General features: G+C 72.0%; 100 protein-coding genes and 2 pseudogenes (1 of these 102 running past the window's edge). 49 read left to right on the forward strand and 53 right to left on the reverse strand.

Annotation, left to right across the window (positions count from 1 at the left end):
- The first annotated feature begins 425 nt into the window (after positions 1–425).
- The 3 genes and pseudogenes from Adu01nite_RS12035 (at position 426) to Adu01nite_RS12045 (ending at position 4644) form a co-directional block, all read left to right on the forward strand.
- A complete protein-coding gene (locus Adu01nite_RS12035; protein WP_203726701.1) occupies positions 426–2000 on the forward strand; it encodes a glycosyltransferase family protein in 1575 nt (524 codons plus the stop codon).
- 1163 nt (positions 2001–3163) lie between these two features.
- Positions 3164–3316, forward strand: a pseudogene (locus Adu01nite_RS49095) (carbohydrate-binding protein); the annotation flags it as partial.
- A 62-nt stretch (positions 3317–3378) separates the two neighbouring features.
- Positions 3379–4644: an MFS transporter gene (locus Adu01nite_RS12045; RefSeq protein ID WP_203726703.1), complete on the forward strand. Its 1266-nt coding sequence runs from the start codon at positions 3379–3381 to the stop codon at positions 4642–4644.
- 100 nt (positions 4645–4744) lie between these two features.
- Here Adu01nite_RS12045 and Adu01nite_RS12050 read toward each other — a convergent pair whose 3' ends face one another.
- Positions 4745–5149: an iron chaperone gene (locus tag Adu01nite_RS12050; RefSeq protein ID WP_203726704.1), complete on the reverse strand. Its 405-nt coding sequence runs from the start codon at positions 5147–5149 to the stop codon at positions 4745–4747.
- Between the two features lie 14 nt (positions 5150–5163).
- Positions 5164–5610 carry a carboxymuconolactone decarboxylase family protein gene (locus Adu01nite_RS12055; RefSeq protein WP_203726705.1) on the reverse strand — a complete coding sequence of 149 codons (447 nt, stop codon included), beginning with the start codon at positions 5608–5610 and terminating at the stop codon, positions 5164–5166.
- 399 nt (positions 5611–6009) lie between these two features.
- Between Adu01nite_RS12055 and Adu01nite_RS47730 the strand changes: the two genes are divergently transcribed.
- A complete protein-coding gene (locus tag Adu01nite_RS47730) occupies positions 6010–8502 on the forward strand; it encodes a tetratricopeptide repeat protein (protein WP_307836629.1) in 2493 nt (830 codons plus the stop codon).
- A 60-nt stretch (positions 8503–8562) separates the two neighbouring features.
- Here Adu01nite_RS47730 and Adu01nite_RS12070 read toward each other — a convergent pair whose 3' ends face one another.
- On the reverse strand, positions 8563–9171 hold the full coding sequence (locus Adu01nite_RS12070) for an FMN-dependent NADH-azoreductase (RefSeq protein WP_203726706.1): 609 nt from the start codon (positions 9169–9171) through the stop codon (positions 8563–8565).
- Between the two features lie 82 nt (positions 9172–9253).
- Here Adu01nite_RS12070 and Adu01nite_RS12075 point away from each other — a divergent pair, with 82 nt between their 5' ends.
- Positions 9254–9679 carry a MarR family winged helix-turn-helix transcriptional regulator gene (locus Adu01nite_RS12075; RefSeq protein ID WP_203726707.1) on the forward strand — a complete coding sequence of 142 codons (426 nt, stop codon included), beginning with the start codon at positions 9254–9256 and terminating at the stop codon, positions 9677–9679.
- A 50-nt stretch (positions 9680–9729) separates the two neighbouring features.
- On the forward strand, positions 9730–10386 hold the full coding sequence (locus Adu01nite_RS12080; protein ID WP_203726708.1) for an alpha/beta hydrolase: 657 nt from the start codon (positions 9730–9732) through the stop codon (positions 10384–10386).
- Here the strand turns inward: Adu01nite_RS12080 and Adu01nite_RS12085 are convergent.
- A complete protein-coding gene (locus Adu01nite_RS12085) occupies positions 10379–10921 on the reverse strand; it encodes a TetR/AcrR family transcriptional regulator (RefSeq protein WP_203726709.1) in 543 nt (180 codons plus the stop codon). The two genes, Adu01nite_RS12080 and Adu01nite_RS12085, sit on opposite strands and share 8 nt — an antisense overlap.
- Before the next feature lie 55 nt (positions 10922–10976).
- On the opposite strand from Adu01nite_RS12085, the gene Adu01nite_RS12090 reads away from it, so the two are divergent.
- Genes Adu01nite_RS12090 through Adu01nite_RS12100 form a run of 3 tightly spaced genes read left to right on the forward strand, consistent with a single transcriptional unit; the run spans position 10977 to position 16291 of the window.
- Positions 10977–13103, forward strand: coding sequence for a glycoside hydrolase family 3 protein (locus Adu01nite_RS12090; RefSeq protein ID WP_203726710.1), 2127 nt, complete (start codon positions 10977–10979; stop codon positions 13101–13103).
- Positions 13104–13135: 32 nt separating this feature from the next.
- The gene (locus Adu01nite_RS12095; RefSeq protein WP_239132331.1) at positions 13136–15550 is read left to right on the forward strand and encodes a beta-glucosidase family protein; all 2415 of its coding nucleotides are present in this window, start codon (positions 13136–13138) and stop codon (positions 15548–15550) included.
- Positions 15551–15580: 30 nt separating this feature from the next.
- Positions 15581–16291, forward strand: coding sequence for a sensor histidine kinase (locus tag Adu01nite_RS12100; protein WP_203726711.1), 711 nt, complete (start codon positions 15581–15583; stop codon positions 16289–16291).
- On the opposite strand, the gene Adu01nite_RS12105 is transcribed toward Adu01nite_RS12100, so the two are convergent.
- From Adu01nite_RS12105 to Adu01nite_RS12115, 3 genes are read right to left on the reverse strand one after another with little or no spacing between them, the layout of a single operon-like run.
- Positions 16286–17968: a dihydroxy-acid dehydratase gene (locus Adu01nite_RS12105; RefSeq protein ID WP_239132332.1), complete on the reverse strand. Its 1683-nt coding sequence runs from the start codon at positions 17966–17968 to the stop codon at positions 16286–16288. The genes Adu01nite_RS12100 and Adu01nite_RS12105 overlap by 6 nt on opposite strands.
- Positions 17965–19416, reverse strand: coding sequence for an NAD-dependent succinate-semialdehyde dehydrogenase (locus Adu01nite_RS12110; protein ID WP_203726712.1), 1452 nt, complete (start codon positions 19414–19416; stop codon positions 17965–17967). Before Adu01nite_RS12110 ends, Adu01nite_RS12105 begins: the two co-directional genes overlap by 4 nt.
- Positions 19413–21296 carry a thiamine pyrophosphate-dependent enzyme gene (locus Adu01nite_RS12115; RefSeq protein WP_203726713.1) on the reverse strand — a complete coding sequence of 628 codons (1884 nt, stop codon included), beginning with the start codon at positions 21294–21296 and terminating at the stop codon, positions 19413–19415. Before Adu01nite_RS12115 ends, Adu01nite_RS12110 begins: the two co-directional genes overlap by 4 nt.
- Positions 21297–21456: 160 nt before the next feature.
- Here Adu01nite_RS12115 and Adu01nite_RS12120 point away from each other — a divergent pair, with 160 nt between their 5' ends.
- From Adu01nite_RS12120 to Adu01nite_RS12145, 6 genes are all read left to right on the forward strand, one after another.
- Positions 21457–22281, forward strand: a complete 825-nt coding sequence (locus Adu01nite_RS12120) for an IclR family transcriptional regulator (RefSeq protein WP_203726714.1) — start codon at positions 21457–21459, stop codon at positions 22279–22281.
- 91 nt (positions 22282–22372) lie between these two features.
- Positions 22373–23422, forward strand: coding sequence for a substrate-binding domain-containing protein (locus tag Adu01nite_RS12125; protein WP_203726715.1), 1050 nt, complete (start codon positions 22373–22375; stop codon positions 23420–23422).
- A 2-nt stretch (positions 23423–23424) separates the two neighbouring features.
- Complete coding sequence (locus Adu01nite_RS12130) at positions 23425–24921, forward strand: sugar ABC transporter ATP-binding protein (RefSeq protein WP_203726716.1); 1497 nt, start codon at positions 23425–23427, stop codon at positions 24919–24921.
- Positions 24918–25874 carry an ABC transporter permease gene (locus Adu01nite_RS12135; protein ID WP_203726717.1) on the forward strand — a complete coding sequence of 319 codons (957 nt, stop codon included), beginning with the start codon at positions 24918–24920 and terminating at the stop codon, positions 25872–25874. The genes Adu01nite_RS12130 and Adu01nite_RS12135 overlap by 4 nt, the downstream gene beginning before the upstream one ends.
- Before the next feature lie 35 nt (positions 25875–25909).
- Positions 25910–27028 (forward strand): Gfo/Idh/MocA family protein, encoded by a 1119-nt coding sequence (locus tag Adu01nite_RS12140; protein WP_203726718.1) that lies wholly within the window; start codon positions 25910–25912, stop codon positions 27026–27028.
- Between the two features lie 13 nt (positions 27029–27041).
- Entirely contained in the window at positions 27042–27890 is an 849-nt protein-coding gene (locus Adu01nite_RS12145) for a sugar phosphate isomerase/epimerase family protein (protein ID WP_203726719.1), read from the forward strand.
- Here Adu01nite_RS12145 and Adu01nite_RS12150 read toward each other — a convergent pair.
- Together Adu01nite_RS12150 and Adu01nite_RS12155 are read right to left on the reverse strand one after the other, a co-directional pair.
- A complete protein-coding gene (locus Adu01nite_RS12150; RefSeq protein WP_203726720.1) occupies positions 27873–28421 on the reverse strand; it encodes an alpha/beta hydrolase in 549 nt (182 codons plus the stop codon). The two genes, Adu01nite_RS12145 and Adu01nite_RS12150, sit on opposite strands and share 18 nt — an antisense overlap.
- 159 nt (positions 28422–28580) lie before the next feature.
- On the reverse strand, positions 28581–28898 hold the full coding sequence (locus Adu01nite_RS12155; protein ID WP_203726721.1) for a hypothetical protein: 318 nt from the start codon (positions 28896–28898) through the stop codon (positions 28581–28583).
- 41 nt (positions 28899–28939) lie between these two features.
- Between Adu01nite_RS12155 and Adu01nite_RS12160 the strand changes: the two genes are divergently transcribed.
- Positions 28940–29407 (forward strand): DNA polymerase ligase N-terminal domain-containing protein, encoded by a 468-nt coding sequence (locus Adu01nite_RS12160; RefSeq protein WP_203726722.1) that lies wholly within the window; start codon positions 28940–28942, stop codon positions 29405–29407.
- Here Adu01nite_RS12160 and Adu01nite_RS12165 read toward each other — a convergent pair.
- Together Adu01nite_RS12165 and Adu01nite_RS12170 are read right to left on the reverse strand one after the other, a co-directional pair.
- Positions 29404–30183, reverse strand: a complete 780-nt coding sequence (locus tag Adu01nite_RS12165; protein WP_203726723.1) for an SDR family NAD(P)-dependent oxidoreductase — start codon at positions 30181–30183, stop codon at positions 29404–29406. The genes Adu01nite_RS12160 and Adu01nite_RS12165 overlap by 4 nt on opposite strands.
- A gap of 63 nt (positions 30184–30246) precedes the next feature.
- Positions 30247–30882 carry a DedA family protein gene (locus Adu01nite_RS12170; protein ID WP_203726724.1) on the reverse strand — a complete coding sequence of 212 codons (636 nt, stop codon included), beginning with the start codon at positions 30880–30882 and terminating at the stop codon, positions 30247–30249.
- Positions 30883–30975: 93 nt separating this feature from the next.
- Here Adu01nite_RS12170 and Adu01nite_RS12175 point away from each other — a divergent pair, with 93 nt between their 5' ends.
- On the forward strand, positions 30976–31683 hold the full coding sequence (locus tag Adu01nite_RS12175) for a phosphatase PAP2 family protein (protein WP_203726725.1): 708 nt from the start codon (positions 30976–30978) through the stop codon (positions 31681–31683).
- Here the strand turns inward: Adu01nite_RS12175 and Adu01nite_RS12180 are convergent.
- The 3 genes from Adu01nite_RS12180 to Adu01nite_RS12190 are packed head-to-tail and all read right to left on the reverse strand — an operon-like array spanning position 31573 to position 33073.
- A complete protein-coding gene (locus Adu01nite_RS12180) occupies positions 31573–32448 on the reverse strand; it encodes a M56 family metallopeptidase (RefSeq protein ID WP_203726726.1) in 876 nt (291 codons plus the stop codon). The two genes, Adu01nite_RS12175 and Adu01nite_RS12180, sit on opposite strands and share 111 nt — an antisense overlap.
- Entirely contained in the window at positions 32445–32810 is a 366-nt protein-coding gene (locus Adu01nite_RS12185; RefSeq protein ID WP_203726727.1) for a BlaI/MecI/CopY family transcriptional regulator, read from the reverse strand. Before Adu01nite_RS12185 ends, Adu01nite_RS12180 begins: the two co-directional genes overlap by 4 nt.
- Positions 32811–32863: 53 nt before the next feature.
- A complete protein-coding gene (locus tag Adu01nite_RS12190) occupies positions 32864–33073 on the reverse strand; it encodes an FTR1 family protein (protein ID WP_239132333.1) in 210 nt (69 codons plus the stop codon).
- A gap of 131 nt (positions 33074–33204) precedes the next feature.
- Here Adu01nite_RS12190 and Adu01nite_RS12195 point away from each other — a divergent pair, with 131 nt between their 5' ends.
- A complete protein-coding gene (locus Adu01nite_RS12195; protein ID WP_203726728.1) occupies positions 33205–33726 on the forward strand; it encodes a hypothetical protein in 522 nt (173 codons plus the stop codon).
- A gap of 184 nt (positions 33727–33910) precedes the next feature.
- On the opposite strand, the gene Adu01nite_RS12200 is transcribed toward Adu01nite_RS12195, so the two are convergent.
- The 4 genes from Adu01nite_RS12200 to Adu01nite_RS12215 all read right to left on the reverse strand — a co-directional run bounded on the left by Adu01nite_RS12200 (position 33911) and on the right by Adu01nite_RS12215 (position 38128).
- Positions 33911–36367 (reverse strand): FtsX-like permease family protein, encoded by a 2457-nt coding sequence (locus tag Adu01nite_RS12200; RefSeq protein ID WP_203726729.1) that lies wholly within the window; start codon positions 36365–36367, stop codon positions 33911–33913.
- A complete protein-coding gene (locus Adu01nite_RS12205) occupies positions 36364–37089 on the reverse strand; it encodes an ABC transporter ATP-binding protein (RefSeq protein ID WP_203726730.1) in 726 nt (241 codons plus the stop codon). The genes Adu01nite_RS12200 and Adu01nite_RS12205 overlap by 4 nt, the downstream gene beginning before the upstream one ends.
- Positions 37086–37664, reverse strand: coding sequence for a PadR family transcriptional regulator (locus tag Adu01nite_RS12210; protein WP_203726731.1), 579 nt, complete (start codon positions 37662–37664; stop codon positions 37086–37088). Before Adu01nite_RS12210 ends, Adu01nite_RS12205 begins: the two co-directional genes overlap by 4 nt.
- 77 nt (positions 37665–37741) lie before the next feature.
- The gene (locus Adu01nite_RS12215; protein WP_203726732.1) at positions 37742–38128 is read right to left on the reverse strand and encodes a BlaI/MecI/CopY family transcriptional regulator; all 387 of its coding nucleotides are present in this window, start codon (positions 38126–38128) and stop codon (positions 37742–37744) included.
- 176 nt (positions 38129–38304) lie between these two features.
- On the opposite strand from Adu01nite_RS12215, the gene Adu01nite_RS12220 reads away from it, so the two are divergent.
- Positions 38305–39942 carry a DUF8823 domain-containing protein gene (locus Adu01nite_RS12220; RefSeq protein WP_203726733.1) on the forward strand — a complete coding sequence of 546 codons (1638 nt, stop codon included), beginning with the start codon at positions 38305–38307 and terminating at the stop codon, positions 39940–39942.
- On the opposite strand, the gene Adu01nite_RS12225 is transcribed toward Adu01nite_RS12220, so the two are convergent.
- From Adu01nite_RS12225 to Adu01nite_RS12240, 4 genes are all read right to left on the reverse strand, one after another.
- Positions 39891–40460: a phosphatase PAP2 family protein gene (locus Adu01nite_RS12225; RefSeq protein WP_203726734.1), complete on the reverse strand. Its 570-nt coding sequence runs from the start codon at positions 40458–40460 to the stop codon at positions 39891–39893. The genes Adu01nite_RS12220 and Adu01nite_RS12225 overlap by 52 nt on opposite strands.
- Before the next feature lie 172 nt (positions 40461–40632).
- Positions 40633–41346 (reverse strand): polysaccharide deacetylase family protein, encoded by a 714-nt coding sequence (locus Adu01nite_RS12230; protein WP_203726735.1) that lies wholly within the window; start codon positions 41344–41346, stop codon positions 40633–40635.
- Positions 41343–42473 (reverse strand): glycosyltransferase, encoded by a 1131-nt coding sequence (locus Adu01nite_RS12235; protein ID WP_203726736.1) that lies wholly within the window; start codon positions 42471–42473, stop codon positions 41343–41345. The genes Adu01nite_RS12230 and Adu01nite_RS12235 overlap by 4 nt, the downstream gene beginning before the upstream one ends.
- Positions 42474–42517: 44 nt before the next feature.
- On the reverse strand, positions 42518–43204 hold the full coding sequence (locus Adu01nite_RS12240) for a response regulator transcription factor (RefSeq protein ID WP_203726737.1): 687 nt from the start codon (positions 43202–43204) through the stop codon (positions 42518–42520).
- Between the two features lie 82 nt (positions 43205–43286).
- Between Adu01nite_RS12240 and Adu01nite_RS12245 the strand changes: the two genes are divergently transcribed.
- Positions 43287–44648: a sensor histidine kinase gene (locus Adu01nite_RS12245; RefSeq protein ID WP_203726738.1), complete on the forward strand. Its 1362-nt coding sequence runs from the start codon at positions 43287–43289 to the stop codon at positions 44646–44648.
- Here Adu01nite_RS12245 and Adu01nite_RS12250 read toward each other — a convergent pair.
- A complete protein-coding gene (locus Adu01nite_RS12250) occupies positions 44631–44837 on the reverse strand; it encodes a hypothetical protein (protein WP_203726739.1) in 207 nt (68 codons plus the stop codon). The two genes, Adu01nite_RS12245 and Adu01nite_RS12250, sit on opposite strands and share 18 nt — an antisense overlap.
- Before the next feature lie 164 nt (positions 44838–45001).
- Here Adu01nite_RS12250 and Adu01nite_RS12255 point away from each other — a divergent pair, with 164 nt between their 5' ends.
- Positions 45002–45295, forward strand: a complete 294-nt coding sequence (locus Adu01nite_RS12255) for a hypothetical protein (RefSeq protein ID WP_203726740.1) — start codon at positions 45002–45004, stop codon at positions 45293–45295.
- A gap of 96 nt (positions 45296–45391) precedes the next feature.
- On the opposite strand, the gene Adu01nite_RS12260 is transcribed toward Adu01nite_RS12255, so the two are convergent.
- A complete protein-coding gene (locus Adu01nite_RS12260) occupies positions 45392–45796 on the reverse strand; it encodes a hypothetical protein (RefSeq protein ID WP_203726741.1) in 405 nt (134 codons plus the stop codon).
- 70 nt (positions 45797–45866) lie between these two features.
- The gene (locus Adu01nite_RS12265; protein ID WP_203726742.1) at positions 45867–46616 is read right to left on the reverse strand and encodes an SDR family oxidoreductase; all 750 of its coding nucleotides are present in this window, start codon (positions 46614–46616) and stop codon (positions 45867–45869) included.
- Positions 46617–46706: 90 nt separating this feature from the next.
- On the opposite strand from Adu01nite_RS12265, the gene Adu01nite_RS12270 reads away from it, so the two are divergent.
- From Adu01nite_RS12270 to Adu01nite_RS48445, 3 genes are all read left to right on the forward strand, one after another.
- Positions 46707–47309: a TetR/AcrR family transcriptional regulator gene (locus Adu01nite_RS12270; protein WP_203726743.1), complete on the forward strand. Its 603-nt coding sequence runs from the start codon at positions 46707–46709 to the stop codon at positions 47307–47309.
- A gap of 48 nt (positions 47310–47357) precedes the next feature.
- On the forward strand, positions 47358–48128 hold the full coding sequence (locus tag Adu01nite_RS12275) for a universal stress protein (RefSeq protein ID WP_203726744.1): 771 nt from the start codon (positions 47358–47360) through the stop codon (positions 48126–48128).
- 142 nt (positions 48129–48270) lie between these two features.
- Positions 48271–49065, forward strand: coding sequence for an ACT domain-containing protein (locus Adu01nite_RS48445; protein ID WP_203726745.1), 795 nt, complete (start codon positions 48271–48273; stop codon positions 49063–49065).
- A 52-nt stretch (positions 49066–49117) separates the two neighbouring features.
- Here Adu01nite_RS48445 and Adu01nite_RS12285 read toward each other — a convergent pair whose 3' ends face one another.
- Positions 49118–50521, reverse strand: coding sequence for an MDR family MFS transporter (locus Adu01nite_RS12285; RefSeq protein ID WP_203726746.1), 1404 nt, complete (start codon positions 50519–50521; stop codon positions 49118–49120).
- 88 nt (positions 50522–50609) lie between these two features.
- Here Adu01nite_RS12285 and Adu01nite_RS12290 point away from each other — a divergent pair, with 88 nt between their 5' ends.
- A complete protein-coding gene (locus Adu01nite_RS12290) occupies positions 50610–51221 on the forward strand; it encodes a TetR/AcrR family transcriptional regulator (protein ID WP_203726747.1) in 612 nt (203 codons plus the stop codon).
- On the opposite strand, the gene Adu01nite_RS12295 is transcribed toward Adu01nite_RS12290, so the two are convergent.
- Positions 51218–51991, reverse strand: a complete 774-nt coding sequence (locus Adu01nite_RS12295; RefSeq protein WP_203726748.1) for a hypothetical protein — start codon at positions 51989–51991, stop codon at positions 51218–51220. The genes Adu01nite_RS12290 and Adu01nite_RS12295 overlap by 4 nt on opposite strands.
- A gap of 318 nt (positions 51992–52309) precedes the next feature.
- Here Adu01nite_RS12295 and Adu01nite_RS12300 point away from each other — a divergent pair, with 318 nt between their 5' ends.
- Both Adu01nite_RS12300 and Adu01nite_RS12305 read left to right on the forward strand, forming a co-directional pair.
- Entirely contained in the window at positions 52310–53557 is a 1248-nt protein-coding gene (locus tag Adu01nite_RS12300) for an MFS transporter (RefSeq protein WP_239132371.1), read from the forward strand.
- Positions 53558–53575: 18 nt separating this feature from the next.
- Positions 53576–54013, forward strand: coding sequence for a TIGR03618 family F420-dependent PPOX class oxidoreductase (locus Adu01nite_RS12305; protein ID WP_239132334.1), 438 nt, complete (start codon positions 53576–53578; stop codon positions 54011–54013).
- 7 nt (positions 54014–54020) lie between these two features.
- On the opposite strand, the gene Adu01nite_RS12310 is transcribed toward Adu01nite_RS12305, so the two are convergent.
- Positions 54021–54830, reverse strand: coding sequence for an SAM-dependent methyltransferase (locus Adu01nite_RS12310; protein ID WP_203726749.1), 810 nt, complete (start codon positions 54828–54830; stop codon positions 54021–54023).
- 110 nt (positions 54831–54940) lie between these two features.
- On the opposite strand from Adu01nite_RS12310, the gene Adu01nite_RS12315 reads away from it, so the two are divergent.
- Positions 54941–55810: a Sco1979 family transcriptional regulator gene (locus Adu01nite_RS12315; protein WP_498371276.1), complete on the forward strand. Its 870-nt coding sequence runs from the start codon at positions 54941–54943 to the stop codon at positions 55808–55810.
- Between the two features lie 24 nt (positions 55811–55834).
- Here the strand turns inward: Adu01nite_RS12315 and Adu01nite_RS48450 are convergent.
- A pseudogene (locus Adu01nite_RS48450) lies at positions 55835–56095 on the reverse strand (DUF6518 family protein); the annotation flags it as partial.
- A gap of 87 nt (positions 56096–56182) precedes the next feature.
- Between Adu01nite_RS48450 and Adu01nite_RS12320 the strand changes: the two are divergent.
- The 3 genes from Adu01nite_RS12320 to Adu01nite_RS12330 all read left to right on the forward strand — a co-directional run bounded on the left by Adu01nite_RS12320 (position 56183) and on the right by Adu01nite_RS12330 (position 59457).
- Positions 56183–57136: a GlxA family transcriptional regulator gene (locus tag Adu01nite_RS12320; protein WP_203726751.1), complete on the forward strand. Its 954-nt coding sequence runs from the start codon at positions 56183–56185 to the stop codon at positions 57134–57136.
- Positions 57137–57215: 79 nt separating this feature from the next.
- Entirely contained in the window at positions 57216–58214 is a 999-nt protein-coding gene (gap, locus tag Adu01nite_RS12325) for a type I glyceraldehyde-3-phosphate dehydrogenase (RefSeq protein ID WP_203726752.1), read from the forward strand.
- Positions 58215–59115: 901 nt separating this feature from the next.
- The gene (locus Adu01nite_RS12330) at positions 59116–59457 is read left to right on the forward strand and encodes a hypothetical protein (RefSeq protein WP_203726753.1); all 342 of its coding nucleotides are present in this window, start codon (positions 59116–59118) and stop codon (positions 59455–59457) included.
- A gap of 212 nt (positions 59458–59669) precedes the next feature.
- Here the strand turns inward: Adu01nite_RS12330 and Adu01nite_RS12335 are convergent, their stop codons facing one another.
- Positions 59670–60053: a hypothetical protein gene (locus Adu01nite_RS12335; RefSeq protein WP_203726754.1), complete on the reverse strand. Its 384-nt coding sequence runs from the start codon at positions 60051–60053 to the stop codon at positions 59670–59672.
- Between the two features lie 208 nt (positions 60054–60261).
- Here Adu01nite_RS12335 and Adu01nite_RS12340 point away from each other — a divergent pair, with 208 nt between their 5' ends.
- A complete protein-coding gene (locus tag Adu01nite_RS12340) occupies positions 60262–62988 on the forward strand; it encodes a TIM-barrel domain-containing protein (protein ID WP_203726755.1) in 2727 nt (908 codons plus the stop codon).
- 42 nt (positions 62989–63030) lie between these two features.
- Positions 63031–63600, forward strand: coding sequence for a TetR/AcrR family transcriptional regulator (locus Adu01nite_RS12345; RefSeq protein WP_203726756.1), 570 nt, complete (start codon positions 63031–63033; stop codon positions 63598–63600).
- On the opposite strand, the gene Adu01nite_RS12350 is transcribed toward Adu01nite_RS12345, so the two are convergent.
- Both Adu01nite_RS12350 and Adu01nite_RS12355 read right to left on the reverse strand, forming a co-directional pair.
- Positions 63591–65225, reverse strand: a complete 1635-nt coding sequence (locus tag Adu01nite_RS12350) for an FAD-binding protein (RefSeq protein ID WP_203726757.1) — start codon at positions 65223–65225, stop codon at positions 63591–63593. The two genes, Adu01nite_RS12345 and Adu01nite_RS12350, sit on opposite strands and share 10 nt — an antisense overlap.
- Before the next feature lie 98 nt (positions 65226–65323).
- Entirely contained in the window at positions 65324–67171 is a 1848-nt protein-coding gene (locus Adu01nite_RS12355; RefSeq protein ID WP_203726758.1) for a DNA methyltransferase, read from the reverse strand.
- A 137-nt stretch (positions 67172–67308) separates the two neighbouring features.
- Here Adu01nite_RS12355 and Adu01nite_RS12360 point away from each other — a divergent pair, with 137 nt between their 5' ends.
- The 3 genes from Adu01nite_RS12360 to Adu01nite_RS12370 all read left to right on the forward strand — a co-directional run bounded on the left by Adu01nite_RS12360 (position 67309) and on the right by Adu01nite_RS12370 (position 72316).
- A complete protein-coding gene (locus tag Adu01nite_RS12360; RefSeq protein WP_203726759.1) occupies positions 67309–70146 on the forward strand; it encodes a GH92 family glycosyl hydrolase in 2838 nt (945 codons plus the stop codon).
- Positions 70147–70211: 65 nt separating this feature from the next.
- Positions 70212–70595: a DUF6394 family protein gene (locus Adu01nite_RS12365; RefSeq protein ID WP_203726760.1), complete on the forward strand. Its 384-nt coding sequence runs from the start codon at positions 70212–70214 to the stop codon at positions 70593–70595.
- Complete coding sequence (locus tag Adu01nite_RS12370) at positions 70592–72316, forward strand: potassium channel family protein (RefSeq protein WP_203726761.1); 1725 nt, start codon at positions 70592–70594, stop codon at positions 72314–72316. The genes Adu01nite_RS12365 and Adu01nite_RS12370 overlap by 4 nt, the downstream gene beginning before the upstream one ends.
- A 56-nt stretch (positions 72317–72372) precedes the next feature.
- Here the strand turns inward: Adu01nite_RS12370 and Adu01nite_RS12375 are convergent, their stop codons facing one another.
- The gene (locus tag Adu01nite_RS12375) at positions 72373–72570 is read right to left on the reverse strand and encodes a hypothetical protein (protein WP_203726762.1); all 198 of its coding nucleotides are present in this window, start codon (positions 72568–72570) and stop codon (positions 72373–72375) included.
- Between the two features lie 36 nt (positions 72571–72606).
- Positions 72607–73449, reverse strand: a complete 843-nt coding sequence (gene nadE / locus Adu01nite_RS12380; protein WP_203726763.1) for an NAD(+) synthase — start codon at positions 73447–73449, stop codon at positions 72607–72609.
- 135 nt (positions 73450–73584) lie between these two features.
- On the opposite strand from nadE, the gene Adu01nite_RS12385 reads away from it, so the two are divergent.
- Positions 73585–78879: a diguanylate cyclase gene (locus tag Adu01nite_RS12385; protein WP_203726764.1), complete on the forward strand. Its 5295-nt coding sequence runs from the start codon at positions 73585–73587 to the stop codon at positions 78877–78879.
- Positions 78880–78882: 3 nt separating this feature from the next.
- Here Adu01nite_RS12385 and Adu01nite_RS12390 read toward each other — a convergent pair whose 3' ends face one another.
- Complete coding sequence (locus tag Adu01nite_RS12390) at positions 78883–79308, reverse strand: pyridoxamine 5'-phosphate oxidase family protein (protein WP_203726765.1); 426 nt, start codon at positions 79306–79308, stop codon at positions 78883–78885.
- 82 nt (positions 79309–79390) lie between these two features.
- On the opposite strand from Adu01nite_RS12390, the gene Adu01nite_RS12395 reads away from it, so the two are divergent.
- Positions 79391–79891 (forward strand): NUDIX domain-containing protein, encoded by a 501-nt coding sequence (locus tag Adu01nite_RS12395; protein ID WP_203726766.1) that lies wholly within the window; start codon positions 79391–79393, stop codon positions 79889–79891.
- Between the two features lie 32 nt (positions 79892–79923).
- On the opposite strand, the gene Adu01nite_RS12400 is transcribed toward Adu01nite_RS12395, so the two are convergent.
- The gene (locus tag Adu01nite_RS12400; protein ID WP_203726767.1) at positions 79924–80949 is read right to left on the reverse strand and encodes an alpha/beta hydrolase family protein; all 1026 of its coding nucleotides are present in this window, start codon (positions 80947–80949) and stop codon (positions 79924–79926) included.
- A gap of 206 nt (positions 80950–81155) precedes the next feature.
- Between Adu01nite_RS12400 and Adu01nite_RS12405 the strand changes: the two genes are divergently transcribed.
- The 3 genes from Adu01nite_RS12405 to Adu01nite_RS12415 all read left to right on the forward strand — a co-directional run bounded on the left by Adu01nite_RS12405 (position 81156) and on the right by Adu01nite_RS12415 (position 84988).
- A complete protein-coding gene (locus Adu01nite_RS12405; RefSeq protein WP_203726768.1) occupies positions 81156–82106 on the forward strand; it encodes a sensor histidine kinase in 951 nt (316 codons plus the stop codon).
- 136 nt (positions 82107–82242) lie between these two features.
- Positions 82243–83868, forward strand: coding sequence for a methyl-accepting chemotaxis protein (locus tag Adu01nite_RS12410; protein WP_203727015.1), 1626 nt, complete (start codon positions 82243–82245; stop codon positions 83866–83868).
- Positions 83869–83998: 130 nt separating this feature from the next.
- Positions 83999–84988 carry a helix-turn-helix transcriptional regulator gene (locus Adu01nite_RS12415; RefSeq protein WP_203726769.1) on the forward strand — a complete coding sequence of 330 codons (990 nt, stop codon included), beginning with the start codon at positions 83999–84001 and terminating at the stop codon, positions 84986–84988.
- A gap of 96 nt (positions 84989–85084) precedes the next feature.
- Here Adu01nite_RS12415 and Adu01nite_RS12420 read toward each other — a convergent pair whose 3' ends face one another.
- Entirely contained in the window at positions 85085–85744 is a 660-nt protein-coding gene (locus Adu01nite_RS12420) for a response regulator (RefSeq protein WP_203726770.1), read from the reverse strand.
- A 147-nt stretch (positions 85745–85891) separates the two neighbouring features.
- Here Adu01nite_RS12420 and Adu01nite_RS12425 point away from each other — a divergent pair, with 147 nt between their 5' ends.
- Genes Adu01nite_RS12425 through Adu01nite_RS12435 form a run of 3 tightly spaced genes read left to right on the forward strand, consistent with a single transcriptional unit; the run spans position 85892 to position 88698 of the window.
- On the forward strand, positions 85892–86425 hold the full coding sequence (locus tag Adu01nite_RS12425) for a hypothetical protein (protein WP_203726771.1): 534 nt from the start codon (positions 85892–85894) through the stop codon (positions 86423–86425).
- 12 nt (positions 86426–86437) lie between these two features.
- Positions 86438–87586 (forward strand): sensor histidine kinase, encoded by a 1149-nt coding sequence (locus Adu01nite_RS12430; RefSeq protein ID WP_203726772.1) that lies wholly within the window; start codon positions 86438–86440, stop codon positions 87584–87586.
- Positions 87587–87591: 5 nt separating this feature from the next.
- Positions 87592–88698: a sensor histidine kinase gene (locus Adu01nite_RS12435; protein ID WP_203726773.1), complete on the forward strand. Its 1107-nt coding sequence runs from the start codon at positions 87592–87594 to the stop codon at positions 88696–88698.
- Here the strand turns inward: Adu01nite_RS12435 and Adu01nite_RS12440 are convergent.
- From Adu01nite_RS12440 to metX, 3 genes are read right to left on the reverse strand one after another with little or no spacing between them, the layout of a single operon-like run.
- A complete protein-coding gene (locus Adu01nite_RS12440) occupies positions 88670–89143 on the reverse strand; it encodes a CoA-binding protein (protein WP_203726774.1) in 474 nt (157 codons plus the stop codon). The genes Adu01nite_RS12435 and Adu01nite_RS12440 overlap by 29 nt on opposite strands.
- Positions 89140–90447, reverse strand: coding sequence for an O-acetylhomoserine aminocarboxypropyltransferase/cysteine synthase family protein (locus Adu01nite_RS12445; RefSeq protein WP_203726775.1), 1308 nt, complete (start codon positions 90445–90447; stop codon positions 89140–89142). The genes Adu01nite_RS12440 and Adu01nite_RS12445 overlap by 4 nt, the downstream gene beginning before the upstream one ends.
- Positions 90444–91640, reverse strand: coding sequence for a homoserine O-acetyltransferase MetX (gene metX, locus Adu01nite_RS12450; protein ID WP_203726776.1), 1197 nt, complete (start codon positions 91638–91640; stop codon positions 90444–90446). The genes Adu01nite_RS12445 and metX overlap by 4 nt, the downstream gene beginning before the upstream one ends.
- A 96-nt stretch (positions 91641–91736) precedes the next feature.
- Here metX and Adu01nite_RS12455 point away from each other — a divergent pair, with 96 nt between their 5' ends.
- Together Adu01nite_RS12455 and Adu01nite_RS12460 are read left to right on the forward strand one after the other, a co-directional pair.
- Complete coding sequence (locus Adu01nite_RS12455; protein ID WP_203726777.1) at positions 91737–92285, forward strand: OsmC family protein; 549 nt, start codon at positions 91737–91739, stop codon at positions 92283–92285.
- Between the two features lie 31 nt (positions 92286–92316).
- Complete coding sequence (locus tag Adu01nite_RS12460) at positions 92317–93531, forward strand: NAD(P)-binding domain-containing protein (RefSeq protein WP_203727016.1); 1215 nt, start codon at positions 92317–92319, stop codon at positions 93529–93531.
- A 5-nt stretch (positions 93532–93536) separates the two neighbouring features.
- On the opposite strand, the gene Adu01nite_RS12465 is transcribed toward Adu01nite_RS12460, so the two are convergent.
- The 8 genes from Adu01nite_RS12465 to Adu01nite_RS12500 all read right to left on the reverse strand — a co-directional run bounded on the left by Adu01nite_RS12465 (position 93537) and on the right by Adu01nite_RS12500 (position 102075).
- Positions 93537–94307, reverse strand: coding sequence for an ABC transporter permease (locus Adu01nite_RS12465; RefSeq protein WP_203726778.1), 771 nt, complete (start codon positions 94305–94307; stop codon positions 93537–93539).
- Positions 94304–95299, reverse strand: a complete 996-nt coding sequence (locus Adu01nite_RS12470; protein WP_203726779.1) for an aliphatic sulfonate ABC transporter substrate-binding protein — start codon at positions 95297–95299, stop codon at positions 94304–94306. Before Adu01nite_RS12470 ends, Adu01nite_RS12465 begins: the two co-directional genes overlap by 4 nt.
- Positions 95300–95310: 11 nt before the next feature.
- On the reverse strand, positions 95311–96123 hold the full coding sequence (locus Adu01nite_RS12475) for an ABC transporter ATP-binding protein (protein WP_203726780.1): 813 nt from the start codon (positions 96121–96123) through the stop codon (positions 95311–95313).
- A gap of 39 nt (positions 96124–96162) precedes the next feature.
- Positions 96163–96840 (reverse strand): SDR family oxidoreductase, encoded by a 678-nt coding sequence (locus Adu01nite_RS12480; RefSeq protein ID WP_203726781.1) that lies wholly within the window; start codon positions 96838–96840, stop codon positions 96163–96165.
- A 22-nt stretch (positions 96841–96862) separates the two neighbouring features.
- Positions 96863–97807 (reverse strand): RNA polymerase subunit sigma-70, encoded by a 945-nt coding sequence (locus Adu01nite_RS12485; RefSeq protein WP_203726782.1) that lies wholly within the window; start codon positions 97805–97807, stop codon positions 96863–96865.
- Positions 97808–97947: 140 nt separating this feature from the next.
- A complete protein-coding gene (locus Adu01nite_RS12490; RefSeq protein WP_203726783.1) occupies positions 97948–99903 on the reverse strand; it encodes a LysM peptidoglycan-binding domain-containing protein in 1956 nt (651 codons plus the stop codon).
- A gap of 116 nt (positions 99904–100019) precedes the next feature.
- Complete coding sequence (locus Adu01nite_RS12495; protein WP_203726784.1) at positions 100020–100640, reverse strand: DUF2461 domain-containing protein; 621 nt, start codon at positions 100638–100640, stop codon at positions 100020–100022.
- 10 nt (positions 100641–100650) lie between these two features.
- Entirely contained in the window at positions 100651–102075 is a 1425-nt protein-coding gene (locus Adu01nite_RS12500) for a glycoside hydrolase family 76 protein (RefSeq protein WP_203726785.1), read from the reverse strand.
- A gap of 226 nt (positions 102076–102301) precedes the next feature.
- On the opposite strand from Adu01nite_RS12500, the gene Adu01nite_RS12505 reads away from it, so the two are divergent.
- Entirely contained in the window at positions 102302–102691 is a 390-nt protein-coding gene (locus Adu01nite_RS12505) for a DUF6188 family protein (protein WP_203726786.1), read from the forward strand.
- On the opposite strand, the gene Adu01nite_RS12510 is transcribed toward Adu01nite_RS12505, so the two are convergent.
- From Adu01nite_RS12510 to Adu01nite_RS12530, 5 genes are all read right to left on the reverse strand, one after another.
- Positions 102688–102894, reverse strand: a complete 207-nt coding sequence (locus tag Adu01nite_RS12510) for a hypothetical protein (protein ID WP_203726787.1) — start codon at positions 102892–102894, stop codon at positions 102688–102690. The two genes, Adu01nite_RS12505 and Adu01nite_RS12510, sit on opposite strands and share 4 nt — an antisense overlap.
- Positions 102895–102995: 101 nt before the next feature.
- Positions 102996–105227, reverse strand: a complete 2232-nt coding sequence (gene katG, locus Adu01nite_RS12515; protein ID WP_203726788.1) for a catalase/peroxidase HPI — start codon at positions 105225–105227, stop codon at positions 102996–102998.
- Complete coding sequence (locus Adu01nite_RS12520; RefSeq protein WP_203726789.1) at positions 105224–105679, reverse strand: Fur family transcriptional regulator; 456 nt, start codon at positions 105677–105679, stop codon at positions 105224–105226. Before Adu01nite_RS12520 ends, katG begins: the two co-directional genes overlap by 4 nt.
- 37 nt (positions 105680–105716) lie before the next feature.
- Positions 105717–108011: a putative bifunctional diguanylate cyclase/phosphodiesterase gene (locus Adu01nite_RS12525; RefSeq protein ID WP_203726790.1), complete on the reverse strand. Its 2295-nt coding sequence runs from the start codon at positions 108009–108011 to the stop codon at positions 105717–105719.
- 74 nt (positions 108012–108085) lie between these two features.
- Entirely contained in the window at positions 108086–110278 is a 2193-nt protein-coding gene (locus Adu01nite_RS12530) for a putative bifunctional diguanylate cyclase/phosphodiesterase (protein ID WP_203726791.1), read from the reverse strand.
- A gap of 73 nt (positions 110279–110351) precedes the next feature.
- Between Adu01nite_RS12530 and Adu01nite_RS12535 the strand changes: the two genes are divergently transcribed.
- Positions 110352–111089: an esterase family protein gene (locus Adu01nite_RS12535; RefSeq protein WP_203726792.1), complete on the forward strand. Its 738-nt coding sequence runs from the start codon at positions 110352–110354 to the stop codon at positions 111087–111089.
- A gap of 74 nt (positions 111090–111163) precedes the next feature.
- Positions 111164–112217: the 5' end (the start) of a putative bifunctional diguanylate cyclase/phosphodiesterase gene (locus Adu01nite_RS12540; protein ID WP_203726793.1), read on the forward strand. It continues 1130 nt past the right edge of the window; the window shows 1054 of its 2184 coding nt (coding positions 1–1054); its start codon is at positions 111164–111166; its stop codon lies beyond the right edge, outside the window.

Below are 112217 nucleotides of genomic sequence, written 5' to 3' on the forward strand. Positions count from 1 at the left end.
CTGCGGGCAGTTCACGGGTTCTGGGCAAAACCGTCGGGGCACCCCTGAAAACTTGGACACCAGGTAACCCGCACATCCCGGGCCGGGTGGGAAAGTCAACACCAAACTGTCTCGCGGTGGGTGGGCACGTCGGACACCAAACTGTCCTGCGCTGATCATCTGGGTGATCTGAGAATTCTTCGGGAATGAGGGTGGGTGGCTGACTGACGGATTCGGGACAGCGGGCGGGCCGCTGCGCCCGACACAATGGATTCGTGGCCACGGGGGCGGCTGAGCCCGTTCGAATCTCCGCCAGGATCCGGGACGGCTTGGCCGACTCCGTGGTTCTTCTCTGCTATCTGCTGTTGGCGCTCTGGGTTGCGCGAGGGCTCTGGGGCGGGCCCAGCAGTCGGCTGCTCTACAACCATGATGATCAAGGTTTCTTCATGGCCATGCTTGCCCATGGCGAGCGGGTGGTCTTTTACGGGGATTCGCCGTTCTACACCGATCGGCTCAACTTTCCCGATGGTGTGAATCTGATGGCCAACACCTCGGTGCTGGCCATCAGCCTTCCGCTCGCTCCGGTCACCCATGAGTTCGGGCCGGCTGTCTCGTTCGCGGTGATGCTTACCGTGGCTCTCGCCGGGACGGCGGGGGCCTGGTGGTGGCTGTTGTCCCGGCATCTGGTGGAAAGCCGGGTCGCGGCCTTTGCCGGTGGGCTCTGGATCGGGTTCGCGCCCGGCTTCGTCCTGCACACCAACGGGCAACCCAATCTGGCCTGCGGGTTCGTGGTGCCGTTCATCGTCTGGCAGGTCATCCGGCTTCGGGAACCGGGGCGGCGGTGGCGCGGCGGTGCGCTCCTCGGCGTACTCATCGCGGTGCAAGCCTTTGTCGGCGAAGAGTTTCTGTTGCTGCTGGCGATCACGCTCGGGTTCGTCGCCTTCTTCTTTGCCTTCAGCCGGCCGCCGGTGCGCGATTTCCTGGCCGGGCTGCTGGTGGCGGCGGGCGTGGCCGGAGTGTTGCTGGCCTATCCGCTCTACTGGCAGTTCTTCGGGCCGGGGCATTACTCGGGGCTGCCGTTCCGGCCGGATCTCTATGCGACGCCGCTCGGGTCGATCGTCGCCTATCCGCGTGGGGTGCTGGCCGGCAATGACGCGATTGCCAAACGGGTCGGCGGCGGAAGTCTCACCGAGGACGCCACGTTGTGGGGGCCCGGCGCCTGCCTCATGCTCTTGGTTTCGATGGCGTTGTTGTGGCGGTCGGTGGCGGCTCGGTCGGTGGCGCTCGCCGGTCTTGTCCTGCTGGTCATGTCATTCGGCAGCCGGTTGCGGATCACCAAGGCCACCTCGATCGGACCGGCTCCGCTCGGCTGGCTGGACCGGCTTCCCGTGTTCGATCTGGTGAGCACGTCCCGATATGCGCTGGCCACCACGACGATTGTCGGGGTGCTGTTCGCGCTGGCCGGCGACCGGGTTCGGCGGTGTTCGCGCCTTTGGCGCGGGGCGTTCTGGGGCGGAATGGCGGTGGCCATGGTTCCGCTGTTCCCGCTTCCGCTGCACACCCGGCCGGCGCCACCGACGCCGGCCTTTTTCGCCGACGGGAATTGGCGCTCCTATGTGCCGGACGGCCGGAGCGTGGTCATCGTGCCGCTACCGGCCATGGTCACCGGCCGGGACGGCATGCGCATCGCGGCCCTCAATCATCTGGATTTTCCGGTGCCGCGCGGCTATTTCCTCGGCCCCAAGGATCCGCCGCGCGACAATTCGGGATCCTGGTCGCCGCCGGCGCGCTACACGGTCCTGCTCCTCGACGGCATTCGCCGGACCGGCCGCGTGCCGGTGCTGATCGGCGGCGAGCGGCAGGCGGTGCTCTCCGATCTGCGCTATTGGCGGGCCGCGATCGTCGTCCTGCTGCCCGCCGCCCCGCACCGGGCCGCGGTGCGACGAGTGCTGATCTCGGTGCTCGGGCCGCCCTCGGCCGTCGGCGGCGTCGAGCTGTGGCGGGTGCCGGCCGAGGCATGACATCCATGACAAATGTCATGGGTGCTTTACCGGGTGGGGATTAATAAACTTTCTTAAAGATTGATCGCGGTCTTTCCTCCTTCCCCCCATCCCCAGGAGGTCTCATGAAGAGGCTGCTCATTGCCGGGGCCGGCGTCGTCGCGCTCGCGGCGGGCGGTATCGCGGTGGCTGCCCAAGCCGATGCCGCCACGCTCAGCAGCAACTGGTACGCGTCGGCGCCGTACCTGATGCCGTTCGACAACAGCCCGCCCGACCCGGTCGAAGTCATGAACGCCACCGGGCAGAAAGCGTTCCAGCTCGCCTTCATCCTCGCGCCCAACGGTGGCGGCTGCACGCCCACCTGGGACGGCACCCGGGCCGTTTCCGGCGATACCGAAGCCGCCGCGATGATCTCCCGGATCCGGGACAACGGCGGTGACGTGAGCGTGTCGATCGGCGGATACGGCGGCACCAAACTCGGGCAGACCTGCGGAACGCCCGAAGCCACCGCGGCCGCCTATCAGCAGGTCGTCACCAAATACGGACTCAAGGCGATGGACTTCGACCTCGAAGAACCGGAGTACGAGAACACCGCGGCCGTGCACAACGAGGTCGGGGCGGCCCGGATCCTGCAACAGAACAATCCGGGGCTGTACGTCTCGATCACCACCGCCGGGACCGCGTCCGGCACCGGCTGGTTCGGCACCCAGATGCTGCTCGAAGCGAAGTCGCAGGGATTTACCCCGGCCAATTTCTCGATCATGCCGTTCGACGGCGGGTTCAACGGCGGCGGCTCGCAGGTGTCGGCGCTCGAGGCGTTCCACACGATCCTTATGAACACGTTCGGCTGGGACTCTTCCACGGCGTACGCCCATGAAGGCATTTCGCAGATGAACGGGCGCAGTGACGCCGGCGAGTACTTCTATCAGGCCGATTTCCAGACCACGCTCGACTACGCGACCAGCCACAAGCTGGCCCGTTACACGAACTGGTCGGTCAACCGGGATCGGCAGTGCGCCGACCCGAACCAGAGCACCACCTCGGGCACCTGCAGCAGCGTGCCGCAGACGGCCTGGGAGTTCACGAAGTATTCGGCGCGCTTCGCGGGGGCGACCCCGCCCACCTCGACCCCGACGACGACGCCGACCACCGCCCCGACCACATCGCCGACCGGCGGCGCCTGCTCGGTGCCGGCCTGGAGCGCCACCGCGGTCTACACGGCCGGCAACACGGCGAGTCAGAACGGCCACAAGTACACGGCGAAGTGGTGGACGCAGAACGAGTCGCCCGCCACCCACAGCGGCCAGTGGGACGTCTGGGCCGACAACGGCACCTGCTGAATCGCACATCACATCTGCCCGTCGCCCCCGGACCGGGGGCGACGGGCAGAATCAAGATCATGCCGACCGACGCGTTCAGCCTGCGGTCGGTTGCCTTTCCGGTGTACGGGCCATCGATGCTCTTCGGGTTCTCCCAAGGGGTCATCGCGCCGGTCATCGTGATCAGCGCGATCGACCGGGGCGCCAGTGTGGCCGCGGCCGGGCTGATCGTGTCGCTGGTCGGCATCGGGTCGATCCTGTCGAACATTCCGGCCGGGGTCATGACGACCCGGTTCGGCGAACGCCGGTCGATGCTCGCGGCCGCGGCACTGAGTGCCGCCGGGATCGCGGTGTGCCTGTTCGACCTCGGCCTGTGGATATTCGCCGCCGGGGTCTTCGCGCTCGGCATCGCCGGGGCGGTGTTCCAGCTGGCCCGGCAGTCCTACCTGACCGAGGTGGTGCCGATCGGGATGCGGGCGCGGGCGATGTCCACGCTCGGCGGGGTGGTGCGGATCGGCGCGTTCGTCGGCCCGTTCGCCGGGGCCGGCGTGATCAAGCTGGCCGGGCTGGACGGCGCCTACGCGATGTCGCTGGTCGCGATCGTGGCCGCCGGTCTCATCGCCTACACCGTGCCCGACCTCGACGAACACTCCTCGTCCGCGGGCGTCTCGACGTCCGGGATCGTCCGCGAGCACTGGCGCACCCTGGTCACCCTCGGTGCCGGGGTGCTGCTGCTGGCCGCGATCCGGCAGACCCGGCAGGTCGTCATCCCGCTCTGGGCGCACCACCTGCACCTGGACGCGAGCACCTCGTCGATCCTGTTCGGCGTCTCCGGCGCGGTCGAGGCGCTGGTGTTCTACCCGGCCGGGCTGGTCATGGACCGGTGGGGGCGGCGGGCCGTGGCGGTGCCGTGCACCCTGGTCATGGGCCTGTCCTTCCTGGCCCTGCCACTGACCCACAGTGCGGTCGCGCTCGGCGCGGTGGCGATGGTGATCGGCCTGGGCAACGGAATCGGCTCCGGCATCGTGAACACTCTCGGCGCCGACGCCGCCCCGGCGCTGGGCCGGCCCACGTTCCTCGGCGTGTGGCGGGAGCTCGCCGACGGCGGCGCGGCGCTCGGCCCGGTGCTGCTGTCCGCGGTCACGGCCGTGGCCGGCCTGGCCTCCGGCATCGTCGTCTCCGGCTTGGTCGGCCTGGCCGCGGCCGCCACCCTGTACCGCTTCGTCCCACGCACCGTCCCACGCGCAGCTTCGCCGCCAGTCTCGCCGCCAGTCTCGCCGCCCGCCCTGCCGCCCGCCCTGCCGCCCGCCCTGCCGCCGGCCTCGCCGCCCGCCGAACGCGGCTGACCGGTAGCGGTGCGTATGACAGATGCCATGTTGCTGACGTCGCGCCAGCTCATCGCCCGGGCGTGCGGTGCGCCAGCTCATCGCCCGGGTGAGTCGCGCGTCAACTCATCGCCTGCTTGACCAGCGCCGCGATCCGGGACTCGGCGTCCGGGGTCAGCTCGGTCAGGGCGAACGACACCGGCCACATCGCGCCGTCGTCCAGGTTGGACTGGTCGCTGAAGGTCAGCGTGGCGAACCGGGTCTTGAACTTCGCGGCCGGCTGGAAGTGGCAGACCACCTTGCCGTTGCGGGCGTAGGCCGGCATGCCGTACCAAAGCTTCGGGGTGATCTCCGGTGCATTGTCTTTGATCACGGCGTGCACCCGCTCGGCGAGCTCCCGGTCGGTGCCGGTCATCTCGGCGATCTTCGCGAGGACGTCGGCCTCGGTGTCCGGGCCCTTCTTCAGCTCCTTGGCGCGCTCCTTCATGGCGGCGCGCTCCTCGTCGGTGAACTTCTTCGTAGCCATGACTGGATTCCCCTTCAGTTGCCCGCCTGGCGGCGGGTCGACGTGTCCATGCGGTTCTCGGCGTTGGTGATCGCGATGGCCAGCAGCAGCGCGGCCAGCTCGTTCTGGTCGAAGTGGGTGGCGGCGACGTCCCAGACCCGATCCGGCACCGGGTCCGGCTCCATCCGGGTGACCGCCTCGGTCAGCGCCAGCGCGGCCCGCTCCTCGGCGTTGAACCAAGGCGTGTCCCGCCACGCGGCGACCGCGTGCAGCTGGTCCGCGGCGGCGCCGTGGCGGGCGGCCCGCTCGACGCCCTGGGCCACGCCGTGGGCGCAGCCGTTGATCTGGCTGGCCCGAAGGTGACACAGCGCCAGCAGCCGGCCGTCCAGCCCGGCGTCGGCAACGGCTGTGCCGAGGGCATCCAAGGCTGCTGCCGCCCCGGCGACCAGGGTCACCGGATCCGCCATCCGCTCGGTCCGCATCACGCCTCCTTTCCCCTCGGGGCTTCGGTCGTTGCCTTAGCTCCATCGGCCGTGGCCTGCACGCTGTCGCTTGCCGCCTACACCCTGTCGGCTGCAGGCTTCGCTCTGTCGGCTGCCGTGTTCGCTCCTTCGGCCGCCGCCTTCGCTTCGGCCGTTGCCGCGTTCGTTTCCTCGGCGGCCATTCGCTTCGTCCGCTGCCGGCTTTGCTTCGTCGGCTGCCGCGATCGCTTCCTTGGCCGCCGGCTTGGTTCTGCCAGCTGCGGACAGGTGTCATCCGACCACCCGGCCGCGCCGCCGCGCGCCGTCGGTGGGACACCGTGGGACACTCCGAGACGTCTTGACCAGCGAAAATGTGCCGCATGGCTGGTTGGGCGGGACGGGACAAGTACGGTGTTGCACGTGTCGAGCCCGCAGGAGCGCCTGGTGGCCCAGCTCGCCGCCATCCGGGAGTTGAGCGGCCTCAGCCTGCGTTCGCTCGCCCGGGAATCGGGGCTGAGCAGCTCCTCGCTGTCGCGTTACTTGACCGGCCGGCTCGTTCCGCCGTGGGAGGCAGTTGTCGCGCTGTGCCGAGTGGTCGGCCGTGACCCCCGGCCGCTGCGGGCGGTCTGGGCCGAGGCCACCAAGGCCGGCGCCGCACCCGCTCCACGGCGCAACGATCTGCCCGCCGACCTGTTCGACTTCACCGGGCGCGAGGCGGAAGCCGGGCAGATCGAAGAGCTGTTGCGGACGACCGGCGCGGCCTGTGTCGACGGCATGGCGGGGGTCGGCAAGACCAGCCTGGCCCTGCACGTGGCGCACCGGCTGGCCGCGGCCTACCCGGACGGCGGCCGCTACCTCGACCTGCAGGGTTTCACGCCGGGCCAGGAGCCGCTCGAACCGCAGGCCGCCCTCGCCCGGCTGCTGGCCGGCCTCGACCTCACGCACCTGCCACCCGGCGCCGCCGAACGGGCCGCGCTGTGGCGATCGGAGCTGTCCCGCCGCCGCGCGCTCGTGGTGCTGGACAACGCCGCCGACGCCGAACAGGTCCGCCCGCTGCTCCCCGGCGCCGGGAAGTCAGCCGTCCTGATCACCAGCCGCAACCGCCTGGTCAGCCTGGACGGCGTGCCGCCGGTGTCGCTGGCGCCGCTGACGGACGACGATGCGGCCACCCTCTTCGCCCGCGCAGCCGGGCTGGCCCCGGCGGACTCCGGTCGTGCGGCCGGGTCGGCGCTCGGCAGTACCGCTCCGCCCGCCGGGCTGACCCCGGGGGACTCCGGTCGTGCGGCCGGGTCGGCGCTCGGCAGTACCGCTCCGCCCGCCGGGCTGACCCCGGGGAACTCCGGTCGTGCGGCCACCGGCCCGGCCCCTGGCGGCGCCGCTCGGGCCGCCGGTGAGCCTGGTCGCGGTGGTGGGCTTGCGCACGGCGAGGAGGAAGCGATCGGTCTGGTGTTGCGGCAATGCGGTGGGTTGCCGCTGGCGCTGCGGATGGCGGGGGCCCGGCTTCGCCACCGGCCCGGCTGGACGGTGGCCGTGCTGGCCGAGCGGCTGCGTGACAACGCCGGTCGGTTCGATGCCGTCTTCGGGATGTCGCTGCAGCAGCTCGACGCCGGTTCTCGCCGTGTGTTTCGGCTGCTCGGCGTGCTGCCGGGGGCCGACTTCGAGGCCGGCGTCGCGGCCGCGCTCGCCGATCTGCCGCCGGCCCAGGTCGAGGCGATCCTCGACGAGCTGATCGACGCCCACCTGGTGCAGGAGACCGTGCCCGGGCGCTACCGGATGCACGACCTGATCCGCCGCTACGCCGCGGACCTCGCCGCCGAGGAGGAGCCGCGGGCGGACGACGCGGTGCGTCGCGCGGTCGGCCATTATCTGGCGCAGGCCGTCACCCACGACCGGATCCTGCCGTCGCCGCAGCGGCCCCGGCCCGACCCGGGCGACCCGGCGCTGGCGATGGCCTGGTTCGATCTCGAATACGTCAACCTGGTCGCCGCCTTCGACGCGGCGATACGGCTCGGCGCCGACGAGGTCGTGGCCGAGCTCCCGCAGGCCATGCGGGTCTGGTTCTTCCGGCACCGCGGCACCGACGACCAGGTGCACATGCTCGAGGCCGCCGTGTCCGCCGCCGAACGGCTGGACACAGGCCTCGGCATCACTGCGGCTCCAGGGGAGGGCGGCGCTGCTGCAGCTCCGGATGAGGGCGGTGCTGCGGGTTCGGGCGAGGGCGGTGCTGGTTGGCGTTCGGGTGAGGGCGGCGCTGGGCCTTCGGGTGAAGACAGCGGGCGGCGAGTTGCCTCGCTTCTCGTGGAGCTTGGCTTTGCCTATGCGGCGGCGGGTCGGCTGACCGAAGCGCTCGGTGCTTACGAACGGGTCGAGCCTGGCGACGGTCTGGCGGCCGCGGTGGCGTTGCGGATCGGGTTTGTGCGGCGGGATCTCGGTGAACTTGTGGCGGCTCGGGCTGACTTTCGGCGGGCCCGGGCGCAGTTTGCGGAGCTGGGGAATCGGGCCGGGGAGTCGCAGGCGCTTGCCTTCGAGGGCTGGGTGGCGCTGCGCCTCGGCGATCGGGCGGAGGCGGTGGAGTTGGCTCGTGCCTCGATCGCGCTTGCCGACGGGCCGGCTCGGATCACCGGGCTGGTGACGCTCGGGGTGGCGCTGGCGGTGGACGACCGGGCCGAATCGCTGCGTGTTCTGGGTGCGGCACTGAGCTTGGCCGAGCAGCACGACCTTCGGCACAACCAAGCCTGGTGTCACAACGGGCTGGGTGTCGCGCTGCGGATGGCCGGCTCGCCCGCGGAGGCCCTGCGGCATCACGAAAAGGCGCTGGAGCTGCTGAAACCGCTCAACGAGGTGCAGCTGGAGATCGACTGCCGGCGCGAGTACGAGGAGACCCGCCGGGCGGCGGGACTTCTCGACGGATAGCGGCCCATCAAGCGGCAGGCGCCGGGGACGGTGTCGGGTGGTGGGGAGGCGTACCCGTACCTATCGCAAGAATCCCTTCGCTAGATCGCGCGCCTCGGCGTGGGCCAGACGCCTGCCCTCGGCGGCGTCGGCGGTGACCAGGTTGGGGCGGAAGTGGACGCTGCGGATGTCGTCGATGCCGGCCCAGCGCAGCCAGTCCTCGAGGTACGGCACCTGGGAATCGGTGCCGAAGGCGGGGTATACCGCGCTCGTGTAGATGACCGCTGCGCGTTTGCCCTGCAGCAAGCCGCGGTAGCCGTCGGCCGGGTCGAAGCCGAAGACCAGGCCGGGCTGGCTGATGACGTCGATGAACTGCTTGAGGATGTACGGGATTCCGGCGTTCCACATCGGCACGCTGAACACGTATCGGTCGGCGGCGTCGAAACGGTGGAACGTGGCTACCGCGGCGTCCCAGGCGGGGCTGTGGGGTTCGGCGCCGGCGAAGACGGCCATCTTGGCGGCGGCCGCCTCGGGGCCGAACGCCGGGAGGGTGCCGTCCCACAGGTCGTACTCCTCGATCGGAACCTCCGGTGACCCCGCGCGGACCGTGTCGAGGAAGGTGGTGGCGATGGCCCGTGACTCGGAGGCCTCGCCGCGGGGTGAGGCCGAGATGTGCAGGACGGTGGTCATGGCGACTCCTTAAAGAATGCGTGCGCACGCACATTATTAGATCGATGCGTGCGCACGCACAAGAGTTGGGTAGGCTCTCGTGATGAGCGACACCGATCCGGCCGCCTGGGCGGCGCTGCTGCGGGTGCACGCGGCGCTGGTCCCGCTGATCGACCGCGAGTTGCAGGCCGCCTGCCGGCTGCCGCTCACCTGGTACGACGTGCTTCTGGAGCTGAACTCCGCGCCCGGCCGCCGGCTGAGCATGGGGGAGCTGGGCCAGGTGGCGGTGGTCAGCCGCACCCGCGCGAGCCGGGTGGTCGATCAGCTGGCCGACGCGGGTCTGGTCGCTCGCGAGGTCAATCCGGACGACCGTCGCTCCGCCTACGCGACGATCACCGAGGCGGGGCGGGATCGGCTGCGCGCCGCCGCCCCGGTCTATCTCGAGGCGATCCGGCAGCACTTCACCTCGCGGATGACGGCCACCGAGGCGCGTACGGTCGCGGCCGCGCTGGGAAAGGTGCTCAATTAGGGTCATCCGACCGATTCGGCGGCCGCGACCGGGTGGCAACCCTTGCCGGTATGACCACGCCGACCCCGGTTCTCTTCATCCCCGGCCGCCGGCCGCACACCTCATGGCAGCCGTGGCGCGACCTCTTCGAGGCCCGCGGATTCGCCCCGATCGAGCCCGGAGGGCCGGTCACGCCCCGAGGGCCGGTCACGCCCGGAGGGCCGGTCACGCCCGGAGGGCCGGGCGCGGCCGGTGAGCTGATCGAGCCCGGAGGGTCGGGTGCGCTGATCACGCCCGGTGAGCCGGCCGCTGGTCTCGGCGATGTCGCTGAGTACTACGCGCGGATCATCGCGGACCTGCCGGCCGCGCCGGTCATCGTCGGTCATGCGTTCGGCGGCCTGTTGACGCAGAAGCTGCTCTGCTCGGGCCTCGGCCGGGCCGGAGTCGCCATCAGCCCGGCTCCGTTCGTCGTGCCCGAGCCAGGAGAGGCGCCGATCGTCGACATCGCCAGTACTGCCCGCGGTCCGCTCCTGCTCATCTCCGGACAGCTGGACCAGGACGTGCCGGACGCGGTCACCCGGGCCACCTACCGGCTGTACGGTGACTCGGCCGCGACCACCGACCTGAAGCAGTTCGCCGACCGCGGCCATTCGCTGACCACCGACGCCGGGTGGCGTGCGGTCGCCGACTACGTTCTCGGCTGGCTGTGCCGGCAGGGCATCAAGTGAAGATCCGTTCGCTGAATCGGGTCCATTCCCGCCACATGTCGATCGTGGGTTCGCGCAGCCAGTTGAGCTGGATGCCGTCCATGAACGAGTAGATCTCGACGGCCAATTCGCGATCGTCGCCGAGCAACTCGGCCATCATCGTGGTGCCCGTGCGGAGCCGGTCGGCGAAGTACGCGTGGGCCGGGTGCGCCGGGTCGAGCGCCTCGGCGGCCAGCACGGTGTAGAGCCGGACGATCTCCGGCTGGCCGAGGTTGCGCCGGACGATGCTGTCCAGGATCTCCCGCGGGGAGAGCCCGGCGGCATTGTCGAGGATGACCGCGTTGTCCCGCTCGTCGCGCAGGGCCAGCACGTCCAGCAGCAGCTGCTCCTTGGAGCCGACGTGGTGCAGGACGCCGGCCCGGGTCAGCCCGGTGGCCTCGGCGAGCGCCTTGATCGAGAAGCGGTGGTAGCCGATCCGGGCGATCAGTGCGGTCGCCTCGTCGACGAGCTGTGCGCGGCGCACGTCCGCGGTCAGCCGTACCCGCTTGACGGTCATGGAAAGGATCGTAAACTCCATCTTACCTACACTGGTGTCGGTAAGGGGATTTGCGATGACGACCTTCGATAACGCGGTGCAGCGGGTACGGGCCGGGGCGGACCTCGCCGCCGAGACCGACGCCCTGCTGGCCGAGCTCACCGCGGCCGAGAAGCTCTGGCTGCTCGACGGCGACGACGACTTCTGGCCGGGCATGGCCGAGATGGCGGCCGGCTACAACCTGCGGCCGATCGTGATGGGCGCCGTCGACCGGCTCGGCCTGCCCGGCCTGCGGTTCAGCGACGGCCCGCGCGGCGTGGTGATGGGCGCCTCGACCGCGTTCCCGGTCTCGATGGCCCGCGGCGCCACCTGGGACCTCGGCCTGGAGGAGCGGGTCGGCATCGCGATCGGCCGGGAGATGCGGGCCCAGGGGGCGAACTTCTTCGGCGGCGTCTGCATCAACCTGCCGCGGCATCCGGCCTGGGGCCGCGTCCAGGAGACGTACGGCGAGGACCCGCTGCTGCTCGGCGAGTTCGGCGCCGCCCTGGTCCGCGGGGTGCAGCGCAACGCGATGGCGGTGGCCAAGCACTACGCGCTCAACAGCATGGAGAACGCCCGCTTCTCGGTGGACGTGACCGCCGACGAGGCCACCCTGCACGAGGTGTTCCTGCCGCACTTCCGCCGGGTCGTCGAGGAGGGCGTCGACGGCATCATGACCGCCTACAACTCGGTCAACGGCGAATGGGCCGGCCAGAACGAGGAGCTGATGGAGGGCATCCTGCGCGGCCGGTGGGGCTTCGCGGGGGTGACCGTCTCCGACTTCATCTTCGGCCTGCGCGACGCGCACGCCTCGCTGCGGGCCGGCCTCGACGTCGAGGAACCGTTCCGTCAGCAACGGGCAGAGCAATTAACCACCGCGGACGAGTACGTCGATCGGGCGGCCCGCCGCATCCTGCGCACCCAGCTGGCCTTCCACGCCCGTGACCTGGAGCCGGAGCCGTCCGCCGCGGTCGTGTTCGGGGCCGAGCACCGCGAACTGGCCCGGGAGGTCGCCCGCCGGTCGATGGTGCTGCTGACGAATGACGGTTTACTTCCGCTCGACGCGAGCGCGCTCGGCAGCGTCGCCGTCATCGGGCGTCTGGCGGCGACGGCCAACACCGGGGACCACGGGTCGTCGGACGTGCGGTCCCCGGCGGTGGTCACGGCGGTCGAGGGACTCACGGCCGCGCTCGACGGCGTACGCATCAAGCAGGTGACCGACGACGATGCGCAGGCCGCCGCGGAGGCCGCACGCGACGCCGACGTCGCGATCGTGGTGGTCGGCTACACCGCCGCCGACGAGGGTGAATACCTCGGCGCGGACACCATGGCCGACCCGGCGTTGCAGGCCCTGTTCCCGCCGGTGCCGGAGGGTGCCGCCGGCTTCGACCTGTCGCAGGCGGCGGCCACGATGGGCGGCGCGGCCGGCGGCGACCGGGCGAGCCTGCGGTTGCTCCCGGCCGACGTGGCGATGATCCGTTCGGTCGCCGCGGCGAACCCGCGCACCGTGGTGGTGATCGTGACGGCCGGCGCGGTGATCACCGAGGAGTGGCGCGACCAGGTGCCGGCTGTGCTGATCGGCTGGTACAGCGGGGTCGAGGGCGGCCACGCACTCGCCGACGTGCTGCTCGGCAAGGTCGACGCGGCGGGCCGGCTGCCGTACTCGATCCCGGTGAGCGAGGAGCACCTGCCGTTCTTCGACCGCACGGCCACGAAGATCGAGTACGACCGGTGGTTCGGCCAGCGGCTTCTCGACCGGGACGGGCACGCGGCCGCCTTCCCGCTCGGGTTCGGGTTGTCCTACACGACGTTCGGCCTCGGCGGCCTCGCGCTGGCGCCGGTCGGGGGCGAGAGCTTCACCGCCACGGTGGGCGTCACCAATACCGGTGACCGGGCCGGCCGCCACGTGGTTCAGCTCTATGGCGTGGTCGAGGCGGTGGACTTCCCGCGGCGGGTGCTGCTCGGCTTCGCGCCGGTCGTGCTGGCGGCGGGGGAGACGGCCGAGGTGACGGTGACCGGCTCGACCAGGCCGTTTCAGCGGTGGACCGCGGCCGGCTTCGTGCCCGCCGCCGACGAGGTCGTGGTCGAGGCGGCCGCCTTCGCCGGCGACCCCGCCGCATCTACCGCGCCGCTCCGGCTCCGGGGTAGGGTGACAGCGAATTGAAACTAACTTTCGTCTAGTGAGAGTTGAGTCTGGTGGGCGACTACGACGAGCTCCTCCGCGCGCTGGACCTCCCGGCGAAGGTGCGGCTGCTGACCGGGGCGTCGTTCGCCGCGCTGCACGGTGACCCGGCCATCGGGTTGGCGCCGATGACCTTCTCCGACGGGCCGACCGGCGTGAAGGGGCAGTCGATGAGCGGCGGGCCGCTGGCCTGCCTGCTGCCGAACGCCACCGCGCTGGCCGGCACCTGGAGCGAGGAGCTGCTGCTCGCGGCGGGGGAGCTGCTGGCCGGCGAGGCGGTGCGCCAGGGCGTGCACGTCGTGCTCGGGCCGACCATCAACCTGCATCGCAGTCCGCTGGCCGGCCGGGTGTTCGAGTCGTTCTCCGAGGACCCGTTGCTGACCGGGAAGCTGGCGGCGGCGTACATCAAGGGGGTGCAGAAGCGTGGCGTGGGCACCTCGCTGAAGCACTTCGTCGCGAATGACGCCGAGACCGAGCGGCAGACGGTGGACAACCGGGTCGACGAGGCGACGCTGCGCGAGGTCTACCTGCTGCCGTTCGAGATCGCGATCGAGGACGCCGACCCGTGGACCCTGATGGCCGCCTACAACGCGATCAACGGGGTCACCGCCACCGAGCACGACGCCCTGCTCAACGGCGTGGTCAAGGGCGAGCTCGGCTACCACGGCCTGATCATGTCGGACTGGTTCGCGACCAGGTCGGTCGCCGCCGCGGCCGGCGGGCTCGACCTGGTGATGCCGGGGCCGTACGGGCCGTGGGGTCAGGCTCTCGTCGACGCGGTTGCGGAGGGCGCGGTCGCCGAGGAGGCCATCGACGACCACGTCCGGCGACTGCTGCGGCTGGCCGATCGGGTCGGTGCGCTCGGCAGCCCGCGCGCGCACCCAGAAGATCCGCCCGCGCCGGACGATCCTCAGCGCCGTGCGCAGTTGCGGGACATGGCAGCCGCCGGCATGACGGTCCTGACCAATGACGGGGTTCTCCCGCTCGGAAGTGAAAACAGAATCGCCCTGATCGGCGTGCCGGCCACCGACACCGTCCTGCTCGGTGGCGGATCCTCGATGGTCACCGCCCCGCATCAGGTGTCGATCGCGGACGGGCTGACCGCGGTCCTCGGCGACCGGGTCCGGTTCGCCGGTGGCGTCGAGGTGCGCACCACCCCGGCGCCGGCCCGCGCCGGTTTCGTGACCGATCCGGTCGACGGCCGCCCGGGCATCCGGGTGCGGCTGATGACCGGCGACGGCGACGAACTGACCGACGACCACATGGCCGACGCGCAACGGATCATCGGCTTCGACAGCGGGCTGGCCGGCCCGGTCGGCCGGGTCCGGCTCAGCGCGCGCCTCGACCACAAGGGCCCGGTCCAGCTCGGGGTCCTGGGCCTGGGCTCGTGGGTGCTGACCGCCGGCGCGCTCCACGAGGAGTTCGTGGTCGAGCCGCTCACCGGCATCCCGGGCGAGGCCATCCTGGCGCCGCGCCCGCACACCCTGATCGTGGACCTGGACGGCCCGGTCGTCGTCGAGGCCGAACTCGACCTCGGCCGCACCGAGCACGCGCTGGTCGGCCTCATCGCCCGGCCCGCGCCCAAGACCGACGAGGAGGCCATCGCCGACGCGGTCCGCGCGGCCCGGGGCGCCGACCTCGCCGTCGTGGTCGTCGGGCTCACCGACGAGCAGGAGACCGAGTCCCGGGACAAGACCACCCTGGCCCTGCCCGGCGCGCAGGACGCCCTGGTCGAAGCGGTCGCCGCCGTCGCGCCCCGGACCGTGGTCGTGGTCAACTCGGCGACCCCGGTGCTGCTGCCGTGGGCCGATCGGGTCGACGCGATCCTCGCCGTCGGGCTGCCCGGCCAGGAGGGCGGGCACGCGGTCGCCGCGGCGCTGCTCGGCGACCTGGAGCCGGCCGGACGCCTGGTCAGTTCCTGGCCGATCGCGGACGGCGCCGGCCCCGCCTGGTCGGTGACCCCCGAGGCCGGGGTGCTCGAGTACGCGGAGGGGCCGTTCGTCGGCTACCGCGGACACGCGGCCGGCCGGGCGCCGGCGCCCCGCTACTGGTTCGGGCACGGCCTCGGGTACGGCCGATGGGAGTACGCGGACGCCCGCGCCGACCTGGCCGGGCCGGCACCACGGGTGACCGTCGCCGTCCGCAACCTGGCCACCCATACGTCCCGGGAGGTTGTTCAGGTCTATTTCCAGCCCGCCGATGCCGGGCAGCCGGTTCGCCTGGTCGGCTGGGCCGGAGCCGAGGTCGGGCCGGGCGCGACCGCCGACGTCACGGTCGAGTGCGATGCCCGCCTGTGGCGGCGCTGGGACACATCCGCCCACCGCTGGGCAGACCTCGATTTGGCGGGCGAACTGCTCATCGCACGCGGTCTGGGAGATATCCGCCTACGCGCCGCCGTGGAACCCAACGGCAACCTGCACAGGGCTTAACTTCGCCAGGTCCGGGCCGCTGAAGAGGGCGTGCAGCAGACGGAAGAGGAGACCGCGCGGCTGGCGGCCGTCGACAGCTACGGGCTGTTCGGCGCCGACCGCTCCGAGTTGCTCGACGGTCTGGCCCGGATCGCCGCGTCGGCGTTCGACGTGCCGATGGCGTCGGTGACCCTGGTGCACGAGGAACAGCAGTGGTTCACCGGGAGCATCGGCCTGGCCGAGCCGGGGACGAGCCGGGCGGTGTCGTTCTCCGCGCGGCTGCTCGGCGACCCGCGACCGCTGGTCGTCCCGGACACCCGCGACGATCCGTCGACCCGCTTCCTGCCGCACGTGACCCAGACACCGCCGATCCGGTTCTACGCCGGGGTGCCGCTGATCGACGCCGACGGGCACGTTCTCGGCTCGGTGGCGGTCTTCGACCGGGAGCCCCGACTGGTCGGCCCGGCCCGGATGGAGCTGCTCGCGAATGTGAGCACCCAGGCGTCCGCCCACCTGCAAGCGTTGCGGACCAGCCGGCTGCTCATCGCCCGGACGGCCGAACTCCACCGGCGCGGCGAGAAAACCGACGACATGCTCACCACCGTCTCGCACGAGCTGCGGACGCCGACGGCGGCCATGCTCGGCTACCTGGAGATGCTCGCCGAGCAGCCCGGAGCGGCGGCGCACCGGGCTGCGCTCGCGCGGATCGAGCGAGCCGGCCAGGATCTGATCAAGATGCTGGAGACGGTCCTGGCCTCATAGGAAGTCGAGGTCGGCCCCCAAGCGGGCCTGCTGGACGCGTTCGGCGTACAGCCGCCGCCAGCCACGCTGCGGTGGGCGGACCGGTGGCACGTACTCGGCTCGCCGGCGTTCGAGCTCCTCCTCGCCGACCAGAAGCTCGAGGCGCTGGGCCTTCACGTCGAGCTCGATGATGTCGCCGTCGCGCACCAGCGCCAGCGGTCCGCCCACGGCGGCCTCGGGCGAGCCGTGCAGGATCACCGTCCCGTACGCGGTGCCGCTCATCCGCCCGTCGGAGATCCGCACCATGTCGCGGACGCCCTGCTCGGCGAGGTAGCGCGGGATCGGGATCGCGCCGGCCTCGGGCATGCCGATCGCGGCCGGCCCGATGTTGCGCAGCACGAGCACGTCGTCCGGTTCGATCCCGACCGCCGGGTCGTCCATCCGCTCGGCCAGGTCGTCCAGCGAGTCGAAGACGACGGCCTTCCCCCGGTGCGACATGAGGTGCGGGGAGGCCGCCGCGGCCTTGATGATCGCGCCGTCCGGGAACAGCGACCCGTGCAGCGCGACCAGGGCACCGGCCGGCTTCAGCGGCTCGCCCAGCGGCCGGATCATGTCCTGGTGGCCGGCCGGCGGTGCCCAGCCGTCCAGCAGCTCGCCCATCGTCGGCCCGCCGACCGTGACCGGGGAGCGGTGCAGCAGCGGTTCGAGCTCCTTGAGCAGGGCGGGCATGCCGCCGGCGATGTGCATGTCGGGCAGGTAGCGGCTACCGGCCGGCTTGGCGTCGACGAGCACCGGCACCCGCTGGGACGCGGCGTGGAAGTCGTCGATGGTCAGCTCGATGCCGAGCCGGCGGGCGATCGCGGTCAGATGGATGATCGCGTTGGTCGAGCCGGAGATCGCGGCCAGCGCGACCATCGCGTTCTCGAACGCCTCCCGGGTCAGGATCTCGGACGGGCGCAGGTCGGCGACGGCCAGCTCGACCGCCCGCCGCCCGGTCGCGACCCCGAGGCGCAGCCGCTCGGACGACACCGCCGGTGCGGTGCCGGCCCGGGGCAGGGTCATCCCGAGCGCTTCGAGGACGCAGCCCATGGTCGACGCGGTGCCCATCACCATGCAGGTGCCGGCGGTCGGGCAGAGCTCGGTGTTGACCTCGGCGATCTCGTCCTCGTCGAGCACGCCGCCGCGGTAGTCGGTCCAGAGCCGGCGGCAGTCGGTGCAGGCCCCGAGCCGTTCGCCGCGCCAGTTGCCGGTCATCATCGGGCCGACGACCAGCGAGATCGCCGGGATGTCGGCCGAGGCCGCGGCCATCAGCTCGGCGGGCACCGTCTTGTCGCAGCCGCCGAGCAGGACGACGGCGTCCATCGGCTGGGCGGTGATCTGCTCCTCGACCTCCATCGCCATCAGGTTGCGGAAGAGCATGCTGGTCGGGTTGACCAGGATCTCCGGGATGGACATGGTGGTGAACTGGAACGGGATCCCGCCCGCCTCCAGGACACCGCGTTTGACCGCGTCGAGCAGGGCCGGCATGTCCCGGTGGCAGGTCGTGTAGTCGGAGGCGGTGTTGGCGATGCCGATCACCGGCTTGGACAGGTCGACGGCGTCCAAGCCGGCCGAGGCCAGGAAGGCGCGGCGCAGGAACTTGGAGAAGCCGGCGTCGCCGTAGCTGGTCAGTTTGCGGTCGAACCCACCGGTGCTCACAGCGCCACGCTCACGTATTTGACGTGGGTGTAGTCGAGGATGCCCTCGGTGCCGCCCTCGCGGCCGAACCCGGATTTCTTGACGCCGCCGAACGGCGCCTCGGCGGTGGCGATGGCCATGTGGTTGACCGCCACCATGCCGGCCTCGATGCCGTCGGAGGCGGCGAACGCGGTGTTCAGGTCGCGGGTGAACACGTAGCCGGCCAGGCCGAACTCGGTCGAGTTCGCCTTGCGCAGGGCGTCCTCCAGGGTGCTGAACGTGCCGATCGGCGCGACCGGCGCGAACGGCTCGTCGACCATGATGGTGGCGGTGTCCGGCACGCCGGTCAGGACGGTGGGGGAGTAGTAGTGCCCGGCCGGGAACCCGTCGGGGCGCCGGCCGCCGTATGCGACCGAGGCTCCGATCGCCTCGGCGTCGGCGACCAGGTGTTCGGCCGCGCTGAGCCGGCGGGCGTTGGTGAGCGGGCCGACGTTGGTGGCCGGGTCGCGCCCGTCGCCGATCCGCAGGTCGCGGGTGGCCGCCACGAAGTGCCGGGTGAACTCGTCGGCGGCCGGTTCCTGGACGAAGAACCGGCTGGGCGAGGCGCACACCTGGCCGGCGTTGCGGAATTTCGCGCCCACGCACAGCCGGGCCGCGGCCTCGATGTCGGCGTCGGCGAAGACCAGGACCGGAGCGTGCCCGCCGAGTTCGAGGGACACCTCGGTCAGGGATTCGGCGGCCGCCCGCATGATGGCCTGCCCGACCGGCACCGACCCGGTCAGGCTGACCTTGGTGACGGCGGGGGCGGCGATCAGCAGCGGGCTCATCATGGTGGCGCTGCCGGTCAGGGTCTGGATCGTCTCGCCGGGAAGGCCGGCGTCGAGCAGCGCCTGCACGATCATCAGGGTGGTCAGCGGGGTTTCCTGGGCGGGGACGACGATGACCGCGCAGCCCGCGGCGAGCGCCGGGGCGATCTTGCGGGAGGCCAGCAGGGCCGGGAAGTTCCAGGTGCTGAACGCGGCCACGACCCCCTTGGGTTCGTGCCGGACGAAGATCCGGGAGCCCGGGCCGTGGCCGTCGACGATGCGGCCGTAGATCCGGCGCGCCTCGTCGGCGTACCAGTCGTACTGGTCGGCGGTGGCGAGGGTCTCGGCCCGGGACTCGGCGAGGGGTTTGCCCTGCTCGGTGGTCATCACCAGGGCGATCTGCTCGACCCGGTCGCGGATGAGTTCGGCCGTACGGCGTAGCACGCGGCTGCGTTCCCAGGCGTTGGTGGCGCGCCAGATGCCGAACCCGCGGGTGGCCGACTCGACCGCGGCCGCGACGTCGGCCTCGGTGGCGGCGGCGACCTCGGCCACCGGGGTCTCGGTGGCCGGGTCGGTGACCACGAAGGTCGCCTTTCCGGCCGCGTCGGTCCAGGTGCCGCCGAGCAGAAGCTGGTGCGGGACCGGGAGGTCGAAGGTGCTCAAATCGTCATCCCCTTGCGTAGTTCCTGGGTGCTGGCGACCCAGCTGCCGACGTTCCACCGGCCGAACGAGCCGAAGCCGCCGAGCGGGTCCTCGCCGAAGTAGACGGGTACGTGGATGAGGGCGACGCCGTCGTGGGCGTAGGCCTGGTCGAGGGCGGCGCGAAGCTCGTCCTCGGTGTAGCCGCCGTGCAGGGCGCGGACCCCGCCGACGGCGGCGGCCCAGGCGACGTAGTCGACCTCGACCTGGTCGTTGGTGCCGTAGTCGGTGCCGTACTGGGCGCGCTGCAGCGAGGAGATGGCGCCCTGCCGGCGGTTGTCGAGCAGGACGACCACCCCGCGGGCGCCGTGCTGGACGCCGTCGATGAGGGCCTGCGGGTTCATCGTGAACGAGCCGTCGCCGGTCATCGCGACCGCGTAGAAGGAGCGGTCGGCGAGCGCGGAGCTCAGCAGCGCCGAGGTCGCGAAGCCCATGTAGCTGGCGCCGGTCTCGGTGAAGGTGCGGCCGAGCCGGTCGTCCTCGTTGGCCTGGAAGCCGTTGGCCTGCACGTCGCCGGCGTCGAAGAAGGTGACGGCGTCGCGTTCGCGGGCCCAGTCGCCCACGGTCCGCAGGACGGCCGGCTGGGTGAGTACCTCGCGCTGCCAGACGTCGTCGCGCAGCCGGGGGTTCTCGTACCGTTTGGCCTTGAACGCCTCCCACGCGACCTTGGCGTCGGTGTTGGCGCGGGCCCAGGCCGAGTCCAGGCCGTGGGGTTGCGCGCCGAGCCGGCGCAGCGCACCGATCAGGCCGTCGAGGGTCGGAGCGGCGTCACCGACCAGTGCGAGGGTCCGGGCGTAGTGCATGGCCGCGTCCGGGTCGGTGTTGATGTTGATGACCCGGTCGACCTGCGGGTAGCCGGTGCGCGACATGTCGGACTGGCACACCGCCCGGGAGCCGATGGCGAGCAGCAGGTCGGCGTTCTCCATCGCGTGGTTGCCGCTGATCGAGCCCTTGGACCCGCCGACGCCCTGGTTGCGCGGATGCGCATAGGGGAGGGTGCCGAGCGCGATCGGCGACGTGACGGCGAACCCGTCGACCAGGTCGAGGAGCTCGGCGATCTGTGGTCCCGCGCCGCGGGCGCCGCCGCCGACCCGGACCACGACCCGGTCGGCGGCCAGCAGCGTCCGGGCGGCGTCGTCGTACCGCCCGGCGTCGAGGGCGGCGCCCAGCGGTGGCGGATGGCCGGTCGGCAGCGAGTCGAGCGCGAACCGGGTCAGCAGGCCGGGCTGGGTGTTGATCGGCAGCAGCAGGAAGAACGGCCGGGCGCGGTGCGGATGGTCGACCGCGTTCAGGCCGCGCCGCAACGCCTCGGGCAGCGCCTCCGGGGTGTGCAGCGTGTAGGCCGGGCCCATCTCCGAGCACAGCCGCAGGAACCGCTCCTGCCGGTCGCCGGGGATCTCCTGCATGTTCGGGCCCTCGGCCTGGGTGGTCTCGTCGGCGTAGAGGTGCCACACGCCGATGCCGTCGCTGGCCGCTGCCAGGCTGCCGGCCAGGGCCTGCAGGGCGCCGGGGCCGATCGAGGTGATCACCGCGGCCTGCTCGCCGGTGACCCATCGCAACGCTGTTGCCGCGTGGGCCGCCTCGACCTCGTTGCGCACCGGGTAGGTGCGCAGCACGCCGTGCTTCTGGTACACGCGGAGCACCTCGGCGACGTCGGTCGAGCCGTGGCCGAAGATCCCGACGTACCGGGTGACGCCCTGGCGGAGCAGCCCGAGGACCACGGCCTCGGAGAGGGTGAGGTCGACCCGGGGAGGGATGGCGCCGGCCGCGAGGGCGGCGTCGAGGGTGCCGTGCCCGGCGATGGCGAGGGCGCGAGCTTCCCGGTCTGTGGTGACGTCCGTCATGCCGGAACCGTACAACAGCGTTGCCGATATGACTACGGATGACGCTGGCAAGAACCCGGAGCGCGTGGGAAAGCCAAGGAGAAGGTGCTGGAAGCGGCAACGTGGAAATCTGTTGGCAACAGCATTGACGCTACGGCAACAGGCCGGTTAGCTTGTGATCGTGAGCACAGACGAAGCACGTGGACGCGGCGGCACGCTCGAGTCGGGCCTCGACATCATCGAGGCGCTGGTCGAGCGCACCACGCCGGCCGGCGTCACCGAGCTGTCCGCCGCCCTGGGCATGGACAAGGGCAACCTCCACCGGTTGCTCAAGGTGCTGGAGGCCCGCGGCTGGGTCATCCAGGACCCGGAGACCCGGCGCTACACCCCGACCGCGCACATCATCGGTCTGGCCGGCGCCCTGCTGCGCAAGCTCGACCTGCGCAACGCGGCCGAGGGCGTCTGTGCCCGCCTGCTCGAACGGACCGGCGAGTCGATCCACCTCTCGGTGGTGACCTCGACCGGCCCGGTCTACGTCCTGCAGCGGCGGCCGCCGTTCCGGGTCAGCATCGCCACCGAGGTGGGGGCGCGTCCGCCACTGCACGCCACCGCGACCGGCAAGTCGATCCTGGCCTACATCGACGACCAGCGCCGGTCGGAGTGGCTGACGGCGCCGTTCGAGAAGTTCACCTACCGCACCCACGGTGACCTGGCCTCGCTGGAGCGCGATCTCGCCGAGATCCGCACCCGGGGCTTCGCCATCGACGATGAGGAGTTCAACCCCGGTGCCCGCTGTGTCGCGGTGCCGATCTTCGGCCTCGAAGGTGAGGTCATCGGTTGCGTGGGGATCTCCACCCCGACGCAGCGTGTGTCGTTCGGCGACATGACCAAGCTCGCCGACGCCTGCCTCTCGGCCGCCCGCGAGATCACCCAGAACATGGGTGGCCCGGTCGACCGGCACCCCGAGGCCGCCTCCTGGATCGAGGCCGGCCCGACCCAGGGCTGACCTGCCCGAAATCTCCCGAGCAACACCTCTTCCGTCGGCATGCCCGCATGCCGGCCGCTCCGCCCTGCGCAAAAGAAGGCGAGGACCCCCCATGAAAATAAAAGCGATCGTGTCGCTCACCGCTGTACTGCTGATGTCCGCCTGCGGCTCCTCCACGGATTCCGGCTCGAAGTCCGACGGCACCCTCACCATCGGGGTCTCCTACCCGACCGCGAACAGCCCGTTCTGGAAGGCGTACACCGACTTCGTCCAGGACGGCGCGAACCAGCTCGGCATCAAGGTCAACCTGGTGGCGGCCGACGGCAATGAGCAGAAGCAGCTCTCCGACGTGCAGAACCTGATCAGCCAGGGCGTCGACGGGATCATCGTGACCCCGCAGTCGACGTCGATCGCGCCGAGCATCCTGCGCGCCACCACCCAGGCGAAGATCCCGACCGTGGTCACCGACCGCTACCCCGGTTACGAGCCGGGCACCAACACGGCCGCCGACTACGTCGCGTTCATCGGCCCGAACGACGAGCAGGCCGGCCAGGGCATCGAGCAGGCCCTCGCGGCCGCGGGCGGCACCAAGATCCTGGCCCTGGGCGGGGTCCCCGGCAACTCGGTCGCCGAGGGCCGCAAGGCCGGTCTGGAGAAGGGCATCGCGGCCGACGGCGCGACGGTCGTGCAGTACCAGTCGGCCGGCGGCGAGTCGGAGGAGAACGGCCTGTCCACCGCCGAGAACCTCCTGCAGGCGCACCCGAAGGGCCAGGCGAACGCGTTCTGGTGCTACAACGACAACCTCTGCATGGGCGCGATCAAGGCGGTCAAGAACGCCGGCCGCTCCGGTGAGTTCGTCTTCGGCGGCATGGACCTCACCCCGGCCGCGATCACCGCGATCGAGGACGGTTCCTACACGATCAGCTTCGGCGGCCACTGGCTGCAGGGCGGCTTCGGCCTCGGCATCCTCTACGACAAGATCAAGGGCACCGACCCGGCCGAGAAGCTGGTCAAGCTCAACCTTCTCAAGGTCGACAAGACCAATGTGGCCGAGTTCAAGGCGAAGTTCATCGACAACCCGCCGAAGTACGACTTCAAGCAGATCAGCCGCGCCGAGAACGGCGGTCAGACGCCCAAGTACGAGATCACGCTGGGCAACTGACCATGGCTCACCTCTTCGAGATGCGCGGACTGCGCAAGTCGTACGACGTGGTCAAGGCACTCGCCTGGGACGACGCCACCACGGTGACGGTCGCACCCGGCCGGGTCCTCGGGCTGGCCGGCGAGAACGGGGCAGGCAAGTCGACGCTGCTCGGCGCGATCGTCGGGTCCGTCGCCCTCGATGCGGGTGAGCTGCGCCTGGACGGCGCGTCGTACGAGCCGCACGGCCCGTTCGACGCGCTGTCCAAGGGGGTCGCGATGATCCCCCAGGAGACCCTGCTGTCGCCGACCCTGACCGTCGCGGAGAACGTGCTGCTCGGCCGGGAGGCCGAGTACACCCGGTTCGGCGTCATCAATGGCCGGCGGCGGGACCGGCTGGCCCGCGAGGCGCTCGGCCTGGTCGAGCTGGACATCGACCTGCGGGGCATGTGCGGGTCGCTGGTCATCGAGCACAAGAAGATGATCGAGCTGGCCCGGGCGCTGGCGGCCCGGCCGCGGGTGCTGCTGGTCGACGAGACGTCCAACGTGCTGTCCCGCGACGGCGCCCAGATCCTGTTCGACCGGATCGCGAGCTTCGCCGCCGCCGGTGGCGCGGTCGTCTTCGTGACCCACCGGCTCGACGAGATCAGCACCTACTGCGACGAGGTCACCGTCCTCAAGGACGGCAAGGTGGTCGCCACCCACCCGACCGGCGAGGTGAGCGAGTCCGACATCGCGCACCTGATGGTCGGGCGGGAGCTGGAGGGCGAGATCAGCCATCTGGAGGCGGCCCGCTCCGAGCCGGGCGAGGTCGTGCTGTCGGTGCGGGCGCTGCGCCCGGCCGGGTGCGCGGAGTTCAGCCTCGACCTGCGGGCCGGCGAGATCGTCGGGATCGGCGGGCTGGTCGGCTGCGGCGCCGACGCGGTCGCGCGTACGCTGGCCGGCGCCCTGCCCGCGGCGGCCGGGCGGATCGTCCTGAGCGGAACCGACGTCACCGGCCTCGGGTTGCCCGGCCGGATCGCGGCCGGCATCGCCTACGTCCCGAAGGACCGGGACGACGAGGGGCTCCTGCTCGGTGCGTCCATCCGGGACAACATCGCGCTCGGCAGCCTCGACCGCTACAGCCGCGCCGGGTTCATGGCGCTCAGCGCCGGTTCGGCGGCCGCCGAGGAGCAGATCAGCGACCTCTCGATCAAGGCCGGGAGCCATCGCACCCTGGTCAGTCAGCTCTCCGGCGGCAACCGGCAGAAGGTCCTGCTCGGCCGGTGGCTGCACCGCGACGTGCCGGTCCTGGTGCTCAACAACCCGACGCGCGGCGTCGACGTCGGCGCCAAGACCGAGATCTACCGCCTCCTCGAACACGCCCGGGCGGCCGGCAAGGCGATCGTGATCGTCTCCGACGAGCTGCCCGAGCTCCTGCGCCTCTCCGACCGGGTCCTGATCATGCGCCACGGCGCGGTCACGACCGAAGAACACCGGCCGCTCCCGACCGAGCAGCAACTCATTGGAGCGATGTTGTGACGAACGCCCTGGCGACCCTTGCGCAACCGCGCCGGTTCAAGCCGCAGCTCCTGGTCCCGTTCGCCGCCCTGATCATCCTGTTCGTCTTCTTCTCGATCCGGAACGGCGAGACCTTCTACGCCGCGTCCAACCTGACCGTGATCCTGCAGCAGACCGTGGTGCTGGCGATCGTGGCCTACGGCCTGACCTTCGTGATCGTGTCCGGCTCGATCGACCTGTCGGTCGGGTCGGTGGTCGCGCTGACCGGCGTCATCACCGCCACCCTCACCGCCAGTCACAACCAGTGGCTCGCGATCCTCGCCGCGCTGGCCGTCGGCGTGCTGGCCGGCCTGGTCAACGGCGCGGTGTTCGCGTTCGGCAAGATCCCGTCGTTCATCGTGACGCTGGGCATGCTCCAGGTGGCCCGCGGCCTCACCCTGGTGATCAGCGGCGGCGCCGCCAAGCCGCTGCCGTTCGACGGGTTCCTCGGCAACATCGGCCTGATGCCCTGGATCCTCGTCGCCGGCGCGGTGGTCACCGTGATCGCGGCGATCCTCTTCCAGTTCACCCTGTTCGGCCGGCGGGTTCGGGCGGTCGGCGGCAACGAGCGCGTCGCCACCCTGGCCGGCGTGCCGACCCGCCGGATGAAGATCTACATCTTCGCCTTCTCCGGCCTGATGGCCGGCATCGGCGGCATCGTGCTCGCCTCCCGCCTGGGCACCGGCTCACCGACCGCGGCCACCGGTTTCGAGCTCGACGTGATCGCCGCGGTGGTGATCGGCGGGACCCCGCTGACCGGCGGACTCGGCCGGATCAGCGGCAGCCTGGTCGGCGCGATCATCATCTCGATGCTGGCGAACGGCCTGGTCCTGATGGGTGTCGACGACGCCGCCCAGCAGATCGTCAAGGGTGTCGTGCTCGCCGCCGCGGTCTTCGTCTCCCTCGAACGCGGCAAGATCGGCATCATCAAATAACGGCTTATAAAAGCCTAAAAGCAAGGATCAAAAACATGTCTGAGGATGTACGCGTCGGGATCATCGGCGCCGGAGCCATCGTGCGCCTGTCGCACCTGCCCGCCATCGCCCGCGTGCCCGGCGTTCGGGCGGTCGCGATCGCCGACCCCGACTCCGACCGGGTGAAGGTGCTCGCCGACGAGCACGACGCCACCGCCCACGCCGACTACCGCGAGATGATCGCCGCCGGCGGGCTCGACGCCGTCCTCGTCGCCACCCCCAACCACCTGCACCGTGACATCGTCGAACACGCCACGGCGGCCGGCCTGCACGTGTTCACCGAGAAGCCGGTCGCACACACCCTCGAGGACGCCCTCGCGATCGAGCGCGCCTGCACCGCCGCCGGCGTGGTCACCCAGACCGGCTTCAACCAGCGGTTCCGCGAACCGGTCCGGCTCGCCAAGCAGGGCATCGCGGCCGGTGTGGTCGGCGACGTGCTGGCCTTCCGCTCGGTCTACTCCGAGTCGCATGCGGTCTACCCGGCCGCCACCGGCTACCGCTACAACCTCGCCCAGTCCGGCGGCGCCTCCATCCTCGACCTGGCCATCCACCGCATCGACCTGGCCCGCCACCTGGTCGGCGACATCGTCGAGGTGTGCGCGACCATCGACCACGCCACCATCCCGCACCCGGCCGACGACAACGTCTTCCTGCTGCTGCGCTTCGCGAGCGGCGCCACCGGCGTGATCAGCGCCGACCGTTTCTCCCCGCAGGTGTCGAACGCGACCGACCTCTACGGACCGACCGGCACCATCCACGTCTCCAGCGAGACCCGCAACCCGTTCCAGTCGGTCCCGCTCGCGTTCTCCAGCCTGCTCCCGCACGACCAGCTCCCGGCCGACTTCGCCAACGCGGACTGGCCGTCGGCCTGGTGGCTCGACTACACCCCGGGCAGCTGGGTGAGCATCACGCCGCCCCGGCTGAGCCCGTACGACGCCGAATGGGCCGCGTTCGTGGCGGCGATCGGCGGCACCGTCGACCCGGACGTTCCGACCATCGGCGACGGCGTACGCGCCCAGGAGATCGTCACCGCCGCCTACCGCTCGGTCCGCGAGCACCGGTGGGTGTCCCTGCCGCTCGAGGACCCGGCCGAGCCCATCCCCAGCTACTCCTGAGAAGGACCGCGCCGTGTACACCTCTTTCCACACCGCCACCCTGCACGAGCTTCCGGTCGTCGAAGCGGTTGACCGGATCCTCGCGGCCGGCTACGACGCCGTGGAGCTGAACGCCGAGGAGCTGCCGTGGGCCCGGGCGCACGTCGGCCCGGACACCACCGCGGAGGTGCGGGCCCAGCTGCGGACCCGCGCCATCTCCTCGATCGCCGCGCACCGCGCCGACCTGGCGTCGCCGAACCCGGCCGCCCGCGCCGGGGCGGTGGCCTGGACGATCGCCCTGCTCGACCTCGCCGTCGACGTCGGCGCGCCGGTGGTGCACGTCATCCCCGGCGACCAGCCCGACGTCGGCACCGGCCTCGGCGCGGTCAGCGACCCGGGTGACCTGCCGTCCTTCGTCACCTCCCTGCGCGAGTTGGTCGCGGCGGCCGGCGCGCGCGGGCTGACCCTCGCGCTGGAGCCGATCGTCAACCAGCTGGTCGCCACCACCGACCAGACGCTGGCGGTCCTGGAGCTCGTCCCCGGCCTGCGGGTCAGCTTCGACCCGTCGCACCTGCAGGTGACCACGCACGACGTCGCGGACGCCGCCGACCGGCTCGGCCCCTACGTGGCGATCGCCGCGATCAAGGACGCCACCGGCGACCCGGCCGACTTCAAGTTCCTGGCCCAGGGCGCCGGCGACGTCGATTTCCCCGGCATGGTGACGGTGCTGCGCCGGCACGGCTTCGACGGCGCACTCGTCGTCGAGCACGAGGCCCACCTCTTCGGCGACCCGCGCGGGCCCGGCGCGGTGGTCACCGAAAGCCTGCCGCCGGCGCGCGAGCTGGCCAGATCACAGCAGGTCGGGTCACAGCAGGTCGCGTAGCTGCGCGGCGAAACCCTGCGGGTCGGTCAGCGGACGTCCGGCCCGGGCGGTCCGGTCACGCCGGGTGGGTGGTTGATCCAGCCAGCTTGCGTACGCCTGGAGCAGCCCCGGATCGTGCCGGGGCCGGGCATAGGGCCGGAAGACCGCCGGGACGGCATCGAGCCGGGCCGCCGCGAGGATGTCGTCGACGGCCGTGATGCCCGGCGGCGGCTCGTCGAGGATGAGCAGATGGTGGGCCCGGTAGGCGGCGGCGAAGGCCTCGGCCAGCGGGGCCGCGGTGGCGTGCCCGACGACGACCGGCGCCCGGTGCAGGCCGAGGTCGTCGACGAGCTTCGCGAGCTCCCCGGCGACACTGTCCACCCGGCAGCTGTCGCGGCGCGGGGAGTCGCCGTGCCCGGGCAGGTCGGGCGCCACCACGGTGCAGCGGGGCGAGACCAGGTCGGCGGCGGCCGGCCACCACATGGTGCGGTCGAAGAGCAGGCCGTGCAGCAGCACCACGGGACGGCCGAACCGTCCCCACCGGTCGTACACAAGCCTGGATCTTGGTTTTCCGGTGATGTGGAGGGTGCGAAGGGGTGGCTGTGGATGCATGCGGATCCGCTTTCTGCATGACGGACACGGACACACGCCGGTGTCGCCGCAGAGATGCGGAACGCGGGCGCGGGTGGGGCAGCCGGAAAGCGGCGGCTGCTATACCCGCAGGACGCTCGATGAAGTGATCTTGATGCTGAAGAGGACCGGTTCGCCGAAATCAGCGGGGACCGGCGCCGGATCGGGATCGGGCGCGACGATGCTCAGCAGCGTGACGGCGGTCGCCGGGCGCAGGCGTTTGCTCAGCCTGGGCGCCCGATCGTTGCCGTGCTCGTGCACGTCGACCGAAACCTGGCTCGCCGCCTCCGGAGCGTGATGCGCGCTGCCCGCGGAGACCACCACCGTGGCGCCGAGCGCCAGCACCAGCATGACTGCGGCCACGAGCGCGGAGACACGCGAGCGGCCGGTCCGGATCATCGGACAAGAGTACGCGGCGATTTTTGTGGTATTCCGAACGTATGTCAGAGGCCCGCCGGTTCGTCGTTCAGCGCCACCGGGCGCGGCGGCTGCACTACGACTTCCGGCTTGAGCTCGACGGGGTCCTGGTGAGCTGGGCGGTGCCGAAGGGCCCGACGCTCGATCCGAAGGCGCGCCGGGGTGCCTACCACGTCGAGGACCATGCGCTCGACCACGCCGGTTTCGAGGGGCGGATCCCGGCCGGGAAATACGGCCGCGGCGACGTGATCGTCTGGGACAACGGCACCTGGGAGCCGCGCGAGGGCGACGATCCGGCGGCGGCGCTGGCGGCCGGCGAGCTTCACTTCGATGTGTACGGCGTGAAACTGCACGGCCGATTCGTCCTGAAGCGCACCAGTGGCGACGACTGGCTGTTGCTGCACAAGGGCGACGAGCATGCGGTGCCCGGCTGGGACGCCGAGGACCACCCACTGTCGGTGCTCAGCGGCCGCACCAACGACGAGGTCTAGACCATCGCGGGCAGCGGAGTCCTGGTCAGCCCCGCGCAGTAGTCGAGCAGCGCCTCCTGGGCGTCGACGTCCCGGGTGACCGGCGCCGGTTCGAGCGGCCGCCGGTGGAAGAAGTATTCGCCGGTCACGTCGGCCGCCGCATCGTCCGACACGGCCAGCCAGGCCTGCGTGATGTGGCCCTGGTCGAGGTCGTCGGTCGCGCCCTCGCCGCCCATCCGGGTCGGCACCCAGCCCGGCTCCAGCGCATTCGACCGCACCCGCGGCCACAGCCGGGCCACGCCGAAGGCCAGCAGAACATCGAAGAGCTTGCTGTCCGAGTACGCCTGCCGGCTGCGCCACCACCAGCGGTTCCTCCACTGCGGATCGCCCAGGTCGGCCGAACCGCGCTGGTGCATCCCGGACGACAGGTAGACCAGCCGGTCCGGCGGGGTGATCAGCGCGGTCAGCAGGTACGGCGCGAGCACGTTGATCGCGAACAGCCGGTTGAGCCCGTCGGCGGTCACCGCCCGCCGCTCGGCGTAGCCGACCCCCGCGTTGTGGATGACCGCGTCGAAGCGCCCGCTCGCGTTGGCCTGCTCGGCCACCCACCCCATCTGGTCGATCGAGGACAGGTCCCCGACGAGCACGTCCTCGGCGCCGGGCAGGGCCGCGCGGGCGTCCATCGCCCGTCGTTCGTTGCGGGCGTGCAGGACGACGTTATGCCCGGTTCGCACGAGGAGCTGGCCGGCCATGAGGCCGAGCCCCTGGCTGGACCCGGTGATGAGGATGCGTGCCATGAAGATCGATTTGCCCACGCGCGTGGCGAATCGAACTGTGATCCGCACCGCCCGCCGTTTTTTCTACAAGGGGGGCGCCGCGCTGCGCCGGCGGCTGCGGAGCAGCTCGATGCCGACCGGGACCACCGAGATGACCACGATGCCGATCAGGATCAGCTCGATGTTCGACTTCACGAAGGCGACCTGGCCGAGGAAGTAGCCGAGGATCGTCACCCCGCAGCCCCACAGCGTTCCGCCGATCACGTTGTAGAGCAGGAATGTCCGGTAGTGCATGTGGCTCGCCCCGGCCACGATCGGCGTGAACGTGCGGACGATCGGCACGAAGCGGGCGAGCACGATCGACCGGGCGCCGTACTTGGCGAAGAAGTCCTTGGCGCGGGTCAGGTTCTCCTGCTTGAACAGGCGCGAGTCGGGCCGCCGGAACAGCGCGGGCCCGAACTGCCGCCCGAAGAGATAGCCGAACTGGTCGCCGGCGACCGCGGCCACCGACACCAGCAGGCACATCAGCCAGAGCGGCTGGTGCAGGTAGGTGCCGTCGGCGACGAGCAGCCCGGCGGTGAACAGCAGTGAGTCACCGGGCAGGACGAAGCCGATCAGCAGCCCCGACTCGGCGAACACGATGGCCAGGATGCCGATCAGCCCGAACGTCGAGATCAGCCACTCCGGATCGAGGAACGACGGTCCCAGCGCTGATGTCATGCGCCTGAACCTACGTTCTGTAGGAGATGACTGCTCGTCGAGGCCGATTTCGTCACAGGTATCACCTACATTCTGTAGGTGTAAGTTGGTTCGATGTCGCGCCGTCCCCTGATCGTTGCCGCGGCTGCCGCCGTCCTCTTCACGATCCTCACCCTGCTCGTCGCCGTCCGCTTCGGGCCGCTGATGCGGGCGGACGCCGCGGTCAGCGGCGCCGCCCACGACATGGCGCTGGCCCATCCGGCCTGGCGGGCGTTCTTCGCCGCGGTCACCCGCACCGGCGGGCCGGCCGTGGTCTGGGTGGCCGGGCTGCTCGCCGGCCTCGTCCTGATCGTCCGCGGCCGGCGGCGGGAGCTCACGTTCCTGGCCGTGACCCTGCTCGGCTCGGCGTTCGTGCGGCTCCTGATCCTGAATACGGTGGCGCGCCCGCGCCCCGCCGGCCGCCTGGCCGCGGCGGCGGGCTGGTCGTTCCCGTCCGGCCACACCACCGGCTCGGCCACCGCGGCCCTGACCGCGCTCGTCCTGCTGTGGCCGCTGCTCGCCGGCCGCCGTTACCGCTGGGCGGTGGCCGCCGGCATCGGGACGTGGGCCGCGCTGGTCGGGATCAGCCGGGTCGCCCTGGTCGTGCATTGGCCCAGCGACGTCCTGGGCGGCTGGCTCCTCGCGGTAACGGTGGTCGCGGCCGCCCGTGGCCTACAGCCAGGCGCGGGCCAGGCCGACGAACGCGATGGTGGCGACGGCCATGGTCGCGGTGAAGGCCACGGCCAGGACGACGAGGCCGGCGAGCCGTCCGCGTCGCGGTGACGGGGCCGGCTCGGCGAGGGCCCGCACCCGGCGGACCGCCACGCCGCCGTCGATGCCCAGCGCCGGCCACGTCGGCACGGTGCCCAGCGCGGCCCGGGCCACCGCCTGGGCGGTGAGGTCGCGGTCGCCGACCTCGGCCGCGGCGTCCTCGTCGGCCCAGCGTTCGACCAGGTAGCCGACCGCCTCCCGGGCCGGCGCCAGCAGCGGGTTCACCGCGGCCGCCGCGGCCGCCACCATGACCAGCGCGGAATGCCGGTGCCGCAGATGGGCGCGCTCGTGCGCGAACAGCACCCGCCGCTCGCGCGGGCCGAGCAGCCGGAGAATCCCGGTGGTGACCAGCAGGTGGCCGGGCCGGCCGGGAACCGCGACCGCCATCGGCGCGGGCAGGTCGGCGACGACCAGGCCGGCCCGGGGCCGGCCGACCGCGCGCAGCCGCCGCACGGTGCCGAGACGCCGGTGCAGGTCGACCGCGAGCCGGGCCGCGCCGCCGAGCAGCAGCAGGGCCGCGACCAGCGCGATCGGCCCCGGCACCGGTTCGGGCGGTTCGAGGACGGGATGGTTGTCGAGCGTGCGCAGCGGCGGCACGTCGTCGAGCAGGGTCAGCGCGAGCAGGCCGAGCGACCAGACGGTGGCGAACCCGGCGACCGCGGCCACCGCGGTCAGCGCCCGGGCGGCGAGGGCGGGGGAGCCCCCGCGGGTCAGCCGGGGCGCCGCCCAGAACAGCGGCAGCGCCAGCAGCAGCGGCAGGTAGACGGCGACCGTCACGCCTGGTTCCGGAGGTGCTCCCGGAGGATGGCCATGTCCCGCTCGTCGAGCGTCGCGGCGAACTGCTGCAGCACGGCCTGCCGGTCGGCGCGGCCGGTGAGGACCGCGTTCATCTGCGCGGCGGCCGTGGTCGCGGCATCCTGGGCCGCCCAGTACGCATAGCTGCGGCCGACCTTGCGCCGCTCGGCGAGGCCCTTCTCGTGCAGCCGCACCAGGATGGTCTGCACGGTGTTGTAGGCCAGGTCACCGAGCTGGGCCTGCGCGTCACTCGGCGTGACCGGCGCCGCCGGCGAACCCTGCCAGAGCACCGCCATCACCTCGGCCTCCAGTGTGCCGGGCGCGCGGCGGCTGTCCTTCGTCATGGTCACCCAGTTTAGGGCGGCACCGATCGCCGTGGTGACCACGCCCGGCCGGGTCAGCCCCGGCCCGCGGCGTCTTCGAAGCCCTCCGAACGTACGGATATTGCCGCCCGCTTGCCGGTCAGCTCGCTTTTGATGGTGCGGGCGCTGCGCCGCATCCAGAAGATCATCCAGGTGACCATGCACACCGCGATCAGCGACGTCACGGCTTCGAACACTTCCAGGCGTACGCCGGAAAGCAGCTCTTTCGCCACGTAGGTGAGCACCGCACCGAGCCCTTGCCCATCTCCGTCAAACCCCTACATGCTGTAGGAGTTTGTCAAGAGCGCCGAAACCGACGCATGCTAGCTTCTACGGCTTGTAGGAGCTGAGTGATCGACTGGGGTGGTGCGCCGCGATGACGGTTGCGCTGGGGGATGTGCTGCTGGTGCTGCTGGGCGACGGCCCGGCCACCGCCTATGAACTGCGCCGCCGCCATGTCGAGACCTTCGGTGCCGGCGACAGCGTCGACATCGCCCGGGTCGGGCCGGCCCTCAACCGTCTCGAACGCCTCGGGCATGCGCGCACCGACGGCCTGCCCGGCACGCGCCGGCGATTCCTGCTGACCGAGGCCGGTGAGCGCCGGCAGCGCACCTGGCTGCTGGACGTGCGCGACGACGTGTCGCCCGAGGAGATCCGGATCCGCGGGCTGCTCGCGGTGGCGGTCACCGACCGGGCCACCTTCGACACCGTGATCGGCTCCTGCCTGGCCGTTCTCGAGCTCCAGCAGATCCGGGCCCGGGCCGAGGCCGGCGGTTCGCTCATCTCGGTCCGGCACGCCCGGCACGCGCACGAGGAGTTGCTGGTCGCGGCGACGCTCGACTGGCTCCGCGGCCTGCGCGCGGGCCGCCGCCTGCGCGACGTCGCCCCCTCCGCCTGAGCCCGCAGCTCACCGAGCGAAAGCGCTGGCGCCTGGTCGAGGCCGATAGCTTCCCGGTCGCCCATGCCGAGGCGCTGGCCGCCGCCATCCCGCACGCCCGCCTGGAGATCGTCCCCGGCATGGGCCACGTCCTCTCCGCCCCGGGCCTCCCGGAGCAGCTCGCCGACCTGATCGCCGAGGCCGATCAGTCGAGAGCTGCGCGGGCCAGGGCGGGTGCCTCCGTCCCGGCCAGCAACCAGCCGCCGGCGTAGCCGAGGAGCGGCAGGCCGACCACGATCGCGAGCAGCTCGGCGATCGGCGGCTGATCGAGCCAGTGCAACTCCTGGTGGTACCAGGCCAGCATGGCCAGGTAGGCGACCGCCGTGCCCAGCACCCCGCCCAGCAGGGCGAGGGCACCGGCGGTCGCCGCGGTCAGCGACCGGCGGACCCGGCGCGGCGCCCCGGCCGCGGTCAGGGTGCGCAGGTCGCGGGCGCTCTCGCTGCGGATCAGGCCGACCGTCATGGCGAGCACGCCGAGGGTGACCGCGATGCCGGTGCCGGTGGCGTAACGGGCCAGCCGGATCGCGTCGGCGCCGGTTGGCCGGGTCTCCAGGGAGAGGCCGGCGGCGCGGGTCTGCTCCTCGGCCCGGTCGATCCGCTCCTGGGTCAGCGGCTGCGGCGTCTGCACCAGCCAGCCGACCGTGGCCGGGGTCAGGTGCAGCGCCTGCACGGCGTGCTCGGTGACGAGCGCGACGGGCAGCGACGTGTAGACGGGCAGATCCGCGTGCTGCACCTTCGGGTCCCAGCCGTCGTGCCGGCCGGGGACGAGCTCGAAGTCGCTGATGTCGGCCAGGCTGGTCAGGATGTCGGTGTCGGCGGCGATGCCGGCCGGGTCGATCCGGTAGCGGCTCAGCAGCTCCGGGGTGGCCAGGTACAACGTCACGAGGGTCTCGCTGCTGAAGCTGGTGTCCCCGGACGAGTCGGTCTCCGGCGGCCCGATCTGCGACACCGGCCGGCCCTCGTTGCTCCGCGGCGCGTTCGCGTCCCGGACGGCGACCAGCGGCAACACCGAGCTGCTCCCGAGGTCACGGGCGATCGCGTCGGCCTGGAGCTTGCCGGTGTCCAGCTGTGCGGTGGTGAGCTCGGGGACCGGGCCGGCGGTCCCGTGCTCGGACACCCAGACGATGAGCTGGTCGGCCGGCAGGTTGCCGCCGGTCGGCGTGGTCGCCTTGGCCACCGACACGGCGGCGCCCAGCGCGATGACCGCCGCGATGCCCACGGCCAGCCCGATGGCGGCCAGCGCCGCGCCCGAGCGGGCCCGGTAGCGGGCCAGGTCACGCAGGGCGAGCCGAGCCGCGACCGGCGCGAACCGGGCGAGCCGGCCCAGCGCGGCGATGCCGAGCGGGGCGAGCATGAGCAGGCCGAGGGCGGTGGCCAGCACGCCGCCGACGATGTAGAGCGGCCGGGTCTGCCGGGCCAGGACGAGCGCGCCCAGGCCACCGGCGAGCAGCACCACGCCGAGGGCGGCGAACCGGTGCGCGGGCCGCGGCGGCATCGGGCGGGCGGACAGGGCGGCGACGACCGGTACCCGCGCCGCGGCCCGGGCCGGCCACCAGGCGGCGCCGATCGCGGTCACGATCGCCAGCAGCACCGCGCCGGCCACCGGTAGCCAGGGCAGGTCGAAGCGGTCGATACGGCGGCCCAGCAGGGGTTCCAGGGTGGGCGCGAACGCCATCCACACGACCAGGCCGGTCACCGCACCGGCGACCGCGCCGACCGTACCGACGACCGCGCCGTTGGCCACCATGACCAGCCGCAGGTGCCGCCGGCTCGCGCCCATCGCGCCGAGCATGCCGAGCGCCCGCATCCGGCGCTGAGCCATGACGGTGAACCCGGCCACCGCGAGCAGCCCGACGAACAGCAGCCCGATCGTGGCGAGCGCCAGCACCGGGACGGCCGCGAGAGTCTCCGGGGTGCGGATCTGGCGGGACAGCCGGTCGGGGTGCGGTTTCGCGTCGAACTCCGCCGCACTCGCCTTGATCAGCACGTCCACCTGGTCGGGCGCGGTGATCTGGCCGGGCGCCACGAGGGCGAACCGGCTGCGCAGGTCGAGCGGGTTCTCGACCAGGCCGACGACCCGGCGCTGCCGGCCGGCCTGGTCCCAGGTGCCGCCGACGCTCAGGTGGAAGATCGCGGCGACCTGCTCGGTGATCGCGACCTCGTCCGCCCCCTGTGGATAACGGCCGGAGAGCAGGCGCAGGGTGGGCGCGCCGTACGGCCCGTTCGGGTCCTGCGCGCGCAGGTCGACCGGGTTGGCCGAGCCGGGGACCGCAACCGCCTGGTGCTCGATCACGTCGACCGTGCCGAACGAGGAACGCAGCTGATCGGCGTCGGCTTCGGCCTGCGCGCCGGTGCTGCCCAGCGTCAGGGCCAAGTTGGCGGTGCCGAACGTCGCCTCCTGGGTGCCGACCGCGTTGGCCGCGATCGCCAGGCCGGCCGTGGTGCCGGCGACGGCCAGCAGCAGCATGGCCAGCACCAGTGCCTGCTGTCGCCATTCGCGGCGGAACAGCCGCCACGCCCAGCGCAGCACGGCCCGCCGGGCGGGCATCCCGCCGTGGCCCCGGCCGAGGTCGACCGGCCGTTCCTCGACCGCGACGCTCATCGGGCCGGCTCGCCGGTCAGCAGGGAGTCCGGGCCGGGGCGGCCGGCCGTGCGGTCGACGATGCTGCCGTCGCGGATGAACACCACCCGGTCGGCCCACGAGGCGAGCTGCGCGTCGTGGGTCACCACCACCGCGGCCATGCCCCGCTTGCAGGCGGTCAGCAGAAGCCGCATCACCGCCTCGCCGTTGACCGAGTCGAGGGCGCCGGTCGGCTCGTCGGCGAGCAGCAGCCGGCGGTCCCCGACGATGGCCCGGGCGATCGCGACCCGCTGCCGCTCGCCGCCGGAGAGCTGATCGGGGAAGTGCGACGCCCGGCCGGCGAGCTCGAGCCCGTCGAGCGCGCGCAGCCCCTCCGCGCGGGCCTTGCCGGCCGAGATGCCGTCCAGCTCCAGCGGCAGAGCGACGTTTTCCACCGCGGTCAGGCCCGGGAGCAGGTTGAAATCCTGGAACACGTAGCCGATGGCGCGCCGGCGCAACCGGCTGCGATCGTCGCGGGACATGGCCGACAGCGGCCGGCCCGCGATGCGGACCTCGCCCTCGGTCGCCGACTCCAGCGCCCCGGCGATGGTCAGCAGCGTGCTCTTGCCGGAGCCGCTCGGGCCCATCACCGCGATCATCTTCCCGGCCTCGACGGTCAGGTCGACGTCGCGCAGGGCGTGCACCTCGTCGGCGCCGTCCCGATAGGTCTTGGACACCCCGCTCATCTCCAGCACGCCGCTCATCGCCGCGCCCCTGCCCGGCGCCGGATCGGTGCGGCTGCCTTGGCCGGTGCGGGTGGCTCCAGGGCGGCCCGCTTGAGCCGGCCGTCGGCCATGTCGAGCCACCGGACGACCGAGTCGAGCCGGTAGAGCTCGGCGTCGACCACCAGGGCGAGACCGAGATCGAGGTCGCCCTCCTCGTCCTTGAGCCTGGTCCACTGCTGCATCAGCTCGATCAGGTGCCGCCGGTGGGTCTGGATCACCTCGTGCACGTCGATGCCGGGCAGCCGGGTCGCGACCAGCACCTTGATGACCAGCTCGTCGCGGGGCGGCGCGGACAGGTCGGGCGGCGTGCGCAGCCAGCCGGCCAGCTCCTCGGCGCCGCCCGGGGTGATCCGGAAGGTCTTCTGCGGGCCGGGCTCGGCATCGTCGTCGGACTCGACCAGGCCGTCGCGCTCGAGCCGCTGCAGCGTTGTGTAGACCTGGCCGACGTTGAGCGGCCAGACCTCACCGGTGCGGGCCTCGAACTCCTCGCGCAGCTGAAGACCGTATTTCGGGCCCTCACTGAGCAGCGCCAACAACGAATGCCGGATGCTCATGGCGTCACCAAACTCGGTATCATGCCGAGTAGAATACTCAGTATTCTCTTTCTGTCGAGAGTGGATCCGATCGGCGATCAGCCTGGCGGGTGGTCCTTCAGCAGGCGGCGCAGCAAGTCCTCGTCACCGGGGTTGAGCGAGTCGACGAAGCGGCGCAGCACCGACGCGTGGTCGTCGGCGTCGTTCAGCAGCGCACCCATCCGCCGCGCGGCCATCGAGGCGCGGTCGGTCAGCGGCGAGTACCGGAAGGCGCGGCCGTCCCGGTAGCGGGCGGTCAATCCTTTCCCATGCATCCGGGTCAGGATCGTCACGACGGTGCTGTAGGAAAGCGGAATCGAGGCGAGCAGAAGCGCCCGCACGTCGCCGGGCGTCAGCGGCCGAGCGGCGTCGGTGAGCACGCCGAGCACGGCCGCCTCCAGTTCGCCGGATCGGCGGCGACTCGGTCGCTGATCTTGCGCCGGCACGCGGCCATCGTACGTCCGGGTCCGTGTGACCCGCGCCACTCCGGTGCTCGCCGGGGTGGCGCTGGGCGGGTGACGGGCCGCACGGTCAAGAATTTGGCCGGCACTTAACGCTATGGTCTGGTGCCCGGATCGGCCACTTCCTTCTCGGGACCGGACGAAACGGATCAGACGACCGCATGGCACTTCTGGAGCTTTCCTACGGCCGATTCGTCGCCGTCCCCCGATGGTGGGCCCGGCCGCCGGCCGTGGCCGCCGCGCTCGCCGCCGTGCTCAGCCTCGCCTGGGCGATGTGGCTGGCCCGCGACGCCGGTGACCTGGCCGCCCAGTATGCGTGGACCGCGTTCGTCCGCCAGCACCCCGGGTCGGCCTACAACCTGTCCTGGTACGGCGGCATCCACCCGGCGTCGTACAGCGTCATCTCGCCGTACCTGATGGCCTGGCTCGGCGTTCGCACCACCGGCGTCCTCGCCTGCACCGCCAGCGCCGCCCTCGGCGGCATCCTGCTGGGCCGGGTCGGCATCCGGCGCCCGATGCTGCCGGCCCTGTGGCTGGCGGTCGCGCTGTGGTGCAACCTCGCCGCCGGCCGGGTCACCTACCTGCTCGGCATCGTGTTCCTGCTGCTGGCGGTCGTCCTGATGGTGGGCCGGCCGCGGCCGGTGGTGGCGGCCCTGCTCGGCGCGGTGGCCACCCTGTGCAGCCCGGTCGCCGGCCTGTTCATCGAGGTGCTGGCGGCCGCGCTGTTCCTGACCGGCCGGCGCCGGCACGCCTACCTGCTCGCGGCCGGCCCGCCGGTGGTGATCGGCGCGACGTCGCTGCTGTTCCCGTTCTCCGGCGTGCAGCCGTTCCCCTGGTACGCGGCCCTGTTCACGGTCGCGTCCGCCATCGCGGTCGCCGTCCTGGCCCTTCCCGAGTGGCGGATCGTGCGCGCCTGCGCCTGGGTCTACGCCGTCGGCGTCACCCTGTGCTGGGTGCTGCCCACCCCGATCGGCAGCAACGTCGAACGGCTCGCCCTGCTGGCCGGCGCGGCCGTGCTGATCTGCGCGGCCGCCCAGCGCGAGCACGGCGGCCGCCGGCAGATCGCCACCTACCTGGCCGCCTCGGTGCTGGCCGGCTGGACGCTGCTGCAGCCGGTCGGCGACCTCGCGCACGCCTCCACCCCGGAGGCGGCCACCGTCGCCGACGCCCAGCCGCTGATCACCGAGCTGCAGCGGCTGAACGCCGAGCAGGGCCGGGTCGAGGTGGTGCCGCTGCGCACCCACTGGGAGGCGGCCGGCCTGGCGCCGCACGTCAACCTGGCCCGGGGCTGGAACCGGCAGGCCGACGTCCAGCGCAACCCGCTCTTCTACGACAACACGCTGACCGCGGCGTCGTACCGCACCTGGCTCCTCAAATGGAGCGTGGGCTACGTCGTGCTGCCCGCCACCGAGCCGCCGGACAGCGCCGGCGTCGCCGAGGCGGCCATCATCACGGCCGGCCAGGTGTGGCTGCCGCTGGTGTGGTCGGACGCCGACTGGCGGGTCTACCGGGTGGAGGGTGCCGCCCGGCTCGCCTCCGAGCCGGCCACCGTCACCTACGCCGGACCGGCGTCGATCACCGTCGAGCTGCCCGAGGCCGGGTCGGCCCTGCTGCGGATCGCCTGGTCACCGTGGCTGGCGATCCAGGGCTCCGACGACGACCTGACCCCGCGCGCCTGCCTGGCCCAGAGCGGTTCGTGGACCGAGCTGGTCGCCCCGGCGGCCGGCTCCTTCACGATCGAGGCGAACTACTCGCTCGACCGCGGCACGCCCTGCCCGACCGACTCCGACGCCCCGTAGGAGGCTGCCTCGCGGGCACCGCGGTCGGTCACGTAGACCATGAGCGCGGCCAGGCCGGCGATCACCGCGGCGGCCAGGATGTCGCCCGGGTAGTGCACGCCGCACCAGACCCGGGCGAGGCCGATCAGCGCGGCGGCGGCGGTCAGGGCCATTCCGGCCCGCCGGTCGAGGAACAGCCACACGCCGAAGGCCAGGGTGAAGGCGGCGGTGGCGTGGTCGCTCGGCAGCGACACCCCGGGTGCGTGCGGGATCAGCTGGTGGACCGCGTGGTCCTGGAACGGGCGCATCTCCCGGCTGGCGTGCGCGAGCAGCTGCGCCAGCCCGAACGCGAGCCCGAGCGTCACGCCGAGGCCGGCGACCGGCCGGATCCGGCGCTGGAGCAGGGCCCGGCCGGCGACCACCGCGGCGACCGCGAAGACACCGAAGATGAGGTAGGTCGCGGCGAATTGCATGACATGGTCGACGGCCGGCCAGCGCCCGGCCGGCCCGTTGATCGCCTGAAACAGTTCGTAGTTCACAGCGGTCACCCTGCGGAACAACCGGTAAGAATTTGCTGAACATCAGGCCGGCCGCCGGTACGGGCTGACCCGCACCCGGCTGCTCGTCGCCCGGCCCCACCCGCTGATCGTCCGTTGCTCAGGATTCATGCCGACACGATGCGACCCGGGACCTGAACGGCCGCTGAAGCGATCAGAGCCGGCCGGGGAGGAGCCGGTGCTCGGCGAGCGGACCGACGGCGAGGCCGCGGGCCCGGCAGGTGGTCAGGATCGGCGGGAGGGCGCCCAGCATGGCCAGCCAGCACTTCGGGGCGGCGGACACGTCGCTGTCGTGCAGCAGGATGGTGCCGCCACCGTCGAGTTTGCGCAGCACGCTGCGGTAGACCGAGTCGGGCGTGCAGGTCGCGGTCCAGTCCCGGCCCCAGGTGGTCCACAGCACCGGCCGCAGGCCGAGCCGCCGGGACTCCAGCATCGCGGCGGTGTTCGCCACCCCGTACGGCGGCCGCCACCAGCGTGGCCGCGCCCCGGTGACCGCGGTGATCGCCGCGGTGGCCCGATCCAGGTCGTAGCGGGTGGCGGCCGGGCCGCGGCGGGCCAGCAGCCGGTGGTCGTACCCGTGCACGCCGATCTCGTGCCCGGCGTCGGCGATCGCCCGCGCGACCTCCGGCAGCTCCTCGGCCATCCGGCCGAGCAGGAAGAAGGTCGCCCGCACGCCGGCGTTGCCGAGGATCCGCAGCAGCTCCGGGGTGGCCTCCGGGTGCGGCCCGTCGTCGAAGGTCAGCGCCACATGGCGGGGGTCGCCGAGACCGGCCAGGCCGGGCAGCAGCCGGCGGCGCAGCGGCCCGATCGCCGCGATCGACGGCAGCGGGTGGGTGAGCGTGGCGAACGCGGTTCCGGCGAGGCTCATCGCGACACCGTCTCCCGGGCGATCGCCCGGACCAGGCCGGTGGCCTCGGCGGCGGTGGTCAGCGCCCGGTAGCGGGTCTGCTGCGCCTCGCCGATCCGGCCGTCGAACCCGGCGCGGAGGACCTCCCGCAGCTCGGCGGGGGTGCGCGGCCAGGCCGACAACCCGATGCGTTCGAGCACGGCCGCGTTGGCGGTGCCGTGCCCGGGCAGGCATCGGTAGCTGACCACCGGCACCCCGGCGGCGAGCGCCTCCATGCTGGTCAGCCCGCCGGCGTTGTGCACCACCAGGTCGACCGCGCGCAGCAGGCCGGCCATGTCGTCGATCCAGCCGAGCGCGATCGCCCGGCCGGTCGCGGCGATCCGGTCGCGCAGCGCGGTGTTCCGCCCGCAGACCACCACCGGCATCGCGTCGGTCGCGCCGGCCAGGTCGGCGACGGTGGTGTCGATGTCGCCGACGCCCCACGAACCGGCCACCACCAGGGCGAGCCGGGCGTCCGGCGGCAGCCCGTGCCGGCGGCGGGCCGCGGCCACCTCGGCGGGGGAGCGGGCCGGCCGGAAGGCCGGGTCGACGATCGGGCCGACCGCGGCGACCGGCAGGCCGAACAGGGTGCGGACGTGCTCGGCCGCGTCCTCGTTCGGCGCCAGGTGCAGATCGACGCCGGGCGCCACGCACAGCCGGTGCACCGACGGGTCGGTGAGCACCGCCACCGCCGGCACGGCGAGCAGGCCCGCCCGCCGCAACCGGCCGAGAGCCTGACTGGCCAGCGGATACGTGGAGATCACCGCGGTGGTGCCGGGGGTGACCGTGGCGAGCAGGCGGTCCCGGCAGGCCCGGTCGGACAGCCACGCCGCGGACCGGGCCGGGCCTGGCCTGCCCATCGCCCCCAGCAGCCGGCCCCAGCTCGCCGGGGCATACGCGAGCTGCCGGGCGTACGTCTGCTTGATGCTCCGTCCCCAGCCCGCCGGGAGCAGGTCGAGGAAGTCGAAGCGGTCGACCTCGGCGCCGGTGGCGCGCAGACGCCGGGTGATCTCGGCGGCGGCACCGTCGTGGCCGGCGCCGATGCTCGCCGACACGACGACGACCCGGCTCGGGGAGGTGACCGCCGTGGCGGTGAGTGTGCTCTGCATGACCGCAGAGAGTGAGGACGGCGAGCTGAGGAAACCCTGAAGGGTCAGCCGCCGTCGACGGCGATCCGGTAGCCCGCGCCGCGCACCGTCTCGATCGCCGCCTTGCCGAACGGGTGGTCGATCTTCTTGCGCAGGTAGCCGATGTAGACCTCGACGATGTTCGGATCGCCGCTGAAGTGCGCGTCCCAGACGTTCTCCAGGATCGCCGTCTTCGTCATCGCCTGACCCGGGTGACGCATCAGGAACTCCAGCATCGCGAACTCACGCGGCGTGACCGCGATCGGCGCGCCCGCCCGGGCCACCCGCCGCTCGCCCGGGTCGAGGGTCAGGTCGCCCGCCGCCAGCACCGCCGGCCGTTCCGGGGCGCCGCGGCGGATCAGGGCCCGCAGCCGGGCGATCAGCACCACGAACGAGAACGGCTTGGTCAGGTAGTCGTCGGCGCCCAGGTCGAGCGCGTCCGCCTGGTCGTACTCGCCGTCCTTGGCGGTGAGCATCAGGATCGGCGTCCACACCTGCTTCGCGCGCAACCGGCGGCATACCTCGTAGCCGCTCAGGCCGGGCAGCATGATGTCGAGCACCACCACGTCGTACGCCCCGTGGGGTGTCTCGGTGGCCTGCCACAGGCCGTCGACGCCGTCGTGCACGACGTCCACCGCGAAGCCCGCCTCGACCAGCCCGTCCCGGATCGTCTCGGCCAGGCTGACTTCGTCCTCCACCACCAGCACACGCATGGTTCCAGCCTGCCCCCTGCCCACCTGAAAAAGTGCTGAAGACCGCCTCCGGCGTGCCGCCGTCGCGGATACCGTGGCGGCCATGCCGGTCACCCTCCGCGTTGGTGTACGCCTGCGGTCCGCGCTCGCCGCGGCGACCGTGGTGGCGATCGCCTCGCTGCTGGCCGGCGGGGTGCTGCTGGTGGTCGCGCGGTCCATCCTGCTCGACAACATCAACACCGCCGCCGACGACCGGGCCGCCCAGGTCGCCGCGTCGCTGGCCGGCGGCAGCTCCGACCTGACCACCCTGCTGCGCCCGACCGCCCGGGACCGCTCGGTGGTCCAGGTGGTGGGCTCGGCCGGCCAGGTCGAGGCGGCCTCCGACGCCCTGCTCGGCCAGGCCGCCATGTCGCCGCTGCGCCCGTCGGCCGGGCAGCGCGTCCGCGAGCAGCGGCACCTCCCCGGCATCGCCGACGAGCCGTTCCGGATCGTCGCGCTCGGCGTCGCCACCCCGTCCGGCGCGAAGACGGTGCTGGTCGGCGAGTCGCTCGACCTGGTCGACGACGGCACCAGCGCGGTCCTGGTCGCGCTGCTGGTCGGTCTTCCGGTGCTGGCGGTGGTGGTCGGCGGCGCGACGTTCCTGTTCGTCGGCCGCACCCTGCGCCCGGTCGAGGCGATGCGCCGGCAGGCCGCCCTGATCACCTCCCGCAACCTGCACGAACGGCTGCCGGTGCCGGCCGCCGACGACGAGATCGCCGCGCTCGCCTCGACGATGAACACCATGCTGGACCGGATCGAGGCGTCCTCGGCCGCCCAGCGCCGCTTCGTCGGCGACGCCAGCCACGAGCTGCGCAGCCCGCTCGCCACCGTGCAGGCCAACGCCGACCTGCTCGACGGCGCCGACCTGCCGGAGACCGCGGAGCGCTCGGTCGGCCGGATCCGCACCGAGAGCGCCCGGATGGCCCGCCTGGTCGAGGATCTGCTGCTGCTGGCCCGGGTGGACGACGTCGGCCTGCGGCTGCGCCGGCAGGACGTCGATCTCGACGACCTGCTCTACACCGAACGGGAACGGCTGAGCGTCGAGCATCCGCAGCTTGCGGTACGCGCGAGCTTCGAACCCGCCCGGGTGTCCGGCGACGCCGACGCGCTGTTACGGGTGGTCCGCAACCTGATCGACAACGCGGCCCGGCACGCCGCGCACGCCGTCACGATCAGCGCCGCCATCCGCGACGGCCAGGCCGAGATCGTGGTCGGCAACGACGGCCCGCCGATCCCGGCCGACGACCGGGAGCGGATCTTCGACCGCTTCGTCCGGCTCGACGACAGCCGCTCCCGGGCGGGCGGCGGCACCGGCCTCGGCCTGGCCATCGCCCGCGACATCGTGACCGCGCACGGCGGCACGCTCACCGTCGACGACCTGGACGAGGGCGCCGCGATGCGGATCCGGCTACCCCTGCCCGACTGAGAGATCCGGCATCCCGCTGCGGCGCTGGGCGAAACCGGTGAGCGGCAGCCCGTACGTCGTCTGCAGGGTGTGCAGGAGGTCGTAGTGGTCCAGCCGGTTCGGGTACTGCGGTGGGCCGGCCGCCGCCGCGCTGGGAGTGCTCGCGATGACGGCCACCATGGTCAGCAGTGCCGTCCGGGTCTTACGCATGGTGACTCCAAAATGGTCGGATTGTCGGCTAAATCCTACATCATGTAGGTTTTCGGAGGAGTCGGGCGCGCGAAACGCCGGGGCGCACCGGCTCCGGTTTGGACGTCGGTGCGGCGGGCAATCTTCCCTGCGTAGGAGTTTCCGCACCGAGGGAGAGACCGCTGATGAGGATCGTGAAACTGGCCGCCGGTATCGCTGTCGGATACGTGCTCGGCGCCCGGGCCGGGCGGGAGAGGTACGAGCGGATCGCCGCGACCGCGCGCAAGGTGAGCGAGAACCCCACGGTCGTGCAGGCGCGGCACAAGGCGATGGGCCTGCTGGCCGGCGGCACCACCACCGCGGTGGATGAGCGGCCGACCCAGCCGGTGGTGGCGGCGACCGGCAAGCCCCGGCCGCCACACAGCCGGCCGGTCAACGGCGTCACCGTGCCGGCGGTGGCCGGCGACCCGGTGATCTGACCCGCATTTGCCGGCGGCGGGACCCCTTCCGGGTGCCGCCGCCGATGGCGTTCCCGACCACGACGACCCGCACCTGGCACCGCTGAAGCGCTCCGGTCAGCCGGTGCGCACCCGCCGGTCGGCGGCGGCGGTGACCCACTGGGCGATGCCGTTGCCGATCGCGAAGCCGACCATCGCCCACGGCATCGCGATCGTGACCAGGACGGCCGGCACCACCTTGGCGAAGCGCCGCCGGCTGCCCTCGAGCGCGCCGGCGACGAGCGCGGCGAACCCGGTGAAGTAGACCCACAGGAAGATCACCGCCGCGGCGGCCAGGTAGACCAGGCCCTCGCGCGGGCAGTCCGGCGGATAGTCGTCGGTGCCCGGAATTCTCGAGCAGTCCTTCCTGATGCCGGTCGGCAGCAGGACGAACAGCAGGACGGCCGGGTTGACCGTCCAGGCCAGAACGGCCGCGATGATCCATGCGAGCCCGCGGGCCCGCCCCTCGGATGGATTGCGCACATCGACCAGCGTGGCCGGGCCGCACACCGGCCCGGCCTACGCTCGGCATCCATCCGATCACGACGATCGCTCAGATCTGGCTGGCGCCGCCGTCCACATAGATCTCGGCCCCGGTCATGAAGCTGCTGGCGTCCGAGGCGAGGAACAGCACCGCGTCGGCGATCTCCTCGGGCCGGCCCAGCCGATTCATCGGTACGCCCTCGGCCAGCCCCTTGAGCAGTTGCTGGGCCGCCTCCGGGTCGGGCGCGAGCCCGCTGAGCCCGGGCGTCTCGACCGGCCCGGGCGCGATGCTGTTGACCCGGATGCCCCGGCCGACCAGCTCGGCCGACCAGCTGCGGGCGAACGAGCGCAGCGCCGCCTTGCTGGCCGCGTAGACGCTGAACGACGCCGCCCCCTTGACGTCGATGTTGGAGCTGGTCAGCACGATCGACGCGGCCGGGTTGAGCAGCGGCAGCACGGTCTGCACGGTGAACAGCGTGCCGCCGACGTTGGTGTTGAACGTGTCGGCGTAGTGCTGCCAGGTCAACTGACCGAGCGCGCCGAACTCGCCGCCGCCGGCGTTCGCGAACACGATGTCCAGCCCGGCACCGCGCTCCCGGATCGCGGCCGCCACCCGCTCCAGGTCGGCGAGGTCGGCCACGTCGGCCCGGACCCCGGTGGCGTTGCCGCCGATCGCGGCGACCGCCTCGTCCAGGGCCTGCTGCCGCCGGCCGGTGAGGAAGACGTGTGCGCCCTCGGCGGCCAGGCGGCGGGCGGCGGCGAGGCCGATGCCCGAGGTGGCGCCGGTGACGAGGGCGGTCTTGCCGTCGAGCTGTCCCATGACGTACTCCCCAATTCTGTACTGTTCGGTATGCAAGTCAGGACGCTACACCCGTTCCCGCATTTCTGTACCGATCGGTTAGGATGAGCTGTGTCACCGACGACGAGGACCGGCCGGCCACGCGGATTCGACGCGGAGGCGGCGCTCGACCGTGCCATCGAGGTGTTCTGGCGGCAGGGCTACGAGGGCGCCTCGCTCAGCGACCTCACCGAGGCGATGGGCATCAACCGCCCGAGCCTGTACGCCGCGTACGGCAACAAGGACGACCTGTTCCGCCTGGCCGTGGCCCGGTACGCGGAGGTCGACATGGCGTACGCCAAGGAAGCTTTTGCGGAGCCCACGGCGTACGCCGTAATAGAGAAGTTTCTGCGGGCCAACGCCGACGCACTCACCCGGACCGACCGCCCGGCCGGATGTCTTTCGATTCAGGGCGGCATCGCCGGCGGCAGCGACGGCGGGCGAGTCGCGCAGTTCCTCGCCGAGAGCCGGCTGGCCGGTGAGGCCGCCCTCGCCGGCCGCCTGGCCCGCGCGATCGACGAGGGTGACCTGCCGCCCGGCACCGACCCGGGAGCCCTCGCCCGCTACGTGATGGTGGTCAGCGAGGGCAACGCCGTGCATGCCGCGGCGGGGGTCGGCCGGGCGAGTCTGCACGCGACCGTCGACATCGCCCTGCGGGCAATCCCGGGGTTGTAAATCGTCCTGGCCGGGACGAGTGTGGAGGTGTCCCGCGAGGAGGCGGCCATGGACAGGACGCGGATCGTTGTCGGCGCCAACGGCTCTGGTGGATCGATCGCGGCGGTGCGATGGGCGGCCGCCGAGGCGCGACTGCGCGACACCGACCTGCGCATCGTGGTGGCCTATCAACGGCCCGAAGGCCAGCAGGAGAACGCCGGCATCGTGCATGCGGCGGTCGCGGCGGCGCGGGCGGTCGCCCCTGCTATCGAGGTACGCGGTGTCGCGATGCCCGGCTACGCGGTGCCGGTGCTCCTGCACGCCGCCGAGGAAGCCGCCCTGCTGGTGGTCGGTGACCAGGGCCGCGGCGGCATGTTCGGCGCCCCGGCCGACTCGGTCGGCAAGCAGGTGGCCACCCAGGCACGCTGCTCGGTCGTCGTGGTCCGGGGGCGACCCGACTGCGACAGCGGCCCGGTCGTGGTCGGCGTCGACGACGATGCCGCCGACGCGGTGATCGGCCGGGCGTTCGAGGAGGCCGCCCTGCACGGCGCGCAGGTGCTGGCGGTCACCGCCGGCCCCGGCGCCCGCGGGAAGGGCGCCGAGGTGCTCGGCGCCGACCTGGACAGCCGGCTCGACCCGTGGCGCGCGCGATACCGGTCGGTGTCGGCCCAGCGCGAGTACATCGACGGCCGCCCGGACCGGGTGATGGTGGACAGCTGCCGCCAGGCGCTGCTCGCCGTCGTCGGCCCGCGCCGGCACGGCTACCAGGGCGTTCTGCTCGGCGAGGTGGGCAGCCGCCTGCTCCGGCGGGCCGAGTGCCCGGTGCTGATCGCCCGGTAGCCGCGGATTATCCGCACCCCGAGACGATCGTGTGACCGGAAACTCGCCGGATTAATGGCGATTTCACAAGGGGCCGGATCGTTGACCGCACCGACACGGCGAGTAATCGGCCGGGACATCCGGGCCACGCAGGATTCTCGCCATGAGGACCATCGACCGATCCAAGGCGGCCCACTGGGCCACCGACCTGATCGACGTGGCTGCGGTGTTCTTCGCGGTCGGCACCGCGCACCTGTTCGTCACCCTGCTCGGGGAGCACGCGCACGGCGCGGCGATGCTCACCGCCAGCGGGGCCATTCTCATCGCCGGCGCGCTGCTGCGCCGCCGCTGGACCCGGCGCCGCCCGTCCCGGCCGGCCCGCTCGCGCCATGCCACCCCGCTCGACCTGCTCGCCGTCGGCGCCGGGGAGGGCACGCTGATGCGGCTGCGCACCACCCTGCCGGACCGCCCCGGCACCCTGGCCCGGCTCAGCGCCCGGCTGGCCGAGCGCGGCATCAACATCCTCGCCATCCAGATCCACCCGGCCGAGCACGGCGCGGTCGACGAGCTGCTGGTCGTGGTGCCCCGCGAGCTGACCGAGGCGGACCTGACCGAGGCGGTTGAGGCCGGCGGCGGCGGTCTCACCGAGGTCAGCCACGCCGACGCGCACGACCTGGTCGACCCGGCCACCCGGGCGCTGTCGGTGGCCCGGCAGACGGTGGCCGGCACCACCACCCCGGACCAGGCGATCCGCCGGCTGCTCGACGCCGAGCTGACCGCCGCCCCGCCGCCGGACGCGGCGCACGTGGCCGCCCTGCACAGCGCGGACGGCCGCCCGCAGTTCCTGACCCGCCCGGCGCCCGCGTTCACCCCGACCGAGGTCTCCCGCGCCCAGTCCCTGATCGACCTGGTCGCGGCGGTCAGATCGGCGTCGACCGCAGCTCGCGACGGGAGGTGACGCCGACAAGGCTGGTGGAAGTGTCCACCGCTTGGTCCTCGCCGGAAGCCGGTCATTGCGACCCGACAACGGCGAGCTCAGCGGGCTGTCGCCCCGGCACGAACAGCGCCGCCACCAGTGCGGGCAGGGTCAGCGCGACCGCCCAGGCGAACGCGTGGTCGAACGCGACGGCCGGTTCGCTGCCGTGCGTGCTCAGGCCGCGCTGCAGCACCACCGCGAGGATGGCCGTGCCGAACGAGCCGCCCACCTGCTGGGCGATCCGGGTGGCGGTGCTGGCGTGCGGGATGTCCGACTTGGCCAATCCCTCGTAGGCGCCGAAGAGCACCGCCATCATGATCATGCCGAGCCCCGCACCCCGGACGACCAGCGCGATCGCCAGCACGGTGGTGCTGGTGTGCACCCCCGCGAAGGCGAACGGCACAGTGCCGAAGATCAACAGCAATACCGAGACGATGACGACCGTACGGGTACCCCAGCGCTCCAGTGCACCGCCGACCACGCGCGACAGGGCGATGCCGAGCCCCTGCGGCGCCATCAGCAGGCCGGCCGTGATCACGCTCTCCCCGCGCAGCTGCTGGTAGTAGAGCGGCAGCAGCAGCAACGCCCCGAACGACGCCAGCCCGGACAGGAACATCAGCGCCGCGGCCGCGGTGAACGACCGGCTCCGGAACAGCCGCAGGTCGACCAGCGGCTCGGCACTGCGCAGCGCCTGGGCGGCGAACGCGACGAGCAGCACCGCACCGCCGATCATCGGAACGAGCACGGTCGGGTGGCCGAGGCCGCCGCGGTCGCCGACCTCGCTCAGGCCGTAGATCAGCGCGGCCAGCCCGGGGGAGAGCAGGAGCAGCCCGGTCCAGTCGAGCCGGTGCGTGCGAACGCCGGCGTCCCGCGGCAGGTAGCGGATGGCGAGCAGGATCGCGACCAGGCAGATCGGCGGGTTGACGTAGAAGATCCAGCGCCAGTCGAGGTGGTTGAGGAGCAGGCCGCCGAGGACCGGGCCGAACACCGGGCCGAGCAGGGCGGGCAGGCTGACCAGCGCGATCGTGTTCCCGGCCGGGCTTTTGCCGCCGGCCGCGCCGAACAGCAGGGTCTGCATGATCGGGATGAGCAGGCCGGCCGCGACACCCTGCAGCGCGCGGAAGCCGATCAGCGAGCCGATGTTCCAGGCCAGGCCGGAGAGCACCGAACCGGCCAGGAAGATCCAGAGGGCGGCGATCCAGACCTGCCGGGCCCCGAACCGCCGGGTCGCCCACCCGGTCACCGGGATCGACATGGCCATCGCCAGCAGATAGGCGGTGCTGACCCACTGGATCGTGGCCACCGTGGTGTGCAGATCCTGCCGCAGCGAGGGGATCGCCACGTTGACGATCGTGGTGTCCAGCAACGGGGCGATCAGACCGATAACGATTACGAGCGCGAGGACGAGGAGGCTGGGCTCCCGGCTCTTGGATGTCATGACTTCCTCCCCTAAGAGACGCTGCGTCTCTAACGGGGAATGCTAGGCTCCCGAAGTAAGAGACGCAACGTCTCTACGGAGGTGGGATGTGCCGAGCCGGCGTCGGGGCGAGGAGCTGGAGGCCGCGATCCTGGAGGCGGCGTGGGCCGAGATCCAGGAGCACGGCTACCAGCGGCTGACGATCGAGGGCGTGGCCGCCCGGGTGCAGACCGGCAAGCAGGTGCTCTACCGCCGCTGGCCCAACCGGGTGCACCTGGCCGTGGCCGCGATCCGGCACGTCCTCGGCCCACTCGTCGAGACGGTGCCGGACGCCGGGTCGCTGCGCGAGGACTACCTGACCGTGCTGCGGCTGATGGCCGGCCGGGCCCGGTTCTACACCCCGGAGCTGCTGCACGGCCTGCTGAGCGAGATGCCCGGCCTGCACGACTTCTTCTCGACCCTGCCCGGCTTCCTCGCCGAGATCCTGCGCCGGGCGGCCGCCCGCGGCGAGATCACCCATGCCGACCTGCCCGACCGGGTGATCAACCTGCCGCTCGACCTGGTCCGCTACGAGGGCATGCGCGGCACCCGGAACTGGGCCACGCTCGCCGAGGTGGATCTGGAGAAGTTCTTCGCCGAGATCCTCGACGACGTCTTCCTGCCGCTGGTGATGGCGTTGGCCGGCCCCCGGAACCCGGAGGGCCGGCCGCCGATCGGCTAGACCGGGATGAGGCGGGCGGCGAAGGCGACCGTCGCGACGTCGCCGCGGCGGAGCTTGATCGCGGCCGGGTGCTCGCCCAGGTTCTCCAGGCGGGACGCGGTCGCCTCGACCAGCTGCGGCTCGGCGTTGAACAGCCGCTTGGCCATCCGCGCCTGGGTCGGGGTGAGGCCGGCGAACGCGCACTCCTTCAGTGCCGCGATGGTGTCGTTGTCCAGGGTGCCGGCCAGCACCCGCTCGCTGACGATCTCCTGCAGCCAGGCCGGCCACCAGCTGTACCGGCCGAGCGCGTGGCTCGACCGCACCGCGACGGCGGGGGAGTGCCCGGCGTTGAGCAGGCGCAGCGCCAGCGTGGTGCCGAGGCTCTCCAGGCGCAGGGCGGACACGAACGCCCGCAGCAGCCGCCCGGTGCCGATCGTCGGCTCGACCGCGGCGGCGGCCGCGGCGAACCGGCCCTGCAGGACGTGCACCAGGGCGTGCGCCGCGGCGGTGCCGGACTCGTCGCCGATCACCCGCTCGTCGAGCCGCGCGACGGTGGTGGCGAGCCGCACGGTCGCCATCGTGGCCCGCTCGGCCAGCTCGGTGCTGCCCGGCCGGTTCAGGTGCCGCAGCACGGTGTCCGCGGCGATCTCGGCCTCGCGGCGCAGCAGCAGCGAGGGGATGCCGGGAACGATCACGTCGCTGAGCGCCTCGGCCACCGAAGCGGCGTCGAACCGCTCGCAGTTCTGCTCGAACTCGTCCCACCACGACACCGCGTGCTGCGTCTCGATCATTCCCACGTCTCCCCCTCTGGTTCGCCTCGGCCGTTCGCACCGGCCACGACATAGGGATCGGCCAACGGACGGAAACGTCTGAGTGCAACTTTTCCGGACCTTTCCGGCACCCGGGCGGCAACCGTCGCCGAGAGCCCGAATATCACGGACAGTGGTCGGGCAACTTCGCTGAGGAATCTTCACCTAGCTCAAATGGCTTTGCGGTACCACCCGATCGAGTGATTTCGGCCAACCTGTCCAGCCACGGTTGAGTGACGCGGCGTTACCACGAATCCTCGACTGACACTCGTGCACCCCCGAGGAGGTTCGGTGACCACGATGTCCCCTGCCCGGATGTTCGGGCCGCTGACCGGGCTGCTGCTGGCCCAAGGAAGCGCCCTCACCGCCAATCGGATACTGCTGGTCACGCTGCCATGGCTGGTTCTCACCTCGACCGGCAGTCCCGCCCAAACCGGTCTTATCGCCACATGCCAGGTCGTACCGTTCGTCGTCGTGCAGGCCCTCAGCGGCCCGCTCCTCGACCGCGTCAGCGCCCGGCACGTCAGCGCCCTCGGCGACCTCGCCTCGGCGTGCGCCATCGCCGTCCTGGCCCTCTCCGGCACCCCGCCGATATGGATGCTGGGCGTCATCGCCGCCGTCGTCGGGGCCGCCGACGGGCCGGCCACCGCGGCCAAGGCGGTGATGGTGCCGGTCGCCACCGCCGCGGCCGGGCAACCGCTCGAACGCGGCACCGGCATCACCACCGCGGTCGAGCGGGCCGCCACCGCGGCCGGCCCGGCCCTGGCCGGCCTGCTGATCGCCACCCAGGGCGTGCAGACCGCCCTGCGCCTGGCCGCAACCCTGTTCTTCCTGGCCGCGCTCACCGGCCTGGCGATCACCGCGCACCGCCGCCGGCAGGCCGGGCCGGGCGGCTACTTCCAGCAGCTGCGCGAGGGCGCCGACTTCCTGCACGCCGACACGTCGCTGCGGGCCATCGTCGCGATGATCGTCGCCAGCAACTTCATCGATCAGGCGTTCCTGACCGTGCTGCTGCCGGTGTGGGCCCGCGACCACGGTCAGGGCGCCGAGCTGGTCGGCCTGGCGATCAGCGCGTTCGCCACCGCGTCGGTCGGCACCGCGCTGATCACCGCCTGGATCGGCAACCGGTTGCCGCGCAAGCACACCTACCTGATCGGCTTCACCATCAGCGGGGTCTCCCGGCTGGTCGTGCTGGCCTGCGGCGCACCGGCGAGCGTGGTGCTGGGCGTCTTCGCCGTGGCCGGTCTCGGCTCCGGTCTGGTCAACCCGATCATCAGTGCGCTCACCTACGAGCGGGTCCCGGCCATGCTGCAGGGCCGGGTCAACACCCTGATCACCGCGTGGGCCTGGTCCGGCATCCCGTTCGGCGGCCTGGCCGGCGCCGCCCTGCTGTCCGCGGCCGGCCTGACCGCGTCCCTGTGGTGCTGCAGCGCCGCCTACCTGGTCGCCGTCCTGCGCCCCGGCTGGCGGGTGCAATGGCACCGCCGGCCCGACCGGACCCGGGCCGCCCCGGTTCCGGCGCCCGAGCCGCAGACCGCGTCGGTCTGAGGTGGGTAGGCTGCGCTCGTGGGAACAGCGACGCTGGACAAGTTCGCCGCGCTCGCGGCCAAGGAGCAGGGCCTGGTGATCGTCTCGACGCGGCGCGCCGACGGCACGATCCAGGCGTCACTGGTCAACGCGGGCGTGCTGCCCTTCGCGGGCGCCCCGGTGCTCGCGTTCGTGACCTACGGGCCGGTCAAGCTGGCCAATCTGCGGGCCCGTCCACAGGTGACGGTGGCGGCCCGCTCCGGCTGGGACTGGGCGGCGGTCGAGGGCACCGCCCGGCTGATCGGCCCGGACGACCCGGCCGACGGCGTCGACGCCGAGCGGCTGCGGCTGATGCTGCGCGAGGTGTTCACCGCCGCGGGCGGCACCCACGAGGACTGGGACGAGTACGACCGGGTGATGGCCGAACAGCGTCGCACCGTCGTCCTCGTGGATGCGGCCCGCATCTACAGCAACTAGGCCCTGATCAGGGCTTGCGGGCCACCGCGCCGAACTCGTCGACCTCGCGGAGTTCCTCGGGGGTGGCGTCCGGCGCCGGGCGCCACGACGCGCACGGCACCAGGCCGGGCTCGATGACCTCCAGGCCCTCCAGGAAGCGGGCCAGCTCCTCGGGGCGGCGCAGGTGGTACGAGAGCGGCGCGTTCGCGTTCCACACGCCGATCGCCTCCTCGAAGGCCGGGCCGTCGAGCACGTTGGTGCCGTCGGCGGTGGCCAGGTAGCTGCCGGACGGCAGCGCCTCCATCAGCTGGCGGACGATCGCGACCGCGTTGTCGAGGTTGGGCACGTGTCCGAGAATGTTCATCAGGATCAGGCCGGTCGGCTTCGACAGGTCGAGCGTGGTGCGGCCGGCCGCCGCGAGGACCGCGGCCGGGTCGTTGAGGTCGGCGTCGATGTATTCGGTCGCGCCCTCGGGGGTGCCGGTCAGCAGCGCCCGGGCGTGCACCAGCACGAGCGGGTCGTTGTCGACGTAGACGATGCGGGCGTCCGGCGCGGCGGCCTGGGCGACCTGGTGGGTGTTCTCCGCCGTCGGCATGCCGGTGCCGATGTCGAGGAACTGCCGGATGCCGGCCTCCTGCGCGAGCCAGGTGATCGAGCGCTTGAGGAACCCGCGCGACGACTGCGCAACCACCGTGATGTCCGGGTAGAACTCGGAGAACTGGTCCCCGACCGCCCGGTCGACCTCGAAGTTGTCCTTGCCGCCCAGCCAGTAGTTCCAGACTCGCGCCGAGTGCGGGATGCTGGTGTCGAGCTTGGCTGCCGACTCGCTGTCGGTCATGGTCATCTCCCGGTGGCGAATCCGTGGACGAAAGTCATTTCGCCGGTATGCTAGCGCCCGACGATCAAGAAACTCCACTGTGGATTTGCCATGTCGGCAGGACGGGCGATGTGATCCAGGGGCAGGGTGGCGGCTCTACGGTTCGTCGCATGCAGCTCGGTGCTCGCCTGCGTGCCCTTCGCCGGGACGCGGGGCTGAGCCGAGAGGATGCGGCCCATCCGATCCGGGCCTCCGAGTCGAAGATCAGCCGGATGGAGCTCGGCCGGGTCGGGTTCAAGGAACGCGACATCGCCGACCTCCTGACGCTGTACGGCGTCCACGATCCGGCCGAACGCCAGCGGTTGATGACGTTCGCCCGGGAGGCGAACACGCCGAGCTGGTGGCACGCGTACGGCGATGTGCTGGACTCGTGGTTCCAGAGCTACCTCGACTTCGAGCAGGCCGCCGAGCTGATCCGGACGTACGAGGTGCAGTTCGTCCCGGGCCTGTTGCAGACCGAGGCGTACGCCCGCGCGGTGATCAGCCTCGGCTACGAACGGTCCGCCCCCGACGAGATCGACCGGCGCGCCCGGCTGCGGATGGAACGCCAGCAACTGCTGACCCGCTCGAACGGGCCGAAGCTGTGGGTGGTGCTCGACGAGGCGGTGCTGCGCCGCCCGATCGGCGGCCACGCGGTGCTGCGCGAGCAGATCACCGCGCTGCTCCACTTCGCCCAGTCACCCCGGGTCCAGCTGCAGGTGATGCCGTTCGCCTCGGGCGGCCACGCGGCGTCCGGCGGCGCCTTCAGCGTGCTGCGCTTCCCGTACCAGGAGCTGAGCGACATCGTCTTCGTAGAGCACCTGACCGGCGGCCTCTACCTGGACAAACGCGAGGACGTCGACCGCTACACGGCAGCGATCGGCCGCCTCTTCATCGAGGCCGCCCCGCTGAGCGAGACCCCCGACATCCTCTACCGCATCCTCACCGAGCTCGACCGTTAGTGGAACCCGGTCACCCGCAGCAGCGCTGAGCCGAGGGCGGCCGGGCGTGCGGGCCAGCACGCCGGCCGCGCCGAAGACCAGGCCGGCGACGACCGCCAGGCCCATCCAGAGGAGCGACGTCACGGCGTACACGTTGGAGAGGCTGTCGTTCTGGATGATCGTGGCCGCCAGGTAGTAGCTCGGCACCGCCATCACCAGGCAGACGATCGCGCCCGCCACGGCGGCCGGCATTCGCCCGCGGCCCCACCAGGTCAGCAGGAACGCCGCCACCGCCCACGTCGCGATCGAGTCCCGATCTGCCCCACCATCGACCCGCGGAGGGAGAGCGGGCCGTGCTTACTCCGCCGAAAGTAGGGGACCTACGCTGGGATCGTGGCCGCCGAACGACTGCACCGTGTCGCCGTTCTCGTGCTCGAAGGGGCGAAACCGCTCGACGTCGGCATCCCGGCGCAGGTGTTCACCACCCGGGCCAGCATGCCGTACGAGGTGCGCGTCTGCGGGCCGGCGCCCGGCCTGGTCACCGGCGGGGACGGCCTGTCCTACCACGTCGCCGACGGTCTCGACGCTCTCACCTGGGCCGACATCGTGTTCATCCCGGGGTACCGCTTCCCGGACCGGGAGGACCCGCCGCCGGCCGTGGTCGGTGCGCTGATCGCCGCGCACGAGCGCGGCGCCCGGCTGGCGGCCATCTCCACCGGTGCGTTCGCGCTGGCCGCGACCGGTCTGCTCGACGGCAAACGGGCCACCACGCACTGGCACTACACCCGGGCGCTCGCCGCGAAGCACCCGGCCGTGCAGGTCGACGAGAACGTGCTGTTCGTCGACGAGGGCAGCGTGCTCACCTCGGCCGGGGCCGCCTCCGGGATCGACCTGTGCCTGCACATCCTGCGCGGCGACCTCGGCGTCGGCGGCGCCAACCACGCGGCCCGGCGGCTGGTCGCGGCGCCGCACCGCAGCGGCGGCCAGGCCCAGTACGTTCCGCACAGCGTGCCCGAGCCGCTCGGCGAACGGTTCGCGGCCACCCGGGAGTGGGCGCTGCACCGGCTCGGCAAGCCGCTCACCCTGGAAGCTCTGGCCCGGCACGCGGCGGTGTCGCCGCGCACGTTCTCCCGGCGGTTCGCCGCCGACACCGGGCACACGCCGATGGAGTGGATCCTGCGGGCCCGCATCGACATGGCGCGTGAGCTGCTCGAACTCTCCGAACGCGGGGTCGAGCAGATCGCCGCCGACGTCGGGCTCGGCACCGGCGCGAACCTGCGGCTGCACTTCCGCCGCCTGCTCGGCACGACACCGAGCGAGTATCGCCGTACCTTCGCAAAGGGGTAAAAAGCGACTGGCGAGATCCTTGCGAACCATGGCGCGGGCGCCGCTGTCTGGTGCTGGTGGTTTTCGTGAGGCTTGCAGCATGACACGCATCGCCATCAACGGATTCGGCCGCATCGGCCGCAATGTGCTGCGCGCGCTGCTGGAGCGGGACAGCAAACTCGAGGTCGTCGCCGTCAACGACCTCACCGAACCGGCCGCGCTCGCCCGACTGCTCGCCTTCGACTCGACCTCGGGCCGCCTCGGCCGCCCGGTCAGCGTCGACGGCGACACCCTGGTCGTCGACGGGCACCGGATCAAGGTGCTCGCCGAGCGGGACCCGGCCGCGCTGCCGTGGGCCGCCCTCGACATCGACATCGTCCTCGAGGTCACCGGCCGCTTCACCAAGGCCGGCGCGGCGGGTGCCCACCTCACCGCCGGGGCGAAGAAGGTCCTGGTCGGCGCGCCCGCCGACGGCGCCGACGTCACCCTGGCCTACGGCGTCAACAACGACGCGTACGACCCGGCCGTACACAAAATCATTTCCAACGCTTCGTGTACGACGAACGCGCTCGCCCCGCTGGCCGCCGTCCTCGACGAGCTGGCCGGCATCGAACACGGCTTCATGACCACGGTGCACGCCTACACGCAGGAGCAGAACCTGCAGGACGGCCCGCACCGCGACGCCCGCCGGGCCCGCGCCGCCGCGGTCAACATCGTGCCGACCACGACCGGCGCCGCGAAGGCGATCGGCAAGGTGCTCCCGCGCCTGGAGGGCAAGCTGTCCGGCGACTCGATCCGGGTCCCGGTGCCGGTCGGCTCGATCGTCGAGCTGAACACCACGGTCACCCGCGAGGTGACGCGCGACGAGATCCTGACCGCCTACCGGGTGGCCGCCGACGGCCCGCTGGCCGGCGTCCTGGAGTACTCCGACGACGCCCTGGTCTCGTCGGACATCGTCGGCAACCCGGCGTCGTCGATCTTCGACTCGGCCCTGACCCGCGTCGACGGCAGGCACGTGAAGGTCGTCGCCTGGTACGACAACGAGTGGGGCTTCTCCCACCGGGTGATCGACACCCTGGAACTGATCGCCGCGTCCTGACCGCACCGACGCAACGCGCCGGGAACGCGCCGCGCGGCACCGATCGCCGCCGGCCGTTCCCGGCTTCCCGCTGCCGCTCGCATGGTGGGCAACCGCTCCTTGACTCGGTAAGGGGTTCAGCCGGTTGATGCTGGCCCGATTTCCTTGATAGCGGGCTCTGCACAGCTCGGGTCCGGATGGTCACGATTTTCTTGATGTAGGGGCCTCGGGCGTGCGACGAGACCCCGATTTCCTGGATCTCGGCCTCTGGTTGCGAGGGTGAGGCCCCAACTTCCGCGAAGCTGGCAGCCCTGGCTCCTGGCCCCCGGCCTCTGGTTGCGAGGGCGGGGCCCCAACTTCCGCGAAGTTGGCAGCCCTGGCTCCTGGCCCCCGGCCTCTGGCTGCGGGGCGAGGCCCAGCGTCCTTCTTTGTGGACAGTGCCTCCGCATCATGAATCGCTTCCGTCCGGAAGAGCATGACATAAGGTTTATGTCCGATGTTGGCATCTCGGTTCGGCTGGATCTTGTGGACTTTGGTGGCGATCGGAGCAGGAGATCCTCAAGATCTTGAGGGGAGGCCGGGCGGGCGCCGCGTCGGTCGGCGGGACAGGGCGGCGGCGCGGCGGGACAGGGCGGCGGCGCGGCGGGACAGGGCGGCTGTGCGGCGGGCTGGCGGCCGTGCGGCGGGCTGGCGGCTGCGCGGCGGGGGTCGGGCTGGTCGTGGGTGGGGGGTCCGTCGAAACCAGGGTTCTGGTTCGAAGCTCGCAAAACACCCGGTGGGTGGTAGGGGACAAGGCGTGTCGCTCCCCAGACCCCGCCTGGCCCGTCCGGCACCCGTCTGCCGCTGCGTCACAGTTGGCGCTGCGGCCACCAGAACCGGCGACCGGGGGCTCGGCGCACCCGGCCGTGCTTAGCCTGGCTGCATGTCGTACGTAGCTGCCAGAGATGGCCGGCGTCGCCGCCGGGCCGCCGACCGTGCCCCCGCCGTTCCCGCCCAGCTGGCCGATCTGCACGGCCATAGCGTCGGTCTGCTGGAGGTGCCGCACCACATGATCACCGGCCACCGGAGCCGGCGCCGTTTCGACCTGAACGACCCGGCCGAACAGCGCAGCGCCTACCAGACGGTGCTGTGCCAGGCGGCCGACTGCTGCGAGGTGAACGGCCTGCTCAACCCGAGCGTCCTGCGCCGGCTATGGCGAAGCCTGCACCTGCCGGACCGCGTCCGCGACGCCTGGGAGAGTCGGCACCCGGCCCTGGCCGCTTAGGCGCGCGCGCCGATCGCCAGGGCGCGCATCAGGAAACGTGGCTCCGCGAGGGCGCTCGGATGCGTGGCGGGCTCGGACGTCGACAGCAGCGCGAACCGGCCAGCGACAGACAAGCCGGGCCCCCCTGAATGGGAAAGTTTATTTCCCTTTCAGGCAAGATTACTTCGGCATCGAGGGATTTCGCTTCACGGGGCCGATCACGGGGCCGATCACTAGGCTGGGTCGGCGCCTTTCGCGGCCTCCTGCGCATCGATGAACTGGTGCAATTTTACCCACTCGCCGTCGAAGAGGGCGCCGTGCGCGCGGGCCTCGTCGATCAGGTCGCGGGCCCGGCCGTACTCGCCGGCCAGGAAGGCCGCGCTCGCCGCCGCGTTGGCCGCGCGGCCCGCCGTGCGCAGCTGTTCGGCGTCGCGGGCCGGCGCCGGGACGGCCTGTTCGCGCAGCCAGGCCTGCTCCTCCTCGGTGGCGGCGGCGATCTCGAACACGTAGCGCAGCGCGTCGCCGGCCACGTTCCGGTAGGCCGGTGCCCACTGTTCGAGCGCGAGCAGCAATTCCTGCTGCCGGACCTTCGTCCGGCGCTGGGCCAGCGCGGTCATCTGAACCTCCCCCTGCGCCCTAGATCAACTAGGGAGGTGGTCAATTCCCGCGCGGGTGGCCGCTCAATCCTTCCGGCCGGCAACGGCCGGGTAACGATCTTCGGCTGCCCGAAAGTGCCTTACCAGGGGGCGATCGATTGACATCGATTACGACGCGAAGTCAGCGTGGTAACGCGCGGATGTCGTCGCGATCGAGGGAGTACCCGCCATGCTCAAACACTCACGGGGGCGACTCGCGGTCGCCCTTCTGGTCGCCGGACTGATCGTGGTTCCGTCCTCGCCGTCACAGGCCCGGCCCCGCAATGCCCGGGACAACGCGGTGATCTCCGGCAACGCCCGATTCGAGGTGCTGTCGCCCACCCTGATCCGCACCGAGTACGCCGCCGACGGCAAGTTCACCGACGCGGCCACCTTCAACGTGGTCGGCCGGGACTCCTTCGCCGCCCCCACGTTCTCGACCGCCACCGTCAACGGCTGGCTGACCATCACCACCGGCTCGATGACCCTGCGCTACCGGGTCGGGTCGGGCGCGTTCGCCACCGACAACCTGACCACGCAGGTGCGGGCCGGCGCGCAGACCGTGCTGGCCGCGCCGTGGACCGGGCACGCCACCCCGGACTGTCCGCTCGGGAAGCTGTGCGAGGCCGAAGCCCTGGCGCTGCGCGGGCCGGGGGTGGCCGCCGACCACACCGGCTACACCGGGGCCGGGTTCGCGGCCGGATTCCAGTCGACCGGCGACTCGATGGCGCTCTCGGTCAACGCGGCGACGGCCGGCTCCTACCAACTCGCTCTGCGTTACGCCAACAGCTTCGGCGGGGACGGGCAGAACGTCACCCGTACGCTTTCGGTCACGGTGGACGGCGGCACCGCCCGTACCCTCAGCCTGCCCTCGACCGGCAGCTGGGACGCCTGGGCCGTGGCAAACGCCGGGTTTGATCTCGCCGCCGGCCGGCACGAGATCAGCGTGGTGCGCGGGGCCGCCGACTCCGGCAATGTCAACGTCGACAGCGTGGCCGTCACCCGGCCCGGCGACGCCTACCCGGCCCCGACGCCGCCGGCCCCGCAGCCGTGCGCGTTCGGCGCGGTGTGCGAGGCCGACACCGGCACCCTGACCGGCGGCGGCAAGTCGGCCGCCGACCACAACGGCTACGCAGGCTCCGGCTTCCTGGCCGGGCTGGAACGCACCGGAGCGGGCGCCTCCTACACGGTGACCGGGGTGCCGAGCGCGGGTAGCTACCGAGTGCAGTTGCGCTATGCCAACGGCAAGGCCGGCGCCCAGCCGATCCAGTCGCGGACCGTCACCGTCAACGGCGTCACCGCGACGCTCGCACCGACCAGCGGCTGGGACTACTGGCGCACCGTCTCCGTCCCGGTCACGCTGCCCGCCGGGACCAGCACCGTGACGCTCGGCTGCCCGACCGACGCCGCCTGCCACGTCAACGTGGACACCCTCGCCGTCACCGCGGCCGACGCGCCGCTGCTCGCCCCGCACGCGCCGCTCGGCGGCTACCGGCGCGGCCTGGACGGCGTCGACGCCGGCGCGCTCACCGTGCCCGGCCTGCTCTACCAGGACGGCTGGTCACTGCTGGACGACTCGGCGGCCGGGAACCACCAGGACGCCTACGTCTTCGGGTACGGCCAGAACTACGCCCGTGGTCTGCAGGAACTGTCCATCCTGACCGGGCCGACCAAGCTGCTGCCGCAGTGGGCGTACGGCGTCTGGTACTCGGAGTACTACGACCGGACGGCGGCCGGCTTCCAGCAGATCGTCACCCGGGCCAAGGCCGAGGGCGTACCGATGGACGTGCTGGTCGTCGACACCGACTTCAAGTCCCCGGACCGCTGGAACGGCTGGTCGTTCGACCCGACCCGGATCGCCGACCCGCAGGGCTTCGTCAACTGGCTGCACGCGCAGGGCGTGCGGACCGGCCTCAACATTCACCCGAGCATCCTCGGCTCCGACCCGAAGTTCGCGGCCGCGCAGGCCACCGCCAAGGGCAAGCTGCAGCGGACCGGCTGCAACGGCGGCGCCGACTGCTACACCTTCGACTGGGGCGACCCCGACCAGCTCGCCGCCTACCTGCAGCTGCACCGCCAGCTGGCGCCGGCCGGCCTGGACTTCTGGTGGCTGGACTGGTGCTGCGACGCCTCCCGCTCGACCAAGGCCGGCGTCACCCCGGACGCGTGGATCAACCAGCAGTACGCCGACGAGACCGGGTTCGCGTTCTCCCGGGCGTACGGATCGTTGCAGGCCGGCGGCTACAGCGGGCCGACCGCGGTGCCGACCGGACCGTGGGCCGACAAGCGGACCACCCTGCACTTCACCGGCGACACCATCAGTGACTGGGAGACGCTGCAGTTCGAGGTCGGCTACACCCCGGGCGAGTCGGCGGCGACCGGGCTGGCCGCGATCAGCCACGACATCGGCGGGCACACCGGCGGACTGCAGGAGCCGGGCACCGAGGCGGGCAGCACCAAACTGCCGGACGACCTCTACGCCCGCTGGGTCCAGCTCGGCACGTTCCAGCCGATCGACCGGCTGCACTCCAACCACAGCGACCGCCTGCCCTGGCAGTACGGCCCGGCCGCCAAGGCGTCCGCCACCAAGTTCCTTCAACTGCGCAAACAGCTTCAGCCCTACACGTACGCCGCGGCCGGCGTGGCAACCCGGACGGGTACGCCGATCGTCCGGCCGCTCTACCTGGCCTACCCGGGTGAGCAGGAGGCGTACGCCACCGCCGGTGCCGAATACCTGTTCGGCGCCGACTACCTGGTCGCCCCGGTCACCACCCCCGGCACCAGCGCCACCACCACGGTCTGGTTCCCGCCCGGCAACACCTGGAAGGACTATTTCACCGGCCGCACCTACGCCGGCGGCAGCACCGCCCAGGTCACCACGACCCTGGACACGATGCCGGTGTTCGTCCGGTCGTAGCTGCGCAGGTCATAGCAGGGATTCCGCTATGGTCGAAGCCTGATGAGGCAGACCCGGGGAGTGCAGCGCGGCCCGCGCAGCGTGCAGGTAGTGCAGAGCGTGCGGGCCGCGGTGCTGGCCGAGCTGGACCGGGCCGGCTATGCCGGGCTGACCATCGACGGCGTCGCCAAGGCCGCCGGGGTGAACCGGACCACCATCTACCGGCGCTGGCCGTCGAAGGGCGAGCTGCTCGCGGCGGTCGTCGAGCCGATGCTGGAACGACTCGACGCCGAGCCGGACACCGGGTCGCTCCACCCCGACATGCTGGCCCTGCTGCTGTTGCTGCGCGACAACGCCGACCTGCCGGAGGGCCGGGCCCTCGCTGAGGCGGTCCGGGTCGGCTCGGCCGAGCTGCGCGACCTGGTCGACACGCTGACCGACCGATCACTGGCGCCGTTCCGCCGCGCGCTCGACCGGGCGGCCGAGCGCGGCGAGCTCCCCGCCGACGCCGACCGCCCGATGATCGCCTTCCTGGCGTTCTACGGCGTGATCATGTGGGGGCAGATCCACGACCTGCCCCCGACCGACGAGGACTGCGCCCGGATGCTCCGGGTCCTGCTGCCTCAGAGCTGACCGGCGGCGTGCCGGGCCGCGACGTATCCGTACGTCATGCCCTGGCCGATCGTGGCGCCCGGGCCGGGATAGACCCGGCCGAACGCGTTGCCGGCCGCGTTGCCCGCCGCGTAGAGCCCCTCGATCACGCTGCCGTCCGGGCGCAGCGCCCGGGCCAGGCCGTCGGCGCGGACGCCGCCGCAGGTGCCGAGGTCGCCCGGCACCACCTTGACCGCGTAGAACGGCCCCTTGCCGATCGGCCCGAGGCACGGGTTGGGCCGGATGCCCGGGTCGCCGTAATAGCGGTCGTAGGCGCTGTCGCCGCGGTGGAAGTCGTCGTCGCGGCCGGACGCGGCGAGCAGGTTGAACCGCTCGACGGTCGCCTTCAGCTCGGGCAGCCCGACCTGCTGGGCGAGCGCGTCGAGGCTGTCCGCCTTGACCGCGACCCCGGCGTCGTACCAGGCCTTCGGCAGCGCCTGGCGGGGGAACACGCCGCCGCCGAAGACGTAGCGGTTGCGGTAGGTCTGGTCGAAGATCATCCAGACCGGCAGCGTCTCCTTGATCATGATCTGCCCGGCGGTCATGTAGTTGACCGCCTCGTTCATGAACCGCCGGCCCTGCTGGTTGACGATGATCTGACCGGGCAGCGACCGCTCGGCCAGCAGCGGACCGGGCATCGGGCCGGGGATCGGCAGCGCCGGGAACCACCACGACTCGTTCATGAAGGCCAGGTCGGCGCCGGCCGCCTTGGCGATCTCGATGGTGTCGCCGGTGTTGGCCGGGTTGCCCAGCGACCAGTCGGTGTCCAGCTGCTCGGACTGGAACTCGTGGCGCAGCGCGGCGTTGCGGTCGAACCCGCCCGCCGACAGCAGCACACCACGGTTCGCCCGCACGGTCACGTCGGTGCCGTCCCGGGTCACCACCACGCCGGTCACCCGGCCGTCCTCGACCACCAGCTCCTTGAGTGGGCTGGCGAACCAGACCGGGATCTTCGACGCGCGGACCCCGGCGAACAGGCCCGCGGCCAGCGCGCCGCCGCCGGCGATGTACTCGCGGCGGATGGCCAGGCCACCCACGCCGAGGCCGAGCAGCCGGGCGGCGGTGACGATGCCGCGCGGGTGCCGGGCGACCAGGTTGAGCCACTTGTAGGTGCGGCCGGTGATCGGCATCGGGAACGGCGCGGTCAGGGCGGGCGGCCGCAGCAGGGCCCGGTCGGCGCCGAGCCGGCGGGCGTCGAAGGGTGCGGGCTCCATCGCCCGGCCGGTGGCCGAGCCGCCCGGCAGCTCCGGGAAGTAGTCGGCGTAGCCGGCCATCCACTGGAACTTCAGGGGAGTGCGGCGGCGCAGCACATCGACCGCGGCCGGGCCGTGCTCGATGTGGGTGGCCCAGCGCGACTCGGGCGTCTCGCCGGCCGTCACGTTGCTCAGGTACTCGCGGGCGCGCTCCGGGCTGTCCACCACGCCGGCCTGCCGGAGCAGGGCGTTGTTCGGGATCCAGAAGCCGCCGCCGGACAGGGCGGTCGAGCCGCCGAAGTACTCGGACTTCTCGATGATGAGGACGGACAGGCCCGATTCGGCCGCGGCCAGCGCCGCCAGCATCCCCGTCCCGGAACCGACCACCACGAAGTCGAAACTCGCCTCGTCCATGCGCACCCCACCTTGTCCGCGCACGCTTCGCGTGCTCAGTTGACCATGGGTTCGACGCTAGGCCGCAGGTAGGGCCAATGGCAACAGATTGCTGCCATTTAAAGATCGAAGCTGCGCAGGTGGACCGGCTCGACGTGGGCGGGCAGCGCGTGTGCGACGCTCTCGAACAGCGGGTCGTCCTCGGTGACCACGAAGGCGACCTCGACCCGGTCGTCCAGGGCTTTGATGAAGTCCTCGGTGTGGCCGGGGTCGGCGAGGATGCCGTAGCTGTCGGCGACGGCCCAGCCGGCCGAGACGTCCTCGATGCGCCGGCCCCGGGCCCCGGCCCGCATCCACAGCAGCGGGGCGATCCGGGTGAACTCGCCGGCGTCGTAGGTCAGGGTGAAGAACTCGATGTTCTCCTCGAAGCCGGCCGCCATCGGGAACTCGTCGGTGAACCGGTAGTCGCCTTTCACCGGCATTCCTTCGGGGGTACGACCGGTGGCCGCGGCCGCCGTCCGCGGCTTGGTGATGTGCTCGCAGATGCCGCGCGCCTCCCACTGCGGGTCGCCCGGGTGCAGGCCGCGAGCCCGCAGGCCGGCCTGCTCGCCCTCGGCCACCTCGTTGTTGGTGATCGCGATCGACGTCCGCCGGCCGCCGTCCTGCCGGTTCAGCCGGAACGTGGCGTGCGTGGTCGTCCCGGACCCGGCGAAGAAGTCGACCACCACGGCGGCCGGCTTGTCGGCGAGGAAGTGGCGCAGGCAGTCCTCGACCGCGTACAGCGACTTGGGGAACGGGAAGCGGCGGCCGGGCAGCAGGTCCTTGAGGATCTCGGTGCCGAACCGCTGGGCGTCGTGCGACGGCCGGTTCCAGGCGGTGGTCGGCATGACCAGCCGGCCGGTGACGTAGCCGGCCACCACCGAACCGTCCGGCGCCCGGCCGGTGACCTCGACGTGGCCGGCCTCGATGTCGCTGACGATGCCGCCGGTCAGGTAGCCGATGGCGTACTCCTGCGGCGCGCCCGCCGTCCGCCGCCCGGCCCGCAGGTAGCCCTGCCGCAGGCGGTTGCGGGCGGCGTCCGGGGTGAGCCCCCAGTTCATCTCGGTGCCGTCCGGCCGGACCGGGAACACCGCGACACAGCCGGGCCGCACCGGCGCGCCGGTGCGCGGCATGTCGCCGGGCAGCGGCTCGCCGATCCCGGCGATGAAACCGGTCCGCCGGTCGACGTAGATCGGGAAGAACTGCGACGGGCCGCCCTTGGCGGTGCCGCGCCGCGAGGCGATGTCGCTGCGCCGCAGGGTGTCCCAGGTGACCGGGCGCCGCTCCTCCTGGCGCTGATCGGCGAGCACCCTCGACCGGCCGATCCGGACGAAGAAGATGTATTCGTCGGTGCGGGCGAACTCGGCGGCCCGGCCGGCCCCGGCCGGGTTGATCACCGAGGACACCATCTGCATCCGGCCGTCCGGGAAGGTCTGCTCCAGCAGCAGGCCCAACCGCAGGTACTCCTTCTCGTCGATCGTCACGATCAGCACCGAGTCGGCCGGGTTGAGCAGCTCCCGGGCCAGCAGCAGGCGCCGCTCCATGAACGACAGCCACTTCGAGTGCCGGTAGCGGTCGTCGTCGGCGACGTAGTGGTTGTTGTACTTCCAGTCCTTGGCGCCGGTGTTGTAGGGCGGGTCGAGGTAGATGCAGTCGACCCGGCCGCGATGGGTGAACAGCAGGGCCCGAAGGGCGTGCTCGTTCTCCGCGTTGATCACCGCGTGGAACGGCTTGTCGCCACCGAGCTCGATCTTCCCGGTGGAGACGAGGCCCGGATGGATCGGCTCGCCGGCCTCCGACGAGTGCCGCTCGAAGTTCAGCCCGAAGGCCCGGCGATCGGCCAGCGCGGCGATCTCGGTCTCGAGCCGGCGAGCCAGCCCCGGCTCGATGGCGCGAAGCTGTCTTAGCAGGTCAGTGAGCCTGGACACGACCTCAGTCTGCCACGGTCAAGGGGCCTTCCCGTTGATTCGCGACCGGGAGACCAACGTATTGACATATTCCCGTACATCAATGAAAGGTGGCGGACATCGTTGTCGGATGACATCGTTGTCAGGAGGAGTCCGCCATGCTCCGTACTCGCATCGCCGCCGCCCTGGCCGGCCTTGCCGTGACCGTCCCCATCGGCGCCTCGGCGCAGGCAACCGGGCCCACCGACCCGGCCGCCTACGTGAACCCGTTCATCGGCACCACGAATCTCGGCAACACCTACCCGGGCGCAGTCCGGCCGTTCGGCATGCTGGCCTGGAGCCCGCAGACCTCGCGCGGCAACCAGATCGCCACCCCGGCCCCGGGCGGCTATCAATACACCGCCACCCGGATCCGCGGGCTCAGCCTCACCCACCTCAGCGGCGTCGGCTGCTCGGGCGGCAACGGCGACATCCCGATCATGCCGATCACCACGGCGGTGACCGGCTCGCCGACCGCGGACACCACCGACGCGGTCTACGCGAGCACGTTCGCGCACGTCAACGAGGCGGCCGAGCCCGGCTATTACCGGGTCGGCCTGGACAGCGGGGCCGGCGCCGAACTCACCGTCACCGACCGCACCGGGCTGGGCCGGTTCAGCTTCCCCGCCGACAAGCCGGCCGGGCTGCTCTTCCGCACCTCGCTGTCGGAGACCGGCAGCGCCGACGCCACCGTCCACATCGACCCGGCCACCCGCACCATCACCGGCTCGGTCAGCGCCGGCAACTTCTGCGGGCCGCAGAGCACCGACAACTCGCACGCCTACTACACGCTGCACTTCGTCGCGACCCTCGACCAGCCGTTCGAGACCACCGGGACCTGGACGGACGGCACGCTCAGCGCGGGCGGCACCGACGCGCGGGGCGGCAGCGGCTACAGCGCCACCGGGCGGCCGGTCGCCGGGAAGGGCTCGGGCGGCTACGTGACGTTCGCGCCGGGGACGACCGCCGTCACGATGCGCGTGGCCATCGCGTACACAGATCTGGACGGAGCGGAACGGAACCTCGCCGCCGAGTCACCGGAGGATCTTGGCTTTGATGATGTCCGGGCGAAGGCCCGGGCCGTCTGGAACGAGCGGCTCAACAAGATCAAAATCGGTGGGGGTACGCCGGACCAGCGCGCGATCTTCTACACGGCGCTCTACCACTCCGCCCTGGAACCGACCCTGACCAGCGACGCCGACGGCCGTTACTACGGTGCCGACGACCGGATCCACCAGGTCGGCGGGCGGCAGAAGGCGCAGTACGGCACGTTCTCCGGCTGGGACGTCTACCGCGCGCAGGTCCAGCTGCTGGCCCTGCTGGACCGGCGGCAGGCCAGTGACTATGCGCAGTCGCTGTTCAACTACGCCACCCAGCGCGACGGCGAGTGGGATCGCTGGCTGCTGCAGCACGGCAAGACCGCGGTGATGTCCGGCGACCCGGCCGCCGCCGCGATCGCCGCCATCTACGCGTTCGGGGCCCGCGACTTCGACGCCCGCGGCGCCCTGACATCCCTGGTGCACGCGGCGACCGTGCCGACCGCGAACGACGAGAGCGACGACGGCTGCAACGTCGAGTGCGTCGGCCAGCGGCCGTCGCTGGAGGAGTACCTGAGCCTCGGCTACGTGCCGGCCGACGACTGCCACTGCTGGGGCGGCGCCGCCGAGACCCTGGAGGACGCGGCCGCCGACTACGGCATCGCCCGGCTGGCCGCGGCGCTCGGTGACCGCGCCACCTACCGGACGTTCCTGGCCCGCAGCCTCAACTGGCGCAACGTCTTCGACCCGCAGGCCAAGGCCGACCCGGGCCTCGACCACAACATCCGCGAGCACATCACCGCGATCACCGCGAGCGGCGAGAACCCGCCCAGTGAGGGGAAGGCGCAGGGCTTCGACGGCGACAAGGGCACCAAGTGGCTGACCTTCGACACCACCGGCTGGATCGCCGCCCGGCTGGACGCGCCGCTGACCGTCGACCACTACGCGCTCACCTCCGGCAACGACGAGCCGGGGCGCGACCCGGTCGACTGGGAGCTGCAGGGCTCGGCCGACGGCGTCACCTGGACCACGATCGATTCCCGAACGGACCAGACCTTCGAAAAACGAGGGCAGACCTTGGGGTACGCCGTGAGCGAGCCCCAGCCGTACGCCAATTATCGTCTGAATGTCGTTAAGAACGGCGGTGAGGACATCGTGCAGCTCGGTGAGATCGAGCTGGCCGACCCGGCGGTGCCCACGCCGGCGCCGATCGACAGCCCGTATGTCGGCTGGATGCGCGACCGCTACCGCGACGGCACCTGGGCCGAGGGGTTCACCCCGTCCTCGCAGACCGGGTTCGTCGAGGGCAGCAGCGCCCAGTACACCTGGATGGTCTACTCCGACGTGCTGACCCTGGCCGAGCGGATGGGCGGCACCGGCGTCGCGGTCGAGCGGCTCGACGCGTTCTTCCGCAACCCGGACGGCACGTTCGACCTCAGCGCCAAGAAGCTGACCCGCTTCGACGCCACCAACGAGCCGGACATCCAGACGCCGTACCTCTACAACTATTTCGGCGCCGCCTACAAGACCCAGGAGACGGTGGCGGCGATCATCGGCACGAAGTGGAGCAACGGCACCGGCGGCATCCCCGGCAACGACGACGCCGGCACGATGAGCGCCTGGTACGTACTGTCCGCGCTCGGCCTCTATCCGACCGTCCCGACCCGGGCCGAGCTGGCCCTGACCACGCCGCTGTTCCCGCGGGCGGTGGTCCGGCTCGGCAGCGGCCGCCCGCTCGTCATCGACGTCTCCGGCACCGGTCCCTACGTCCAGGGTCTGAAGATCAACGGCCGGGGGACGACGAAGGCCTGGCTGCCGGCTCGCACGGTCTCGACCGGCGGCCATCTGACGTACGCCCTGGGGACGGCACCCAGCCGCACCTGGGGCAGCGGCCCTGGCGACGTGCCGCCGCAGAACTGAGGTTGCCGCTTCGATGAGCGCGGGGCCGGGTGCACCGATAGCGTGATCGGTGAGGGGAGTGGTGCATGAGTCTGGAAAAGGTGGTCTTCGGCTTCTTCGTGCTGCTGGCGGCCACGCTGAACTTCGGCTTCTTCATCGGCGACCTGTCCGACCCGGCCCTGCACAACGTCTACGAGCTGTTCGCCGCGGTGGTGGTCAGCCTGATCACCACCGTGCTGAAGTTCGGCGACCGCACCCAGATCGGCGCGGTGCACCTGGCCACCAGCCTGGTCGCCGACCTGCAGCTGATCGCGGCCGCGCTGATGTGGGCGTGGGGCACCCAGATCGAGGGCGGCCTGACCCCCGGGACGATGGCCGCCGTCGTGTCGCTCTCCGGCGGCGCGCTGCTGGCCAACCTGGTCTCGGTCGTGCTCCTGGTGATCGAGACGACGACGTTCCACCGCCGATGACGGCGCGGCGACGCCACTTCTCGGCGCGCTACGCCGAGCAGTCCCCGACGATCTTCCTGATCCTGCGGCGGATGCGGGTGCCGCTGATCTTCCTGATCGTGATCTTCTCGGTCAGCGTGCTCGGCCTGACCCTCATCCCCGGGCAGCGCGGCACCGGCATGAGCTTCTTCGACGCGTTCTACTTCATGAGCTACACGGCCACCACGATCGGCTACGGCGAACTGCCGGAGCCGTTCAGCGGCGGCCAGCGCCTCTGGGTGATGGCGACGATCTATCTGACCGTCGTGGGCTGGGCCTACACCATCGGCTCGCTGCTGGCCCTGATCCAGGACCGGACGTTCCGGCAGGCGCTGGCCCTGCGCCGATTCAGCCGTACGGTCAACCGGTTGCGCGAGCCGTTCCTGCTGCTCGCCGGCTACGGCCAGACCGGGCAGATCCTCGGCCGGGCGCTCGACTCGCTGGGCCGCCGGATGGTGGTGCTGGACCTGTCGGCCGAGCGGGTGGACGCCCTGGACATCGACTCCTACCACGCCGACGTGCCCGGCCTGGTCGGCGACGCCACCGACCCGCACACCCTCGACCTGGCCGGCCTGGAGCACCCGCGCTGCGAGGGCGTGCTGGCGCTGACCGACAGCGACGAGGTCAACCTGGTGGTGGCGATGACCGCGGCGCTGATCCGGCCGGACATCCCGGTGGTGGTGCGCACCCTGTCGCCGGCGATCGAGCACCGGATGCGGTCGTTCGGCTCGCCGACCGTGGTCAACCCGTTCGACCGTTTCGGCGATCACGTCCGGCTGGCCCTGCACGCGCCGGCCTCGTACCAGTTGATGTCCTGGCTGGTCGGTGGGCCGGGCGCGGAGCTGCCAGCGCCCGGCCGGCCACCCGCGGCCGGGCGCTGGGTGGTGTGCGGCTACGGCCGGTTCGGCCGCAAGTTCGTCGAGGACCTGCGGGCCGACGGCCTCGAGGTCACCATCATCGACGCGGCCGAGCAGGAGGACGAGCCGGGGGTGATCGTCGGCGACGCCGCCGATCCGGCCGTGCTGCGCCAGGCCCGGCTGGCCGACGCGGTCGGGTTCGTGGCCGGCACCGACAACGACGCCACCAACCTGTCGCTGATCGCCGCGGCCCGCCGACTCCACCGCGGCCTGTTCATCGCCGCCCGGCAGAACCGCCGGGCCAGCGCGCCGCTGTTCGCCGCGCTGGAGATCGACTGGGTGCTGGTGGCGGCCGAGGTGGTGGCCCGGGAGATCTACGCCCAGCTGAGCACGCCGCTGCTGTGGCGGTTCCTGCAGGACATGCCGGGCCGCGGCAACGAGTGGGCGGACCGGTTGCTCGACCGGCTGCAGGCGCACTGCGGCAGCCGGCTGGGCAGCGTCTGGAAGATGACCCTGTCCGACGCGGAGGCGCCCGCCCTCGGACCGTGGCTGCGCGGCGGTGACGCCCTCCTCGGCGATCTGCTGCGCAGCCCGCACAACCGGGACGAGCAGGTGGCGGCGGTGCCGCTCCTGCTCCTCCGGGACGGCGAGACGATCCTCGGGCCGGAGGACGACGTACGCCTGGCGGCCGGCGACCAGCTCCTGTTCGTCGGCCATCCGGTGGCCCGGCGCGCCCTGATCGACATCATGCTCAACCGCGCGACCAGCGAGTACGTCCTGCACGACCGTACGGTCCCGGCGGGTTGGCTCTGGCAGCGTCTTTCCCGCCGGATACCGGATTCCTGACCGGCATTCTTGCCGGTCAGCCGGTGCTCCTGCCGCTCAGCGCCTTCGGGTTTCGGTCAGCGGCTGAAGGCGAAGCGGCGCTTCTTCTTCGGGCGCAGGCCGGACAGGGTGTCGGCGCCCTGGCGCAGCAGGCGGGTCGCCCGGTTGGCACCGCGCCTCTTCTCCAGGGTGTCGCTGAGCTTGCGGGCGCCAGCCGCGGCGAGCGGGACGGCGACGGCCATGATGACGAAGCGTCGGATCAGATTCGGGATCATTTTCGTCAAATACCCGCTCGGGCCGCCCGCCATGCGTCAGCCGCGCCACCAGTCGTCGAGCGGGGTGACCGGGACGGTGCGCTTGTGCCGGGTGGCCAGGTAGACCGACTCGACCCGGGCGGCCAGCTCCGGCGTGACGCCGACCCCCTCCAGATAGTCGTCGATCTCGGCGTAGGTGAGGCCGAGGGCCACCTCGTCGGGCAGCGCCGGGCGATCGTCCTCGAGGTCGGCGGTCGGCACCTTCTGCCAGGTGCTGGCGGGCGCGCCCAGCTCGCGCAGCAGGGCGGCACCCTGGCGCTTGGTCAGGCCGGTCAGCGGGGTGAGGTCGACGCCGCCGTCGCCGTACTTGGTGAAGAAGCCGGTCACCGCCTCGGCGGCGTGATCGGTGCCGACCACCAGCAGGTTCAGCTGGCCGGCGATCGAATACTGGATCACCATGCGCTCGCGGGCCTTGATGTTGCCGCGGACGAAATCGCGCAGCCGGGGCTCCTCGCCGAGCAGCTCGACCAGGCCGAGGGCGGACTCGGCGGCGACCGCGTCGGCGCTCGGCTTGACGTTGACCGCGATCGACCGGTCCGGCCGCAGGAACTCCAGGGCGATCTGCGCGTCGTCCTCGTCGGCCTGCACCCCGTACGGCAGACGGGCCGCCACGAACGTCGCCGGATGCCCCTCGGTGCGCAGCTCCTCGGCCGCGAGCTGGCACAACCGCCCGGTGAGGGTGCTGTCCTGACCGCCGCTGATCCCGAGCACGAAGCCCTGGGCTCCAGTGGACCGCAGATAGTCCTTGAGGAAGTCGACGCGCCGGCGGATCTCCGCCTTCGGCTCGATCGACGGTTGCACACCGAGCTCGGCAAGAATGTGCCGTCTTAGGTCCGTCACGCCCCGAACTGTAGTGGCGGCCGCCCGGCAAATCGGGCCAGACTGGCAGCAAAGTTAATTCGATCTCACCGCATCCGGATTCACACCTGGCATCTACCGGAGGCCACGGCGTAGCTTCCGTTTAGCCCCTTGCGAATGAGGAAGGACACGTTGACCGCGATCTTCGGAAACGCGCCGGGGTCACTCTCCGATCTGGAGGTGATCTCGCAACTCGGGCGCGGTGCGGAGACCGTGGTCTACCGGGTTCGCCGGCACGGCGGCGACTACACGCTGAAGGTGCTGACCGCCCCCGACGCGGAGAAGGCGCTGCCCGCGGTGCGCCGGGAGGCCGCGCTGCTCGGACATGTCGGGCATCCGCTGCTGCCGCGGATCTTCGAGGTCGGTTCGAGCACGGCCGGGCCCTACCTGATCCTGGAATACATCGACGGGCTCCCGCTCTCCGACACGCTGCGCCGCGGCCCGTTCGACGAGAGCGCCGCGGTCCGGCTCGCGATCGACCTGACCGGACCCCTCGCCGCCGCGCACCGGGCCGGCATCGTGCACCGCGACGTCAAGCCGGACAACGTGATCGTGGAGCCGGCCGGCACCGGCCGGCTGATCGACTTCGGGCTCGCCGCCCGCGGCGGGGTCCACGACGACCGGGTCGCCGGCACGCTGCTCTACTGCGCCCCCGAGCAGACCGGCATGCTGAAACGACCGGTCGACGGCCGCTCCGATCTGTACGCACTGGGCGTCCTGCTCTACGAGTGCGTCACCGGCCAGGTGCCCTACCAGGCGAAGGACGCGGGCGAGCTGATCCGCCAGCACGCCACCGCGCCGATCCCGGACGCCCGCACACGGTGCCCGGGCCTCTCGCCGACGATGGCCGGGATCATCGCGACGCTGATGGCCAAGGACCCGGACGACCGCTACCAGAGCGGCGAGAGCCTGCTCAGCGACCTGGGCCGGCTGGCCGCCGACCCGGGCGCCACCCTGGTGATAACGGCCGACCAGGGTGCCGTGCAGCCGATCGGCCAGCAGCGGCTGGTCGGCCGCGACCAGGAAGTGATCACCCTGGCGCACCGCTGGCTGCGGGCCCGGGACGGGGCCGGCGGCGCGGTCGTGGTCGAGGGCCCGGCCGGCGCCGGCAAGACCCGGCTGGTCAAGGAGCTGACCAACGCGGTCGCCTCGGACGGCGACCTCACCCTCTACGGCAAGTGCGTGCCCGACGATCCGGTGCCGCTCGCCCCGCTGCGCGGTGCGGTCGAGCGCTACCTGCGGACCGTGAAGCGCCTGCCGCCGCCCGATCGGGACCGCGCGGTCGAGCAGCTGCGCCGGGCCGCCGGCCGGGGCGGCCCGCTGCTGCGGACCCTGTCGCCGCTGCTGGCCGACCTGGTGCAGGCCCCCGAGATCGACGAGCTGAACCGGCACGAGCAGTTCGTCAACGCGGTCGCCGCGTTCCTCATCGGACTCGCCGACGAGTTCCAGGGTGCCGTCCTGCACATCGACGACGTGCAGTGGCTCGACGACCCGACCCGCCGGGTGCTGCAGCGGATCACCAGCCGGCTCACCGGCACCCCGCTGCTGGTGATCGCGACCAGCCGCGACGACCCGGACAGCGCGCCCGCCCTCAACCGCTTCGGCGCCGACATGGACGCCACCCTCGACACCCGGCTGCCGCTGCCGCCGCTCGACCCGGACGCGGTCCAGGAGCTGGTCACCGAGCACCTGGGCGCGGCCGAGCTGCCCGCCGGGCAGGTCGAGGAGCTGGCCCTGCGGGCCGGCGGCAACCCGTTCACCATCGGCGAGTACGTCCGGGCGGTCTTCGACGCCGGCCTGGTCACCCCGTCGTGGGGTGGCTGGCAGCTCGACATGGCCGGGCTGGACCGGCTCGAGCTCTCCGGCGACGCGGTCGACCTGGTGCTGCAGCGCATCGACGGCCTCGGCGCGGACAGCCGGCGGCTGCTGGTCGCCGCGGCGGCGGGCGGCCGGTCCTTCCCGACCGACCTGGTCGCGAAGGTCTGCGACATCGACCCGCGGTGGGCCCGCGGCATGCTGGCCGAGGCCGAGTCGCGCCGGCTGGTGACCGCCACCGGCGCCGACGGCTACCGCTTCCTGCACGACCGGATCCGGGAGGCGCTGCTCGTCGGCCTGGACGCCGACGCGATGCGCCGGCTGCACCAGCGCATCGCCGAGGTGATGGAGGCGGCCGCCCCCGACGACCCCCGCTTCGTCTACGCGATCGCCCGGCACTACGCCCGCGGCGAGACCGACCGCCGGCCGCAGCGCGTCTACCTCAGCGGGTTCGCCGCCGGCCGGCTGGCCCTGGCCGATCAGGCCCCGGCCGAGGCCTGCGAGTTCCTCGAGGTGGCGGCGCGCGCGGCCCAGTCGGCCGGGGTCAACCCGCCGGCCGCGTTCTTCCTCACCCGGGGCATCAGCTGCGCCCGCTCCGGCCGTTTCGGCGAGGCCCTGCGCCACCTGGACGACGCGCTGCGCGGCGAACCGGACCGGCTGCGCCGCGCCGAGATCCGGGCGCAGACCGCGATGGTCCACAACAGCGCGTGGAACCCGGACCGGGCGTTCGACGCCGTCCGCCTCGGCCTCGCCGAGCTGGGCGCGCCGCTGCCGCGCGGCCGGGTCGGGATGGTGCTGAGCACGCTGGTGTCGCTGGTGACCGGCCTGATCGTCGGCCGCACCCACCTGGGCTTCGGCACCGCCCGCGGCCGCGCCCGGGACCGCTACCGCCTGCAGGCCGTCCTCTGCGACATAGCCACGTTCGCGCTGTCGATGCGGATGCGCCGGGCGATGCGCGCGACGATGAGCCTGCGCGCCCTCTACCCGATCAACCGGCTCGGGCCGGGCCGCGAATACGCCCAGCACATGGCTGGTCTCGGGGTGATCGCCGACGTGGCCGGCCGGGCGAAACTCGCGAACCATCTCTTCGACCGGGCCTACGCGGTGGCCGGCGACATCGGCGACCCGCAGCTGGTCGCCTACGTCGAGTGGAAGCGCGGCGCGGGCAGCCACCTCAGCGGCCGCGACGACGAGAGCCAGGTGTGGAGCCGGGTCCTCATCGAGCACGAGCGGTGGCTGGAGCTCGGCGACTACCTGACCGGCGTGTCCACCGTGTGCATGCAGTACTTCAAGCGGGGCTGCACCGCCGAGGCCGAGGCGTGGTACCAGCGGGCCCGCGCCCGGCTCGGCCCGGGCGCCGAGGCGGAGGGGGCCGCGATCGGCGCGGTCGGGGTCGTCATCGCCGCCCAGCGGGGCCGGACCGAGGAGGCGACCGCCCGGATCGAGGCGCTGCGCCGGTTCCTGCGGGCCAACCCGGAGAACCCGATGCAGCTGATCAACCTGTACGGCGCGCAGATGGTCGCCCTGGTCGAGCAGAGCGAGTTCGGCGAGCCGTTCGAGCGGCTCGCCACCGAGTTCGCGGCGCTCGGCCTGGACGCCGCGTCGATGGTCCCCGAGCAGCGCATCTACTACGTCTTCGAGGCGCTCGGCCGGCTCGCCCGGTGCCGGGCCACGCACCGCGGCCTGGACGCCGCCGAGGCCGCGATCACCGCGCTGGGGAAGATGGCCGACACCAAGCCGCTGCGCGCGTTCCACCTGGTGACCCGGGCCGACCTCGAGGTGCTCCAGGGGCGGGCGGCGGACGCGATCCGCACCCTGGCCGGCGTCGACGCCGAGCTGGTGCCGCTGGACGCGCCGCTGATCGCCTACGAGTCGGCCCGGGTGCACGCCCGCGCCCTGGAGGCGCTGGACCAGCCGGCCGCCGCCGGCCACCAGGCCAAACTCGCCCAGATGATCGCCGTCGAGCAGCAGTGGCCGCAGCGGATCCGGTGGGTCACCGACGAGTTCCGGGTCGCCCAGCACGCCTCCACCCAGCCCGGCTCGATCACGTTCACCACCAGCGACCCGATCCTGCCCCGGCCCGAGCCGGTGAGCCCGGCCGGCGGCGCCGACCGCTACCAGCGCCGCCTCGAAGCGTTGCAGCAGGTCAGCCTCGCGTCGGCGACGGTCCTCGACCCGAGCGCGCTGGCCCGGGTGGCGCTCGACGAGACCCTGCGCATCCTCGGCGCCGAACGCGCCTACCTGTTCCTGCTCGATCGCGACCTCGGCCGGCTCGTGCCGCACGTCGGCCGGGACGGCCAGGGCAACGACATCCAGGAGCTGACCGGCTACAGCTCCACCCTGGTCGACCGGGTCCGGCACTCCGGCGAGCCGCTCGTGGTGACCGGCAGCGAGGAGGGCGCCGCGCTCGGCTCGCACAGCATGCAGACCCACGGCCTGCGCAGCATCCTGATCGCCCCGCTGCAGGTCGACGGCCAGCTGCGCGGCATCGTCTACCTGGACAGCCGGGTCGCCAAGGGCGTGTTCACCGCCGACGACGTCGACATCCTGAAAGCCATCACCAACCACATCGGGGTGTCCCTGGAAACCGCCCGCGCCGCCCAGCTGGAGGTCGCGGTGCAGGCCGCCCGGCGGCAGCGCGACGTGGCCGAGACGCTGCGCGCGGCGATGGCCGACCAGAGCTCCTCGCTCGACCCGGACGAGGTGATGCACCGGCTGCTGACCAGCCTGACCCGCACCCTCGGCGCCGACTCGGCGGTCCTGGTCACCCGGTCCGGCAACGACCGGCTGGAGGTCGCCGCCGCCTACGGGACGACCGCGCCGGTCGGTGCGCAGCTGCCGTCGGTACCGGCCGTCCTGCTCGACCTGACCGGCCCGCGGGCGCGGACGGTCTTCCCCGGCGACCGGGCGCCGTTCGGCGGGCTGCTCGGCGCCCCGCGCTGCTGGTGGGCGATCCAGGTGGCGCAGCGGGGCGAGCCGTTCGGCTTCCTGCTGGTCGGGGCGGACGGCGAGGGCGTGATGACCGAGGCGCAGATCCAGATCGCCGCCGCGATCGCCGATCAGGGCATGACGGCGTACGAAAATGCTCGTCTCTTCAGCCAGGTGCGCGAGATGGCCACCATGGACGGGCTCACCGGTCTCTACAACCGCAACCACTTCTTCGCCGAGGCGGGCCGCCAGGTGAGCCTGGCCCGGCAGTACGGGCAGCCGGTCGCCGCCATCATGGTCGACATCGACCACTTCAAACGCATCAACGACACGTACGGCCACCCGGTCGGCGACGAGGTGATCCGGATCGTGGCCGCCCGGCTGCGCGACGCGCTCGGCGAGGGCGACGTGCTGGGCCGCTACGGCGGCGAGGAGTTCGCCGTGGTCACCGTGCAGATGCCGGCCGTCGACCTGGCCGAGCGGCTGCACAGCCTGGTCTCCGGCGAGCAGGTGCCGACCGCGGTGGGCCCGTTGCCGGTGACGATCAGCGTCGGCCTGGCCCACGGCGACGGCACCGAACCCGACCTGCGGCAGCTGCTCAGCCGCGCCGACCGGGCCCTCTACCAGGCCAAGCACAGCGGCCGCGACCGCGTCTGCGTCGCGCCGTAGGGCTCAGTCCCAGTCGGCCCAGGCGATCCAGCGCTCCGCCCGCAGCACCAGCAGCAGGGCCGCCGCGAGGTCGTCCGCGTCCCAGCCGCCGGCGAAGTCGTCCCGGCCGTACTTCTCGTCCAGCGCCACCAGATCGGCCATCGGCGGCGGGCGGCGGGTGGTGACCGGCCCGGACACGCTGACATAGCTGCGCACCGGCCCGTCGGTGACGTCCACGCACAGCGTCGCGTGCCCGCTACGGACCGCGTTGCGCGACTTCACCGCGGCCGCCTCGGCAAGAACGAGGATCTCGCCGCCGGCATAGCGGAAATGCACGGGTACGGAGTGGATCCAGCCCGCTTCGTGCAGCGTGGAGAACACCCCGGTGACCGGCCGGGCCAGCAGCGCGATGCTCTCGTCGCGGCTCAGCCGCCGCCGGTTCTCGTCCACGGCTGCACAGTAGTCACCCTTTCGAGTTCGGTCGGGCGCGGTGCGCGCGTTGCCCGGCGCCGGTTCGCTAGCGTCGCCCGTCATGAGTGCAGCCCTGCTACCCCCGGAGCAGTACTACGCCAGCCTTCCGAAGAGCATCAGTGGCGCCGGGGCGATCCTGTACGACGAGCGGGGCCGGGTCCTGCTCGTACGGCCGTCGTACCGCGACGACACCTGGGAGTTCCCCGGCGGCGGGCTGGAGGACGGCGAGTTCCCGCTCGACGCGGCCCGGCGCGAGCTGGACGAGGAGCTCGGTCTCGACCGCAAGCCCGGGCGGCTGCTGGTGGTCGACTGGGTGCCGCCGCAGCCCGACGGCCGGCCGGCGCTGGTCAACTTCCTCTTCGACGGCGGGCTGATCACCGAGGAGCAGGCCGGGCAGCAGATGCAGCTTGATTCCGACGAGCTGACCGAGTGGCGGCTGGCCGCCCCGGACGAGTGGGACGAGCTCCTCGTCCCGCACATGGCCCGCCGCCTGCGCGCCTGCGCCGACGCCCTGGCCGGGGGCCACACCGCCTACCTGCACGACGGCTGGCATCCCGGGTAGGAAGGCGGGGCCTCCCTACCCGGGACGGTTCGTCAGTCCAGTCCAGCGTGCCGCCCTCGGCGACCCGGTCGGCGATCGGCCGCACCGAGACGACCGGGGCCGGATCGTCGTCCTGGACGGTCACCCCACCCAGGTAGTCGCCGATGACCAGGCCCTTCTCGGCCTTGGCCAGCACGTGGTGCGACTCGCCCTCGCCGTACAGGATGTCGCCGGTGACCTCGACCGGCACCGGGATGGCGCGGTCGCCGGGCCGCACGGTGGCCAGCCACGACGTCGTCTCGTTCGTGGTGCTGTCGACCTGGAAGAGCCGCACCACGCCGCCGCCACGCCCGGTGACGTCGACCGGCACCTGGTAGGTCTTGGAGCCCGAGTCGCCCCTCGACGGCCTGGATGCTGCCGATGTCGATGCGCGGCAGGCCGGTCTCCTGCGGGTCGGGGGTGCCGGGGTTCCAGCCCCACGCGTCGAGCAGCCACGCACTGCCGGCCGCGGTCCGCGGGGTGAGCTCGACCGTGGCGGCGGGCGGCGGGGTGAGCGTGTCCATGGCGGCCCGGCTGACGCCCTCGCCGCCGCGCGAGTGCCCCATCAGGAACACCTTCGACAGGTCGGCGCGCGGGGCGGCCCGGACGATGGCCGGCGCGGTCGCCCGTCCCGATCCGGCCCAGTCGGCCCACTTGGCCAGGTGCAGCCGGACCAGCGAGGAACGGGCCTGCGCGCCACCGTCGTCGAGCGCGTAGTCCTGGCCGTTGATGCCGTTGGCCGAGATCGACACGGTCACGTAGCCCTGCGAGGCCAGCAGCTCCTGCGCCTGCAGGTAGCCGCGGTAGCTGGGGATCGGGTCGGTGCCGGCCGGGCACGGCCACTCCTGCGGCACGTCCTCGTCGGCGCCGCGGTAGCAGACCGTGTGCCGGCCGTGCAGGAAGAGCGCGAGCGGCCGGGCGCCGGGCGCGTTACGCGGTGCCACCACGACGGCCCGCATCTCGACGTCGGCCGGGAACTCGGGGAGCTTGACGCCCGGCAGGTCGTACTCGCCGGAGATGGTGGTGAAGGGGCCTTTCACCCCGGGGTCGACCGGGTTGGCGGCGGCGAGCGGCGGAGCGGCCGCGACCGCCGTGGCGCGCTTGGCGGCCGGGGCGGCGGCGTCGAGGCGCTTACCTCCGGCCCGTACCGAAAGGTTGTCGACCTTGGCGGCCCGCCCCGCGAAACGGGTCGGCGTGGCAGGTGGGGTTACTGTTGCGCGATGAGCAAGCGGCCGGAGGGCACCTGATGAGAACGGGTGCCGCGGCCGGTCACACCGGCTACTTCCACGAGGCCCTCTGTTTCTCCTCGGACGCCGAGCTGATCGCCGCGGCCGTCCCGTTCCTGGTGGACGGGGCCGCGGCCGGCGAACCGGCGGTGGTCTCGCTCGGCGAGCGCGACGCGGAGCTGATCCGGGCCGCGCTGCCGGCCGGCGCCGAGGTCGACTTCGTCGCCGGCGGTGCGGTCTATGCGCGGCCGGCCACGGCCATCCGGTCGTACCGGAAACGGCTCGCCGACTACGTCGCCGGCGGCGCGTCCCAGATCCGGATCGTCGGCGCGGTGCCGGCGGATTTCGCGACCTGGGACTGGTGGGGCCGGTACGAATCGGCCATCAACCGGGCCTACGACGATTTCCCGCTCTGGAGCATGTGCGTCTACGACACCCGCACCACCGCGGCGCCGGTGCTGGCCGACGTGTTGCGCACCCATCCGCGCCGGGCGCTGCCGGACGGCCGGCACGTGTCCAGCGCCACCTACACCGACCCGGTCCGGTTCCTCAGCGAGGCACGGAACCCGGTGCCGGACCCGTTGCAGGGCGCCGAGCCGCTGGCCGATCTCGTCGATCCGGCCCTGTCCGACGCCCGCCGGGTGGTGCGCGCGGCCGACCGCGGTCACCTGGCGGATCAGGACCTCGACGATCTGGTGGTCGCGGTCAGCGAGGTGGTGGCGAACGCCCAGCGGCACGGCCGCGGCCCGGTCCGGTTGCGGCTGTGGTCCGGTGCCGGCCGGATCGTCGTGACGGTCACCGACGCCGGGGCGGGTCCGGCCGATCCGTTCGTCGGCCTGCTGCCCTCGGGCGACGGTGCGGACGGCGGGCTCGGCCTGTGGATCGTCCATCAGTCGTGCAGCCACGTCGCCCTGCACCGGCACGCCGACGGCTTCACCGTCCGGCTCACGGCTGGTGCCCTGCACCACTGACGGCACCATACGATCCGACATTTCGGGCAAAGAGCGAAATCTCCGAACGGGATCTCCTGCCGCCCAGGCCCCCGCATAGTGAGGGCATGGGCCGGATGCGGCGAAATTCGCCCGGAAGGGGACAGTCGTGAGCACGATGACCATTACCGGCGCTGGCGTATCGGCACCGCGCCGCCGACCGTCACTCGCTGATCTCAGCGTCAACGTCAAGGTGCTCTTCGCGGTGGCCGTCGCGGCCTTGGTCGCGCTGGTCGTCGGGATCACCGGGCTGGTCTCGCTGGGCAACGCCAGCGACTCGGCGCAGTTGATCTACAAGAGCAACGTCGCGAGCGTGAAGTCGGTCGGCCAGATTCGGTACTGGGCGACGCAGACCCGCTCGGACACCGCCAATCAGGCGCTGTCGGTGACCGCGGCGACGACCCAGCAGTTCGCCGAGGCGGTCGCGACCGACATCGAGAGCTTCGACGCGGCGCTGACGGCCTACCGGACCAGTACTCCCGCCGCGAGCTCGGCGCTGATCGGCGAGGTGGCGACCCTCTGGGCGGCCTACGTCGACATCATCAAAACCAAGCTTCTCCCGGCCGGTGAGCGCAACGACCTGGCGGGGTGGGCCGCGATCCGGACCAGCGAGGCGCTGCCGGTGCTGAACAAGCTCTACCCCGCGCTGACCAGCATGGACGAGGCGGAGACCGGGGACGCGGCCCGTAACGCCGCGGCGGCCAAGTCGGGCTACGAGTCCAGCCGCACCACGGCGATCATCGTGCTGACCGTCGGCCTGGTGGTCGCCATGGCGCTGGGCTTCATGGTCACCCGCAGGATCGTGGCGTCGCTGACCAAGGTGACGTACGTGTGTGACGGGCTCGCCGACGGCGACCTCACCCGCACCACCGGCCTGGACACCCGGGACGAGCCCGGCCGGATGGCCCGCTCGCTGGACACCGCGATGGGCCGGCTCCGGCAGACCGTCGCCACCATCGAGGGGTCGGCCGCCTCGCTGGCCGGCGCCTCCGAGCAGATGACCAGCACCGCGGCGCAGATCGCCACCTCCGCCGAGCAGGCCTCGGCCCGGGCCCAGACGGTGTCGGCCGCCGCCGAGCAGGTCTCCCGCAGCGTCGACACGGTCTCCGCGGGCAGCGAGGAGATGGGCGCGTCGATCCGGGAGATCTCCCAGAACGCGTCCGAGGCCGCCCGGGTCGCGTCCGAGGCGGTCACCGTCACCGCCGCCACGTCGGCCACGATGAACAAGCTCGGCGCCTCCTCGGCCGAGATCGGCAACGTCATCAAGACGATCACCTCGATCGCCGAACAGACCAACCTGCTCGCCCTCAACGCCACCATCGAGGCGGCCCGGGCCGGCGAGATGGGCAAGGGCTTCGCCGTGGTCGCCAGTGAGGTCAAGGACCTCGCCCAGGAGACCGCCCGGGCCACCGAGGACATCTCCCGCCGGGTCGAGGCGATCCAGTCCGACACCAGCGGCGCGGTCGCCGCCATCGAGGAGATCTCCACGGTGATCGAGCGGATCAGCGACTTCCAGACCACGATTGCCTCGGCGGTGGAGGAGCAGACCGCCACCACCGCCGAGATGAACCGCAGCGTCGCCGAGGCGGCCGGCGGCGCCGGCGAGATCGCCCGCAACATCACCGGGGTGGCCGAGGCCGCCCGGATGACCAGCCAGGGCGTGGCCGAGACCCAGCAGGCGACCACCGAGCTGGCCCGGATGTCCACCGAGCTGAGCGGCCTGGTCGCCACCTTCCGGATCTGAAGACCCACCACCGCGGTTGCAGGATTGCGCAATCTGCGGGCCCAGGGTTCCGTTCACCGTCGATCGATGGTGTCCTGATCTCGCCGGTCAACACGGGGGCGACCGGAACGGGGTTCGGTGGGGGTGAGCAATGCCGACGGATCGGGGGACGATTCCGGCGCTTACCCGATGGGGCTTTTCGGCCGACGCCGACCTGGTCTATCGCGCACTGAATCTGCTGGGCCCGGCCGACGGGCGCCGGCTGGCACGTGAGCTCGGCCTGGCGCGGATCCGGACGAAAGCCGCGCTGGACGAACTCGCGGCCGCCGGAGCGACGGTGGCCGCCGGAAGCACGTGGGGGGCACGACCTCCGGCCGAGGTCGTGCGTCGCCTCCGGCGGCGGCCGTCGCCACCACCACCGGCGGCCGAGCGGTGGCGGCAGCACTTCGCCACCATCGACGGCATCGCCGCGGCCTGCCGGCCCGAGATGCCGGGGCGGCTGTGGCCGACCCGGGCGGCGACCCGAAAACGGGTGGCGCAACTGGCCACCGGGGAGCGGCACGAACACCTGACGATCAACAACGAGCCGGTGGTGAGCGCCGAGTCGAAGTCGGCCGGCGAACCGCTGGACCGGCGGCTGGCCGCCCGGGGGGTGCGGCTGCGGGTCATCGCCCGGGGCGAGATCGCGGCCGGGACGATGCCGCTCGGCCCGGTCCGGCACATCGCGGCACCACCGGTGAAGCTGATGGTTTTCGACCGGCAGGTGGCGCTGTTCCCGGCCGACCCGCTCGACCTCGAGCGGGGTTATGTCGAGGTCGCCGACCGAGGATTCGTGGCGGCCCTGTGCACGTTGTTCGAGCGGCTCTGGGACGAGGGCCTCGATCCCTATCGCCGTCAGGAGGTGTTTCCGATCGACCTGTCGCCGCGAGAGAGCGCGTTGGTCGGTCTTCTCGCTCTGGGCCACACCGATCTGACGGCGGCGGAAGAGCTCGGGCTGAGCCCGCGCACCGTCGCGTACACGATGCGCGCCCTGATGGACCGGCTGGGTGTGCAGAACCGCTTCCAGCTCGCGCTGGCGCTCGGTGCCGCCGGCGCGGTGCGGCCGGAGCCCTGGACCACCGAGGAGAACGGACCGAGATGATCAGAAAGACCCTGGCCTGGATCCTGGCGGTGACCACGGCGCTGCTGGTGATCCGGCCCGGGGCGGCCCAGGCCACCAGCATCACCGCCTACTGAATCACTCGCGGGTGGCGAAGCCGGTGCGGTAGGCGACGACCACCGCCTGCACCCGGTCGCGGACGCCGAGCTTGGTGAGGATCCGGGCGACGTGCGTCTTGACCGTCGTCTCGGCCACCACCAGCTCGGCGGCGATCTCCGCATTGGACCGGCCGCGCGCGATCAGCCGCAGCACGTCCAGCTCGCGCTCGGTCAGCGCGGCCAGCTCGGCCGGCGTGCCGGTGACCGGGGCGGGCGCGGCGAACCGCTCGACCAGCCGCCGGGTGATCGACGGCTCGATCAGTGAGTCGCCGGTGGCGGCGGCCCGCACCGCGGCGATCAACCGGCTGGACGGGGCGTCCTTGAGCAGGAAACCGGCCGCGCCCGCGCGCAGCGCGCGATAGACGTACTCGTTCTGGTCGAAGGTGGTCAGCACGACCACCGTGGGCGGGTCGGGCTGCCGGAGGATCTCCTCGGTGGCGGCCAGCCCGTCGAGCTCGGGCATCCGGATGTCCATCAGGACCACATCGGGCTTGGCCTGCCGGGCCTGCCGGATCGCCTCGGTGCCGGTGGCCGCCTCGGCCACCACCTCGATGTCGCCCTCCGCCTCCAGGATGACCCGGAAGCCGGTGCGCACGAGCGTCTGGTCGTCGGCGACCAGGACCCGGATCTTCGGTGGCATGCAGGGGATTCTCCCGGGCCCGGCGTCGTCGGTGGGTCCTCCGTGCGGATGATGCCCGCGCCAAACATCGTCCTTGCGGCAGACGATGGCTACCAGCGCCGATCCCTAGCGTCGTGGGCATCAACCACTCCGTTCAGGGGGAAGACAATGAAGACGATCCGGCCTCTCGACTACGTGCTCGCGGCTCTGATGACCGCCCTCGGTGTGCTGCTGATGTGGGCGAACATCACCGCCGGCGACGACCCCTCGCTGATCCATCCGGTGTCCACCACCTCGTGGCTGATCGTGCCGGCGTTCCTGCTGGTCACCGTGCCGATCCTGGCGCGCCGGTGGAACATCGCCGCGGTCGTCGGGATCACCGTCGCCGCCACCGCCCTGCACGTGCTGGCGTTCGACTGGCTCACCCGCTGCGGCGCGGTCCTGCCGCTGTCGTTCGCCCTCGCGTACGCCACCGCCCGCTTCGCCCGCACCCGCCGCGACCATCTCCTCAGCCTGGCCGGCCTGGTCGTCCTGCTGGTGGTGACGCTGTGGCACGACTCGTCCGCCGACCTGGCCGGCGCCCTGCCGATCGCTCTTCCCGGTGTCGCCCTCTTCTACGGGGCCGGGTTGCTGGTCCAGAATCGGGTCAGCAAGAGGACGAAGCAGCCGGCTCCGGCCGCCGCCGAGCGCGCGACCGTCTGAAGGGGCGCGATCATGGTTGAGGTCTTCCGTGGGGTCAGGGGCCGCGACTGGCTGCTCGCGGGAGGCCTCACCGCGCTCGGCGCCGTGCTGGCGGTGATGAACGTCGTCGCGCCCGACGCCGACACCGCGCAAGAGGTCGCGGCGGGCACGATGGCCCATTCCACCGATTCACATTCGTGGTGGCAGGTGCCGGTCTTCGTCGCCGCGTTCGTGCCGGTGCTGTGGTGGCGGCGCGGCGTCCTGGCGGTCACCGGCGTCTCGCTCGGCGTCATGGTGCTGCACGACCTGCTCTTCGGCTGGGTCACCCGATGCGGTGCCGCGCTGCCGCTGACGTTCGTACTCGCGTTTCTCGGGGCGCTGTCCTACGGGCGTACCAAAGCCTGGGTCTGCGGTTTGTGGTGTCTTGCCGAAACGGTCGCCGTGCTGGTGGTGGACTCGTCGGCCGGGACGGAAGCCCTGGTCCTGGCCCTGCCGGTGGTGCTGATCGTCTTCGGCGTGGGCCGGGCCGCCCGGCACCGCTCGCTGCTGAACCGGCAGCTCACGGCGCGCGACGAGGAGTTGCGGCAGTTGCGCGACGATCGGGCGGCGCTGATCGTGGCCGACGACCGGGCGCGGCTGTCCCGGCAGCTGGACGGGCTGTTGCAGGAGCGCCTCGACGAGTTGACCAGGGCGGCCGAGACGGCTCTGGATCTCGCGCCGGAGCAGGCCCGGGCCGAGTTCGAGGCGATCGAGCGGGGCAGCCGGCAGACCATGGACGACATGCGGGAGATCGTCGGGCTGCTGCGCGGGGGAGAGGTGGCCCTGGCCCCGGCGCCGACGGTCGCGCACCTCGACGCGCTGCTGGCCCGGCATCATTCGCCGCAGTCCCGGCTGACCGTCAGCGGTGATCCGCGATCGCTGCCGGCGACGGTCGAGCTGTCCGCCTACCGGATCGTGGAGTACCTGGTGACCGCGCTCGCCGACCGCCCGGTGCAGGTGTCGATCCGGTTCGACGACGAGGCGCTGGAGATCCAGGTGCAGGGCACCGTCGGCCGCGGGTCGGAGGTGCGGGCGGCCGTCGCCCGGGTGCGCGAGCGGGCCAAGCTGCACGCCGGCTCGGTGGACGTGAAGCTCGCCCGGGGTTCGGCCCGGGTGGTGGCGCAGCTGCCCGTGCTGGGGTGAGCCGGGTGCCGATCCTGCTGGTGTTTCTGCTGGTGGTCGCGCCGACCGCGTGGCACGGCTGGCCGGACACCGCCGGCGGCAACCTGCTGACCGCCGGCCTGATCGCGGCGGGCCTGAGCCTGTGGTGGTGGCGCACGCACCCGCGGACGGTGGCGCTCGCCGGCGGCACGTTCTGGCTGGCGGCCGCGGCACTCGGCGGGTACGGCTGGTTCCCCGACCTCGCGTTCGTCCTGATGGCGCTGCTGTCCACGGTGGCCGCGCTGGGCTTCCGCAGCTACTGGACCGGCGCCTGCCTGGCCGGTTATCTCGTCGTCCTGTTCACCGTGCTGCACCTGGTCACCGGCGAGAGCAACCCGGTCCCGCTGATCATCTTCGGGGTGCCCGGCTTCTTCGCCGGCACCGTGCTGCGGCTGCGGCGGGAGACGGCCGAGCAGCTCGCCGAGCGCAACCGGGAGCTGGAGGAGGAGCGCGAGCTCTTCACCGACCTCGCCCTGCGGCACGAGCGGGCCCGGATCGCCGCCGAGCTGCACGACATCATCGGCCACGCGATCAGCGTGATGATCATCCAGGCGGCGGCCGGGCAGCGGCTCGTCGACCGCGACCCGGAGCGGGCCCGGCAGGCGTTCGAGGCGATCGCCGAGTCGGCCCGGCAGGGACGCGGCGACCTGCAGCGCCTGGTCGATCTGCTCGGCGGCACCGAGGTCGGCGGGCCGGATCTCGCCCTGATCGACGAGGTGGTGACCCGGGCCGCCCGCAGCGGTCTCGACGTGTCCTGCCGCTTCGAGGGTTCCCGCGACGGGGTGGCCGCGCCGGTCGCCCACCTCGCCTTCCGCGTCGTGCAGGAAAGCCTGACCAACGCGCTGCGGCACGCCCCGGGCTCGGCGGTGCGGGTCACGGTGAGCGGTGCCGAGCGAGTTCTTACCGTACGCGTGGAGAACGACCCCGCCGGACCGGACCGTTCCGGCCTGCCGGGCACCGGGCGCGGCCTGACCGGGCTGCGTGAACGGATCCAGGAGCAGGGTGGTCAGCTGGCCGCCGGCCCGACCGGGGACGGCGGCTGGCTGGTGCGGGCCAGGCTGACCGCTACTGCAAACCCGTCCGGACCGACGTGATGCGGTGGGTGTTGAAGCCCAGCCAGTGCATCCGGCCCACGTAGCGGGCGTGCTCGATCTTGAGGCAGCGGTCCATGACCACGGTCAGGCCGCCCTCCTCGGCGATCCGCGCGCCCTCGGCGTTGATCACGCCGAACTGGGTCCACAGCGTGCCGGCCCCGATCGCCACCGCCTCCCGGGCGATCTCCGGCAGCGCGCTCGGCGCCCGGAAGACGTTGACCACGTCGACCGGCACCGGCACGTCGCGCAGGCTCGGGTAGCTGGTCTCGCCGAGGATCTCCGGCTCCCGCGGGTTGACCGGGACGACCTGATAGCCGTGCCGCTTCAGGTAGTACCCGACGAAGTAGCTGGCCCGCAGCGGATTGTTGGACAGGCCGACGATCGCGATGGTCCGGGCGTTGTGCAGCACCCGCTGGATGTCGGTCACGTCCTGGTATCGCGTCATTTCGCTGCCACCCCCGCCAGGGCCTTCTCCAGGTCCCAGATCAGATCCTCCACCGATTCGGTGCCGACCGACAACCGGACCGTCCCCGGGCCGACCCCGGCCGCCCGCAGCTCCTCCTCGCTGAGCTGGCGGTGGGTCGTGCTGGCCGGGTGGATGATCAGGCTCTTGGCGTCGCCGATGTTGGCCAGGTGCGACCAGAGCGTGACGTTGCGGATCAGGTCCTGCCCGGCGTCGCGGCCGCCGTCGAGGTCGAACGAGAAGACCGCGCCCGCCCCGAGCGGCAGGTATTTCTCCACCAGCGGCCGGTAGCCGCTGGACGGCAGGCCCGGATAGCCCACCCGGGTCACCAGCGGGTGCGACTCGAGGAACGCCGCGACCTTTCCGGCGTTCTGGACGTGGCGTTCCATCCGCAGCGACAGCGTCTCCAGGCCCTGCAGGAACAGGAACGCGTTCAGCGGGGCCAGGGTGCCACCGAGGTCGCGCAGCGTCTCGGCGCGCAACTTCATCAGGTACCCGTACGTTCCGAAGGTCTCGTGGAACTGCAGGCCGTGATAGGCGGGCGACGGGTCGGCGATCACCGGGAAGCGGCCGTTCGACCAGTTGAACGTGCCGGCCTCGACCACCACGCCGCCGATGCTCGTGCCGTGCCCGCCGATGAACTTGGTCGCCGAGTGGATGACGATGTCGGCGCCCCACTCGATCGGGCGGCACAGGTACGGCGTCGCGAACGTGTTGTCGACGATCAGCGGCAGGTCGTGCTGGTGCGCGATGCCGGCGATCGTCTCGATGTCCAGCACGTTGCCGCCGGGATTGCCGATCGTCTCGCCGAAGAACGCCTTCGTGGTCGGCCGGACCGCCTTGCGCCACTCCTCCGGGTCGTCCGGATCGACCCAGGTCAGCTCGACGGTCATCTTGCGCAGCAGGTGCTTGAGCTGGTTGACCGTGCCGCCGTAGAGCGCCGACGACGCGACCACGTGGTCGCCCGGCTCGAGCAGCGTGAACAGCGCCGCCGCCTGGGCCGCGATGCCGCTCGCGAAGGCCACCCCGCCGGAGCCGCCCTCCAGGTTGGCCACCCGCTCCTCGAAGACCGCCACGGTCGGGTTCATGATCCGCGAGTACGTGTTGCCGTACTCCTGGAGGTTGAAGTAGGCCGCCGCCGACTCCGGATCCTCGAACACGTAGCTGGTGGTCTGGAAGATCGGCACGGCGCGGGCGCCGGTGTTCGGTTCGGGTCGCTGGCCGGCGTGCAGCTGGCGGGTCTCGAACCCGAAGTCGTGCTCTTCCTCGTTGCGATAGGTGCTCATGCTCTTCCCAGGAACTGGCGGACGATGGGGGTCTGCCGGGCTTCTTCCAACAGGAAACAGTCGTGGCCGTAGGGCGCGTCGATCAGGTGGAAGTCGACCGGCTTGCCGGTCTCCCGCAGGGCCTGCTCGATCTCGATCGACGCGGCCGGCGGGTAGAGCCAGTCCGAGCTGAACGCGATCAGCAGGGTCCGCGCCTCGACCCCGGCGAGCGCCTCGGCGAGCGTGCCGCCGTGCTGGCGGGCCAGGTCGAAGTAGGTCAGCGCCCGGGACAGCCGCAGATAGGTGTTGGCGTCGAAGCGCCGCACGAACGAGTCGGCCTGGTGGTCGAGGTAGCTCTCGATCTCGAACTCGGGCACCCCGATCGTGTACCGCACGTCGTCGGCGGACTGCAGCCGGCGGCCGAACCGCTCGCCGAGCGCGGGCGCCGACAGGTAGGTGACGTGCCCGACCATCCGGGCCACCCCCATGCCGGACTCGGGGGCCCGGCCGGTGCCGTAGTAGTCGCCGCCCTGCCAGGCCGGGTCGCGGGTGATCGCCTCGCGGGCGATCGCGTTCCAGGCCACCCCCTGGGTGTGCAGGGCGTGGGTGGAGGCGATCACCACGATCGAGTCCACCTGTTCGGGGTACATGACCGCCCACTGCAGCGCCTGCATCCCGCCCAGCGAACCACCGGCGACGGCGGCCAGCCGCTCGATGCCGAGTTCGTCGAGGAAGGCGCGCTCGCAGCGGACCATGTCGGCGACGGTGACGACCGGGAAGTCCGACCCGTACGCCCGGCCGGTGTCCGGGTTGATCGAGGACGGGCCGGTGGTGCCGCGGCAGCCGCCCAGCAGGTTGGTGGAAATGACGAAATAGTGGTCGGTGTCGAACGCCTTGCCCGGCCCGATCATCCCGTCCCACCAGCCCAGGGCCTTGCCGGCGGCACCGTCGCGGCGCTCGGCGGCGAACCCGTCCCGGGTGCTCGCGGCCGGAGCTGTGCCCGAAAGACCGGCCGCATGGGCGTCGCCGCTGAGCGCGTGGCAGACCAGAATGGCGTTGTCACGCTCGGGGGAAAGAGTGCCGTAGGTTTCGTAGGCCACCCGGACAGCGCGCAGCTCGCGCCCGCAGTCGAGCGGCAGCGATGCCGGCAGGTCGAGAAACTGGGTGTCGACGCTGCCGACCGAGTCGGCCGGAAGTGTCGAGGGTGACGCCATGCGGGGGATGATAGCTAGGCGGCGTCTGCGCAGGCCAGTATGTTTGGCGATATCCCCTATGGGTTTACTGGGATAAATGGGCGAAAGGGAGCGATCATGACGACCGTGGACAACGGCGTGAACGTGCAGGCACTGCTGGATGCGCGCGAGGTCCTCAAGGGCGCGCCGGAGGCGGCCCAGTTCACCTGGCGGGCATCGTCCAAATGGCAGAACGGTGTGCACAGCACCGCGACCGTGGAGAAGTTCTTCGGCCTCGGGGCGGAGCAGACCCACAAGACCGCGTCGACCTTCTCGGCCGACCACCCGGCGGTCTTCGCCGCCGAGGACAACGGCATCACCCCGATCGAGTACCTTCTGGTCGGCCTGGCCAGCTGCCTGACCGCCGGGGTGGCCTCGGTCGCGCAGAACCGCGGCATCCAGCTGCGCTCGATCGAGTCCACCGTCGAGGGCAACCACGACATCCGGGGCATTCTCGGCGCCGACAGCGACGTCCGGAACGGCTACAACGACATCAAGGTGACCTTCAACATCGACGCCGACGCGTCGAAGGAGGAGATCGAGGCCCTGGTCGCGCAGTCGCAGAAGCGCTCGGCGGTCTACGACGCCCTGAGCAACCCGACCGACATCACGGTCGAAGTAGCCTGAGGCGGGCTGTCGAGCAAGGGCGGGCCGAACCATCGAACGCGTCACCACGGTAGTCATCGGCGCCGGGCATGCCGGCCTGGCCGCCAGCCGCTTCCTCACCGAGCATGGGGTCGACCATGTCGTGCTCGAGCGCGGCGAGGTGGCCAACTCGTGGCGGCGCGAACGCTGGGATTCGCTGCGCCTGCTCACGCCCAACTGGCTGAGTCGCCTGCCGGGTCTGGACTACGACGGTCCCGACCCGGACGGGTTCATGACGACGGGCGAGGTGGTCGAGTTCATCGAGCGCTTCGCCCGGGTCGCCGCGGCGCCGGTGCGCGCCGGCGTCGAGGTCACCGCGGTGCGGCCGGCCGACGACGGTTACCACGTCGCCACCGACCGGGGTGATCTCCATTGCCGGGCGCTCGTGCTGGCCAGCGGCGCCTGCAACCTGGCCACCGTGCCCGCCCTGGCGGCCGGCGTGCCGCCGGAGGTGCACCAGCTGACCCCGCTCGGCTATCGCGGTCCCGGCCAGCTGCCCGACGGCGGCGTGCTGGTCGTCGGGGCGTCCGCGACCGGCGTGCAGCTGGCCGCCGAGCTGCGGCGGTCGGGCCGGCCGGTGACCCTGTCGGTCGGCGAGCACGTGCGGCTGCCGCGCGTCTACCGCGGCCGCGACGTGCACTGGTGGATGCACGAGTCCGGCGTGTGGGACCAGCGCTGGGACGAGATCGACGACCTCGACCGGGCTCGCCGGCTGCCCTCGCCGCAGCTGGTCGGCACCCCCGAGCGCGGCACCCTCGACCTCAACGCGCTGACCGCGCTGGGTATCGAGCTGGTCGGCCGGTTCGCCGCGGTCCGGGACGGCACCGCCCTGTTCTCCGGCGGCCTGCGCAACGTGTGCGCGCTGGCCGACCTGAAGATGAACCGCCTGCTGGCCACGTTCGACGAGTGGGCCCTGGGCGCCGACGTGGGCCCGTCGGAGGAGTTCGCGCCGACCGCGGTCGCCAGGGCGACCCGCCTGAAGCTCGACCTGCGCGGCGGCGAGTTCAGCACGGTCATCTGGGCGACCGGCTTCCGCCCCGACTACCGCTGGCTGGACGTGCCGGTGGTCGACCCGAAGGGCCGGCTGCGCCACGACGGCGGCGTGGTCGACGCCCCCGGCCTCTACGCCCTGGGCCTGCCGATGCTGCGCCGCCGCCGCTCGTCCTTCATCAACGGCATCGAGGACGACGCCCGCGCCGTGATCGACCACCTGGCCCGGAAGCTGTAGCGACGCTAACGGACGTGTCCGGTGAGGAGCATCCGCTCGGCCACTCCCAGCACCGTGTCGCTCAGCTTGCCGAGCGCCGCCAGCAGGATGATCGCGAGCAGCATCACGTCGGTGCGGCCGGTGTTCTGGCTGTCGATCAGCAGGAAACCCAGGCCCATCGACGACGCGATCAGCTCGGCCGCGACCAGGAACAGCCAGCCCTGGGCCAGGCCCAGCCGCAGGCCGGAGACGATCGCCGGGGTGGCCGCCGGGAACAGCACGGTGCCGAGCAGCCGGACGCCGGACCGGCCGTAGGCGTGGCCCACCTCGACCAGGTGCGGGTCGATGTGGGCGACGGCGCTCGACACCGTCGTGTAGACCGGGAAGAACGCGCCGATCGCCACCAGCACGATCTTCGGGGTCTCGCCGATGCCGAGCCAGAGCAGCAGCAGCGGCACCCAGGCCAGCGACGGCACCGCGCGGATCGCCTGCACGGTCGGCGAGAGCAGCGCGCGGGCCGGGCGGGACAGCCCGACCAGCCCGCCCAGCGCCAGGCCGAGCGCCGAGCCCGCGGCGAAGCCGATCAGCACCCGCTGGGTGCTGATCGCCACGTGATGCCACAGCTCGCCCCGGCCGATCAGCTCGCCGACCGCGGACAGGACGTCGGCCGGCGGGGGCAGCTGCGCCCGCGAGTAGACCCCGGCCGACGCCGCCCACTGCCAGGCGAGCACGAGCAGCAGCGGCAGGATCAACCCCACCGCCCAGACCGGCGATCGCCGGCCCGGGGTCAGCCTCACGGATTGGCCCGCGCGGTCGCGAACTTCGGCTCGAACAGCGTCTCGATCGCGGTGCGGGCGTCCTGCTCGGACTTCACGTTCGCGTCGGCGACCAGCACCGGGAGGATCTTCTCGAAGACCGCGCGTTGGGCCGCGCCCGGCACCGGGTCGATGTCCAGCTTGGTGCGCTGGGTGAGGACCAGCTTCGCCACCTCGGGGGAGATCTTCGCCTCCCGCGCGTACAGCGCCACCGCGTCGGCCGGATTGTCCGAGATCCACTTGCGGGCCCGCTCGTAGGAGTTCACCACCGCCTGCACCACGTCCGGGTGAGCGGTGGCAAATTCTTCCCGGGCATTGAGTACGCCGTAGGAGTTGAACGCGACGTTGCGGTAGATCAGCTTCGACCCGGCCTCGAGCTCGCTCTGCGCCATCAGCGGGTCGAGCCCGGACCAGGCGTCGACCTGCCCGCGTTCGAGGGCGGTCCGGCCGTCGGCGTGCTGGAGGTTGACCACGGTCACGTCGGCCGGCTTGAGCCCGGCCTGGTCGAGCGCCTGGAGCAGGAAGAAGTAGGGGTCGGTGCCCTTGGTCGCGGCGATCCGCCTACCCCGCAACCCGGCCACCGAGGTGATCGCCGAGCTCTTCGGCACCACGATCGCCGCCCACTCCGGCTGGCTGAAGACGTCGATGGTCCGGATCGACGACCCGTTCGCCCGGGCCACCAGGGCGGCCGCGCCCGCGGTCGAGCCGATGTCGAGGGCGTTGCCGCGCAGGCCCTCGTTGGCCTTGTTGCTGCCGGCCGAGAGCTGCCAGCTGACCGTCACGCCCTTGGCGGCGAGGTCGGTCTCCAGCCACTTCTGCTCGTGCAGCACCAGGCTGGCCGGGTTGTAGTAGGCGTAGTCCAGCCGCAGCGCGACCTCAGCCTTTTTGCTGGCCGGCGTGTCCTCGCCCTGCACACAGCCGGCCAGCAGCGCCGAGACGGCCGTCACCGCGATGGCGAAGCGGGTGATCCGCATAGGTCTTCCCTTCATCGTTCCGGAACGCCGACGCCCAGCTCGGCCAGCAGGGCGACACGCAGGGCGGCCAGCTCGGCGTCGCCCCGATCGCGGGGGCGGGCCCCGGGCACCGCCTGGATCAGCCGGACCGTGGCCGGGCCGTCCGGGGTGGACCCGGGCGCGCCGAGCAGCACGATCCGGTCGGCGAGGTGCAGCGCCTCGTCGACGTCGTGGGTGACCATCAGGACCGTGGTCCCGGCGGCGCTCCGCACCTCGGCCAGCAGGTCCTGCATGCGCAGGCGGGTGAGCGCGTCGAGGGCGGCGAACGGCTCGTCGAGCAGCAGGACGCCGGGCCGGCGGGCGAGCGCACGGGCGAGCGCGGTCCGCTGGGCCATGCCGCCGGAGACCTGCCGCGGGCGGTGCCGGGCGAACTCGGTGAGGCCGACCACGCCGAGCCAGTGCGCGACCTCCTGCCGGGCGCGCGGGCCGGTCACGTCGCGGGGCAGGCCGTACGCGACGTTGCGTTCGAGGGTGCGCCAGGGCATCAGCCGCGGCTCCTGGAAGACGACCGCGCAGCGCGGCTCGATCCCGCGCACCGGCCGGCCGTCGACCAGCACGGTGCCGGCGGTCGGCGTGTCCAGCCCGCAGGCCAGGCGCAGCAGCGTCGACTTGCCGCAGCCGGACGGGCCGAGCAGCGCGACCACCTCGCCGGCCGCGACGCTCAGCCGCACGTCGCCCAGCACCGCACGACGCCGCCCACCGGTGGTGAAGTCCCGGCCCACGCCGGCGATCTCCAGCGATACCGCACCGGTTCGCGCGGGCATCGATGTATCGACATCGATCATGGCCGCGACTATACCGGCAAATCCCATAGAATCACTAGGTTAAGCGGCCAGCGGCCGCAGCCCGTCCGCGGTCACCAGATAGGCGCCCGCCAACTCGGGCCCGGCGGCCAGACCGAGGACGGCGGCGCCCACCGACTCCGCCGTCGGCACCGTGCTCAACGCGGCCCGGTCGGCGCCGTACGCCGCGATCGCGACCTCGCCGATCGTGGTGTCCGGGGTGATGCCGGGCAGGATCGTCGTCATCGCGATGCCCAGGCCACTCGCCTCGGCCGCCGCGTAGGCGGTGATCAGCCGGACCGTCGCCTTCGCGCCCGCGTAACCGCCGCTGAGCGGTGATCCGCGCAGCGAGGCCGCACTGCCGAAGACGACGACCCGGGATCCGGGTGCCAGCGGTACGCGCAGCGCCGCCCGCAGCCAGACGAAGGCGATCCGCACGTCCGCGTGCCAGTTCACCGAGAACGTCTGCCAGGTCTGCCCGGCCAGCGGGCCCATGCCCGGGACCGCCCCGGCCGTGATCACCAGGAGATCGGGCCGCCGGTCGGCCAGGACCTTGGCGGCGAGGTCCTCGTCGGTGGCATCCCCCTGGACGCCGTCGGTGGTGGCCCGGGCCACCACGGTCACCTGCGCCCCGGCCGCGCGGGCCGCGTCGGCGACGCCGAGACCGAGGCCCCGGCTGCCGCCGACCACCACGACCGACTTCCCGGCTATTACTGTCATCGTTTCCTCCAAAGCGTCGGGTTCAGCTATGGAGATCCGATCCGGCTGCGAGATTCACCGGCTGCCCGAAGATTCCGAACAGCTCCGGCTGCAGGAAGATGTGGATCCGCCGGATGCCGCCGCGGTCCGGTTCGAGGACCTGCAGGGCGTGCGCCTCGCCGCCGGCGTACAGCGCATAGGTCGGCTGGCCGTTGGCGAGCGGGGTCACCGGCCGCATGGCGAACCGGCCCGGCTCCCGCAGGACGTGCGTGCCGAGGAAGCCGAGCACCGGGTCGCGGCCCGCGAACCAGGTGGCGTGCGGCGGCATCTCCAGGGTGACGTCCTCGCGCAGCACCGCGGCGAGCGCACCTACATCGGCCCGGGTGAACGCGTCCACGTATCGCCGCAATCGGGTTTGGGTTTCGGGGTTGCCGGGTTCGCTGATCTCGTCCGGGTCGGGCGCCTCCCGGGCGATCCGGTCCCGGGCGCGGCGCAGCGCACTGTTCACCGCGATCGTCGTGGTGCCGAGCGCCGCGGCCACCTCGCCGGCCGAGAAACCCGCGACGTCCCGCAGGAGCAGCGCCGCCCGCTGCGGGGCCGGCAGATGCTGCAGCGCGGCCACGAACGCCAGCCGCACCTGCGCCCGGGTGCCGGCCTCGTCGGCCGGGTCGATCGGCAGCGGCCCCAGCCAGCGGATCTCGGCGGGAGCCGGGCGCGCCGGGCGCTGCCAGTCCGGCTCGGCGCCGCCCAGCGCGGCCGGCAGGACCCGCCGTTCCAGGGAACGCAGGCACACGTTGGTGGCGATCTGATAGAGCCAGGTCCGCACCGACGACCGATGCTCGAAGCGGTCGAAGCCGCGCCACGCGCGCAGGAATGCCTCCTGCACGGCGTCCTCGGCGTCCGGCGCCGACCCGAGCATCCGGTAGCAGTGCGCGAGCACCTCGCGCCGCAGCGGCCCGGCGACCGCCGCGAAATCCGTTCCGTTCACGTGGGTTGGACCCGCCGGACCGGCGGAACTCACCGGCCCGGCAGTGAACTTTTTTCAACGTGGCGAGGGCGGCAGCGCCCGGCGCCGATCATCGTGCCGGAACCGCAGGCCCGTTGCCAGGTTGACAAAGGTTCATCTTTTTAGGTGGCCGGCAGGATCAGGACCTGGCCGGGGATGATCCGGTCGGGGTTGGTGAGGATGGCCCGGTTCAGCGCGAAGATCTCCGGCCAGCGGGCGGCCGCGCCGAGTCGCGCGGCGGCGATGCCGCTGAGGGTGTCGCCGCGCTGGACGGTGTACAGCCGCGGGATGCTGCCGACCGGCTGCTTCGGCGGCAGGACGAAGACCTGGCCGGGGAAGATGCGGTCGGGGTTGCGGATGACGGCCTGGTTGAGCGCGTAGATCTGCGGCCACCGGTTGGCGGCGCCGAGCCGGGTGGCGGCGATGCTGCTGAGCGTGTCGCCGGCGGTCACCGTGTAGGTCACCGGGGCCTGGGTGGTCGGCAGCACGCCGGCCAGCCGCAGGATGTCGGCGAGCTCGAAGCTGCCGGGCTTCGCGGCCGGCAGCGACGGCGTCCAGCCCGGTTGCGCCAGGATCGAGTCGGCGCTGCGCCGCACCAGGCCGACCAGGACCTCGGCGACCAGCGTGCTGCCGACCGGGCCGAGGTGCGCGCCGTGGTGGAAATGCCTCGCCTCGGCGAGGACGTAGAACCACAGTGGCGTACGGAACTGGAAGCCGCCCGCCTCGATCGCGATGCGCTGCTCGGCGCTCGTCGCGGCGGCCAGCACGTCGTCCTTGGTCAGCACCGGCACGCCGAGGTGCTCGGCGACCGCCTGCCCGGTCGGCAGCCGCAGCCGGTAGCCGCGCAGCAGGTTGCGCACCGCCAACCGGGCCGCCAGGTCGGGCGTCTCGGTGTCGCCGGTCAGCGTCTTCAGCGCGAACAGCGCCCGGAACTCGTTGTCCTTGAACGTGGCCAGGCTCGGGTCGAGCCGCCGGGTCTTCATGACCGCCGGGCCGTCGCCGATGATGTCGCCCCACTGGATGATCCAGTTTTCCGGGAGCGTGTCGAAGCTGCCGAGCTGGCCGCTGAGCGCGGTGAAGGTGAACAGCAGCTCCAGCGTCGCCGGGATGCCGCCGCCGGTGTTGAAGTTGCTGTTGAAGTCGTACGCCGTACGCACCATCGAGTGGCCGAACCGGTAACCCGCCACCGAGAACTCCAGCGGCATGAAGGACGGCTCGGACAGCGGGTCGAACCAGCGGTTCCCGTTGGCCACCACGTCGTCCACGATCGCCGGGTCGGCGACCCGCTTGAGGTAGTCGTGCACCACCACGTGCTGGTAGTGCTGGCGCAGCACCCGGCGCGCCCCGGCGAACGACAGCCCCTGCTCGACCAGCGCGTTGTGCGCCCGCAGGAACGCCACGTGCAGCTGCGAGATGATCAGATTCTCGTCGTTGCGCGGGTCGCCGATCACCGCGGCCCGGTCGTGCTCGATGTTGCCCTCGTCGCGCGGCTCGCGCGGCAGGTCGAGGAAGTCGTCGGCGCCGGTGCCGGGCGGCCGGGCGAACGGCGGGTTCGGGTTGCCCAGCAGGGTGACCCGGCCGAGCTGCATCCGGTCGCCGTTCGCCGGGTCGTGCGGGGCCGGCAGGCCGTAGACGCTGTCCAGGTCGAGCGTGGGCGTGCGGTGGTTGAGCAGGGCGTTGCGGATGGCGGCCAGGGTGAGCGGGGTCATCGCCGGGTCGAGCAGCTGGGCCATCGTGGCCGAGCCGAAGCCCTGCTGGATCTCCAGGGTGATGTCGTGATCGACGAACTGCCCGAAGTACGTGTACGCCGCCGGGATCGTGCTGTCGTCGCCGGCCGCGTCGGTGTCCACCATGGTCGAGCCGAGGTTCTTGAGCAGCTCCGGCGTGCCGGCGGCGGCCGGCAGCAGGTTGGCCTCGTCGTCCTGCAGATCGGGGAAGAGGAAGTCGAAGCTCTGCCCGTCCACCGAGCGGGCCAGCGCGAACCCGGCCGCTGCTTCGGCGCCGGCCGCGGCGAGACCCGACTCGGCCTTTCTGAGGTCGTTCTCCGTGATTGATCGTCCGTGCCCGAGACGCGGCATGGTCCACCCCCGTTGGTTTCCGAATGCCGGTGACGATACGTAGTCAACTCGTGTCCGGCAGGCAGGAAACCGACAGCGCGACCGCGAACTGACGCGACTGCGGTCGGCCGATCACGTCAGCCGACGTGCTTGTCGAACCATTGCCGCAGCGGGCGGCTGGTCCGGAAGAGGGTGACGATGCGGTCCTTCGCGGCCGCGGTGCCGAGCCAGGCGGCCGGCGGCCACTCCTGCCACGTGGTCAGCCCCTTGTGCCGCAGCAGTTCCACCCGCGGATGATCCTTCGGGATGCCCCGGGGTGCCGTCTTCAGGCTGCCGTGGCCGTGGACCGTGACGCCGGCCCGCTCGATCTCGGCGATCAGCGCGACGAGATCGGGGCCGGTCCGCGGGTCGGCCACCACCCGGCGGTAGCGCTCCAGCTGCTCGGGCGACATCTGGTACATGCCGCAGCCCGCGGCCAGGCCGTCGCCGGACAGCTGGACATAGCCGCCGAACGAGAGCCAACCCCCGAGATGATTTTTGTACGGCGTCTTGTCCCTGCTGAACCGCACGTCCCGGTACGGCCGGAAGATCTTGCCCGGCCCGAATTCCGGCTCCAGCTCGGCGAGCAACTCGGCCATCGGCCCGCGCACCTGCTCCTCGTAGAAGGGCTGGTGCGCGGTCCAGTAGGTCTTCGAGTTGTCGGCGACGAGCCCGTCGTAGAACTCCAGTGCTTCGCTCGGCCACCCTCGGAACGTCACGCGGAGTAGGTTACGGCGCGGCGTTGAGCAAATCGAGAGCACTGTGCTGACAGCTGTGATTGGTGCCGCGGAACACCCCGGCCCAGTGCGACCCGTACGCATCGAGGGTGTCCCGGTCGTTGGCGTACGCGCTGTCGGCGTTGCGCTGCAGGTAGGCGCTGTAGGCGCCGCCGGTCGCCGAGTTGAGCACGCCCAGCCCGCGGATCGCCGCCCCCTTGAACGACACCCCGTCACCACTGCACGCGTCCGGCTCGTTCGGCTCACGCAGGATGCCGCCGGGGGAGAGGTAGCCGCTGGTGGTCATCGCGTCGCCGATCCGGCGGGCGGTCGTGATCAACCCGCCGTCCCCGGTCAGCCGATTGAGCTCCACCAAAGCATTGATCAACACCCCTTGGTTGTACGTCCATGTCACGTCACCGTTGTTCTTGCAGGTGCTCAGGTTGACGCCGTCGTTGACGAGATTCGAGCCGTTGAGCATCCCGGTGCCCTGGAACCAGGACCAGTCGGCCAGGGCCCGCTGCCGATAGACCGTGTCACCCGCGATGCGCCGGCTGAGCGCGGCGTTGAGCTGGATGAACAGGCTGTTCGGGATGGCGTTCTTGGCCGTCCGGGCGGTGTTCCACCAGACCCCGCCACCACACGTGGTGTCCCAGTAGCTGTACATCCAGTCGGCGTCGGCGCGGGCGGTGTTCAGGTAGCGGCTGTCGCCGGTCAGGTCGTAGGCGGCCACCCAGGCCAGGCCCCACCAGCCGGTGTCGTCCAGGTATTCGTTGCGGAACTGCCCCGACCTCGCGGTGACCTGCTTGTCGTAGGTGCTCGCCACGGCGTACCGGTAGCTGTTCATGCCGCTGCGCCGGATGTTGTCGATGATGGCGGTGAGCGCGTTGGCGCCGGTCCACCAGCCGTTGGTGTCGAACAGGCCGGTGCCGCGGTCGAACCGCATCATCAGCGCGGTGGCGGCCGCGGTGCGCCGGTCCCACGCGTTCCAGTTGCTCCGGGTCCAGGCGGTGCAGGTGATCTCGGGCCGGTCGCCGGCCTTGCCGCAGGCGCGCAGCGCGCCGACCCCGTTGCTGCCCCAGTCGTCGACGTTGAACTGGCCGGTCCGCCAGCCACCGGAGCCGCTCGGAACGGTGGTGTCGCCGAGCTTCGAGCCGTCCGCCCAGCTCCGGCCGCCGTCGAAGGACCGGTCCAGCCACACCTCGTCGCCGGCCTGCCCGTTCTCGATCGAGGCCCAGGCCATCGCGTCGACGTCGTTGACGTGCACCTTGACGACCCGGCCGTAGATGCTGCCGGTCACCGGGGTCCGGTCGGCGGTCGCGAGGCCGGCGTCCCGGCCGTCGCAGTAGCGGTTGCAGACGGCGGCCGATGCGGCTTGGACTGACGTGAAAAGGGTCGCGGCCGTAACCAGGGCGGCGGCACCGGCGCTGAGCTTCATAAAGTTAACAAAGCTGTTAGATCGCCGTACGTCAATGGAAAGCCTCGGGGGCCGCCCCTTCGGGCAGCCCCCGAGGTCTACTCAGTCGCCCTGAACCTACTCGGATCGATCGATACGGCTGGCTTCGGAGAATCTCCGGCTTTTAAGGCCCTGTTATGAAAGCCGAGGTTACGGTCCTGGCAGTCAGTGATCCGACAACCCGATCGAGGTACCAATGGGGTCCGTCATGACCGATGCACGCCCGCGGCCCGCGCTTCCACTCGACCTGCTGATCGAGCGCAAGCTCGACTACGTACGGCTCGACGACGCGATCGTCCTGAGCCTTTCCGGCGGCGGCCAGGTCCTGATCGAGACCTGCGCGCAGCTCACCGGCCCGCACGGCCGGTTCCTGGTCGAACCGGGAGTGGCCACGTCGGACATCGTCGCGACGCTGCTCGGCGACCTGGTCCGCGACGCGCGGGTCAGCGACACCGGCGATCTGCGGATCACCTTCGACAGCGGCTCGGAGCTGCTGGTCGAGGCCGACCCCGAGGTCGAGTCGTGGGCGTTCGTCGGCCCGGACGGCCTGCTGGTCGTCTGCCTGGCCGGCGGCGAACTGGCCCGCTGGCAGCGCTAGCGGCTGTTGAGGAAGCCCAGCACGACCGCCGTCCACCAGCCCAGCTGGGAGAGGGCGGTCGCGGCGACCGACCGGGCGAGCAGCGCGGCCGACGGGTGCGGCCGGGGCGCGACCGCCACCACCGCGATCCAGCACAGCACGACGGCCGCCCCGCGCCCGACCGGCAGCGCGTGGCGCCGGTGCTGCCCGACGTGATTGACCACGAAGGGGAGACGGCCGGGTGGCCCCCGGACAACACAAATTCAGCGCGGACGAGCCCGGCCGGTGCAGAAACCGGCCGGGCTCGTCCGTGCTGTCGCAGAGATCAGACCAGGTCGAACCGGTCGAGCTCCATGACCTTCGTCCAGGCCGCGACGAAGTCGGCCACGAACTTGTCGCGGGCGTCCTCGCTGGCGTAGACCTCGGCCAGGGCCCGCAGCTGCGAGTTGGAGCCGAAGATGAGGTCGGCCGCGGTGGCGGTCCACTTGACCTCGTCGGTGGTCACGTCGCGGATCTCGAACACGTGCTCGTCGGACGCCGACGCCACCCACCGGGTGCCCGGCGAGAGCAGGTTGGCGAAGAAGTCGCCGGTGAGTACGCCCGGCTGGTCGGTCAGCACGCCGTGCGCGCTGCCGCCGGCGTTGTTGCCGAGCGCCCGCAGGCCACCGATCAGGACGGTCATCTCCGGCGCGGTCAGGTTGAGCATGTACGCCCGGTCGACGAGCAGCACCTCCGGCTGGGTCTTCTCGCCCGGCCGCAGGTAGTTGCGGAACGCGTCGGCGCGCGGCTCCAGGACGCTGAACGACTCGACGTCGGTCTGCTCCTGGGTGGCGTCGGTGCGGCCGGCCCGGAACGGCACGGTCACCTTGTGGCCGGCGTCGCCGGCCGCCTTCTCGACCGCGGCCGAGCCGGCCAGCACGATCAGGTCGGCGAGCGAGATCTGCGCCCCGCCGGCCGCGTTGAACTCCTGCTGGATGCCTTCGAGGGCGGTCAGCACCTCGGCGGTCCCGGCGTTGACCGCCCAGCTGCGCTGCGGCTCGAGCCGCAGCCGGGCACCGTTGGCGCCACCGCGCTTGTCGGTGGACCGGTAGCTGGCGGCCGACGCCCAGGCGGTGCCGACCAGCTGCGCGGTGGTCAGGCCGGAGTCGAGCACCTTGGCCTTGAGGGCGGCCACGTCGGCGTCGCTGACCAGCGTGCCCTCGGCGGCCGGGACCGGGTCCTGCCAGAGCTGGGCCTCGGGGACCCACGGGCCGAGGAACCGGGCGACCGGGCCCATGTCACGGTGCAGCAACTTGTACCACGCCTTGGCGAAGGCCAGCGCGAACGCCTGCGGGTCGGCCAGGAAGCGACGCGAGATCGCCTCGTAGGCCGGGTCGACGCGCAGCGACAGGTCGGTCGTCAGCATCGTCGGCTTGTGCTTCTTGGCCGGGTCGTACGCGTCCGGGATGATCTCGTCGGTGGTCTTGGCGGTCCACTGCTTCGCGCCACCGGGGCTGGTGGTGAGCTCCCACTCGTACCCGAAAAGGATCTCGAAGAAGCGGTTGCTCCACTGGGTCGGCTTGTCGGTCCAGGTGACCTCGAGGCCGCTGGTGATCGAGTCGGCGCCCTTGCCGCTGCCGTGCGTGCTCAGCCAGCCCAGGCCCTGCGCGGTGATCTCGGCGCCCTCGGGCTCCGGGCCGACGTGACCGTCGGCGACACCGGCGCCGTGCGTCTTGCCGAAGGTGTGACCACCGGCGATGAGCGCGACGGTCTCCTCGTCGTTCATCGCCATCCGGGCGAAGGTCTCCCGGATGAAGTGCGCGGCCTGCTCCGGGTTGGCGTTGCCGCCCGGGCCCTCCGGGTTGACGTAGATGAGGCCCATCTCGGTCGCGCCGACGCCCTCGTTCATGGTCTTCTCGGTGGCGTAGCGGCCGGCCAGCCAGGTGTCCTCGGGACCCCAGAAGATCTCCTCGGGCTCCCACACGTCGACCCGGCCGAAGCCGAAGCCGAAGGTCTCGAAGCCCATCGACTCCAGCGCCACGTTGCCGGCCAGCACCAGCAGGTCGGCCCAGGAGATCTTCTGGCCGTACTTCTGCTTGACCGGCCAGAGCAGGCGGCGGGCCTTGTCCAGGTTGGCGTTGTCGGGCCAGCTGTTGAGCGGGGCGAACCGCTGGCCGCCGTCGCCGGCGCCACCACGGCCGTCCTGGATGCGGTAGGTGCCCGCGGCGTGCCAGCTCAGCCGGATCATCAGGCCGCCGTAGTGACCGAAGTCGGCCGGCCACCAGTCCTGCGAGGTGGTGATCACCTCGGCGATGTCCCGCTTGAGGGCGTCGACGTCGAGCTTCGCGAACTCCTTCGCGTAGTCGAAGCCGGGCAGCGGGTTGCCCTTGGACGAGTGGGCGTGCAGCACCGACAGGTCGAGCTGGTTGGGCCACCAGTCACGGTTGGTGTGCGGACGCCCGCCGGTCTTCGGGGTCGGCGCGTCGATCGCCGGGTTCTCGCTCTCGCTGCCGTGCGTGGTCACGGAGTCGTGCGCGACCGGGCAGCCGGCTGCCGCGTTGTCCTGGGTGTCGCTCATCTGTTTCCTTCCAGACTGCCGGATGAACTGGGCTTGCTGCTGGTCGCGCAGGCGGGGCAGATGCCCCAGTAGACGACCTCCGCCTCGTCGATCACGTAGCCGTGATCGTCGGGAGCGGTGAGACAGGGGGAGTGGCCGGCGGCGCAGTCGATGTCGGCGATCGCGCCGCACGACCGGCACACGACGTGGTGGTGGTTGTCCGCCACCCGTGACTCGTAGCGGGCGGTCGCGCCCGCGGGCTGGATGCGGCGCACGAGACCGGCGTCGGTGAGTGCACGCAGTACGTCATACACCGCCTGGTGCGAGACCGTGGGGTGTTCCGCGCGGACCAGCTCGATCACCGTGTCGGTGTCGATGTGCTTGTGGTCGCGCAGCGCGGTGAGAACCGCCAGCCGGGGCCTGGTCACGCGCAACGAGGCCGACCGGAGCTGGGCCTCGAAGTCGGGTGTCACCCGACGAACATAGGCCCTTGTCTGGAATGAATCAAGTTTAGAGTGGGCCTGTTTCCGCAGCCTTCATCGTCTCGGCACGCAGCAGATCGGCGAGCGCCGCCGCGGTCAGCGGGCGGGCGTAGTGGAAGCCCTGACCGCTGCGGTAACCGAGCAGGGTCAGCTCGGTCGCCTGGGCCGGCACCTCGATGCCCTCGGCCACGGTGTCCAGGTTCAGGGCCTGGGCGAGCCGGATGACCGCCTCGGCGACGGCCGAACCCTGCGGCTCGCCGTTGAGCTCGGAGACGAAGCAGCGGTCCAGCTTGAGGATGTCGATCGGCAGCCGGGTCAGGTAGCGCAGCGACGAGTAGCCGGTGCCGAAGTCGTCGACGGCGATCCGGATGTCGTGCCGGCGCAGCACCTCCAGGACGCCGGCCCCCTCGCTCTCGTGCACCAGGGCGCTCTCGGTCAACTCCAGCACCAGGTCGTGCGGGTCGAGGCCGGCGTCGGCGAGGGTGGCGAGCACGGCGTCGGTCAGGCCGGGGCTCTTCAACTGGTACGGCGAGAGGTTCACGCTGACGTACAGCCGCCGGCCGAACTCCTGCTGCCACTGCCGGGTCTGCCGGGTGGCCTGCTCGAGCACCCACAGGCCGAGGCCGTCGATCGCGCCGGTCCGCTCGGCGGCGGCGATGAAGGTGTCCGGGAAGAGCGTGCCGCGCTCCGGGTGCTCCCAGCGGACCAGGGCCTCCACCCCGGTGATCTCGCCGGTGGCCAGCGTGACGATCGGCTGGAAGGCGAGCCGCAGCTGCCCGGCCGCGGCGGCGGCGAGCATCTCGGCGTCGAACGTCTCGGCCGCGCCGGTCGCCGACTCCAGGCCCGGGTGCCACTGCTCGGGGCGGCCGGTGCCGGCCCGCTTGGCGGCGTACATGGCCATGTCGGCGCGGTGCCGCACGGTGGCGACGTCGGTCTCCGGGTCGGTCATCACCACGCCGATGCTGCAGCGGATCGGGGTGGGCAGCCCGGCGACGTCGCGCGGCTCGGCGGCCCGGTCGAGGATGCGCTGGGCCACGGCGAGGGCCTGCTCGATATCGCCGGGCCGGTCGAGCAGGACGACGAACTCGTCGCCGCCGACCCGGGCGGCCACGTCGCTGCCGCGTACGGTCGCCCGCAGCACCTCGGCGAACGCCACCAGCATGGCGTCGCCGGCCTCGTGACCGCGGGTGTCGTTGATCTTCTTGAAGCCGTCCAGGTCGATCACCAGGACCGCGGACGCGGCGCCGGTCTCGTGGTGGCGCCGGACCGCGGCCTCCAGCGCCGGGGCCACCGACAGCCGGTTGGCCAGGCCGGTCAGGTGGTCGCGGACGACCAGGCCGTGGTTCTCCCGCATCGCCACGATCTGGCGCAGCACGACCGCGCCGGTCATCACGATCACCCCGGCGGCCAGGCCGCCCCACGGGTAGAACGCGTGTTCCCGGGCGGCCGCGAACAGCAGCATCACGTAGCCGGCGAGCAGGGCGGCGTACGGCAAATAGGCGATGCCGGAGCGTCCGCGCTGCTCCGTGCCGGTGTCGTCGCTGCGTCGCGTGATCTGCATGGCGGCGGCCATCGCCATGATCAGATCGGCGCCGTTGAGGGCCACCGAGAGTGCCGTGGGCCAGGTCATCGGGCCCTGGTCGACGAGGTACGCGTAGATGATGTCGCCGGCGAGGTAGGTGAGCAGGCCGGCCAGGAACAGCGGCAGCGGGCCGCGCCAGGACGTGACGCCGTTGCGCAGCAGCAGCGCGCACACCCCGAAGATGAGGGCGAGGTCGGTGACCGGGAAGCCGATCACGACCATGGAGTCCGGGCCGATGTGGCCGTCCTGCAGGGCCGGGCCGAGCTGGAAATACCAGGAGACGACGAAACCGCCGCCGATGACGGTGGTGAGGTCGGCGATGAACCGGGTCCGCTGCCGGCCGGTCAGCGTCTTCATCGGGAAGGCCAGGATGCCGGCGAGCACCAGCGGCGCCCACACCAGCCGGCCGATCAGCGCCGCCATGATCCCGGACAGCGGCAGCTCACCGCCGTGCATGGCGGCCATCACGACCGCGTACGGCTGGGGCAGCAGCATCACGGTGAACGCGACGGCGAACCAGCGCCACGGGCGGCGTGCGGCGGGCGACCCCCGGAACGCGGCCACCCAGCACAGGGCGGTGGTGACCACCGAGGTGATCAGGTACGACCGGAAGAACTCGGCGTTGGCCAGCGCACCCTGCGGGTTGGTCACGATCCGCGCACCGACGGTGGCGGCCGCGGCCAGTCCGATGATGATCAGCAGCGCGTGCGACCGCAGCCACCTGCCCACCTCAGCCACCACGTTGCCTCCTCCGCTGCTTGGTCCTCTCACCATCGGTCACTCTCCGAACCGGCGCCCGGAATCGGGCTAATTTGCTAGGCCACCGCGAGTGCGACCTCGCGGAACGGGTCCTCGACCGGCCGGCCGAAGTGGTAGCCCTGCGCGAAGCGGTAGCCGAGGCGGTGCAGCTCGGCCGCCTGCTCGGCGGTCTCCACGCCCTCGGCCACGGCGGCCAGGTGCAGGCCGTCGGCGACCTGGATCAGCGCCGTCGCGATCACCGCGTGCTCGCCGGCCATCGTCACCGTGTCGACGAACTGCTTGTCGACCTTGAGGGCGTCGACCGGCAGGGTGCGCAGCAGACCGAGCGACGAGTGCCCGGTGCCGAAGTCGTCCAGCGAGATCTTCACCCCGAGGTCGCGCAGCGCCTTGACCGTCTCGACCGCCTGGCCGCCACCGAAGACCGCGGTCTCGGTGATCTCCACGGTCAGATTCGACGAGATCATGCCGGTCGAGGCGAGAACCGAGGCGACCGTACGGGCGAAGTCCGGCTCGGCGAGCTGGCGGGCGGAGACGTTGACCGCCACGTGCAGCGGTGCCCGGCCGGCGAGGGTGTCCCGCCACCACACGGCCTGCTCGCAGGCCCGGCGCAGGATCCACTCGCCCAGCTCGACGATCAGCCCGTTCTCCTCGGCGACCGGGATGAAGTCGACCGGGCTGACGAAGCCCCGGGTCGGGTGCTGCCAGCGGATCAGCGTCTCGACCCCGACGATGTCGCCGGCCGGCAGCGTGACGATCGGCTGGTAGACCAGCCGGAACTGCTCGCTGTCGATGGCCAGCCGGATGTCGGCGCCCAGTCGCGCCTTCTCCCCGGCCCGGTCGTCCAGGTCCTCGGTGAAGCGCAGCCAGGGGCGCCCGGCCGCCTTGGCGGCGTACATCGCCACGTCGGCGCGGCGCAGCAGCTCACCCGGGTCGGTGGCGCCGGGCGCGGACGCGATCCCGATGCACCCGCTGATCAGCAGTTCCTGGCCGCCGGCCGGGATCGGGGCGCGCAACGCGGCCACCAGGCGGGCCGCCACCGAGTCGCCGGTCTCGGCCGACGCGTCCGGGATCAGCACCGCGAATTCGTCGCCACCCATCCGGGCCACCAGGTCGGTGCCGCGCAGCGCGGCGGTGAAGCGCCCGGCCACCGCGGCCAGCAGCTGGTCGCCGACGGCGTGACCGAAGCGGTCGTTGACCGCCTTGAACCCGGTCAGGTCGAGCAGGGCGACCTGCGGCTCGCCGTCGGCCACCGCCTCGGCCAGGCGCTGCTCGAACTGCCGGCGGTTGGCCAGCCCGGTCAGGTCGTCGCGCAGCGCGAGCTGCTCCATCTGGCCGGCCTGCCGCCGCAGCCGGACCACGAAACCGGTCATCCGGGCGGCCACCAGCAGCACCAGCACGGCGGCGGCGCAGCCGATCTCGGCCCAGCCGTCGGCGTGGCCGACCCGGGCGTCCTGCACGAAGATCATCGTGGGGATCAGCAGCATGCACGAGACAAGGATCGTGATCCGGCCGTACCGCGGCGATCCGGTGACGTCGTCCTCCCCGGGCACGTCGACGCGCGGAAGGATCGCGGCCGCGCCGAACAGCACGTTGGCCAGCATCCAGCCGATCGCGACCAGCCCTTCCGGCAGGCCCAGGCCGGGCAGGACGAACGTGACGATGTCCGACCCGACCAGGCACAGCACCCCGCCGACCACGGCGGTCACCGCGGTCCGGCGCACGCCGGCCCCGATCAGCAGGCGGGCGACCAGGGCGATCAGCACGATGTCGAAGGTGGGGTAGGCGATGGCGAGGAGGGTCGGGTCGGTCATCGGCTCGATGACGAACAGCCACCACACCAGGCCGAGGCCGCCGGCGATCACCGCGGCGTCCAGGTAACCGGCCCGGTCCAGGCGTAACCGGCGGTGCGCCAGCCGGAGCGCGCCCGCGACCAGCAGCGGGTAGGCCAACAGGTAGAACACGTCGGCCGGCGACTGCCACGGGGAGCGGTGCAGCACCTGCCGGTAGATCTCGTAGGTCACGTCGCCGAGCAGCCGGGACGCCGCGGCGGCGGCGATCAGCGACCAGCCGAGCCGGCTCCCGCCGCCCTGCACGGCCCGCACCACCAGGGCGATCACGACCGCCAGGGCGAGCGCGTCGTAGACGTACGCCGCGGCCGGCGTGCCGATCGGCACGAACTGGTAGCCCGCGACCACGCCGAGGCCGACGGTGCACCACGCGGCGAGCACGTCCTGCCTGATCCTGGTCATGGCAGTACATTCGCCGGAATCGCCCCCCGGCTGAGTGCTTGTGCATTGCCGGACGGGTGCGCTTGAGTTGGGCGTGCGCCATTACGCCGTACACCTCGAATCGCCGAACGGCGCCGCCGGCACGGTGGCCGCCTATGGCCACTGGGGCCGGCCCCTGCTGGTTTTCCCCACCGAGAAAGGGTCGGCGGGGGAGTGGGCCGAGCAGGGCATGGTGGCCGCGGTCGAGCACCTGATCGACGCCGGCCGGATCAAGCTGTACTGCGTCGACTCGTTCGACGCCGGCACCTGGTCGGCGGCGCACCTGTCACTGGAGGAGCGGGCCCGGTCGCATGCCGGCTACGAGTCGTGGCTCCTCGACGCGGTCGTGCCGCACATCCGCGCCGGCACCGGCGACGCCGACATCGTCACCGCGGGTTGCTCGCTCGGGGCGTTCCACGCGCTCAACCTGGCGTTCCGCCGCGCCGATCTGTTCCCGCAGGCCCTGTGCTTCTCCGGCAACTACGGCCCGGGCGTGTGGAACGGCTGGGGCGAGCGGGGCGACGCGTTCTACTTCAACAGCCCGGTCGACTACGTGGCCAACCTGCACGGCGACCACCTCGACTGGCTGCGGTCCCGGCTGTCGCTGCTGCTGGTCTGCGGGCAGGGGCAGTGGGAGGACACCACCGGCGCGCTCGACTCGACCCGGCAGATGGCGGCCCTGCTGGCGGACAAGAGCATCCCGCACGAGCTGGACGTGTGGGGGCCGGACGTGCCGCACGACTGGCCGTCGTGGCGCGCCCAGCTGGCCCATCACCTGCCCCGCTTCTGCTAGCCGGCTCCGCCGACGTGGCCTGCGTCATGCCGCCGACTTCGCTCAAGCCGGTCGCCGCCTGCCGATAGGAAGCCGTGCGGAAAGCGGGCTGGTGGGGCGGATGGATCGCGGTCGGGTTGCTGGCGACCGTGATCCACTACCTGCTGCCCGGCGACGGTCTCCGGTCCGATCTCGTCTACGACGCCACCGGGCTGGCGGCCGGCCTGCTGATCCTGGTCGCGGTGCGGCTGCACCGCCCGGCCCGCCCGGCCATGTGGTATCTGTTCGCGGCCGGCCAGATCCTGTCGGTCACCGGCGACTTCACCTGGGAGTACTACGAGTACGTACGGCACGAGGAGCCGTACCCGTCGTTCGCGGACGTCTTCTACGTCGCCTCCTATCTGCCGCTGATCGCCGGGCTGTTCCTGCTGGTGCGGCGCGGGCGCGGGAACGGCGGCAGCCTGCTCGACGCGGCCATGGTGGCGACCGGGCTGGGCCTGGCCATGTGGGTGTTCGTGCTGCATCCGGTGGCGGCCGGCGAGTCGGCGTCGACCCTGGAACGCGTGATCAGCACCGCCTACCCGGCCCTGGACGCCCTGCTGCTGACGATGCTGGCCGGGCTCTTCGCCGATCCGGCGTCGCGCACCCCGAGCACCCGCCTCCTGGGGCTGGCCGCGATGCTGCTGCTGGTCTCCGACGTGGCCTTCTCGGTGGCGTCGCTGTACTGGGGATACGACGGTCACCTGCTGGACGGCGGCTGGATGATGGCCTACGTCGTCTGGGCGGCGGCCGCCCTGCACCCGTCGATGTCGGCGGCGGCCGCCCCGGAACGCCCGGAGAGCGCGAACCGGGTCAGCCCGCGGCGGCTCGCCGTGCTGGGCGGCTGCTCGGTGCTGGCGCCGAGCCTGCTGTTCCTGCCCCGGATCGGCGCGGACCGGCTGGACCGGGCGGTCGTCGCCGCCGCGGCCGTGCTCCTGTTCCTGCTCGGCCTGGCCCGGATGGCCGGCTTCGTCAGCAAGATCCGCCGGCTGGCGATGCAGGACGACCTGACCGGCCTGAGCAACCGCCGGCACTTCGCCGAGACGCTGGGTGCCGCCCTGGCCGCCGGCCGGGCCGAGGTCGTCCTGCTCGGGCTGAGCAACTTCAAGG

Source organism: Paractinoplanes durhamensis (assembly GCF_016862175.1).
In the GTDB taxonomy this organism is placed as follows: Bacteria; Actinomycetota; Actinomycetes; order Mycobacteriales; family Micromonosporaceae; genus Actinoplanes; species Actinoplanes durhamensis.

What these genes read in the sequence shown, in the direction of transcription:
- Adu01nite_RS12210 (WP_203726731.1), bottom strand. Translation starts at nt 37,664, where the DNA reads ATGAGCATCCGGCATTCGTTGTTGGCGCTGCTCAGTGAGGGCCCGAAA.
- Adu01nite_RS12330 (WP_203726753.1), top strand. Translation starts at nt 59,116, where the DNA reads ATGTCGTACGTAGCTGCCAGAGATGGCCGGCGTCGCCGCCGGGCCGCC.
- Adu01nite_RS12475 (WP_203726780.1), bottom strand. Translation starts at nt 96,123, where the DNA reads ATGATCGATGTCGATACATCGATGCCCGCGCGAACCGGTGCGGTATCG.
- Adu01nite_RS12480 (WP_203726781.1), bottom strand. Translation starts at nt 96,840, where the DNA reads ATGACAGTAATAGCCGGGAAGTCGGTCGTGGTGGTCGGCGGCAGCCGG.
- Adu01nite_RS12440 (WP_203726774.1), bottom strand. Translation starts at nt 89,143, where the DNA reads ATGACGCGATACCAGGACGTGACCGACATCCAGCGGGTGCTGCACAAC.
- Adu01nite_RS12365 (WP_203726760.1), top strand. Translation starts at nt 70,212, where the DNA reads ATGAGTCTGGAAAAGGTGGTCTTCGGCTTCTTCGTGCTGCTGGCGGCC.
- Adu01nite_RS12045 (WP_203726703.1), top strand. Translation starts at nt 3,379, where the DNA reads ATGCCGACCGACGCGTTCAGCCTGCGGTCGGTTGCCTTTCCGGTGTAC.
- Adu01nite_RS12385 (WP_203726764.1), top strand. Translation starts at nt 73,585, where the DNA reads ATGAGGAAGGACACGTTGACCGCGATCTTCGGAAACGCGCCGGGGTCA.
- Adu01nite_RS12035 (WP_203726701.1), top strand. Translation starts at nt 426, where the DNA reads ATGGCCATGCTTGCCCATGGCGAGCGGGTGGTCTTTTACGGGGATTCG.
- Adu01nite_RS12085 (WP_203726709.1), bottom strand. Translation starts at nt 10,921, where the DNA reads ATGACCGTCAAGCGGGTACGGCTGACCGCGGACGTGCGCCGCGCACAG.
- Adu01nite_RS12255 (WP_203726740.1), top strand. Translation starts at nt 45,002, where the DNA reads ATGAGGATCGTGAAACTGGCCGCCGGTATCGCTGTCGGATACGTGCTC.
- Adu01nite_RS12455 (WP_203726777.1), top strand. Translation starts at nt 91,737, where the DNA reads ATGACGACCGTGGACAACGGCGTGAACGTGCAGGCACTGCTGGATGCG.
- Adu01nite_RS12250 (WP_203726739.1), bottom strand. Translation starts at nt 44,837, where the DNA reads ATGCGTAAGACCCGGACGGCACTGCTGACCATGGTGGCCGTCATCGCG.
- Adu01nite_RS12530 (WP_203726791.1), bottom strand. Translation starts at nt 110,278, where the DNA reads ATGACCAGGATCAGGCAGGACGTGCTCGCCGCGTGGTGCACCGTCGGC.
- Adu01nite_RS12470 (WP_203726779.1), bottom strand. Translation starts at nt 95,299, where the DNA reads ATGCGGATCACCCGCTTCGCCATCGCGGTGACGGCCGTCTCGGCGCTG.
- Adu01nite_RS12295 (WP_203726748.1), bottom strand. Translation starts at nt 51,991, where the DNA reads ATGATCGAGACGCAGCACGCGGTGTCGTGGTGGGACGAGTTCGAGCAG.
- Adu01nite_RS12395 (WP_203726766.1), top strand. Translation starts at nt 79,391, where the DNA reads ATGAGTGCAGCCCTGCTACCCCCGGAGCAGTACTACGCCAGCCTTCCG.
- Adu01nite_RS12285 (WP_203726746.1), bottom strand. Translation starts at nt 50,521, where the DNA reads ATGACATCCAAGAGCCGGGAGCCCAGCCTCCTCGTCCTCGCGCTCGTA.
- Adu01nite_RS12170 (WP_203726724.1), bottom strand. Translation starts at nt 30,882, where the DNA reads ATGACATCAGCGCTGGGACCGTCGTTCCTCGATCCGGAGTGGCTGATC.
- Adu01nite_RS12200 (WP_203726729.1), bottom strand. Translation starts at nt 36,367, where the DNA reads ATGAGCGTCGCGGTCGAGGAACGGCCGGTCGACCTCGGCCGGGGCCAC.
- Adu01nite_RS12300 (WP_239132371.1), top strand. Translation starts at nt 52,310, where the DNA reads ATGTCCCCTGCCCGGATGTTCGGGCCGCTGACCGGGCTGCTGCTGGCC.
- Adu01nite_RS12115 (WP_203726713.1), bottom strand. Translation starts at nt 21,296, where the DNA reads ATGACGGACGTCACCACAGACCGGGAAGCTCGCGCCCTCGCCATCGCC.
- Adu01nite_RS12375 (WP_203726762.1), bottom strand. Translation starts at nt 72,570, where the DNA reads ATGATCCCGAATCTGATCCGACGCTTCGTCATCATGGCCGTCGCCGTC.
- Adu01nite_RS12310 (WP_203726749.1), bottom strand. Translation starts at nt 54,830, where the DNA reads ATGACCGACAGCGAGTCGGCAGCCAAGCTCGACACCAGCATCCCGCAC.
- Adu01nite_RS12405 (WP_203726768.1), top strand. Translation starts at nt 81,156, where the DNA reads ATGAGAACGGGTGCCGCGGCCGGTCACACCGGCTACTTCCACGAGGCC.
- Adu01nite_RS12125 (WP_203726715.1), top strand. Translation starts at nt 22,373, where the DNA reads ATGAAAATAAAAGCGATCGTGTCGCTCACCGCTGTACTGCTGATGTCC.
- Adu01nite_RS12240 (WP_203726737.1), bottom strand. Translation starts at nt 43,204, where the DNA reads ATGCGTGTGCTGGTGGTGGAGGACGAAGTCAGCCTGGCCGAGACGATC.
- Adu01nite_RS12340 (WP_203726755.1), top strand. Translation starts at nt 60,262, where the DNA reads ATGCTCAAACACTCACGGGGGCGACTCGCGGTCGCCCTTCTGGTCGCC.
- Adu01nite_RS12245 (WP_203726738.1), top strand. Translation starts at nt 43,287, where the DNA reads ATGCCGGTCACCCTCCGCGTTGGTGTACGCCTGCGGTCCGCGCTCGCC.
- Adu01nite_RS12430 (WP_203726772.1), top strand. Translation starts at nt 86,438, where the DNA reads ATGGTTGAGGTCTTCCGTGGGGTCAGGGGCCGCGACTGGCTGCTCGCG.
- Adu01nite_RS12165 (WP_203726723.1), bottom strand. Translation starts at nt 30,183, where the DNA reads ATGGCACGCATCCTCATCACCGGGTCCAGCCAGGGGCTCGGCCTCATG.
- Adu01nite_RS12195 (WP_203726728.1), top strand. Translation starts at nt 33,205, where the DNA reads ATGACGGTTGCGCTGGGGGATGTGCTGCTGGTGCTGCTGGGCGACGGC.
- gap (WP_203726752.1), top strand. Translation starts at nt 57,216, where the DNA reads ATGACACGCATCGCCATCAACGGATTCGGCCGCATCGGCCGCAATGTG.
- Adu01nite_RS12080 (WP_203726708.1), top strand. Translation starts at nt 9,730, where the DNA reads ATGACCACGCCGACCCCGGTTCTCTTCATCCCCGGCCGCCGGCCGCAC.
- metX (WP_203726776.1), bottom strand. Translation starts at nt 91,640, where the DNA reads ATGGCGTCACCCTCGACACTTCCGGCCGACTCGGTCGGCAGCGTCGAC.
- Adu01nite_RS12275 (WP_203726744.1), top strand. Translation starts at nt 47,358, where the DNA reads ATGGACAGGACGCGGATCGTTGTCGGCGCCAACGGCTCTGGTGGATCG.
- Adu01nite_RS12265 (WP_203726742.1), bottom strand. Translation starts at nt 46,616, where the DNA reads ATGGGACAGCTCGACGGCAAGACCGCCCTCGTCACCGGCGCCACCTCG.
- Adu01nite_RS12360 (WP_203726759.1), top strand. Translation starts at nt 67,309, where the DNA reads ATGCTCCGTACTCGCATCGCCGCCGCCCTGGCCGGCCTTGCCGTGACC.
- Adu01nite_RS12220 (WP_203726733.1), top strand. Translation starts at nt 38,305, where the DNA reads ATGGCACTTCTGGAGCTTTCCTACGGCCGATTCGTCGCCGTCCCCCGA.
- Adu01nite_RS12070 (WP_203726706.1), bottom strand. Translation starts at nt 9,171, where the DNA reads ATGACCACCGTCCTGCACATCTCGGCCTCACCCCGCGGCGAGGCCTCC.
- Adu01nite_RS12185 (WP_203726727.1), bottom strand. Translation starts at nt 32,810, where the DNA reads ATGACGAAGGACAGCCGCCGCGCGCCCGGCACACTGGAGGCCGAGGTG.
- Adu01nite_RS12490 (WP_203726783.1), bottom strand. Translation starts at nt 99,903, where the DNA reads ATGCCGCGTCTCGGGCACGGACGATCAATCACGGAGAACGACCTCAGA.
- Adu01nite_RS12205 (WP_203726730.1), bottom strand. Translation starts at nt 37,089, where the DNA reads ATGAGCGGCGTGCTGGAGATGAGCGGGGTGTCCAAGACCTATCGGGAC.
- Adu01nite_RS12055 (WP_203726705.1), bottom strand. Translation starts at nt 5,610, where the DNA reads ATGCGGACCGAGCGGATGGCGGATCCGGTGACCCTGGTCGCCGGGGCG.
- Adu01nite_RS12425 (WP_203726771.1), top strand. Translation starts at nt 85,892, where the DNA reads ATGAAGACGATCCGGCCTCTCGACTACGTGCTCGCGGCTCTGATGACC.
- Adu01nite_RS12140 (WP_203726718.1), top strand. Translation starts at nt 25,910, where the DNA reads ATGTCTGAGGATGTACGCGTCGGGATCATCGGCGCCGGAGCCATCGTG.
- Adu01nite_RS12155 (WP_203726721.1), bottom strand. Translation starts at nt 28,898, where the DNA reads ATGATCCGGACCGGCCGCTCGCGTGTCTCCGCGCTCGTGGCCGCAGTC.
- Adu01nite_RS12175 (WP_203726725.1), top strand. Translation starts at nt 30,976, where the DNA reads ATGTCGCGCCGTCCCCTGATCGTTGCCGCGGCTGCCGCCGTCCTCTTC.
- katG (WP_203726788.1), bottom strand. Translation starts at nt 105,227, where the DNA reads ATGAGCGACACCCAGGACAACGCGGCAGCCGGCTGCCCGGTCGCGCAC.
- Adu01nite_RS12500 (WP_203726785.1), bottom strand. Translation starts at nt 102,075, where the DNA reads ATGAAGCTCAGCGCCGGTGCCGCCGCCCTGGTTACGGCCGCGACCCTT.
- Adu01nite_RS12345 (WP_203726756.1), top strand. Translation starts at nt 63,031, where the DNA reads ATGAGGCAGACCCGGGGAGTGCAGCGCGGCCCGCGCAGCGTGCAGGTA.
- Adu01nite_RS12410 (WP_203727015.1), top strand. Translation starts at nt 82,243, where the DNA reads ATGACCATTACCGGCGCTGGCGTATCGGCACCGCGCCGCCGACCGTCA.
- Adu01nite_RS12050 (WP_203726704.1), bottom strand. Translation starts at nt 5,149, where the DNA reads ATGGCTACGAAGAAGTTCACCGACGAGGAGCGCGCCGCCATGAAGGAG.
- Adu01nite_RS12130 (WP_203726716.1), top strand. Translation starts at nt 23,425, where the DNA reads ATGGCTCACCTCTTCGAGATGCGCGGACTGCGCAAGTCGTACGACGTG.
- Adu01nite_RS12335 (WP_203726754.1), bottom strand. Translation starts at nt 60,053, where the DNA reads ATGACCGCGCTGGCCCAGCGCCGGACGAAGGTCCGGCAGCAGGAATTG.
- Adu01nite_RS12075 (WP_203726707.1), top strand. Translation starts at nt 9,254, where the DNA reads ATGAGCGACACCGATCCGGCCGCCTGGGCGGCGCTGCTGCGGGTGCAC.
- Adu01nite_RS12420 (WP_203726770.1), bottom strand. Translation starts at nt 85,744, where the DNA reads ATGCCACCGAAGATCCGGGTCCTGGTCGCCGACGACCAGACGCTCGTG.
- Adu01nite_RS12350 (WP_203726757.1), bottom strand. Translation starts at nt 65,225, where the DNA reads ATGGACGAGGCGAGTTTCGACTTCGTGGTGGTCGGTTCCGGGACGGGG.
- Adu01nite_RS12445 (WP_203726775.1), bottom strand. Translation starts at nt 90,447, where the DNA reads ATGAGCACCTATCGCAACGAGGAAGAGCACGACTTCGGGTTCGAGACC.
- Adu01nite_RS12415 (WP_203726769.1), top strand. Translation starts at nt 83,999, where the DNA reads ATGCCGACGGATCGGGGGACGATTCCGGCGCTTACCCGATGGGGCTTT.
- Adu01nite_RS12160 (WP_203726722.1), top strand. Translation starts at nt 28,940, where the DNA reads ATGTCAGAGGCCCGCCGGTTCGTCGTTCAGCGCCACCGGGCGCGGCGG.
- Adu01nite_RS12370 (WP_203726761.1), top strand. Translation starts at nt 70,592, where the DNA reads ATGACGGCGCGGCGACGCCACTTCTCGGCGCGCTACGCCGAGCAGTCC.
- Adu01nite_RS12505 (WP_203726786.1), top strand. Translation starts at nt 102,302, where the DNA reads ATGACCGATGCACGCCCGCGGCCCGCGCTTCCACTCGACCTGCTGATC.
- Adu01nite_RS12230 (WP_203726735.1), bottom strand. Translation starts at nt 41,346, where the DNA reads ATGAGCCTCGCCGGAACCGCGTTCGCCACGCTCACCCACCCGCTGCCG.
- Adu01nite_RS12235 (WP_203726736.1), bottom strand. Translation starts at nt 42,473, where the DNA reads ATGCAGAGCACACTCACCGCCACGGCGGTCACCTCCCCGAGCCGGGTC.
- Adu01nite_RS48445 (WP_203726745.1), top strand. Translation starts at nt 48,271, where the DNA reads ATGAGGACCATCGACCGATCCAAGGCGGCCCACTGGGCCACCGACCTG.
- Adu01nite_RS12090 (WP_203726710.1), top strand. Translation starts at nt 10,977, where the DNA reads ATGACGACCTTCGATAACGCGGTGCAGCGGGTACGGGCCGGGGCGGAC.